At 71.5% G+C, this 114520-nt stretch carries 100 protein-coding genes and 1 riboswitch; of the genes, 63 read left to right on the plus strand and 37 right to left on the minus strand.

Annotation, left to right across the window (positions count from 1 at the left end):
* Together ACIQVL_RS31680 and ACIQVL_RS31685 are read right to left on the minus strand one after the other, a co-directional pair.
* A partial coding sequence (locus ACIQVL_RS31680; protein ID WP_403477063.1) for a maltotransferase domain-containing protein occupies positions 1-965 on the minus strand: 965 nt, incomplete at its 3' end.
* Positions 966-1219: 254 nt separating this feature from the next.
* Positions 1220-2434 carry a S8 family peptidase gene (locus ACIQVL_RS31685; RefSeq protein ID WP_403477064.1) on the minus strand — a complete coding sequence of 405 codons (1215 nt, stop codon included), beginning with the start codon at positions 2432-2434 and terminating at the stop codon, positions 1220-1222.
* 305 nt (positions 2435-2739) lie between these two features.
* On the opposite strand from ACIQVL_RS31685, the gene ACIQVL_RS31690 reads away from it, so the two are divergent.
* Positions 2740-5364 (plus strand): glycosyltransferase family 1 protein, encoded by a 2625-nt coding sequence (locus tag ACIQVL_RS31690; RefSeq protein WP_403433389.1) that lies wholly within the window; start codon positions 2740-2742, stop codon positions 5362-5364.
* Between the two features lie 78 nt (positions 5365-5442).
* On the opposite strand, the gene ACIQVL_RS31695 is transcribed toward ACIQVL_RS31690, so the two are convergent.
* The 7 genes from ACIQVL_RS31695 to ACIQVL_RS31725 all read right to left on the minus strand — a co-directional run bounded on the left by ACIQVL_RS31695 (position 5443) and on the right by ACIQVL_RS31725 (position 17620).
* A complete protein-coding gene (locus ACIQVL_RS31695; RefSeq protein WP_403432494.1) occupies positions 5443-5958 on the minus strand; it encodes a DUF1990 family protein in 516 nt (171 codons plus the stop codon).
* A gap of 71 nt (positions 5959-6029) precedes the next feature.
* Positions 6030-7673, minus strand: coding sequence for a M4 family metallopeptidase (locus ACIQVL_RS31700; protein WP_403432496.1), 1644 nt, complete (start codon positions 7671-7673; stop codon positions 6030-6032).
* Between the two features lie 251 nt (positions 7674-7924).
* On the minus strand, positions 7925-9970 hold the full coding sequence (locus ACIQVL_RS31705; RefSeq protein ID WP_403432497.1) for a M4 family metallopeptidase: 2046 nt from the start codon (positions 9968-9970) through the stop codon (positions 7925-7927).
* Between the two features lie 303 nt (positions 9971-10273).
* Positions 10274-12031 (minus strand): ABC transporter ATP-binding protein, encoded by a 1758-nt coding sequence (locus tag ACIQVL_RS31710; protein ID WP_403432500.1) that lies wholly within the window; start codon positions 12029-12031, stop codon positions 10274-10276.
* Positions 12028-13842, minus strand: a complete 1815-nt coding sequence (locus ACIQVL_RS31715) for an ABC transporter transmembrane domain-containing protein (RefSeq protein WP_403432503.1) — start codon at positions 13840-13842, stop codon at positions 12028-12030. Before ACIQVL_RS31715 ends, ACIQVL_RS31710 begins: the two co-directional genes overlap by 4 nt.
* Positions 13843-13865: 23 nt before the next feature.
* Positions 13866-15737, minus strand: coding sequence for an ABC transporter ATP-binding protein (locus tag ACIQVL_RS31720; protein ID WP_403477065.1), 1872 nt, complete (start codon positions 15735-15737; stop codon positions 13866-13868).
* On the minus strand, positions 15734-17620 hold the full coding sequence (locus tag ACIQVL_RS31725) for an ABC transporter ATP-binding protein (protein WP_403432508.1): 1887 nt from the start codon (positions 17618-17620) through the stop codon (positions 15734-15736). The genes ACIQVL_RS31720 and ACIQVL_RS31725 overlap by 4 nt, the downstream gene beginning before the upstream one ends.
* A gap of 192 nt (positions 17621-17812) precedes the next feature.
* On the opposite strand from ACIQVL_RS31725, the gene ACIQVL_RS31730 reads away from it, so the two are divergent.
* From ACIQVL_RS31730 to ACIQVL_RS31745, 4 genes are read left to right on the plus strand one after another with little or no spacing between them, the layout of a single operon-like run.
* Entirely contained in the window at positions 17813-18724 is a 912-nt protein-coding gene (locus ACIQVL_RS31730; RefSeq protein WP_403477066.1) for an ATP-binding cassette domain-containing protein, read from the plus strand.
* Complete coding sequence (locus ACIQVL_RS31735) at positions 18721-19455, plus strand: ABC transporter permease (RefSeq protein WP_403477067.1); 735 nt, start codon at positions 18721-18723, stop codon at positions 19453-19455. Before ACIQVL_RS31730 ends, ACIQVL_RS31735 begins: the two co-directional genes overlap by 4 nt.
* Positions 19456-19483: 28 nt before the next feature.
* A complete protein-coding gene (locus tag ACIQVL_RS31740) occupies positions 19484-20740 on the plus strand; it encodes a sensor histidine kinase (protein ID WP_403477068.1) in 1257 nt (418 codons plus the stop codon).
* A complete protein-coding gene (locus ACIQVL_RS31745; RefSeq protein ID WP_403477069.1) occupies positions 20730-21374 on the plus strand; it encodes a response regulator in 645 nt (214 codons plus the stop codon). Before ACIQVL_RS31740 ends, ACIQVL_RS31745 begins: the two co-directional genes overlap by 11 nt.
* A 115-nt stretch (positions 21375-21489) precedes the next feature.
* Here ACIQVL_RS31745 and ACIQVL_RS31750 read toward each other — a convergent pair whose 3' ends face one another.
* Together ACIQVL_RS31750 and ACIQVL_RS31755 are read right to left on the minus strand one after the other, a co-directional pair.
* Complete coding sequence (locus ACIQVL_RS31750; RefSeq protein WP_403477070.1) at positions 21490-21879, minus strand: hypothetical protein; 390 nt, start codon at positions 21877-21879, stop codon at positions 21490-21492.
* A 98-nt stretch (positions 21880-21977) separates the two neighbouring features.
* On the minus strand, positions 21978-22709 hold the full coding sequence (locus tag ACIQVL_RS31755) for an XRE family transcriptional regulator (RefSeq protein ID WP_403477071.1): 732 nt from the start codon (positions 22707-22709) through the stop codon (positions 21978-21980).
* Between the two features lie 772 nt (positions 22710-23481).
* On the opposite strand from ACIQVL_RS31755, the gene ACIQVL_RS31760 reads away from it, so the two are divergent.
* The gene (locus ACIQVL_RS31760) at positions 23482-23766 is read left to right on the plus strand and encodes a hypothetical protein (RefSeq protein ID WP_403477072.1); all 285 of its coding nucleotides are present in this window, start codon (positions 23482-23484) and stop codon (positions 23764-23766) included.
* Between the two features lie 45 nt (positions 23767-23811).
* On the opposite strand, the gene fxsT is transcribed toward ACIQVL_RS31760, so the two are convergent.
* Positions 23812-25842, minus strand: a complete 2031-nt coding sequence (fxsT, locus tag ACIQVL_RS31765) for an FxSxx-COOH system tetratricopeptide repeat protein (RefSeq protein ID WP_403477073.1) — start codon at positions 25840-25842, stop codon at positions 23812-23814.
* A 496-nt stretch (positions 25843-26338) separates the two neighbouring features.
* Between fxsT and ACIQVL_RS31770 the strand changes: the two genes are divergently transcribed.
* The 3 genes from ACIQVL_RS31770 to ACIQVL_RS31780 are packed head-to-tail and all read left to right on the plus strand — an operon-like array spanning position 26339 to position 27397.
* Complete coding sequence (locus ACIQVL_RS31770) at positions 26339-26731, plus strand: hypothetical protein (RefSeq protein WP_403477074.1); 393 nt, start codon at positions 26339-26341, stop codon at positions 26729-26731.
* Positions 26732-26759: 28 nt separating this feature from the next.
* The gene (locus ACIQVL_RS31775) at positions 26760-27110 is read left to right on the plus strand and encodes a DUF6247 family protein (protein WP_403477075.1); all 351 of its coding nucleotides are present in this window, start codon (positions 26760-26762) and stop codon (positions 27108-27110) included.
* The gene (locus ACIQVL_RS31780; RefSeq protein WP_403477076.1) at positions 27107-27397 is read left to right on the plus strand and encodes a hypothetical protein; all 291 of its coding nucleotides are present in this window, start codon (positions 27107-27109) and stop codon (positions 27395-27397) included. Before ACIQVL_RS31775 ends, ACIQVL_RS31780 begins: the two co-directional genes overlap by 4 nt.
* Positions 27398-27426: 29 nt before the next feature.
* Here the strand turns inward: ACIQVL_RS31780 and glgX are convergent, their stop codons facing one another.
* Positions 27427-29721: a glycogen debranching protein GlgX gene (glgX, locus tag ACIQVL_RS31785; RefSeq protein WP_403477077.1), complete on the minus strand. Its 2295-nt coding sequence runs from the start codon at positions 29719-29721 to the stop codon at positions 27427-27429.
* Positions 29722-29964: 243 nt separating this feature from the next.
* Here glgX and ACIQVL_RS31790 point away from each other — a divergent pair, with 243 nt between their 5' ends.
* The 6 genes from ACIQVL_RS31790 (at position 29965) to ACIQVL_RS31815 (ending at position 36345) form a co-directional block, all read left to right on the plus strand.
* Entirely contained in the window at positions 29965-31200 is a 1236-nt protein-coding gene (locus tag ACIQVL_RS31790) for an Ig-like domain-containing protein (RefSeq protein WP_403477078.1), read from the plus strand.
* Positions 31201-31355: 155 nt separating this feature from the next.
* Positions 31356-32591 (plus strand): Ig-like domain-containing protein, encoded by a 1236-nt coding sequence (locus ACIQVL_RS31795; protein WP_403432525.1) that lies wholly within the window; start codon positions 31356-31358, stop codon positions 32589-32591.
* Between the two features lie 120 nt (positions 32592-32711).
* Positions 32712-33479: an enoyl-CoA hydratase/isomerase family protein gene (locus ACIQVL_RS31800; protein WP_403477079.1), complete on the plus strand. Its 768-nt coding sequence runs from the start codon at positions 32712-32714 to the stop codon at positions 33477-33479.
* A 289-nt stretch (positions 33480-33768) separates the two neighbouring features.
* Positions 33769-34278 (plus strand): ATP-binding protein, encoded by a 510-nt coding sequence (locus ACIQVL_RS31805; RefSeq protein WP_403432530.1) that lies wholly within the window; start codon positions 33769-33771, stop codon positions 34276-34278.
* A gap of 103 nt (positions 34279-34381) precedes the next feature.
* Positions 34382-35152: a polysaccharide deacetylase family protein gene (locus tag ACIQVL_RS31810; protein WP_403432533.1), complete on the plus strand. Its 771-nt coding sequence runs from the start codon at positions 34382-34384 to the stop codon at positions 35150-35152.
* Positions 35152-36345 carry a beta-propeller fold lactonase family protein gene (locus tag ACIQVL_RS31815; protein WP_403432536.1) on the plus strand — a complete coding sequence of 398 codons (1194 nt, stop codon included), beginning with the start codon at positions 35152-35154 and terminating at the stop codon, positions 36343-36345. Before ACIQVL_RS31810 ends, ACIQVL_RS31815 begins: the two co-directional genes overlap by 1 nt.
* A gap of 17 nt (positions 36346-36362) precedes the next feature.
* Here ACIQVL_RS31815 and ACIQVL_RS31820 read toward each other — a convergent pair whose 3' ends face one another.
* Entirely contained in the window at positions 36363-36998 is a 636-nt protein-coding gene (locus ACIQVL_RS31820; protein ID WP_403477080.1) for a GNAT family N-acetyltransferase, read from the minus strand.
* A gap of 54 nt (positions 36999-37052) precedes the next feature.
* On the opposite strand from ACIQVL_RS31820, the gene ACIQVL_RS31825 reads away from it, so the two are divergent.
* Positions 37053-38000 (plus strand): MerR family transcriptional regulator, encoded by a 948-nt coding sequence (locus tag ACIQVL_RS31825; protein ID WP_403477081.1) that lies wholly within the window; start codon positions 37053-37055, stop codon positions 37998-38000.
* A 47-nt stretch (positions 38001-38047) separates the two neighbouring features.
* Complete coding sequence (locus ACIQVL_RS31830; RefSeq protein ID WP_362654655.1) at positions 38048-38260, plus strand: EF-hand domain-containing protein; 213 nt, start codon at positions 38048-38050, stop codon at positions 38258-38260.
* Positions 38261-38309: 49 nt separating this feature from the next.
* Here the strand turns inward: ACIQVL_RS31830 and ACIQVL_RS31835 are convergent, their stop codons facing one another.
* Together ACIQVL_RS31835 and ACIQVL_RS31840 are read right to left on the minus strand one after the other, a co-directional pair.
* Positions 38310-39107, minus strand: coding sequence for an ABC transporter ATP-binding protein (locus tag ACIQVL_RS31835; RefSeq protein WP_403477082.1), 798 nt, complete (start codon positions 39105-39107; stop codon positions 38310-38312).
* Positions 39104-40798, minus strand: coding sequence for a 2-isopropylmalate synthase (locus tag ACIQVL_RS31840; RefSeq protein ID WP_403477083.1), 1695 nt, complete (start codon positions 40796-40798; stop codon positions 39104-39106). The genes ACIQVL_RS31835 and ACIQVL_RS31840 overlap by 4 nt, the downstream gene beginning before the upstream one ends.
* Before the next feature lie 204 nt (positions 40799-41002).
* Here ACIQVL_RS31840 and ACIQVL_RS31845 point away from each other — a divergent pair, with 204 nt between their 5' ends.
* Complete coding sequence (locus ACIQVL_RS31845) at positions 41003-41707, plus strand: FadR/GntR family transcriptional regulator (protein WP_403477084.1); 705 nt, start codon at positions 41003-41005, stop codon at positions 41705-41707.
* A gap of 73 nt (positions 41708-41780) precedes the next feature.
* On the plus strand, positions 41781-42443 hold the full coding sequence (locus tag ACIQVL_RS31850; protein ID WP_403477085.1) for an NADPH-dependent F420 reductase: 663 nt from the start codon (positions 41781-41783) through the stop codon (positions 42441-42443).
* Between the two features lie 84 nt (positions 42444-42527).
* Here ACIQVL_RS31850 and ACIQVL_RS31855 read toward each other — a convergent pair whose 3' ends face one another.
* Positions 42528-43088 carry a glycoside hydrolase family 25 protein gene (locus ACIQVL_RS31855; RefSeq protein WP_403477086.1) on the minus strand — a complete coding sequence of 187 codons (561 nt, stop codon included), beginning with the start codon at positions 43086-43088 and terminating at the stop codon, positions 42528-42530.
* A gap of 99 nt (positions 43089-43187) precedes the next feature.
* Positions 43188-44243 (minus strand): phosphatidylinositol-specific phospholipase C domain-containing protein, encoded by a 1056-nt coding sequence (locus tag ACIQVL_RS31860; protein ID WP_403477087.1) that lies wholly within the window; start codon positions 44241-44243, stop codon positions 43188-43190.
* Positions 44244-44400: 157 nt separating this feature from the next.
* Here ACIQVL_RS31860 and ACIQVL_RS31865 point away from each other — a divergent pair, with 157 nt between their 5' ends.
* Positions 44401-45303, plus strand: coding sequence for a PfkB family carbohydrate kinase (locus ACIQVL_RS31865; protein WP_403477088.1), 903 nt, complete (start codon positions 44401-44403; stop codon positions 45301-45303).
* 433 nt (positions 45304-45736) lie between these two features.
* Here the strand turns inward: ACIQVL_RS31865 and ACIQVL_RS31870 are convergent, their stop codons facing one another.
* Together ACIQVL_RS31870 and ACIQVL_RS31875 are read right to left on the minus strand one after the other, a co-directional pair.
* Positions 45737-45928: a hypothetical protein gene (locus ACIQVL_RS31870; RefSeq protein WP_403477089.1), complete on the minus strand. Its 192-nt coding sequence runs from the start codon at positions 45926-45928 to the stop codon at positions 45737-45739.
* Positions 45928-46104, minus strand: a complete 177-nt coding sequence (locus ACIQVL_RS31875) for a hypothetical protein (RefSeq protein ID WP_403477090.1) — start codon at positions 46102-46104, stop codon at positions 45928-45930. Before ACIQVL_RS31875 ends, ACIQVL_RS31870 begins: the two co-directional genes overlap by 1 nt.
* A gap of 88 nt (positions 46105-46192) precedes the next feature.
* Between ACIQVL_RS31875 and ACIQVL_RS31880 the strand changes: the two genes are divergently transcribed.
* The 3 genes from ACIQVL_RS31880 to ACIQVL_RS31890 all read left to right on the plus strand — a co-directional run bounded on the left by ACIQVL_RS31880 (position 46193) and on the right by ACIQVL_RS31890 (position 49289).
* Positions 46193-46507: an ArsR/SmtB family transcription factor gene (locus ACIQVL_RS31880; protein WP_403477205.1), complete on the plus strand. Its 315-nt coding sequence runs from the start codon at positions 46193-46195 to the stop codon at positions 46505-46507.
* Complete coding sequence (locus ACIQVL_RS31885; RefSeq protein WP_403432557.1) at positions 46507-46773, plus strand: hypothetical protein; 267 nt, start codon at positions 46507-46509, stop codon at positions 46771-46773. Before ACIQVL_RS31880 ends, ACIQVL_RS31885 begins: the two co-directional genes overlap by 1 nt.
* Positions 46774-46889: 116 nt before the next feature.
* Positions 46890-49289, plus strand: coding sequence for an MMPL family transporter (locus ACIQVL_RS31890; RefSeq protein ID WP_403477091.1), 2400 nt, complete (start codon positions 46890-46892; stop codon positions 49287-49289).
* Between the two features lie 366 nt (positions 49290-49655).
* Here ACIQVL_RS31890 and ACIQVL_RS31895 read toward each other — a convergent pair whose 3' ends face one another.
* The 4 genes from ACIQVL_RS31895 to gcvT form a co-directional block, all read right to left on the minus strand.
* On the minus strand, positions 49656-51023 hold the full coding sequence (locus tag ACIQVL_RS31895) for an L-serine ammonia-lyase (protein ID WP_403432561.1): 1368 nt from the start codon (positions 51021-51023) through the stop codon (positions 49656-49658).
* 56 nt (positions 51024-51079) lie between these two features.
* Positions 51080-52342 carry a serine hydroxymethyltransferase gene (gene glyA / locus ACIQVL_RS31900; RefSeq protein ID WP_403477206.1) on the minus strand — a complete coding sequence of 421 codons (1263 nt, stop codon included), beginning with the start codon at positions 52340-52342 and terminating at the stop codon, positions 51080-51082.
* Positions 52343-52366: 24 nt separating this feature from the next.
* On the minus strand, positions 52367-52744 hold the full coding sequence (gene gcvH / locus ACIQVL_RS31905; protein ID WP_351961347.1) for a glycine cleavage system protein GcvH: 378 nt from the start codon (positions 52742-52744) through the stop codon (positions 52367-52369).
* 123 nt (positions 52745-52867) lie between these two features.
* Positions 52868-53995 (minus strand): glycine cleavage system aminomethyltransferase GcvT, encoded by a 1128-nt coding sequence (gcvT, locus tag ACIQVL_RS31910; protein WP_403432564.1) that lies wholly within the window; start codon positions 53993-53995, stop codon positions 52868-52870.
* A gap of 158 nt (positions 53996-54153) precedes the next feature.
* Positions 54154-54251: riboswitch (glycine riboswitch) on the minus strand.
* A gap of 183 nt (positions 54252-54434) precedes the next feature.
* On the opposite strand from gcvT, the gene ACIQVL_RS31915 reads away from it, so the two are divergent.
* The 3 genes from ACIQVL_RS31915 (at position 54435) to ACIQVL_RS31925 (ending at position 57028) form a co-directional block, all read left to right on the plus strand.
* Entirely contained in the window at positions 54435-55109 is a 675-nt protein-coding gene (locus ACIQVL_RS31915; RefSeq protein ID WP_403477207.1) for an AAA family ATPase, read from the plus strand.
* A gap of 119 nt (positions 55110-55228) precedes the next feature.
* Positions 55229-56020: an enhanced serine sensitivity protein SseB gene (locus ACIQVL_RS31920; RefSeq protein WP_403432566.1), complete on the plus strand. Its 792-nt coding sequence runs from the start codon at positions 55229-55231 to the stop codon at positions 56018-56020.
* A gap of 216 nt (positions 56021-56236) precedes the next feature.
* Entirely contained in the window at positions 56237-57028 is a 792-nt protein-coding gene (locus tag ACIQVL_RS31925; RefSeq protein WP_403477092.1) for an enhanced serine sensitivity protein SseB C-terminal domain-containing protein, read from the plus strand.
* 86 nt (positions 57029-57114) lie between these two features.
* Here the strand turns inward: ACIQVL_RS31925 and ACIQVL_RS31930 are convergent, their stop codons facing one another.
* On the minus strand, positions 57115-57711 hold the full coding sequence (locus ACIQVL_RS31930) for a hypothetical protein (protein ID WP_403477093.1): 597 nt from the start codon (positions 57709-57711) through the stop codon (positions 57115-57117).
* Positions 57712-58368: 657 nt separating this feature from the next.
* Here ACIQVL_RS31930 and ACIQVL_RS31935 point away from each other — a divergent pair.
* The 7 genes from ACIQVL_RS31935 to ACIQVL_RS31965 all read left to right on the plus strand — a co-directional run bounded on the left by ACIQVL_RS31935 (position 58369) and on the right by ACIQVL_RS31965 (position 66962).
* Positions 58369-59367, plus strand: coding sequence for an ABC transporter permease (locus tag ACIQVL_RS31935; protein WP_403477094.1), 999 nt, complete (start codon positions 58369-58371; stop codon positions 59365-59367).
* Between the two features lie 37 nt (positions 59368-59404).
* Positions 59405-61180 carry an ABC transporter substrate-binding protein gene (locus tag ACIQVL_RS31940; protein ID WP_403477095.1) on the plus strand — a complete coding sequence of 592 codons (1776 nt, stop codon included), beginning with the start codon at positions 59405-59407 and terminating at the stop codon, positions 61178-61180.
* 72 nt (positions 61181-61252) lie between these two features.
* Positions 61253-62260: an ABC transporter permease gene (locus tag ACIQVL_RS31945; protein WP_403432581.1), complete on the plus strand. Its 1008-nt coding sequence runs from the start codon at positions 61253-61255 to the stop codon at positions 62258-62260.
* Positions 62257-63348 (plus strand): ABC transporter ATP-binding protein, encoded by a 1092-nt coding sequence (locus ACIQVL_RS31950; protein WP_403432584.1) that lies wholly within the window; start codon positions 62257-62259, stop codon positions 63346-63348. Before ACIQVL_RS31945 ends, ACIQVL_RS31950 begins: the two co-directional genes overlap by 4 nt.
* The gene (locus ACIQVL_RS31955) at positions 63345-64709 is read left to right on the plus strand and encodes an ABC transporter ATP-binding protein (protein ID WP_403477096.1); all 1365 of its coding nucleotides are present in this window, start codon (positions 63345-63347) and stop codon (positions 64707-64709) included. Before ACIQVL_RS31950 ends, ACIQVL_RS31955 begins: the two co-directional genes overlap by 4 nt.
* 100 nt (positions 64710-64809) lie before the next feature.
* Complete coding sequence (locus ACIQVL_RS31960; RefSeq protein ID WP_403432590.1) at positions 64810-66255, plus strand: M1 family metallopeptidase; 1446 nt, start codon at positions 64810-64812, stop codon at positions 66253-66255.
* A 47-nt stretch (positions 66256-66302) separates the two neighbouring features.
* Positions 66303-66962 carry a trimeric intracellular cation channel family protein gene (locus tag ACIQVL_RS31965; RefSeq protein ID WP_403432593.1) on the plus strand — a complete coding sequence of 220 codons (660 nt, stop codon included), beginning with the start codon at positions 66303-66305 and terminating at the stop codon, positions 66960-66962.
* On the opposite strand, the gene ACIQVL_RS31970 is transcribed toward ACIQVL_RS31965, so the two are convergent.
* Positions 66871-68100 carry an alpha/beta hydrolase gene (locus tag ACIQVL_RS31970; RefSeq protein ID WP_403432595.1) on the minus strand — a complete coding sequence of 410 codons (1230 nt, stop codon included), beginning with the start codon at positions 68098-68100 and terminating at the stop codon, positions 66871-66873. The two genes, ACIQVL_RS31965 and ACIQVL_RS31970, sit on opposite strands and share 92 nt — an antisense overlap.
* Positions 68101-68309: 209 nt before the next feature.
* On the opposite strand from ACIQVL_RS31970, the gene ACIQVL_RS31975 reads away from it, so the two are divergent.
* On the plus strand, positions 68310-69161 hold the full coding sequence (locus ACIQVL_RS31975; RefSeq protein ID WP_403477097.1) for a thioesterase family protein: 852 nt from the start codon (positions 68310-68312) through the stop codon (positions 69159-69161).
* Positions 69162-69389: 228 nt separating this feature from the next.
* The gene (locus ACIQVL_RS31980) at positions 69390-69764 is read left to right on the plus strand and encodes a hypothetical protein (protein ID WP_403432601.1); all 375 of its coding nucleotides are present in this window, start codon (positions 69390-69392) and stop codon (positions 69762-69764) included.
* Between the two features lie 189 nt (positions 69765-69953).
* Here the strand turns inward: ACIQVL_RS31980 and ACIQVL_RS31985 are convergent, their stop codons facing one another.
* Positions 69954-70601 carry a TetR family transcriptional regulator gene (locus ACIQVL_RS31985; RefSeq protein WP_403477098.1) on the minus strand — a complete coding sequence of 216 codons (648 nt, stop codon included), beginning with the start codon at positions 70599-70601 and terminating at the stop codon, positions 69954-69956.
* Between the two features lie 120 nt (positions 70602-70721).
* Here ACIQVL_RS31985 and ACIQVL_RS31990 point away from each other — a divergent pair, with 120 nt between their 5' ends.
* The 4 genes from ACIQVL_RS31990 to ACIQVL_RS32005 all read left to right on the plus strand — a co-directional run bounded on the left by ACIQVL_RS31990 (position 70722) and on the right by ACIQVL_RS32005 (position 73523).
* A complete protein-coding gene (locus ACIQVL_RS31990; RefSeq protein ID WP_403432604.1) occupies positions 70722-70889 on the plus strand; it encodes a hypothetical protein in 168 nt (55 codons plus the stop codon).
* 35 nt (positions 70890-70924) lie between these two features.
* Positions 70925-71203 (plus strand): DUF4190 domain-containing protein, encoded by a 279-nt coding sequence (locus tag ACIQVL_RS31995; RefSeq protein ID WP_403433401.1) that lies wholly within the window; start codon positions 70925-70927, stop codon positions 71201-71203.
* 151 nt (positions 71204-71354) lie between these two features.
* Complete coding sequence (locus ACIQVL_RS32000) at positions 71355-72518, plus strand: cysteine desulfurase family protein (protein WP_403477099.1); 1164 nt, start codon at positions 71355-71357, stop codon at positions 72516-72518.
* Between the two features lie 147 nt (positions 72519-72665).
* Entirely contained in the window at positions 72666-73523 is an 858-nt protein-coding gene (locus tag ACIQVL_RS32005) for an intradiol ring-cleavage dioxygenase (protein WP_403477100.1), read from the plus strand.
* 154 nt (positions 73524-73677) lie between these two features.
* On the opposite strand, the gene ACIQVL_RS32010 is transcribed toward ACIQVL_RS32005, so the two are convergent.
* A complete protein-coding gene (locus ACIQVL_RS32010) occupies positions 73678-75297 on the minus strand; it encodes a multicopper oxidase family protein (RefSeq protein ID WP_403432612.1) in 1620 nt (539 codons plus the stop codon).
* Positions 75298-75520: 223 nt separating this feature from the next.
* On the minus strand, positions 75521-76165 hold the full coding sequence (locus tag ACIQVL_RS32015; RefSeq protein WP_403432614.1) for an N-acetylmuramoyl-L-alanine amidase: 645 nt from the start codon (positions 76163-76165) through the stop codon (positions 75521-75523).
* A 79-nt stretch (positions 76166-76244) separates the two neighbouring features.
* On the opposite strand from ACIQVL_RS32015, the gene mnmA reads away from it, so the two are divergent.
* Entirely contained in the window at positions 76245-77381 is a 1137-nt protein-coding gene (mnmA, locus tag ACIQVL_RS32020; protein ID WP_403477101.1) for a tRNA 2-thiouridine(34) synthase MnmA, read from the plus strand.
* On the opposite strand, the gene ACIQVL_RS32025 is transcribed toward mnmA, so the two are convergent.
* The gene (locus tag ACIQVL_RS32025; RefSeq protein WP_391388095.1) at positions 77357-77683 is read right to left on the minus strand and encodes a DUF427 domain-containing protein; all 327 of its coding nucleotides are present in this window, start codon (positions 77681-77683) and stop codon (positions 77357-77359) included. The genes mnmA and ACIQVL_RS32025 overlap by 25 nt on opposite strands.
* A gap of 158 nt (positions 77684-77841) precedes the next feature.
* Between ACIQVL_RS32025 and ACIQVL_RS32030 the strand changes: the two genes are divergently transcribed.
* Together ACIQVL_RS32030 and ACIQVL_RS32035 are read left to right on the plus strand one after the other, a co-directional pair.
* Positions 77842-78381: a TIGR00730 family Rossman fold protein gene (locus ACIQVL_RS32030; RefSeq protein WP_403432640.1), complete on the plus strand. Its 540-nt coding sequence runs from the start codon at positions 77842-77844 to the stop codon at positions 78379-78381.
* A 16-nt stretch (positions 78382-78397) separates the two neighbouring features.
* A complete protein-coding gene (locus ACIQVL_RS32035) occupies positions 78398-79096 on the plus strand; it encodes an SDR family oxidoreductase (protein WP_403432643.1) in 699 nt (232 codons plus the stop codon).
* A gap of 119 nt (positions 79097-79215) precedes the next feature.
* Here ACIQVL_RS32035 and ACIQVL_RS32040 read toward each other — a convergent pair whose 3' ends face one another.
* From ACIQVL_RS32040 to ACIQVL_RS32050, 3 genes are all read right to left on the minus strand, one after another.
* Positions 79216-80445 (minus strand): cytochrome P450, encoded by a 1230-nt coding sequence (locus ACIQVL_RS32040; RefSeq protein WP_403477102.1) that lies wholly within the window; start codon positions 80443-80445, stop codon positions 79216-79218.
* Positions 80446-80603: 158 nt separating this feature from the next.
* On the minus strand, positions 80604-81782 hold the full coding sequence (locus ACIQVL_RS32045; RefSeq protein WP_403477103.1) for a cytochrome P450: 1179 nt from the start codon (positions 81780-81782) through the stop codon (positions 80604-80606).
* 202 nt (positions 81783-81984) lie between these two features.
* Positions 81985-82773: an IclR family transcriptional regulator gene (locus tag ACIQVL_RS32050; RefSeq protein WP_403432651.1), complete on the minus strand. Its 789-nt coding sequence runs from the start codon at positions 82771-82773 to the stop codon at positions 81985-81987.
* Between the two features lie 234 nt (positions 82774-83007).
* Here ACIQVL_RS32050 and ACIQVL_RS32055 point away from each other — a divergent pair, with 234 nt between their 5' ends.
* From ACIQVL_RS32055 to ACIQVL_RS32070, 4 genes are all read left to right on the plus strand, one after another.
* The gene (locus ACIQVL_RS32055) at positions 83008-85911 is read left to right on the plus strand and encodes an AfsR/SARP family transcriptional regulator (protein WP_403477104.1); all 2904 of its coding nucleotides are present in this window, start codon (positions 83008-83010) and stop codon (positions 85909-85911) included.
* A 9-nt stretch (positions 85912-85920) separates the two neighbouring features.
* Entirely contained in the window at positions 85921-86922 is a 1002-nt protein-coding gene (locus ACIQVL_RS32060; protein ID WP_403432656.1) for a methionine synthase, read from the plus strand.
* A 13-nt stretch (positions 86923-86935) separates the two neighbouring features.
* Entirely contained in the window at positions 86936-89131 is a 2196-nt protein-coding gene (gene ligA, locus ACIQVL_RS32065; protein WP_403432658.1) for an NAD-dependent DNA ligase LigA, read from the plus strand.
* A 212-nt stretch (positions 89132-89343) separates the two neighbouring features.
* Positions 89344-91593 (plus strand): putative bifunctional diguanylate cyclase/phosphodiesterase, encoded by a 2250-nt coding sequence (locus ACIQVL_RS32070; RefSeq protein WP_403432661.1) that lies wholly within the window; start codon positions 89344-89346, stop codon positions 91591-91593.
* Positions 91594-91754: 161 nt separating this feature from the next.
* Here ACIQVL_RS32070 and ACIQVL_RS32075 read toward each other — a convergent pair whose 3' ends face one another.
* The gene (locus ACIQVL_RS32075; protein ID WP_403432664.1) at positions 91755-92333 is read right to left on the minus strand and encodes a TetR/AcrR family transcriptional regulator; all 579 of its coding nucleotides are present in this window, start codon (positions 92331-92333) and stop codon (positions 91755-91757) included.
* A 96-nt stretch (positions 92334-92429) separates the two neighbouring features.
* Between ACIQVL_RS32075 and ACIQVL_RS32080 the strand changes: the two genes are divergently transcribed.
* The 6 genes from ACIQVL_RS32080 (at position 92430) to gatB (ending at position 97161) form a co-directional block, all read left to right on the plus strand.
* The gene (locus ACIQVL_RS32080) at positions 92430-92801 is read left to right on the plus strand and encodes a DUF4267 domain-containing protein (protein ID WP_403432666.1); all 372 of its coding nucleotides are present in this window, start codon (positions 92430-92432) and stop codon (positions 92799-92801) included.
* A 49-nt stretch (positions 92802-92850) separates the two neighbouring features.
* Positions 92851-93342, plus strand: a complete 492-nt coding sequence (locus ACIQVL_RS32085) for a cupin domain-containing protein (RefSeq protein ID WP_403432669.1) — start codon at positions 92851-92853, stop codon at positions 93340-93342.
* 253 nt (positions 93343-93595) lie between these two features.
* Positions 93596-93892, plus strand: a complete 297-nt coding sequence (gatC, locus tag ACIQVL_RS32090) for an Asp-tRNA(Asn)/Glu-tRNA(Gln) amidotransferase subunit GatC (RefSeq protein WP_293990396.1) — start codon at positions 93596-93598, stop codon at positions 93890-93892.
* Between the two features lie 6 nt (positions 93893-93898).
* Positions 93899-95392, plus strand: coding sequence for an Asp-tRNA(Asn)/Glu-tRNA(Gln) amidotransferase subunit GatA (gatA, locus tag ACIQVL_RS32095; RefSeq protein ID WP_403432672.1), 1494 nt, complete (start codon positions 93899-93901; stop codon positions 95390-95392).
* Positions 95389-95631 carry a hypothetical protein gene (locus tag ACIQVL_RS32100; RefSeq protein WP_089098594.1) on the plus strand — a complete coding sequence of 81 codons (243 nt, stop codon included), beginning with the start codon at positions 95389-95391 and terminating at the stop codon, positions 95629-95631. Before gatA ends, ACIQVL_RS32100 begins: the two co-directional genes overlap by 4 nt.
* A 15-nt stretch (positions 95632-95646) precedes the next feature.
* A complete protein-coding gene (gene gatB / locus ACIQVL_RS32105) occupies positions 95647-97161 on the plus strand; it encodes an Asp-tRNA(Asn)/Glu-tRNA(Gln) amidotransferase subunit GatB (RefSeq protein WP_403432675.1) in 1515 nt (504 codons plus the stop codon).
* Between the two features lie 61 nt (positions 97162-97222).
* Here gatB and ACIQVL_RS32110 read toward each other — a convergent pair whose 3' ends face one another.
* On the minus strand, positions 97223-98032 hold the full coding sequence (locus ACIQVL_RS32110) for an SAM-dependent methyltransferase (protein ID WP_403432677.1): 810 nt from the start codon (positions 98030-98032) through the stop codon (positions 97223-97225).
* 186 nt (positions 98033-98218) lie between these two features.
* On the opposite strand from ACIQVL_RS32110, the gene ACIQVL_RS32115 reads away from it, so the two are divergent.
* From ACIQVL_RS32115 to ACIQVL_RS32140, 6 genes are all read left to right on the plus strand, one after another.
* Complete coding sequence (locus ACIQVL_RS32115; RefSeq protein WP_403432679.1) at positions 98219-98545, plus strand: hypothetical protein; 327 nt, start codon at positions 98219-98221, stop codon at positions 98543-98545.
* Between the two features lie 98 nt (positions 98546-98643).
* Positions 98644-99219 carry a GNAT family N-acetyltransferase gene (locus ACIQVL_RS32120; RefSeq protein WP_403477105.1) on the plus strand — a complete coding sequence of 192 codons (576 nt, stop codon included), beginning with the start codon at positions 98644-98646 and terminating at the stop codon, positions 99217-99219.
* Between the two features lie 35 nt (positions 99220-99254).
* Positions 99255-99908: a hypothetical protein gene (locus ACIQVL_RS32125; RefSeq protein ID WP_403432685.1), complete on the plus strand. Its 654-nt coding sequence runs from the start codon at positions 99255-99257 to the stop codon at positions 99906-99908.
* 207 nt (positions 99909-100115) lie between these two features.
* The gene (locus tag ACIQVL_RS32130; protein WP_403477106.1) at positions 100116-100355 is read left to right on the plus strand and encodes a hypothetical protein; all 240 of its coding nucleotides are present in this window, start codon (positions 100116-100118) and stop codon (positions 100353-100355) included.
* 161 nt (positions 100356-100516) lie between these two features.
* Complete coding sequence (locus tag ACIQVL_RS32135) at positions 100517-103552, plus strand: AAA family ATPase (RefSeq protein WP_403477107.1); 3036 nt, start codon at positions 100517-100519, stop codon at positions 103550-103552.
* Between the two features lie 21 nt (positions 103553-103573).
* The gene (locus tag ACIQVL_RS32140; RefSeq protein WP_403477108.1) at positions 103574-103807 is read left to right on the plus strand and encodes a DUF6191 domain-containing protein; all 234 of its coding nucleotides are present in this window, start codon (positions 103574-103576) and stop codon (positions 103805-103807) included.
* Between the two features lie 19 nt (positions 103808-103826).
* Here ACIQVL_RS32140 and ACIQVL_RS32145 read toward each other — a convergent pair whose 3' ends face one another.
* Positions 103827-104987, minus strand: coding sequence for a PQQ-dependent sugar dehydrogenase (locus ACIQVL_RS32145; RefSeq protein ID WP_403477208.1), 1161 nt, complete (start codon positions 104985-104987; stop codon positions 103827-103829).
* Between the two features lie 184 nt (positions 104988-105171).
* Positions 105172-106173: an aldo/keto reductase gene (locus tag ACIQVL_RS32150; protein ID WP_403432699.1), complete on the minus strand. Its 1002-nt coding sequence runs from the start codon at positions 106171-106173 to the stop codon at positions 105172-105174.
* A 74-nt stretch (positions 106174-106247) separates the two neighbouring features.
* Between ACIQVL_RS32150 and ACIQVL_RS32155 the strand changes: the two genes are divergently transcribed.
* From ACIQVL_RS32155 to ilvC, 5 genes are all read left to right on the plus strand, one after another.
* A complete protein-coding gene (locus tag ACIQVL_RS32155) occupies positions 106248-107198 on the plus strand; it encodes a 2-hydroxyacid dehydrogenase (RefSeq protein ID WP_403477109.1) in 951 nt (316 codons plus the stop codon).
* A gap of 222 nt (positions 107199-107420) precedes the next feature.
* Positions 107421-110615 carry a putative bifunctional diguanylate cyclase/phosphodiesterase gene (locus tag ACIQVL_RS32160; protein ID WP_403432703.1) on the plus strand — a complete coding sequence of 1065 codons (3195 nt, stop codon included), beginning with the start codon at positions 107421-107423 and terminating at the stop codon, positions 110613-110615.
* 243 nt (positions 110616-110858) lie between these two features.
* On the plus strand, positions 110859-112709 hold the full coding sequence (locus ACIQVL_RS32165) for an acetolactate synthase large subunit (protein WP_403432706.1): 1851 nt from the start codon (positions 110859-110861) through the stop codon (positions 112707-112709).
* A gap of 45 nt (positions 112710-112754) precedes the next feature.
* A complete protein-coding gene (ilvN, locus tag ACIQVL_RS32170; RefSeq protein ID WP_403477110.1) occupies positions 112755-113279 on the plus strand; it encodes an acetolactate synthase small subunit in 525 nt (174 codons plus the stop codon).
* 130 nt (positions 113280-113409) lie between these two features.
* Entirely contained in the window at positions 113410-114408 is a 999-nt protein-coding gene (gene ilvC / locus ACIQVL_RS32175; protein WP_189264131.1) for a ketol-acid reductoisomerase, read from the plus strand.
* The last annotated feature ends 112 nt before the right edge of the window (positions 114409-114520 follow it).

Raw genomic sequence — 114520 nt, forward strand, 5'->3', positions numbered from 1 at the left:
GCCTCCGCCACGAACCACCGGAAGTCCTCGATCGTGCCCAGGTCCGGGTGGACGGCGTCGTGACCGCCCTCCGGCGACCCGATCGCCCACGGCACCCCCACATCCTCCGGGGTCGGGGTGAGGGTGTTGTTGCGGCCCTTGCGGAAGGTCGTCCCGATGGGGTGGACCGGCGGCAGGTAGACGACGTCGAAGCCCATCTCCGCGATCTTCGGCAGCCGCCGCGCCGCCGTCCGGAACGTGCCGTGCGGCCGCTCCGCCGTCCCCTCCGAACGCGGGAAGAACTCGTACCAGGAGCCGTACAGCGCCCGTTCACGCTCCACCAGCAACGGCAGCGGCTCCGAGACGGTCACCAGCTCCCGCAACGGATACCGCGCCAGGACCTTCTCCACCTCGGGGGTGAGAGCGGCGGCCAGCCGCCAGGGGGCGGGCCGTTCCTCGTCGCGGAGGGCGGCGGCCGCGGCGAGCAGGATTTCCCGTTTTTTTGCCTTCGGGACCCCGGCGGCGGCCCGTTCGTGGAGCCGGGCGCCCTCCTCCAGGACCAGCTCGGTGTCGATGCCCGCGGGTATCTTGATCTTCGCGTGGTGGCGCCAGGTGGTGACCGGATCTCCCCATGCCTCGACCTGGTACGTCCAGCGGCCCGGTTTCCCGTCGACGGTGACGGTGGCGCCCCAGCGGTCGGTGCCGGGGGCCAGCTCCCGCATCGGGGTCCAGGGCCCCGGGCGGCCCTTCGGGTCCTTCAGTACGACGTTGGCGGCGACGGCGTCATGGCCCTCGCGGAAGACGGTGGCGGTGACCTCGAACGACTCCCCGGTGACCGCCTTGGCGGGCCGGCGCCCCTGCTGGATCAGCGGGCGGACGTCGAGGACGGGTATGCGGCCGACGGCGGTGGCCTCGTCCGCGGGGGGCGGCGCGCCGGGTGACGGGCGCCGGGTCGGAGGTGCTGACGGTTGGTGCGTGGCGGGCATGACCGCTCCTGTCCGCGGCAACGTGGGTGTGGGCGGATGGGTGGTGGGGAGGTGGGTCCTGCGGGGTGTACCTGGTGTTGTACCGCTGCCTGGTGTCAGTGCTGTGTCTGTGGGGTGTACCGGAGGAGCCTTCCCACCCTATTCGGGTAGGCAATCCGGCACTTTGTTAACTACTCAGCCGTACGTCTACGCACAAGACCGGCCCCGTTCACGGCGAACGGGGCCGGTGGCGTGATCGCATACCAGAAACCGCTTTACGGCTCCGGCACCCGCAGCAGCCTGTTGGGCGACCCGCGCCCCGCATCCGACACCTTCCCGCTCGCCGCCCCGGCAATCAGGGCGTCGGCGACCTGGGCCGGGGTCGCCCCGCGGTGCCCGGCGAGGTAGAGGGCGGCGGCGCCCGCGACGTGCGGTGCCGCCATCGACGTCCCCGAGTAGGTGGCCCTGGCCGTGTCGCTCGCGTTCGCGTCCGAGGTGATCGCCACGCCCGGGGCGAACAGGTCGACGGCGGAACCGTAGTCGGAGAAGCCCGCGCGGGCGTCGGTGCGGTCGGTGGCGCCGACGGTGAGGGCCTGCGGCACGCCGGCCGGCGAGTAACGGGCGGCCGGGACGCCGCCGTTGCCGGCGGCGACCGTGTAGGTCACGCCCGCCCTGATCGAGTTCCGTACGGCGGTGTCCAGTGGGGAGCTGTGGTAGCCGCCCAGGCTGAGGTTGGCGACCGCCGGTCTGCGGGCGTGCGCGGTGACCCAGTCGACACCGGCGATGACCTGGGCGGTGGTGCCCGCCCCGGTGTCGTCCAGGACCCGCACGGAGACCACCCGGGCCTTCTTGGCGACGCCGTACCTGGTACCGGCGATGATGCCGGCGACATGGGTGCCGTGCCCGTTGCCGTCACCGGCGGACCCGTCGTTCCCCACGAAGTCCCAGCCGTAGCTCGCGCGTCCGCCGAAGTCGGTGTTCGTGATGCGGACCCCGGTGTCGATCACGTACACGGTGACACCCGCACCCGCCGACCCCGGCGAGGTGTACGACCTGTTCAGCGGCAGCCCCGCCTGGTCGACGCGGTCCAGGCCCCAGGACGGCGGGTTCCTCTGGATGTTCTCCCGGGTGCGCGCCGGCTGGACCCGGCTGTCCTGGACGACGGAGGCGACCCGCGAGTCCGCGGCGAGCCGCCTGGCCTGTGCAGCGCTTGCTTCGACGGCGTAGCCGTTCAGCACGGTGCCGTAAGTATGGCTTGTTTTCGCCCCATACCGGGCGGCGACGGCCCTCCCGGCCGCCGACGCCCCCTTGATCCCCTCCTTGAGCGTCACCAGATAACTCCCGCCGACCGAACCGGCCCGGCCGGCGCCGACGACGGTTCCCTCCGGTACGGCGTGCGCGGGCAGGGTGGCCGTCGACAGCACCGCGGCCGTCACGGCCGCGGTCAAGCCCCCCACCAGACGCAGCCGTCGGCTGTACGTCCGTGCCATGGCTGTGAGTCCCCCTCCTCGGCTCAGGGAGGCAGCGTCTCGTACGGGGCGAAAGCCGACAAGAAGGCACCCGGGGCCGGAGACCGTCCGGCGCCTGGCGCCTGGCGCCTGGCGCCTGGCGCCTGGCGACGCAGACCGGTCCGCACCGCCTCCGGCCCGTCCGGCGTCCGAGGACGAGGCCGTTCGGGCCGAAGCGGAGGTCTGGGGGCGGCAGCCCCCAGCGGTACCCCGACACCGGTACTGTCTGACAGACGCCGAGCCGCACACCGCCGTACGGCTCCCACCGCGAACGCGTGGAGTGGAATGTGAAGGCGATCCGCCGGTTCACCGTCCGTCCCGTTCTCCCCGAGCCCCTCCGCCCCCTCAGCGACCTGGCCCGTAACCTGCGCTGGTCCTGGCACGCCGAGACCCGTGACCTCTTCCAGGCCGTCGACCCCGAGCGCTGGGCCGCCTCCGAGGGCGACCCGGTGCGGCTGCTCGGCAGTGTGCCGCCGGCGCGCCTCGCCGAGCTGGCCGGGGACCGCCGCTTCCTGCGCCGGCTGACCGCGGCCGCCGACGACCTGGGTGACTACGTGACCGGCGACCGCTGGTACCAGACCCGCCCGCAGACGGCCGAACTCCCGGCCGCCGTCGCCTACTTCTCACCCGAGTTCGGCATCACGGCCGCCCTGCCGCAGTACTCCGGCGGCCTCGGCATCCTGGCCGGCGACCACCTCAAGTCGGCCAGCGACCTCGGCGTGCCGCTGATCGGCGTCGGCCTGCTCTACCGGCACGGCTACTTCCGGCAGACCCTGTCCCGGGACGGCTGGCAGCAGGAGCACTATCCCGTCCTCGACCCCAACGAACTCCCCGTGGCCCTCCTCAAGGAGGCCGACGGCACCCCGGCGCACGTCTCCCTCGCGCTGCCCGGCGGCAGACTGCTGCGCGCCCGCATCTGGCTGGCCCAGGTCGGCAGGGTGCCGCTGCTCATGCTGGACTCGGACGTCGAGGAGAACGACACCGGCGAACGCGGGGTCACCGACCGGCTCTACGGCGGCGGCAGCGAGCACCGGCTGCTCCAGGAGATGCTCCTCGGGATAGGGGGTGTCCGGGCCGTACGGACGTACTGCCGGCTGACCGGCCACCCCGAGCCCGAGGTGTTCCACACCAACGAGGGGCACGCCGGGTTCCTCGGCCTGGAGCGGATCGCCGAACTGGTCGCCGCCGGGCTGGACTTCGACGCGGCGCTGGAAGCGGTCCGGGCCGGTACCGTCTTCACCACCCACACGCCCGTCCCGGCCGGCATCGACCGCTTCGACCGCGAGCTGGTCGCCCACCACTTCGGTGCCGACGCCGAACTCCCCGGGATCGGGGTCGAGCACATCCTGCGGCTCGGCATGGAGACCTACCCCGGCGGCGAGCCCAACCTGTTCAACATGGCCGTGATGGGGCTGCGGCTCGCCCAGCGCGCCAACGGGGTCTCGCTGCTGCACGGCAACGTCAGCCGGGAGATGTTCTCCGGGCTGTGGCCGGGCTTCGACCCCGACGAGGTGCCGATCACCTCGGTGACGAACGGGGTGCACGCCCCGACCTGGGTGGCGCCCGAGGTGGTCCGGCTGGGCGCCCGGCAGCTCGGTGACCGCCGTACCGAGGAGGCGCTGACGGTCGGCGGACCGGAACGCTGGGACGCCGTCGCCGAGATCGCCGACCAGGAGATCTGGGAGCTGCGCCGCAGCCTGCGCGAGCAGCTGGTGCTGGAGGTGCGGGAGCGGCTGCGGGCGTCCTGGCGGCAGCGCGGCGCCGGTACCGCCGAGCTGGGGTGGATCGACGGCGCCCTCGACCCGGACGTCCTGACCATCGGGTTCGCCCGGCGCGTCCCGTCGTACAAACGTCTCACGCTCATGCTGCGCGACCGCGACCGGCTGATGGACCTCCTGACCCACCCCGAGCGGCCGATCCAGATCGTGGTGGCGGGAAAGGCGCACCCGGCCGACGACGGCGGCAAGCGGCTGGTGCAGGAACTGGTCCGCTTCACCGACGACCCGCGCGTCCGCCACCGCGTCGTCTTCCTGCCCGACTACGGCATGGCGATGGCGCAGAAGCTCCTGCCCGGCTGTGACATCTGGCTGAACAACCCGCTGCGCCCCCTGGAGGCGTGCGGGACGAGCGGGATGAAGGCGGCGCTCAACGGCGGCCTCAACCTCTCGGTCCTGGACGGCTGGTGGGACGAGTGGTTCCAGCCGGACTTCGGCTGGGCGATCCCGACGGCGGACGGCGCCGGCACCGATCCCGACCGCCGGGACGACATCGAGGCCGCCGCGCTGTACGACCTGCTGGAGCAGCGGGTGACCCCGCGCTTCTACGAGCGCGGCCGCAGCGGTCTGCCGGACCGGTGGATCGAGATGGTCCGCCAGACCCTCACCCTCCTCGGTCCCAAGGTGCTGGCGGGCCGCATGGTCCGCGAGTACGTGGAGCGCCTCTACACCCCGGCGGCCCACGCCCACCGGTCCATGACCCCAGACGCGGCCCGTGAGCTCGCCGGCTGGAAGGGCAGGGTGCGGGCGGCCTGGCACGGCGTCTCGGTGGACCACGTCGAGACGGCCACCGCCACGGCCACCGCCGAACTCGGCACCACCCTCGCCGTCCGGGTCCGCGTCCGCCTCGGCGACCTCGCCCCCGACGACGTGGAGGTCCAGGCCGTCTCCGGCCGCGTCGACCCGGAGGACCGCATCACGGACGCGACCACGGTGCCCCTCAAGCCGGTCTCCGGCCCCGACCTGGAGGGCCACTGGACCTACGAGGGCCCGCTCTCCCTGGACCGCACGGGCCCCTACGGCTACACGGTCCGCATCCTCCCCACCCACCGCCTGCTGGCGTCCGGCGCGGAGCTGGGCCTGGTGGTGGCCCCCGCGGAGGGCGCGGTGACGGGGGCCGGGGTGCTGCTGCGCTGAGTCCTCAGGGGCCCGAGGGCGGGTGGTCTCCGCTCGCCCTCGGGCCCGTCCGGCAGCGGCCTGCCCGTCGGAGTTCCGTCAGAACTCCGGCTCCGCATCCGCGCACAGCCTCCGCAGTACGGCCCCGCATCTCCGTGCGTACGCCTGTTGCAAGCCCCGGGTCGCGGCGCCGCCTGCGCGGGTGTACCACTTGGCGGGTCTGCTGAAGGCGGCGACCGTGAGCCAGACCGTGCCGTCGCCGGTGCGGTCGACGACGAAGGCCTCCTCGCCGCTCTCGGGGTGGCCGGCGAGGGTGCCGTAGGCCCAGCCGGCGCGGCGGGACTCCTCGGCGGTCCAGACTATGCGGCAGGGAGCCTTGATGAGGCCGGCCAGGGTGACGGTGACGTCGACGCCGGGGGCCGCGCGGTCGGCGACGGTGTCGATGCCCACGCCGAGGGCGCGGTGGAGTTCCCAGGTGAGGACCGCCTCGGCGGCCCGGTGGAAGACTTCCCGGCCCTCCCCTATGCGCGTGCGCACGTGCAGGGGGTGGAAGCCCGGTGGGCAGGCGGCGAGGTTCTCGCGGGTGGCGCCGACCGCCTCGTACGTGAAGGACATGGGAGAGAGGGTAGGGCGGACCCCCGGGGCGCCTTCGTCCCGGGGGTCCGCCTGTACCGCTGGGGGTGGGGTCAGCTGACGTTGACCGCCGTCCAGGCCGACGCCACCGCGTTGTACTCGGTGGAGCCGGAGCCGTACAGCGCGGCCGCCGCGGACAGCGTGCCGGTGCGGGCCGACTTGTAGTTGGTGGTCGACGTGAAGTACGTCGTCAGCGCCTTGTACCAGATCTGGAGCGCCTTGGCCCGGCCGATGCCGGTGACCGTCGAGCCGTTGTAGGTGGGGGAGTTGTAGGAGACTCCGTTGATCGTCTTCGCGCCGCTGCCCTCGGACAGCAGGTAGAAGAAGTGGTTGGCGACGCCGGACGAGTAGTGCACGTCGAGGTTGCCGACCGAGGAGGACCAGTAGTTGGCGGAGCCGCCGTCCTTGCTGGGCTGGTCCATGTAGCGCAGCGGGGTGCCATCGCCGTTGATGTCGATCTTCTCGCCGATGAGGTAGTCGCCGACGTCGGAGGAGTTCGCCGCGTAGAACTCCACGCCGGTGCCCATGATGTCGGAGGTCGCCTCGTTGAGGCCGCCGGACTCGCCGCTGTAGTTGAGGCCGGCGGTGTTGGCGGTGACGCCGTGGCTCATCTCGTGGCCGGCCACGTCCAGCGAGGTCAGCGGGTGGGTGTTGCCGGAGCCGTCGCCGTAGGTCATGCAGAAGCAGCTGTCGTCCCAGAACGCGTTCACGTAGGAGCTGCCGTAGTGGACGCGGGAGTAGGCGCCGACGCCGTTGTTCTTGATGCCGCTGCGGCCGAACGTGTTCTTGTAGAAGTCCCAGGTCTCCTGGGCGCCGTAGGCGGCGTCCGCGGCGGCGGTCTGGTCGGTGGTGGAGCTGGAGGCCGCGCCGGTGCCCCAGACGTTGTCCGCGTCGGTGAACAGCGTGCCGGTGCCGGACGTGCCGTGCTTGAGGTTGTACGTCTTGTGGCTGCCGCGCGTGGCGTCGGTCAGGCTGTACGTCGAGCCCGACAGAGTGGTGTCGAGGCTGACGGTGCCCGAGTACAGGGTCTTGCCGGTGCCCGTGGCGTTCTCGATGCCCTGGTACTCGAAGAGCTTCTTGCCGGTGGCCGCGTCGGTGATGACGTGCAGCTGGTTGGGGGTGCCGTCGTCCTGGAAGCCGCCGACGATCGTCTCGTAGGCGAGGACGGGGGTGCCGGAGCCGGCCCAGATCACCTTGCGGGCGCCGTCGGCGGCCGACTTGGTGGAGCCGAGGGTCCTGGCGACGCTCAGCGCCGACTTCTCCGCCTTGGCGGTGCTGATCTGCGGCTTCAGGGAGGCCACCTTGATGGCGGTCTTCGTCGCCTTGGTGACGCCCTCGGTCTTGCCGGCCTTGGAGGTGTGCACGACGAGGTCGCCGCCGAGGACGGGCAGGCCCGCGTAGGTGCGCTCGTAGCGCGTGTGGACCGTGCCGTCGACGTCCTTCACGACGTCCTTGACGACCAGCTTCTCCTTGGCGCCGAGGCCTATCTGCCTGGCCGTCTCGGCGACGTTCGCGTCCGCCTTCTGGATCAGGGCGGTGCGGGCGGAGTTGGAGAGCAGGGTGGGGGCGGCGGCCAGCGGCTTCTTGTCGACGGCCGAGGCGTTCGCGGTCATACCTGTGGTGAGGAGGGCGCCGGCGGCGACAGCGGTGGCGATGGCGAGCGTGGTGCGCTTGTGACGCGCGTAGAGGGGGCTCACTCAAGCTCCTTCAGGATGTGGGGAGTCCGGGGCGGAGTGGGGTTACCGGCCCGGCTGTGGGGTTGTGAAGTTGCTGTGCTGTGCGACGGGTGATGGAAGAGTGACATCAAGGTCGCGTACATGTCAGTCCCCTGAAGTGATGTTGGCCGAAAGGCAGGTGTTCGGTGAACGTTGCGGGCATGTAAAACGGGCGCCGCCCGCGGGGAGGCTCCCCGTGGACGGCGCCCGGTGCGCGCGGCTGTTACCTGCGGTTAGGGGAAGGTCAGCTTCCACCCGTTGATCGTGCCGACGTCCTGTGCGGCCTGGTCCTGGACCTTGAGCTTCCAGGTGCCATTGGCCGATTCCGACGAGGCGTTGACCGTGTAGGTGTCCGTCACGTTGTCCGCCGAGTCGGAGGAGCTGAAGTTCTTCAGCCGGTACGACGTCCCGGACGGACCGACGAGGTCCACCACCAGGTCGCCGCGCCACGTGTGGCTGATATTCGGCGTTACCTGCAAGTTGCTCGGCGCGTTGCCGGTCCGGCCGGAGACCGTGATCGACGAGGTGACCGCCGGGCCGTTGTCCGGAATCGACACCGGTGTGGTGCTCTCGTACGACGTGCCCGTACCGCCGCCACCGCCGGACCGCGAGCCGACCGCGACGGCCGCCCAGGCGTCCTGCACCGCCTTGTACTCGGTGCTGGTGGTGCCGTACAGCTCACCCGCCGCCGCCAGGGTGCCGGTGCGGGCGGCCGCGTAGTTGGTGGTCGAGGTGAACTTGGTGGTGAGCGCCCGGTACCAGATCTGCAGCGCCTTGTCCCGGCCGATGCCGGTGACCGGGAGGCCGTCCTTCGTGGGCGAGTTGTAGCTGACGCCGTTGATGACCTTGGCGCCGCTGCCCTCGCTCAGCAGGTAGAAGAAGTGGTTGGCGACGCCGGACGAGTAGTGCACGTCGAGGCCGCCGACCGAGGAGGACCAGTAGTCGGCGCTGCCGCCGTCCTTGCTGGGCTTGTCCATGTAGCGCAGCGGGGTGCCGTCGCCGTTGATGTCGATCTTCTCGCCGATGAGGTAGTCGCCGACGTCGGAGGAGTTCGCCGCGTAGAACTCCACGCCGGTGCCCATGATGTCGGAGGTCGCCTCGTTCAGGCCGCCGGACTCACCGGTGTAGTTGAGGCCCGCCGTGTTCGACGTGACGCCGTGGCTCATCTCGTGGCCGGCCACGTCGAGGGCGGTCAGCGGGTCCGCGTTGCCGGAGCCGTCGCCGTAGGTCATGCAGAAGCAGCCGTCGTCCCAGAACGCGTTCACGTACGAGTTGCCGTAGTGGACGCGGGAGTAGGCGCCGACGCCGTTGTTCTTGATGCCGCTGCGGCCGAACGTGTTCTTGTAGAAGTCCCAGGTCTCGGCGGCCCCGTAGTGCGCGTCGGCGCCCGCGGTGGCGGCGTTCGACGTGGTGCCGTTGCCCCAGGTGTTGCTCGACTGCGAGAACAGCGTGCCGGTGCCCGAGGTGCCGTGGTTCAGGTTGTACGTCTTGTGGCCGCCGCGGTCGCCGTCGGTCAGGTTGTACGTCGAGCCCGACTGGGTCGTCGACAGCGACACCGTCCCGCTGTACTGGGTGTTGCCGGTGCCGGTGACGTTCTCGATGCCCTGGTACTCGAAGAGCTTCTTGCCGGTGGCCGCGTCGGTGATGACGTGCAGCTGGTTGGGGGTGCCGTCGTCCTGGAAGCCGCCGACGATGGTCTCGTAGGCGAGGACGGGGGTGCCGGAGCCGGCCCAGATCACCTTGCGGGCGCCGTCGGCGGCGGACCTGGTGGAGCCCAGCGTCTTCGCGGCGGCGAGGGCGGTCTTCTCGGCGCTCGCCGCGGTCTTGGCCGGGGTGAGGTCGGCGACCTTGAGGGTGGCGTTGTTCGCCTTGACGACGCGCTCGGTGGCGCCCGACTTCGCGGTGTCGACGATCAGGTCGCCGCCGAGCACCGGCAGGCCCGCGTAGGTGCGCTCGTAGCGGGTGTGCAGGGTGCCGTCGGCGTCCTTGACGACGTCCTTGACGACCAGCTTCTCCTGGGTGCCGAGGCCTATCGCCTTGGCGGTGGCGGCCCGTTCGCCGCTCGCGTCGCGGAGCAGTTCGGCGCGCTGCGAGGGGGAGAGCTTGACGGCCGCGTGGGCCGGGTTGGCGCGGCCGAGCTGCGGGGCGGCCGGCGCGGCGCTGGCGGCGCCGGACTGGACGGCGGCGGCGATCAGGGCGCCGACCCCGGCGAGGGCGACGGCCGCGGTGCGGCGGTACGTGCTGTGGGGGGTGCGTCTGCGAGAGGAACTGCTGCTCAACACTGACTCCTTCTGCGTGGCCGCGGGTCGCACGGCCAGGGGAGATCCGGGCGGCGGGTGGGCCGGCCGGGCAGAACTGGGCGGAACGCGGAACCATGTTGCGTGTGCAGTGCCGGACCGACAGCGACGGTGGGGTGAAGCTGTGGGGTTGCTGTGAGTCGGCCGTGGGAAGAGTGGCAGCAGAAAACGCCACCTGTCAGGACCGCGTCAGAAACTTGGCCGGAAATCGTCCGTTGTCCGGATGTTCATGTTCGGTATGCGGAATATTGAGAGGGTGGCAAGGGTGACGGTGGCCGCGGCGGCTCAGGGTGCCTTGTCGCCGTGCCAGGTCGCCCACAGCGCCGCGTACGCCCCGCCCGCCGCCACCAGCTCCTCGTGCGTGCCGAGTTCGGTGAGGAGGCCGTCCTCCATCACGGCCACCCGGTCGGCGTCGTGGGCGGTGTGCAGCCGGTGGGCGATGGCGATGACCGTACGCCCTTCGAGTACGGCCGCCAGCGCGCGCTCGGTGTGCCGGGCGGTCGCCGGGTCCAGCAGCGCGGTCGCCTCGTCCAGGATCAGCGTGTGCGGGTCGGCCAGCACCACCCGGGCCAGCGCGAGTTGCTGGGCCCGGGAGCCGTCGGTGGCCGTACCGCCCGCACCGCCCGCGCCGAGCGGGGTGTCGAGACCGTCGGGCAGGCCGCGCACCCAGTCGTCGGCGCCGACGGCGGCGAGCGCCGCCCACAGGTCCGCGTCGGCCGCGGCCGGTTCGGCGATCAGCAGGTTGTCCCGGACCGTGCCGAGGAAGACGTGGTGCTCCTGGGTGACCAGGACGACCTGGCGCCGCAGCCGCTCCGGTTCCAGCCCCGCGACCGGCACCCCGCCCACGGTCACCGTGCCCGACCCGGGCGCGTCGACGCCCGCCAGCAGCCGGCTCAGCGTCGTCTTCCCGGCACCGGAAGGACCCACCACCGCGAGCCGCTCCCCGGGCCGCACCGTGAGGTCCACCCCGCGCAGCACCTCGCCGCCGCGCTCGTAGGCGTACCGCACCCCGCGCACGTCGATCCGGTCGTCCGCCGGCGCCGGCGCCGGGACGGCGCCGTCCGCCGCCGCCCGCGGGGCCTGCGCCAGCCCCTCCACCCGGGCGAACGAGGCACTGCTGGACTGGAGTTGCTCCACCCGGATCAGGATCTGGTCCAGCGGCTCGGTGAACTGCCGCAGATACAGCGCCGCCGACACCACCACCCCGACGCCCGTGTGCAGCAGCCCGCCCACCAGCAGCACTCCGGCCACCGGCACCGAGTACGACACCTCGACGGCCGGGAAGAACACGGTCCGCAGCCGCAGGGTGTAGAACCGGGCCTTCCGGTTGGTCTCCAGCGCGTCCCGGCTCGCCGTGATCCGCTGCTCCCGGAGCCGGAACGCCTCCACCGTGCGGGCGCCCGCCACCGTCGCCGTGACGATCTCCGCGACCCCGGAGGTGGCCGCGCCCTCGGCGAGATAGCCGTCCCGGGCCCGGCGCAGGTACCAGCGCAGCGCGAACCAGATGGGGGTCAGCCCGAGCACCCCGAACGCGGCGAGCAGCGGGTCGAGGACGAACACCGCGCCCATCACGAACAGTGCCTGCACCGTGCAGACCAGCAGTTCGGGACCGGCGTCCCGCAGCGTGGTGCCGACGGTGCTCACGTCGCCCGTGCCGCGCGCGGTCAGGTCGCCGGTGCCGGCCCGCTCCACCACCGACGCGGGCAGCGCCAGTGCCCGGTCCACGAACTCCTCGCGGACCCGGGCCAGCGTGCGCTCGCCGAAGCGGTGGCCGAGGTAGCGGGCGGAGCGGGCGAACAGCAGCTGGGCGAGGGAGCAGAGCAGGATCCACCGGGCGAGGTGGTCCACGGCGCCGACCCCGCGGCCGGCCCGCACCTCGTCCACGATCCGGCCCACCAGCCAGGGCCCCACGAGCCCGGTGCCGGCCGCCGCCGCGTTCAGCAGCAGCGCGGCGGCGAACGGTCCGCGGTCCGCCCGCACCAGGCGGAGGGTGGCCCGGCGCACGTCCGCGCTGCCGGCGACCGGAAGTTGACTCGTCGTCACCTTGCGAACTCCTCGTCCTCCGTGTCCCGGGCCACCAGGGCCCGGTAGCCGGGTGCGTAGTCCAGGAGGCCCTCGTGCGTGCCGGTCGCGACGACCTTGCCGTCGACCAGGAAGACCACCTCGTCGGCGTGGGCCAGCAGCAGCGGGGAGGTGGTGGTGAGGAGGGTGGTGCGGCCGGTGCGGGCGGCGCGGAGGCGCTCCGCCACCAGGGCCTCGGTGTGGGCGTCAAGGGCGGAGGTGGGCTCCACGGCGAGGAGGACCTCGGGGTCGGTGAGCAACGCCCTTGCCAGGCGGATGCGTTGGCGTTGGCCGCCGGAGAGATTGCGGGCCTGGGCGGTGAGTTCGGAGTCGAGGCCGGCGGGGAGGCCTTGGACGATGTCGTTCGCCGCGGCGGCGTGGAGGGCGTGGGTGATGTGCGCGTCAGGGGGTGCGGCTTGAGGTGCGTCGGCGGGTGCGGCGCCGTTGTGGCTGGTCGCGCAGTTCCCCGCGCCCCTTTGGGGCGCGTTGTGGCAACCGCACATTGGACACGGCCCCACGCCCCTTTGGGGCGCGATGACACCGATCAGGGGGCCCGCGAACACGTCGGCATCGTTGTCGGCGACCAGGATGCGGGACCGGACCTCGGTCAGAGGTACGGCGTCGAGACGTACGCCTCCCCAGGTCACGTTCGAGGGGGTGTAGCGGCCCAGGCGGTCGATCACCGCGGTTGATTCCGTCGCGCTCACCAGGGCCGTCAGGCGGCCGGGGCGGACCCGTACGCCCGACTCCGGGTCGTGCAGGACGGCGGGGTCGGCCGGGGGCCGCCGGGTGCCCTCGTCCGGCTGCGGCTCGTGGCGCAGGAGGCGTACGACCCGGCGGGCGGCCACCACGCCCCGGCTCAGCTGGTAGCCCATGTCGAGGAAGAACGCGACCGGGCCCACCAGGACCGCGACATAGCCGTACACCGACACCAGCTGGCCCACCGTGATGTCACCGCGGGCGGCCATCCGGGCGGCGATCCAGGTCACCACCGCCAGGAACACCGTCGGCAGGCCCATGCCCAGCGCCTGGACCCAGCTGGCGACCGCGCCCACCCGGTAGCCCTGGGCGCGCAGGTGCTGGGAGTCGCGGCGGAAGGCGTCCGCGAACAGGCCCTTGCCGCCGAGGCCGTTGAGGACGCGCAGGCCGCCCGCCAGGTCGCCGATGCGGGCCGTCAGGATGCTCTGGCGTTCCCGGTACTCGGTCTCCCTGCCCTGCAGCCGCCGGGCCAGCGGGCCCGCGACGAGCGCCACCACCGGCACCCCGAGCAGCACCACGCCGGCCAGCAGGGGCGAGATCGCCAGCAGCAGACCGGCCACCACCGCGTACACGACGACCGCGCCCACCCCGGGGCCGACGACGGTCAGCGCCTGGGCGATGGTGTGCACGTCGCCGACGCCGATCGTCACGACCTCCCCGGCGTCGGACCGGCGCGACAGCTCGGCGCCGAGCCGTACCGTCTGTCCGACCAGCACCTTGACCGTGCGGAAGTAGGCGTCCATCCGCACCCGGGTCATCGTGCGGTGGCGCATGATGCTGATCCAGGCGTTGACCGCCCCGAGCACGAAGATCGCCGCCGTCCACCCGGCCAGCACCCCCATGCGGCCCGGCACCAGGCCGTCGTCCACGGCGCGGGCCATCAGGTACGGCGTCCCCGCCATCAGCGTCAGCCAGGCACTGCCCAGCAGCGCCCCGGCGAGCGAGCGGCCCGGCTGGCAGGCCACCAGCCACCACAGGTAGGACCACCCGCCGCGCGTGTCGGGTGTGCCCGGATCCTCGTACGCGTCGATCACTCTGCGCTCCCCCGATCCGTCCGTTACGCCAGACTGTCCCGCCACGCCCGGTGCAGATCCGCGAACCTGCCCGTGCCCGCGATGAGTTCGGCCGGGCGGCCGTCCTCGACGATGCGGCCGTGCTCCATCACCAGCACCCGGTCGGCGATCTCCACGGTGGACAGCCGGTGCGCGATCACCACCGCGGTACGGCCCCTGAGGACGGTCGACATCGCGCGCTGCACGGCCCGTTCGCCGGGGATGTCCAGGGAGCTGGTCGCCTCGTCGAGGATCAGCACCGCCGGATCGGCGAGCAGCGCGCGGGCGAACGCGACCAGCTGGCGCTGCCCGGCCGAGATGCGCCCGCCGCGCTTGCGGACGTCCGTGTCGTACCCGTCGGGCAGCGCGGCGATGAACTCGTGGGCGCCGATCGCCTTGGCCGCCTGCTCGATCTCCGCACGGGTGGCGTCCGGGCGGCCGATGGCGATGTTCTCGGCGACCGTGCCGGAGAACAGGAACGCCTCCTGGGTGACCATCACCACCCCGCGGCGCAGCTCCGGCACGGTCAGCTCGCGCAGGTCCACGCCGTCCAGCAGGACCCGGCCGTCGGAGGGGTCGTAGAAGCGGGCGAGCAGTTTGGCGAGGGTCGACTTGCCGGCGCCGGTGGAGCCGACGACCGCGACCGTCTGCCCGGCCGGGAGGGTGAGGTCGAAGACGGGCAGCACCTCGCCGCCGGTGCGGTAGGCGAAGCGGACCCCGTCGAAGACGACCTCGCGGCCCGGGAGTTCGCTCGCCGGCGGGGGCAGTTCCTTCGGGACCGAGGGCTCCGGGACGGACGGGGTCTGGGCCAGCAGACCCGCGATCTTCTCCAGGGAGGCCGCGGCCGACTGGTAGGAGTTGAGGAACATGCCGAGGCGGTCGATCGGGTCGTACAGCCGCCGCAGGTAGAGGACGGCCGCGGCCAGGACGCCCAGCTCCAGCGAGCCGGACGCCACCCGGTAGGCGCCCCACAGCACGATCACCGCGACCGAGGTGTTGGCGACCAGCCGGGAGCCGACCACGTACCGCGCCATTTCGAGGAGCGCGTCGCCGTTGGTCCGCTCGTGGCGGCGGTTCAGCACGGCGAACTCGGCATCGTTGGCGGCCTCCCGGCGGAACGCGCGCACCGGGCGGATGCCGTTCATCGTCTCCACGAACTTCACGATCACCGCCGCGATCGCCGTGGACCGCTCCTTGTACACCCGCACCGCGCGCCGCTGGTACAGCCGCACGAGCAGGTACAGCGGTACGAAGCTGGCCACCGCGACCGCGCCGAGGCCCAGGTCCAGCCAGAGCAGCATCGCCGAGATGTAGAGGAAGGAGAGGATGACCGTGACCAGTTCCTGGAGGCCCTCGGCCAGCAGCTCGCGCAGCGACTCGACGTCCGTGGTGGAGCGGGAGATGAGCCGTCCCGACGTGTACCGCTCGTGGAAGTCGATGCTCAGCGCCTGCGCATGCCGGAAGATGCGGCCGCGCAGGTCGAGGAGGACGTCCTGGTTGACGCGGGCGGAGGCCTTGACGAACGCGTACTGGAGGCCGCCGGAGACCACGGCGCTCAGGCCGTACCCCGCCGCGACCGCGAACAGCGGGCCGTGGTCGTGGCGGCGGAACGCCGGTACGGCCGTGTCGATGGCGTACGCCACCAGCAGCGGGCCCGCCTGGACCGCCGCCTGCTGCAGCAGCAGCAGGAGCGTGGTGACGGCGACCCGCGCCTTCATGGGGGCGAGGAGCGAGCGCAGCAGGGTCGCCGTGGCGCCGGGCGTGGTGGGCAGGACGTCGCGGTCGAAGGGGTCGCCGCCGCCCGGGGTGTCGGCCGCGTCCGGGCGCGGGCGTTCCTCGTCCTCGTCGGGGGCGGGCAGGGAGGTGGCTGCGGTCATCGGCGGTGATCCTCCCCGGACATCAGGCGGGCGTACTCGGCGTTGGTGCGCAGCAGTTCGTGATGGGTGCCGACGGCGGTGACCCGGCCGCCGGAGAGCAGGGCGACGCGGTCGGCGAGCAGGACCGTGGAGGGGCGGTGGGCGACGATCAGCGCGGTGGTGTCGGCGAGCACGTCGCGCAGGGCGGCCTCCACGGCGGCCTCCGTGTGCACGTCCAGCGCGGAGAGCGGGTCGTCCAGCACCAGGAAGCGGGGCCGGCCGACGACCGCCCGCGCGAGCGCGAGGCGCTGCCGCTGACCGCCGGAGAGACTGAGGCCCTGCTCGCCGACCTGGGTCGCGGTGCCCTGCGGGAGGGCGTGCGCGAAGTCCGCCTGGGCGACGGCGAGGGCGCGGGACAGCTCCGGTTCCCCGGCGCCCGCCTCGGCTCCCATGAGCACGTTCTCCCCCACGGAGGCGGAGAAGAGGGTGGGTTCCTCGAAGGCGACGGCGACGAGGGAGCGGAGTTCCTCGCGGGGCATGGCGGTGATGTCCCGGCCGTCGAGGGTGATCCGCCCCGAAGTGGCCTCGTGCAGGCGGGGGATGAGCGCGGTGAGGGTGGTCTTGCCGCTGCCGGTGGCGCCGACGAGGGCCATGGACTCGCCGGAGCGTATGTGGAGGTCGACGAGTTCGAGGGTCGGGGCGGAATCGGGGGCGGCGTCGGGGTAGTGGAAGGAGACGGAGTGGAAGCGGATGCCATCGCTGTCGGGCGCGGGCCGGTGGGGGCTGGTCGCGCCGTTCCCCGCGCCCCTTACGGGGCGTTGTTCGGAGGCCGGTTCGAGAGCGCCCCGTAGGGGCGCGGGGAACTGCGCGACCAGCCCCCGTGCACCCGCACCCGGCAACGAACCGGCGTCCTCCGGCACCGCGTCCCGCACCTCGAAGTACCGCTCCGTCGCCGTCGCCGCCTCCTGGCTCATCGCGAGCAGGAAGCCGATCGACTCCACCGGCCACCTCAGCGCCAGCGCCGTCGACAGGAACGCCACCAGCGTGCCCGCGCTCAGCTCGCCCTCCGCGACCTGGATCGAGCCCCACAGCAGCGCCGCCCCGATCGCCACCTCCGGCAGCGTCACGATGACGCCCCAGATCATCGCCAGCATCCGCGCCTTGCGCAGCTCCGTGCCCCGCAGGGTCCGCACCAGTTCGCGGAAGGCGTGCGCCTGGCTGCGGTGGCGGCCGAAGCCCTTGATGATGCGGATGCCGAGCACGCTCTCCTCGACCACCGTCGTCAGGTCGCCGACCTGGTCCTGGGCGAGCCGCGCCACCTCCGCGTACCGTTTCTCGAAGATCACGCAGGTCCAGATCACCGGGATGGTGGGGCCGAGGATGACCAGGCCCAGCGTCCAGTCCTGGGCCAGCATGATCAGCACGCCGACGAGGATCGTCACCCCGTTCACCAGGAGGAAGGTCAGCGGGAAGGCGAGGAACATGCGCAGCAGCATCAGGTCGGTGGTGGCCCGGGAGAGCAGCTGTCCGGAGGCCCAGCGGTCGTGGAAGGCGACCGGCAGGCGCTGGAGATGGCCGTACAGGTCCGCCCGCATCCCCGCCTCGACACGGGACAGCGGCCGGGCCACCAGCCAGCGGCGCAGACCGAAGAGCAGTGCTTCCGCGATGCCGAGCAGCAGCAGGTACAGCGCGCCGAGCCATACCCCGGCCGGGTCGTGGTCGGCCACCGGGCCGTCCACCATCCACTTGAGGACGAGGGGGATCACGAGCCCTGTACAGGAGGCGACGACCGCGACGAACGCGGCGACGGACAGCCGCACCCGCACCGGCCGTACGTACGGCCACAGGCGCAGCAGGGTGCGGACGGCGGACCGGTCCTTGGTGGTTGCACGTGTCGGAGGCATCAGGGGCGAGCCTACGGATCGGCACTGACAACGCCCACCGAGTTTTGGCCGGACCGGAATCGGCCGCTGGTCCTACGACCTGGACGTTCGGAGGGTCGTACAGGTGGATCCGGCGCATCAGCCGATCGGTTGATGGCGGTTCCAGCGGGGCGGCCGATGTGGCGGACCGGGCCCCGACGGGACCCTCGGAGCATGCCAACCGTCATCGAAGTCACAGACCTGCGGAAGTCGTACGGCGGCCGGGCCGTCGTGGACGGGGTGAGTCTCGCCGTCGAGGAGGGCGAGATCTTCGGGATCCTCGGGCCGAACGGGGCCGGCAAGACCACCACTGTGGAGTGCGTGGAGGGGCTGCGGGTGCCCGACGCGGGGCGGGTCCGGGTCACCGGGCTCGATCCCGTCGCCGACCACGACAAGGTCGCCCGTGTCCTCGGCGCCCAGCTGCAGCAGAGCGAACTGCAGCCCAAGCTCACCGTCCGCGAGGCCCTTGAGCTGTACGCCTCCTTCTATCCGGACCCGCTCGACTGGACTCCGCTCGCCGAGCGCCTCGGACTCACCGGCAAGCTCACCACCCGGTTCGGCAAGCTGTCGGGCGGGCAGAAGCAACGCCTGTTCATCGCCCTGGCGTTGATCGGCAACCCCCGGGTCGTCGTCCTCGACGAGCTGACCACCGGGCTGGACCCGCGGGCCCGGCGGGACACCTGGGAGCTGATCGAGGACGTCCGGGACCGCGGGGTCACCGTCCTCCTCGTCACCCACTTCATGGAGGAGGCGCAGCGGCTCTGCGACCGGATCGCGGTGATCGACAGGGGGCGGGTGGCCGCCCTCGACACCCCGGCCGGGCTGATCCGCCGCAGCGCCGGCGCCACCGTCATCAGCTTCACCCCGTCCGCCCCCCTGGACGACCACGACCTCGCCGCCCTCCCGGCCCTCGCCTCCGTCGAGCGCAAGGACGGCCGGATCACGCTCTCCGGCACCGACGAGACCGTCAACGCCGTCATCACCCTGCTCGCCCGGCACCGCATCACCGCCCACCAGCTCCGGGTCGTGGACGCCACCCTCGACGACGCGTTCCTGGACCTCACGAAGGAGGCAGACGCAGCATGAACACCGCCGTCCTGCGCACCGAGTTCCGCCTCTTCCGCCGCGAACCAGGCGCCGTCTTCTGGGTCTTCCTCTTCCCGACCCTGCTGCTCGTGATCCTCGGCTCGATCCCCTCGTTCCGGGAGGCCGACAAGTCCCTCGGCGGGCTGCGCCCGGTCGACGCGTACGTGCCCGTCGCCGTACTGATCGCCCTGATCATGTCCGGCGTGCAGACCCTGCCCCAGGCCCTCACCGGCCACCGGGAGCGGGGCATCCTGCGCCGGATGCGGCTCACCCCCGTACGGCCCTCCGCGCTGCTGTCCGCACAGATGGTGGTGCAGGGCACGGTCGCGCTCGGCTCGGCGCTGCTGGCGCTCCTCGTCGGGCGGCTCGCCTTCGACGTACGGCTGCCGAAGCAGCCCGGCGGATACCTGCTGGCCCTGCTGCTCGCGGGCGCGGCCGCCCTCGCCCTCGGCTCCGTCGTCTCGGCGCTGTCCCGCACCACGAAGATCGCGGGCGCGGTCGGCTCGGCGGTGTTCTTCCCGATGATGTTCTGCGCGGGCGTGTGGATCCCGGTGGCCGCGATGCCGCACGCGATGGCCCGCGTCGTCCAGCTGACCCCGTTCGGCGCGGCGGCCCGCGCCCTGGACCGGGCCGCCGCCGGACACTGGCCCGGCTGGGAGCACCTGGGCGTGCTCGCCCTCTGGACGGTCCTGCTCACGGCGGGTGCCGCCCGCTGGTTCCGCTGGGAGTAGGAGGCTGCCCGCCGTGCAGACTGGGGACATGACCGCGGAGGACAACCGGATCGACCGGCGCTGGGAGCAACTGCACACCTGGGGGCCGTACGGGTTGCTCGGCGTCAGCATCGCCCTGGGGGTCGCCTCCGCCGACCCCCACACCCCCGACGCCGTGTGGCTGACCGCATGGTCGCTGGTCGGCGCCGCGCTCGTGCTCCAACTGTGGTGGCACGGCACCCGGTCCCGCCGCCCCGGCCACGGTCGTACGCCCTCCGCGGCCGGGACCGCGTACTACCTGGTCCGCTGGGCCCTCGCCTTCGTCCTCACCTGGCTCAACCCGTTCTTCGCGTTCTACGCCGCCAGCGGTTACATGGACGCCGACGAACTGCTGCCGCGCCGGGTGCGGCGGCTGGGGCTGCTGGCGAGCGCCGTCACCGTGGCGGGTGCGCAGGCGGGCGGGATGCCGTTCGGGAGCGTGGTCCAGTGGACCCTCTTCGCCGTGCTGCTGGTCGCCAACTCCGCTCTCCAGATGGGCATCGCGCACCTCACCGAGCAGGAGAAACAGCGGACCGAGGAGCGCACCGAGACCATCGCCGCGCTGCGCCAGGCCCTGGACGAGAACGCGGCCCTGCACGCCCAGCTCCTCCTCCAGGCACGGGAGGCCGGGGTCGCCGACGAACGCCGCCGGCTCGCCGCCGAGATCCACGACACCATCGCCCAGGGCCTGGCCGGGATCATCGCCCAGCTCCAGGTCGTCACCAACGCCCCCGACCCGGCGGTGGCCGAGGAGCACGTGGGCCGCGCCCTCGCGCTGGCCCGGCACAGCCTGGGGGAGGCCCGCCGCTCCGTGCACAACCTGGCCCCGGTCGCGCTGGAGCACGACGGGCTGCCCGAGGCGCTGCAGAAGACGGTCGCCGAGTGGAGCGAACGGACGGGTGTACGTGCCGAGTTCACCGTCACCGGTACCGCCGAGCACCTCCACGGGGAGGTCGCGGCCACCCTCCTGCGCATCGTCCAGGAGGCCCTCTCCAACGCCGCCCGGCACGCGCACGCCTCCCGCGTCGGCGTCACCCTCTCCTACCTGGGCGACTTCCCGGGCGGCGAGGTCATCCTCGACATCCGGGACGACGGCACCGGCTTCGACCTGCTCGCGGTGCCCGCCCGTACCCGCGCCGGGGGCTTCGGCCTGGACGGCATGCGCGCCCGCGCCGAGCGCATCGCGGGCTCCCTGACCGTGGAGTCCGAACCGGGGCTCGGCACCGCGCTGTCGGCGCGCGTACCGTTGGTCCGCCATGACAACTGAGCCCCCGATCTCGCTGCTCATCGTCGACGACCACCCCGTGGTCCGCGACGGCCTGCGCGGCATGTTCGAGTCCGCCCCCGGCTTCACGGTCCTCGGCGAGGCGTCCGACGGCGCCGAAGCCGTCACGCTCGCCGGCACCCTCGACCCCGACGTGATCCTCATGGACCTCCGCATGCCGGGCGGCGGCGGGGTCGACGCCATCCGCGAACTCACCCGGCGGGGCGCCCGCGCCAAGGTCCTCGTCCTCACCACCTACGACACCGACTCCGACACCCTCCCCGCGATCGAGGCGGGCGCCACCGGCTACCTCCTCAAGGACGCCCCGCGCGAGGAACTCTTCACCGCCGTCCGCGCCGCCGCCCAGGGCCGCACCGTCCTCTCCCCGGCCGTCGCCTCCCGCCTCGTCTCCGCCGTCCGCACCCCCGCCGCCCCCGGCAACGAACCGCTCTCCGCCCGCGAACGCGAGGTGCTGACTCTCGTCGCCCGCGGCGCCTCGAACCGCGAGATCGCCCGCGAACTCTTCATCAGCGAGGCCACGGTCAAGACCCACCTCACCCACCTCTACACCAAGCTCGGCGTCAACGACCGCGCGGCAGCGGTTGCTACGGGGTACCAGCGGGGGATTCTGGGCTAGATGATCAATTCCACGGGATGCTTGCGGAGGGTGTGGGGTGGGCGGCGGCCGAAGCCACCGCCAGACGGTCAGGCGGTGGGCTGTCGGCCCTGGTTGTCGAGGTGGCAGCGGGCGGTCAGGCGTCAGGGTCGACTTCGGGGTGCGTGAACCGCACGGGCTTGCCCAGCGACCGGGCGTAGGCGATTTCGGCTCGGGTGCTGTCTCCGATGTAGTCGCCGACTACGAGCACCTCGTCAGCGAGCCGGATCTTCGCCCGGTGCAGATCGTCGAGTCGAACTTTCAGCGCTTCGGCCTCGACAGGATCGGACCAGAGTTCGTGCGGCGACTTCATGTCACAGCCCGGCTTGACGACAATCTTTCCGGCTTTGGTCTCTCGCAGATCGGCCTCGTTCATTTCGGTCATGAAGCGGGTGGAGCCGCAGATAACGACGATACGCGGGAGGCCCAACAGCTTCTTCGCGTCGGCGAGCTTCTCCTCGGGAGTGAGCAGTTGCGGGTATGGCACTGGTTCCTCCGGGTGGTTCTGATCACAGAAAGAGCCCCGGTGCCTCTTCGTGTTTTGTACGGAAGACACCGGGGGGATTTCTGCGTTGTGGGGAGCCGTCAAATGCTAACGGGCGTTGCGCGCGACCATAGCTCTTCGGCGTGCTCAGTGAACCGCTCGAACAGTCCGTCCTGGTCGCGTCGGCGTAGGTGCAACAGAGGGGAGTCGTGGCCCACAAGCCTGGCAAGGTGAGGTGTTACGAGAGCCTGGGAATCGAACCGGAAAACAGAAAGGCTCACGTGATTCGCTGCATCTTCTGAGACGCTAAAACGCGTTTCCAGGTTTTCTGTGCTCCCCAACTTGCCTAGATTCTCCAGCGTGATACGGATGCGTGTCGAGACGGACAAGGCAACATCTTCGATAGCTTCACGCTGGCTTGTGATTTCACTTTCTGGATCGCCCAGAAGAAATCGGACTCGACAACCGCTTTCGAGTTTTTTACGCAGGGTGGCCACGAAGTTCGGTTGGTCGATGAATAGGAAATAGTTCGTGTATCCGGCGAAGAAGAGGTCTTCTTTCGTGCTGGCCACAAGCTCGCCCCAGACCGTCGACGGGCAGGCCGAGCGGTAGGGGTAAGTCCGCACGATTTCCAGGTCTCCACCTGTTTTTAGGCGGTCCTTCACTGCCTGCGGCCAGAGCATTTCCTCATCTACTTTCAGTGCTTCGGCGGCGTCTGCCCTGTTTCGAGCATGCGGAATTAAGTTCTCATCCGCGACCCAACGTTCAATGGTTTTGCTCGCGACTCCTATGCGGACCGCAAGCTGTCGCGGGGACAGTCGGGCGTCGTTCATAGCTGACCGTAGGGCGTGGTTCAAGTCCGCTCCTCTGGACGTTTGGGCGTTTTCAACGCTACCGCCCAACTGGCCCAACTGTCCTTCCATGTCGGGCGATACGGCCACCAGGTGTCAGGACGATTGAGCACGCAAGAGACCCCGGCGACCGCGCGAACGGTCCCGGGGCGTGGCCAACGCTTCAGAGGAGCGGTGACAGTGTCCTACCTATCACAGGCACTCGAATGGATGAGAGGTGTCTTGTTCGGGCGCCGTACGCCCGGCAAGCACGCGGCCACCGACACGCGCCCAGCAGCGCCCCCGACGTTCCGCGGGCGCTCCGCGCCGGACGTCTGGGGGGCACGGCTGGTCATCGCTCGCAGGCGGCGCGCGCAATGGCAAGCCTGGACCGCGTATCTGCCTCAGCCGTACGGACGTTCCGAGTGGTTCGCGTCGCGCGACTGGGAGGCGGAGGAAGCGTGGGAGCGTACGGGACCTATTGTCCGGCCCTACGTCGACGCGTGGTGCGAGGTGCCCAGGAACAGCTGCGCAGGCGTTCAGGTAGACCCCTGGGAGCACATCCAGTGATGACGATCGAGGTCTACAGGGTCAACCCGGCGACAGGCGCCCGTACACAGGTGCGCAGCAAGCGCACTGTGGAACCGTCGGATGTGCCGGACCTCTCCAGCGGATACCCGCCCTGCGCGTGCCCCTGCTGCACCGCACCAGGCAGTCGCAGCAGGATGCATGCCCTTGTGACCGAAGCCAACCGGCGTAGCAGGGAGGAACTGTGATGCGCGCGCTGATCACTGCCGCTGAATGGACCCTCGGGGCCGAAACCGCCGAGGGTGCCCCGTCGGGCATCTACTCGGCCGAGTGCCTCACCTGCGGGGCGCAGACACAGCCAACCGGTGATGAGCGCCTGCCGGTTGAGATCTGGGCACTGAAGCACACGGGTCTGAATCCGATGCATCGTCAGTTCAAAGCAGTGGCGGAGACCTTCTGGCGAGTCACCCCCGCCTACGGCAACCCGTACGCCGGGCGGGGCCCGGCCCAGGGCGCACCCAGCGCACGCTAGCGCCACCCCCGGTTGTGCGACTTGCCGCACAACCGGGGATTCTGGCTAGCGTGTGCCGTCCTGCAGACTGTCGACCAGAGCGAACGCGTCCTCGGTCTTGGGGTGGGTCCTGCCCAGCCGGGTGTGCAGGATGTGTGCACCCCGGCGCGCCAGCTCCGCGGCGGTCGAGTCGTTCAACGTGTGCAGGACCCGGGCCTGGAACAGCAGGACGTACCCGATGTAGAGGTGGTCCGGCGCGTACTTGGCCTCGCGGATCCGCAACGCGCGCGCGATGAGCGGCGCGGCACCCGCGTGGTCGCCGAGGTCGACGTGGACGTTCGCCAGCGCGATCAGGTCGAAGCTCACGTACGGGTCGTCCGGCCCGTACGCCGCCTCGTCGATCCGCAGCGCCCGCTCGGCCAGTGGCCGCGCTGCCTCGTGTTCACCGAGGATGCACAGCGTCCGCGCGAGCGTGGCCAGATCCGTCGCGATGGCGGGACTGTCCGCCGGCAGACAGGACTCGTGCACGTTCAGCGCGCGTTCCGCCAGTTGGCGTGACCGTTCCGGCGCACCGAGGTCCCGGTGGATCTGCGACAGGGCGATCAGATCGAAGCCGACCTCGGCGCTCCGGCCTTCGAGTGACTCGTCGATCGCGAGGGCACTTTCGCACAGGTGCAGCGCCACCGAGTAGTCCCCGATCTGGACGAGGAACTCCGACGCCAGCCGCAGCAGCACCGCCGCATCCGCGGCACACTCAGCCGGTGGATCGTCCTTGGCCACCGCGAGGACGTGCGGAAGCAACTGCTGCCACCGCGGCCGGGCGTCCGGGGCACTGTGGAGGTCGTCCGGTACGGCCGCCAGCAGTGCACGACACAGCCGGACCCGGGCGTCGACGTGCGCCTCGGCCGGCATCCCGGCTCGGATGGCGGCCTGAACCAGTCGGTGCACCACCAGGGACGCGTCACCGCGCCTCGCCAGACCCAGACCGGCCAGGGCGCCGACTGTCGCGTCCCACGCCAACGGATCGGCAGGGACTCCGTCCAGTGTTTCCGGGCTACCGGTGAACAGGTCCAGCGGGACCGGCTCCGGCGCCAGCAAGGCACAGAGCTCCAACAGGCGTACCGCCTGAGGCTGGTCAGTCTCCAGTCTTTCCACGCTGAGCTGCCACAGGGTTGCGACGACGACCGAGGGCCGGTGGCTCGGCTCACCCCGACCGATCATGTCCTCCAGGTGCGACGCCAAGAGGTCCCGGTACCTTTCGGGTGTCGTCTGGTGGTAGCCCATGTATCCGGCCGCCTGCTCCAACGCCAGCGGCAGGTCGCCCAGTTGCTCGGCAATCCGGTCCGCCACGGCCTCGGTCATGCCCGGCACCCGTTGTGCCAGCAGCTTCATCGACTCCTGCCGGGTGAAAACCTCCAGGTCGACCACACCGGCGCTGCTCGACCAGCCGCTCACTCTGGTCGTGACGATGACATGGCCGTTGCCCGCCAGGCCCCCCGACGGCAGCGCGGGTGCGAGCGTGCCCGGTTTCTCCGCGTTGTCGAAGATGATCAACCAGGGTCTGCGGTCCACCAGGTTGCCGTACACCCGTGGGATCGCCTGGTCGGAGCTCACCTCCGCCAGCCCCAGCTCCCCGGCCAGTGACACGAACTGCGGCGTGACCAGGTCGGGTGTCTCGGCGTTCAGGAAGGCGACGAACCGGTACTTCGACAGGTACCGGTAGGCGTACTCCACCGCGAGCTGGGTCTTGCCGACGCCGCCCAGCCCGTGCACGACCAGCATCGCCACGTCGTTCACCGAGGTGAGGCGCTGCCGCACCTGCCGTAGTGTGGCGTCACGGCCGGTGAAGTCGGAGTTGCGCGGCGGCAGCCGGTATGCCGTGGGCGGGAGTGGATCCTGCCTGCGCTCGGGGCGAGGCGGCTGCCCCAGCCCGATCAGCGCCAGGGGGATCAGGAGGAGCAGCACCACCCACGGGTGGACCCGCACGAAGTCCAGCGGTCCTGGCCAATGGCTCTGCCCGGACGCCGCGTTGAAGGCAAGGCTGCCGACGAACAGCACGAGCAGAGCGGCCACCGCACTCGCCAGCCTTCGCCACATGGCTCCCTCTTCGGTACGACGGCGACCGCGACGGTCAACAGCCGGCTCGACCTCGTCCCGAAGCCTAGCTCGGGTAGCGGAGAAGCCCTGCGGCGATTTTCTGGTCTTGGCGCATCTAGGGGAACGGGCGTCTACCGCACTCACGAGGTCCCTCGGGTTAGGGCGATACTGGCTGCCCTCAGGGCACTCGGCCCTCGATCCTTCGCTCCCCGACCCTGACTGCCTCGTGATCCTGATGGTGTTGCTTCGAGTTTCTCGACCGGGCACCCGGGACTCCTGGCGGTATCGCAGTCAGGTTGTGTCCTGGTCCGGGGACGCCGCTCCACACCCCAAAGCGGTCAGCAGCGTACGAGCACCCCTGTACCGGACAGGACAACTGATCGGGAAGGCCGGGTGTACCCCACTTCGCCATGGTCGGCGCGTCCGTACGGCGGCGGGAGTCCGTAGTACCGTTTCGATTGGTAGATTCGCGATGTCACGAGAACCGGAGTCCGGTATGCCGGCGGCAGGAGAGACCGAGCGCGCCCCCAACGTCGGGAAGACCGTGTGGGAGAGTGCGGGCGAACGCGCCAAGAGCGAGGGACTACCGCTCATCTGGGTCATGAGCCGAGCCCTCGCCGACTACGCCGCCGGAAACCTCACCCTGTCCCGCACCACCGTCGGATCGGAGGCCGGGCTCCGGCGCGGCCGGACCGTCTTCGCAACCGTCGCCGTATGGACCGGCGCCGACAAGCGTCGCGCAAAGGACCAGGTCCGCTCGATGTCCGCGCTCTGCGAGATCCTTCTGGACGCCTACGCCCGAGGTGAGATCCACCCGTACGCCCGCATGGTCACCACTGCCCAGCGTGACGAACTCGGACAGACCGTGCCCACCCCCGTAGCCGCCTGATGAACGCCGCCGCAAAGGAACGCTGCTCATGACCACGCTCTCCGACACCCCAGCGGGGCCGCTCATCCCCATGCCGGACAGGAACCCCGCAGCCCTCCGCGTCGCAGTCGCCCGCCTCAGCCCGGAAGCGCTGCCGAAGTTCGATACGCACTGGGCCGAAGCGATGAACCAGGCCCGCGACGAGTTCAGCCTTCTGCCCGGCCGTCACTTCGTCGATCACTGGTGGGTATGGGTCGCCGTCCAACGGTGGCCCGAACGAGCCGCCCGCTTCCGCGAATGCGAACGTGTCGTCGCCACCAGCGACGACAAAGACGCCCGCCGCACTGCCTCCGCCGAACTCGGTCGTATCCTCGCCGACGCGGAGGCCGACGCCGCGTGAGTGACTGGACCTGGGAGTACAACCCTGACGCCGAACACGTCGTCGGCGACCTCCCCGAGCTCTACAGGCAAGATGTCGAAGACCTGGCCCGCCGCATTGCCGAAGCCGTCGGTGTCCGCCGTATCGGCCACCCCTTCGACATCCAGGAATCCGCCTCCGGCGTCAAGACGCACGCCGAAGGGCCCGTCATGATCTGGTACCAGGAGGACTACCGCGACGACGTCGTACTGGTCCTCCGCGTACAGCACTACCTCGCATTCGCTGCCGAGCCGAACGGCGAGGACTGACGGGCACGTCGCGCAGCCGAAACGCTGCCTCAGCCGACCACCCTCAGCAACAGCACAGTCCGCCCAGGAACCGTGATCGCCGTCCCCCCTTCGTGCACCACCCCCGGCTCCGCGCCCTGTTCCTCCAGCGAGGTGTCCACCAGTACCTCGTAGCGCTGGGCCCACGGCGGGCCCGGCAGGACGAAGCGGGTCGGGCGGGCGCCGGCGTGCAGGACGGTCAGGAAGCTGTCGTCGAGGACCGGGGCGCCGCGTTCGTCGCGGCCGGGTATGTCCCGGCCGGAGAGGAACATGCCGAGGGTGGCGGCGGGCGCGTACCAGTCGCCCGCGGTCATCTCCTCGCCATGGGCCGTGAACCAGGCCAGGTCGCGCAGGCCGTCCGCCGAGTGCGCGCGGCCGGAGAAGAAGGCGCGGCGGCGCAGCACCGGGTGGCGGTGGCGGAGCCGGACGAGGCGGGCGGTGAGGTCGAACAGGGGCCGCCAGGCGGGGTCGTCGAGCAGGCTCCAGTCCAGCCAGCTGATGTCGTTGTCCTGGCAGTAGGCGTTGTTGTTGCCGCCCTGGGTGCGGCCCAGTTCGTCGCCGGCGACCAGCATCGGGACGCCCGTCGAGAGGAGCAGGGTGGTGAGGAGGTTCCGCAGCTGCCGTCGGCGCAGGGCCTGAACGCCCTCGTCGTCCGTCTCGCCCTCCGCGCCGCCGTTCCAGGACCGGTTGTCGCCGGAGCCGTCCCGGTTGTCCTCGCCGTTGGCCTCGTTGTGCTTGCGCTCGTAGGACACCAGGTCGCGCAGGGTGTAACCGTCGTGCGCGGTCACGAAGTTGACCGAGGCGTAGGGGCGGCGGCCGCCCCAGGCGTAGAGGTCGCTGGAGCCGGAGAGGCGGTAGCCGAGGTCGCGGACGTCCGGGAGGGCGCCGCGCCAGAAGTCGCGGACGGCGTCGCGGTAGCGGTCGTTCCATTCGGTCCACAGGGGTGGGAAGGCGCCGACCTGGTAGCCGCCCGAGCCGACGTCCCACGGCTCGGCGATCAGCTTCACCCGGCGCAGCACCGGGTCCTGGGCGATGACGGCGAGGAAGGGCGAGAGCATGTCGACGTCGTGCATCGAGCGGGCCAGCGCGGCGGCGAGGTCGAAGCGGAAGCCGTCCACGCCCATCTCGGTGACCCAGTAGCGGAGCGAGTCGGTGATGAGGCGCAGCACATGCGGGCGGACCACGTGCAGGGTGTTGCCGCAGCCGGTGTAGTCCGCGAAGCGCCGGGCGTCGTGGTCCTGCAGGCGGTAGTAGCCCCGGTTGTCGATGCCCTTCAGGGAGAGCGTCGGGCCCAGCTCGCCGGCCTCCGCGGTGTGGTTGTAGACGACGTCGAGGATGACCTCGATCCCGGCCGCGTGCAGCGCCCGCACCATCCGCTTGAACTCGCCGACCTGCTGTCCGGTCGTACCGGAGGCGGCGTAGGCCGCGTGCGGGGCGAAGTAGCCGATGGAGTTGTAGCCCCAGTAGTTCTTCAGGCCGCGCCTGAGCAGGTGGTCCTCGTGGGCGAACTGGTGGACGGGGAGGAGTTCCACGGCCGTCACGCCGAGGTTGACGAGGTGGTCGATCGCCGCCGGGTGGGCCAGGCCGGCGTAGGTGCCGCGGAGTTCCTCGGGTATCCCGGGGTGCAGTCTGGTGAAGCCGCGCACGTGCAGCTCGTAGATGACGGAGTCCGCCCACGGTGTCTTCGGGCGGTGGTCGTCGGACCAGTCGTCGTCATCGTGGACGACGACGCCCTTGGGGACGTACGGCGCCGAGTCGCGGTCGTCGCGGACGGTGTCGGCGACCTGCTGGTCCGGCCAGTCCCGGACGTGCCCGTACACCTCGGGCGGCAGCGCGAACTCGCCGTCCACCGCCCGCGCGTACGGGTCCAGGAGCAGCTTCGCCGGGTTCCAGCGGGCGCCGGTCCACGGGTCCCAGCGGCCGTCGACCCGGTAGCCGTAGCGCTGTCCCGGGAGCACGCCGGGGACGAACCCGTGCCAGATCTCGTGCGTGAGTTCGGTCAGCGGGATGCGGGTCTCCCGCCCCTGCTCGTCGAAGAGGCAGAGCCGGACCGCTTCCGCCCCGGCCGCCCACAGCGCGAAGTTGGTGCCCGCCACCCCGTCGGGACCGACCCGGAACCGGGCGCCGAGCGGTGTCGACGCCCCCGGCCACGCCGCCGGGACGGGGAGGGGGGTCCCGTTCACCGCGGGGGTGTGCGCCGTGGAGCCGGCCGCCGCGCGGCCTTCCACCGCCGCGCCGTTCACCCCGGCGCCGTCCGCCCTCGGGGCCCGCGCCGGTGCCCCCTGCTGCTCGGCTGCGCTCGTCACCTGTCGGCCCCTTTTTGTGTCCCGCGGCTCGCCGACCACCGGGGCGCGCCCACCCGCGTCCGAGCAGCCGACAGCGCCCGGACTCCCGGTCCCGGGCACGGTCGGCGGCTCGCTACGGACGTGCCCGCGACGGCTCGCGCACGGGCACGGCGGCTCCCCAGCTCGTCGTCCTTCCCTCTGTTCTGCCCAGTGCCGGCGTCGCACTCACGTTTCCCAGGGGCATGCCCGCTCGTTGAGCCGCACGTGAGGCATCCACAAGGGCGCGCACGGCGCGCGGGGGCCGCGTTGGCCGCGGTACTGACATGGGCGGCGCTGCTGGCGGGAGCGGCCGGCTGCTCCCCGGACGGCACGCACGGGCTCGGCATCGACCACGTCCTGGGCGGCAGACCCGCGGCCCCCGAGGACGTCATCCGCATCTCCCCGGACGACGGCACCAGGGCGGTACGGCCCGACGGACCGCTGATGGTAAGGGTGCCCAGCGGCCGCCTGGAGTCCGTCAGCGTCGTCAGGTCCCAGGACGCCCAGGACTCCCCGGTCCCCGGGCACATCGCCGGGGGCGGCACGATCTGGCGGCCGGACGACCCGAAACTCGCGCTCGCCGCCAAGTACACCGTCGACGCGGTGGCCGTCGACGGCGGCGGCCACCGCTCCGCCCGCCACACCACCTTCACCACCCTGGTCCCCGACGAACGCTTCATCGGGTACGTCACCCCGGAGAACCGGGCCACCGTCGGCACCGGCATGATCGTCTCCCTCGCCTTCAGCCGCGACATCGAGGACCGCGCCGCCGTCGAACGCGCCGTCCAGGTCACCGCCAAGCCCGCGGTCGAGATCCGCCCGCACTGGTTCGGCAAGAACCGCCTCGACTTCCGCCCCGAGCGCTACTGGCAGCCCGGCACGGTCGTCACGGTCGGCCTGAACCTCCGTGACGTCGAGGGCGCCCCCGGTGTCTACGGCCTGCAGTCCAAGACGTTCACCTTCACCGTCGGCCGCAGCCAGGTCTCCCTCGTCGACGCGGCCGCCCACACCATGGAGGTCCGCCGCGACGGCGAACTGCTCGCCACCGTGCCGATCACCGCGGGGGCGCCCGAGCACACCACCTACAACGGGAAGATGGTGGTGATGGAGATGCACGACGTGACCCGCATGAACAGCCGCACGGTCGGCTTCGGCGGCGAGTACGACATCCCCGACGTCCCGCACGCCCTCAAGCTGACCGACTCCGGCACCTTCCTGCACGGCAACTACTGGGCGCCGGACGCTCCCGGCCGCGTCAACGTCAGCCACGGCTGCGTGGGCCTGCGCGACGTGAAGGGCGGCAGCTCGGACACGCCCGCGGGCTGGTTCTACGACCGCAGTCTCATCGGTGACGTGGTCGAAGTCGTCAACAGCAAGGACAAAATGGTCGCTCCCGACAATGGCCTCGGGGGATGGAACATGGGGTGGAAGGAGTGGAAGGCGGGCAGCGCGGCCAAGTAGCCAGGTGAGGGGCGGGTCGGTGGGGGCGAGAAGTTGCGACGCAACGGTGACATTCGCCCAACACCAACCTCAAAACCCTGCGGTTAATATGCGCCAGAGCGCGCGCCTGACGCGCCGGGGTGGGCCTGACCAGGCCCTGGGAGGGGAGAACGACTGTGAACGAGCGGCCGATATCGGGGGCGTCGGTTCGGGGGACGCGGCGCAGGCAGGGGATGGCGGTCGTCGCCGGTGTCCTGCTGATGGCCGTCACCGCCTGCGGCGGGGGCGGCTCCTCCGACAAGGGGGCGGACCAGGGCAAGGCCAAGGACTCCACCACCCAGGCGAGCAAGCAGTCCGTGGCCACCGTCAGCATCAGCCCCAGGTCCGGCGCGACCGGCGTGGACACCAGTGGGGCGCTCAAGGTCAGCGCCGCCAAGGGCAAGTTGACCGACGTCGAGGTCAAGGACGCCAAGGGCAAGGAGATAGCCGGGGCGATCGCGGCCGACGGTGCCAGCTGGACGCCCTCGACGCACCTCGCCAACTCCACGAAGTACACGGTGCACGCCATCGCGAAGGACGCCGACGGCCGTGAGTCGGCGGAGGACTCCAGCTTCACGACGCTCACCCCGAAGAACACGTTCATCGGCTACTTCACGCCGGAGGACGGTTCCACGGTCGGAGTCGGCATGCCGTTCTCCGTCCGCTTCACCCGCGGCATCACCGACCCGGCCGCGGTGGAGAAGGCGATCACCGTCAAGACCGAGCCGGCGGTCGACGTCGAGGGCCACTGGTTCGGCAACGACCGGCTCGACTTCCGCCCCGAGAACTACTGGAAGTCCGGCACGAAGGTCACCGTCTCCCTCAACCTCAACGGCGTCGAGGGCCGTGCCGGGGTGTACGGCGAGCAGGCCAAGACCGTGAAGTTCACGATCGGCCGCAACCAGGTGTCCGTCGTCGACGCCAAGAAGCACACGATGAAGGTCATGCAGGACGGCAAGGTCGTGAAGACCCTCGCGGTCACGACCGGCAAGCCGGGCTACGACACGTGGAACGGCCAGATGGTCATCAGCGAGAAGCTGCGCGTGACGCGCATGAACGGCGAGACGGTCGGCTACGGCGGCGAGTACGACATCAAGGACGTGCCGGACGCGATGAGGCTGACCACGTCCGGGACGTTCATCCACGGCAACTACTGGGGTGGCGACGCGTTCGGCAACTACAACGCGAGCCACGGGTGCGTCGGCCTCCGGGACATCCGGGGCGGGGGTGACCGGTCGGTGCCGGCCGCCTGGTTCTTCGACCACTCGATCATCGGGGACGTGGTGACGGTGAAGCACTCGAACGACCAGACCGTTTCGCCCGACAACGGGCTCAACGGGTGGAACATGTCCTGGAAGGAATGGACCAAGTAGTTCGTCGGGTGCGGGTGCGGGTGCGTGGGGGCTGGTCGCGCTCACGCGGCGGTGGCCGCACATCGATACGGCCCCGCGCCCCTGAGGTGGGGGTCGTGAACGCCCGCTAACCTGCGAGGCATGACTGTAACCCTCGAAGTCTCGGCAGGCGTAGGTACGATCCGCCTCGACCGCCCGCCCATGAACGCGCTCGACGTCGCCACCCAGGACCGGATCAAGGAGCTGGCGGGCGAGGCCGCCCGGCGTGAAGACGTGCGTGCTGTTGTCATCTACGGCGGCGAGAAGGTCTTCGCGGCGGGAGCCGACATCAAGGAAATGCAGAACATGGACCATGCCGCCATGGTTCTGCGCTCGCGTGACCTCCAGGACTCCTTCAGTGCCGTCGCCCGGATTCCCAAGCCGGTCGTCGCCGCCGTCACCGGCTACGCGCTCGGCGGCGGCTGCGAGCTCGCGCTCTGCGCGGACTACCGCATCGCCGCCGACAACGCCAAGCTCGGGCAGCCCGAGATCCTCCTCGGGCTCATCCCGGGAGCCGGCGGCACCCAGCGGCTGCCGCGGCTGATCGGCCCGTCCAAGGCCAAGGACCTGATCTTCACGGGCCGGATGGTCAAGGCCGACGAGGCGCTCGCCATCGGACTCGTCGACCGGGTCGTGCCGGCCGCCGACGTGTACACCGAGGCGCACGCCTGGGCGGCGAAGCTGGCGCAGGGTCCGGCGATCGCGCTGCGGGCCGCAAAGGAGGCGGTCGACACCGGTCTGGAGACCGACCTGGAGACCGGGCTCGCCGTCGAACGGAACTGGTTCGCCGGGCTGTTCGCGACCGAGGACCGGGAGCGCGGGATGCGCAGCTTCGTCGAGGAGGGGCCGGGCAAGGCCAAGTTCCTGTGATCTTCGCCCTGATGTGAAAGCCCCGAACCCCTTGCAATTGACGCGATGTCTGATTCCGGGTCCCCCGATGGGGCGGATTATGGGAGCCTTAAGGCAACCCTAAGCCCGCCTTGTCGAGGGGGTCTGGCGATTGCCCGGAGATGGCACGTCTTCGCAGGTCGGACCGGCTTCCGATGCCTTCGGAATGCCGATGGCATATGCCGATCACCCGGTGAAGGGCGGAGGCTTTGCGGGGGCGTATTCCCCGGGAACGGCCACGGAGGGCGCTCTCGACGGCCATGATGGGGGCATGGCGGGGCTGGAGGGCATCGAACAGCCGCGGGGACACAGCCGTGCGGCCGCGGCGCGGTGGTCGCCTGCGGTCGAGGACGAGCGGGCGCTCAAGGCGATCGAACTGTTCGGCAATCCGACGGACGCGGAGGTTCCGCTGCCGTCCCGCCCCGAGTCCGCGGCGACCGCCCGCCGCCTCGCCCAGGTCGTCGTCCTCCGCCAGTGGCACCTCAGCCCCAAGATGACCGAGGACGCGGTCTTACTCGTCTCGGAACTGGTGGGCAACGCCGTACGGCACACCGGCGCCCGGGTGTTCGGCCTGCGGATGCGCCGCCGCCCCGGCTGGATCCGGGTGGAGGTGCGCGATCCGTCGCGCGGCCTGCCCTGCCTGATGCCGGTTCAGGAGACCGACATCAGCGGCCGCGGCCTGTTCCTGGTGGACAAACTGGCGGACCGCTGGGGCGTGGACCTGCTGCCCCGGGGCAAGACGACGTGGTTCGAGATGCGGGTCGCCGACCGCGCCCCGTAGGAGCGCCGGGGGAGGACCTGCGCGGCAGGCCCCCGCCGTCCGCGACTTGCAAGAACAACCCTTTTCGGGTCAATAGCCCATTTTCTTACCTATCCCGCCTTAAATGGTGCAGGTGACCCCCACCCACCGACGCGACCTCCTCCGCGCAGGCGCCGCCCTCACCGCCGGAGGCGCCTTCGCCACCGGTTGCGGCACCACCGGTACGGCCACCGCGGCACCCCCCGCCACCACCGGCGCCACCGGCCCCACCGCACCGTCGGCTGCTTCCACCCCGCTCCCCTTCCAGGTCACCCACGGCCCCCGTACCACCGCCGCCGTCGCCCTCACCTTCCACGGCCAGGGCGACCCCACCCTCGCCGACCAGCTCCTCGGCACCGCCGAGCAGCACGGCGCCCACCTCACGGTCCTGGCCGTGGGCAGCTGGCTCGACGCGTACCCCGCCATGGCCCGCCGCATCCTGGACGGCGGTCACGACCTGGGCAACCACACCCAGCGGCACGTCTCCGTCAACGCCATGGCGGAGGCGGACGCCCGCAAGGAGATCACCGACTGCGCGGAGCGGCTCCGGCGGCTCACCGGATCGATCGGTACCTGGTTCCGCCCCTCCAGGGCGCCGACCGCCTCCCCGCTCGTCGCCCGGCTCGCGGCCGAGGCCGGCTACCGGCACGTGCTGTCGTACGACGTGGACTCGCTCGACTACACCCGGCCCGGTGCGTCGGCCATCACCCGCAAGGTGCTCGCGGAGGTCACGGGCGGCTCGGTGGTGAGCATGCACTTCGGGTATCCGGACACGGTCGCCGCCCTCCCCGCCGTCCTCCAAGAACTCCACCGCCGTGGACTGCGCGCGGTCACCACCACGGAGCTGCTCAGCTGATGCGAACCACGAACGCCGCCCGTCTGCTGTCCGCCGGTGCCGTCCTCGCCGTCCTGGCCCTGCTGCCCGCGTGCAGCGGCGGCTCCGAAAGCCCCGCCGCACCGGCCGCCGGCACCACCGCGGCCGTGCAGCCGCCGGCGAAGAAGGCGGAGCCGGCCGTCGACGCACTGCCGGGGATGCCCCCGGTCCTCGACCCGAAGGACGTGTACGCGGCCGACCGCCCCGGCAACCTCTCGCCCGTCGTCAAGGGCTTCCCGTCCCTGGTCTACGTCCCGAACACCAACTCCGACACGGTCTCGGTCATCGACCCGAAGACGTACCGGGTGATCGGGACCATCCCGGTCGGCCGGCAGCCGCAGCACGTCGTGCCGTCCTGGGACCTGAAGACCCTGTGGGTCAACAACGACCTGGGCAACAGCCTCACCCCCATCGACCCGAGGACCGGCCGGGCCGGCAAGCCGGTCGCCGTGCACGACCCGTACAACCTGTACTTCACGCCCAACGGCAGGTACGCGATCGTGATGGCCTCCAACGACCGCCAACTGGTCTTCCGGGACGCCCACACCATGCAGACCGTCAAGGCCGTCCCGGTCAGCTGCTACGGCGTCAACCACGCCGACTTCTCCCTCGACGGCCGGTACTTCATCGTCTCCTGCGAGTTCAGCGGCGAAGTGCTCAAGGTGGACACGGAGCAGATGAAGGTGCTCCGGCAGGAGAAACTGCCGTACCACGGCGCCATGCCGCAGGACGTCAAGGTCTCCCCGGACGGCAAGCGGTTCTACATCGCCGACATGATGGCCGACGGGGTGTGGGTCCTGGACGGCGACGCCTTCACCAGGCCGACCTTCCTGGCCACCGGCAAGGGCGCGCACGGGCTGTACGTCAGCCGGGACTCCCGCGTGATGTACATCTCCAACCGGGGCGAGGGCACCATCTCCCTCTTCGACTTCGCGCAGAACCGGCTGACCGGGAAGTGGCGGCTGCCGGGCGGCGGCAGCCCCGACATGGGCGGGGTCTCGGCGGACGGCAAGGTGCTGTGGCTGTCCGGCCGCTACAACTCCGAGGTGTACGCCATCGACACCCGCACCGGCACCGAACTGGCCCGCATCCACGTCGGCAGCGGCCCGCACGGACTCGCCGTCTACCCGCAGCCGGGCCGCTACTCGCTGGGCCACACCGGCATCTTCCGCTGAGACCGGGCCCGCGGGCCTCAGACCCTGAGCAGCAGCGCCTCGGCGCCCACCGGCACATAGCCGGCCGCCTGGAACGCCCGGACGCTGCGGGCGTTCCCCGGCGCGACCTGCGCCCACAGGGGTTCGTCCGCGAGCTGCCGGGCGGCGGCCACCAGGGCCCGGCCCAGCCCGCGCTGCCGTACCCCCTCGGCCACCTCCACCGAGACCTCCAGCCGCCCGGCGACCCCGCGCCCCAGCGTCAGCACCCCGCCGGCCACCGTCCAGGCGCGCACCTCGTCCCGGCGGGCGCGAGCGTAGGCGACGCGGGAGTGGTCGGGGCCGGTGGGCTCGGTCAGGGGAAGGTCCGGGCGGCCGGGCAGCGGGCCGGCCACCAGGAGCGCGTCGATCGTCTCCTGCTCGCGGCCGGTGCGGTCCATCAGGGCGGTGAGGAAGCGCGCGTTCATCGTCGCGCACAGGGGATCGCAGGGGACCGCGCGCAGGGTGTCGTACACCCACTCCGGGTCCTCGTCGACGAAGGCGACCGAGTGCGCGGTGAAGGAGAGCACCCCGGCGTCCCGTGGGGAGGGCTGCGGCACGACCGTCGTACGGCCGTCGGGCGGCGGGAAGACGCCACGGGCAGCCGCGTCGAGAACGTCCCGCAGGGTCTCTGCCACCCCGTACCCCTCCTCCTTGAGTCTCCACCCACTGGAAGGCCCACACTCGCAGACATGCTGCACTATCCGGGGGGCGGCCCCCCAGACCCCCCGAACGACGGCACCGGACTTTTCACCATCGGCGAGCTGGCCCGCGCCACCGGACTGACCGTGCGCACCATCCGCTACTGGTCCGACGAGGGCGTGCTCACCCCGGTGACCCGCTCCGCGGGCGGCTACCGGCTCTACGACGCCGAGTCGTTCGCGCGCCTGGAGCTGATCCGCACCCTGCGCGAGCTGGGGCTCGGGCTCGGGCATGTGCGTGCGGTGCTCTCCGGCGAGCAGACCGTGGCCGAGGTCGCGGACGCGCACGTGGCGGCGCTGGACGCGCAGATCCGCTCGCTGAAGGTGACCCGTGCGGTGCTGTCGACCGTGGCGCGACGGGGTTCGACCGCAGAGGAGACGACGCTCATGAACAAGCTGGCGCGGCTGTCGGCCGCCGAACGGAAGCGGATCATGGAGGAGTTCGTGGCCGAGCTGTTCCACGGGCTCGACACCGTCGACCCGGCCATCGAGGAGCGGATGCGCTCCATCGCCGCGGACCTGCCGGAGGACCCCACCCCGGAGCAGGTGGACGCCTGGGTGGAGCTGGCCGAGCTGGTCCGGGACCCGGAGTTCCGGGCGCAGATGCGGCAGGTGGTCGAGTTCAACGCCGCGGACGCGGACCGCTCCCTCGCCTCCGGGCGGGCCACCTGGTTTCCCATGCGGCTGGTGCAGCTCGGCGCGGAGGCCCGCGAGCGGGGGATCGCCCCCGAGTCGCCCGAGGCGGAGGCGATCGTACGGGAGGTGCTCGGGGGCGGGGACCTGACCGAGGTACTCGAACGGATGGAGTCGGCGTCCAACGACCGGCTCGCCCGGTACCGGGAGTTGCTCACCAGGATGAAGGGTATGGAGCCCGCGGCCGCGCACCGTGAGGAGTTCGCCTGGGTGGTCGCCGCACTGCGAGCCCGCGCGGCCGGTTAATCTGACCTCCGTCAACAGGCAGTAAAGAGTACGAAGGGGCGGATCCGGTGGCGGACATCGAGGAAGCACGCAAGCAGTTCGAGCGGATCGATACGGACGGTGACGGCGCCATCACCGCGGCCGAGTTCAAGACCGCCCTGGCCCAGGGGGGCGACTGGAACGTCACGGACACGGTCGCCGAGGCCATCATCAAGACCCGCGACCTCAACGGCGACAAGGTCCTGTCGTTCGACGAGTTCTGGGCCTACCTGAGCAAGTGACCCGAAGAGGGGGGCGGCCGGCTCATGGAGCCTGGGGCCGCCCCCCTTCTCATGCCCCGGCTTCTCCGGCCTCGACGCGGACCGTCCAGCGGCCGCCGTGCCGCTCCAGGGTCAACGGCAGGTCGAAGCACTTGCCCACCTGGTCGCCGGTGAGGACCTCGGCCGCCGGGCCCTGCGCCAGGGCCCGGCCCTCGCGCAGCAGCAGGGCATGGGTGGTGCCCGCCGGAAGCTCCTCCAGGTGGTGGGTGACCAGGACGGTCGCCAGCCGCGGACCGGCCCGGCGCAGTGCGTCCAGCGCGCCGATCAGCTGCTCCCGGCCCGGCAGGTCCAGGCCGGTGGCCGGTTCGTCGAGCAGCAGGAGCCGGGGTTCGGGCATCAGGGCCCGGGCGATCAGGGTCCGGCCGCGCTGCCCCTGCGACAGCGTGGGCCAGCGGGCCTCCCGGTGCCCGGCCAGCCCCAGCATCCCGATCAGCAGGTCGGCACGCGCCGTCTGCTCCGGCGTCGGACGCCACCGCGGCAGCGGTGCCACGGAGTTGGTCAGCCCGGTCAGCACCACGTCCCGGACCCGCAGCGGTTCGGTCAGCGGGTGGCGGGGGTCGACATGGCCCACCTGCGTGCGCAGTTCACGCAGGTCGACGCGGCCCAGCCGGCTGCCGAGGACCTCCACGGTGCCCCGCGTCGGATGCACCAGGGCCCCGAGCAGACCGAGCAGGGTGGACTTCCCGGCGCCGTTGGCCCCGAGCAGCGCCCAGTGCTCGCCGGACCGGACGGTCAGGGACACCTCCTGGAGGATCGGCCGTCCGTCGCGCACCACGTGCACGTCGTCCGCGCGCAGGACGACGCTCATCGCACCGCCGCCCGGTTCACGGCCGACAGGACCGCCCCGACGGACGCGGCCAGCGGGGCGGGGCCCTCCGCCGCGCCCCAGGCCGTCGTCGTGCCGACCCGGCACTCGGCGAAGGCGTACGGCCCGGTCATGGTGACCTCCAGGATCTCCGTGGCGTGTCCCGCGCCGGTCAGCGCGTCCGCGAGGGCGGTCAGCGCGCCGGGGCCGGTGCCCTCGTGGTCGCCGGTGCGGTCGCCGGTGCGCAGGGTGCAGACGAAGCGGTGCCGGCCCGGTGCCTCCTCGTGGACCGACCAGGACTCCAGCCGGACCTCGCCGTCGGTGCCCTGGGACAGGTAGGCGGCGCGGAAGAGGTCGTACAGCTCCTTCGGCGTGGCCTCCCGGCCGCTCGCGTCCGTCGCCTCCTGGACGAGACGCGCGAACCCGGGGCGCATCCGCTCGGGCAGGTCGATGCCGTGGTGGGTGCGCAGGAGGTACGCCGAACCGCCCTTCCCGGACTGTGAGTTGACGCGGATCACGGCCTCGTACGAGCGGCCCAGGTCGGCCGGGTCGACGGGCAGGTAGGGGACGGACCAGGGGGCCCGGGACTGGGGGACCCCCAGCTCCTCGGCTCTGCGGGCGTGTTCCTCGAAGCCCTTGCCGATCGCGTCCTGGTGGGTGCCGGAGAACGCGGTGTGGACGAGGTCGCCGGCGTAGGGGTGGCGGTGGTGCACGGGAAGCCGGTTGCACTCCTCGACCGTCGCCCGGACGGCGTCGATGTCACCGAAGTCGACCATCGGGTCGACTCCTTGGGCGAACAGGTTGAGGGCGAGGGTGACCAGGTCGACGTTGCCGGTGCGCTCGCCGTTGCCGAACAGGCAGCCCTCCACCCTCTGGGCCCCGGCCAGCACGGCGAGTTCGGCGCAGGCGACGCCGGTGCCGCGGTCGTTGTGCGGGTGCACGGAGAGGATCACCGAGTCGCGGCGGGCGAGGTGGCGGTGGGCGTACTCGATCTGGTCGGCGTAGACGTTCGGGGTGGCGATCTCCACGGTCGCGGGCAGGTTGTGGGTGACCGGCCGGTCCGGACTCGCGTCCCACAACTCGGTGAGTCCGTCGCAGAGTTCGAGGACGAAGTCGGGTTCGGTGAGGTTGAAGGTCTCCGGCGAGAACTGGAACCGCACCCCCGGCGACGCCCGGCGTGCCATGTGTTCGGCGGCCTCGCGGACCGTCCGCCGCACCGCGGCCCGGTCCCGGCGCAGCACCACCTCGCGCCACACGGGCGAGGTGGCGATGTAGAGGTGGACGGCGGCCCGCTCCATCCCCTCGATCGCCTCGAAGGTCCGGTCGATCAGGTCCCGCCGGGCCGGGGTGAAGACGACGGGCGTCACGTCCCCGGGCACCGCCCCGTCCGTCACCAGGTGCCGTACGAAGTCGAAGTCGGTCCGGCTCGCGGACGGGTAGCCGACCTCGATCTCCTTGAAGCCCAGCCGGACCAGCAGTTCGAAGAAGCGGCGCTTGCGCGGGGTGTCCATCGGCTCGGCGAGCGCCTGGTTGCCGTCGCGCAGGTCGACGGGCACCCACAGCGGGGCGCGCTCGATCCGGGCGGCGGGCCAGCCACGGCCGTCCGGTACCGGCACCGGCACCCGTTCCTGGAAGGGGCGGTAACGGTCGTACGGCATGGGGCTGGGCTGCTGGGGATTCCACAGAAGAGTCATCGTGCTGCTGCCTCTCGGCGCGTCGGTCGGTGACCGGCAGCACGGCGACCCGCGGCGGGGTGCCGGTCGCGTCAGGCCCCGCCGCGGCAGCCGAGAAGAAGACCGCGGAATGTCATGACCGGTAGGCTAACCACTCCTCAGGTCCTCAGACAAGTGAGAATTCCTGTGCATCCCGTCCGTCCGCAGAGGAGTTGGTGACACCGCATGGCCCTCGGTCCCGTCCGCCCGAGCCCCCTGGTCGAACAGGCCGCCGCCCGGCTGCGCGCCCAGATCACCGGCGGCGCCTGGCCCGTCGGCACCCGGCTGCCCGGCGAGACGACCCTGGCGAAGGAGCTGGGCGTGGGCCGCTCCACGGTCCGCGAGGCGCTGCGCGCGCTCGCCGGGGCCGGGCTGGTCCGGCCCCGGCAGGGTTCGGGCGTCTTCGTCATCGCGACCGAGGCCGCCGAGGACTGGCCGACGCGGCTGCGCCGGGCCGCGGTGACCGACGTGTACGAGGTCCGGACGGCGGTCGAGGTGCACGCGGCGCGGCTCGCCGCCGAGCGCCGTACGGCGGCGGACGTGACGGCGATCGAGGCGGCGCTGGCGGGCCGCCGGGCGGCCGGGAGCGCCGACGACGCGGCCTTCGTCGACGCCGACATCGCCTTCCACGCGGCCGTGGTGGCCGCCGCGCACAACCCGGTGCTCACCGATCTGTTCGCCGAGTTCAGGCCGGTGCTCAGGGAAGGGCTGATCGAACTGCTGGCCCTGACCGGCCTGCGCACCACCGACCCGGACACCGGCGACGCGGCCCATGAGGCGCTGGCGCGCGCGGTCTTTGAGGGCGACGCGGAGACGGCGGCGGAGGTGCTGCGGGCGGAGCTGGCGGATCCGTTCGCGGGGCCTCACCCGCCCGGCCCAGCCGCGGAATAGGTCACGCACGCCCGGGGTTGTCGCCCCACAGCAGCATATGTATGCAGGTGCATGTACTCTCGAAAGGCGTGTCATGAAGATCGGCGTCATCGGCGCGGGCAACATCGGCGGCAACCTCACTCGGCGGCTGGCCGCCCTCGGCCACGACGTGTCCGTGGCGAACTCACGGGGCCCCGAGACGCTCGCCGGGCTGGCCGAGGAGACGGGAGCGACGGCGGTACGGGCCGAGGAGGCGGCGCGCGGCGCGCAGGTCGTGGTGGTCACGGTCCCGGTGAAGGCGGTCCCGAACCTGCCGTCCGGCCTCCTGGACGGCGCCGCGGCGAACGTCGCCGTGATCGACACGAACAACTACTACCCGCGGGAGCGGGACGGCCGGATCGCCGGCATCGAGGACGAGGGCATCACGGAGAGCCGGTGGACGGAGCGGCAGATCGGCCACCCCGTGATCAAGGCCTTCAACGGCACCTTCGCCCAGGACATCCTGGACCGCGGCCGCCCCGCCGGGGAACCCGGGCGCCAGGCCCTTCCGGTCTCCGGCGACGACGAGGACGCCAAGCGGGTCGTCCGCGCCCTCATCGACGAGCTCGGCTTCGACACCGTCGACAACGGCGGCATCGACGACTCCTGGCGCCAGCAGCCGGGCACCCCGGTGTACGGCCTGCGTGCGGATGTGGAGGGCGTCCGCAAGGCCCTGGCGGAGGCGTCCCCGGAGCGCCCGGAGGGCTTCCGCGGCTGACGGCCCGGCAGGCGCCCGCGGGACGACCGGCGGCGGGACCGCACCGGGGAGCCCGGTCCCGCCGCCCCGCACCGGCGCCGCTGCTCAGTCCTCCTTCGACGCCCAGGCCTTGAGGGCGGCCTTGCTGGCGAAGTCCGCCACGTCCTTGTCGTGCGGGTCGCTGGTGTACTGGTGGAAGCGCCACTCGGCCTCGATGCGGGGGTGGCCGGCGCTGACGTAGTCGGCGATCCAGAGGCCGTCGCCGGCGTACGAGGTGGTGTCGATGTTCAGCCAGAAGTTCCGGTTGGTGTAGAGCACGACCCGGTGGTCGGGCCGCAGCGCCTTCACCTTGCGGATGAAGGAGTCCTTCTCGGCGTTGCCGGCGTGGGTGCCGTCGCCGGTGGTCTCCCAGTCGACGGCGAGGATCTCGCCGGCTTTCTCGGGGGCGTGCTGGACGAAGTACTCGGCCTGGGCGGTGAGGTTGCCGGGCCAGAGGAAGTGGTAGAAGCCGACGACCAGTCCGGCGTCGCGGCCGGTCTTGGTCTGGGCGGCGAGTTTGGGGTTGACGTACGAACGCCCCTCCGTCGCCTTGATGAAGACGAAGGAGAGGCCGTCCGTGTCGTAGCTCGACGACTGGTACGCGCTCACGTCGATTCCGTGCAGCATGGGGGAACTCCCTGGGTGCCAGTGGGGTGACACGAGTTGCAACTGCGTATGTCGTATTCCCCGCCGCGCCGGGAGGGATCCGCGTGCGCGCGTGAATTGTCAGCTCCGGGCCGCCACCTCGCTGAGCACGGCCGCCGACTTCGTCGACCAGTCGGAGGTGATGATGGCGGCGTGGTCGGCGGCGAGCAGCGCCAGCCGGGCCGCGACCTCGGCGTCCGTCGGTGCGGTCGAGGAGATCGCAGGTGAGACGTTGTAGGCGTCCGTCATGATCAGGATGTAGTGGTTCGCGGCGTAGAACGACGTGTCGTAGCCGTTGTTCACGTAGGTCGCCGCGTCGCCGTCGAAGAACACGAACCAGGGCTGGATCGAGGCGTCGTACCTGCTGGTCCGGGGATCCCCGTTCGCGGCGCCCAGCACGGCGGGGAAGGCCTGGGCCTGGGAGATGTTCCCGGCCGCGTACAGGTCCCGCAGGTGGTCGCCGTACTCCTGGTCCGTCCAGTAGTGGTCGAACGGGTTGGCCTGCTCCACCGTGCCGGGGATCAGTTCGAAGATGAACTTGCCCTTGAGCTGGTCACGGGTGGGCCAGGCGTTGGCCTTCGCGGCGGCGTCGAGGGTGGAGTACGAGGAGCCGAGCAGGTCGGCCGGCCTGTAGACGCTGCTGCCGAGCTTCTGCGAGACGAGCGTGTCGAACGCGGTGGGGCCGAGGCCGATGGTCTGGTTGAACCCGACCTTCATCTCGACCTTGACGACGACGGGTGCGTGGTCCGGGTGCAGTTGCTCCCAGGCCGCCATGTTGTCGAGGCAGCTGCCGAGGTCCTGGCTGGTGGCCTGGCTGTACAACTGGCTGGGGGTGCTGGCGTGTTCGCAGTTGTTGTCGTCGCCCCACGGGTTGCTGTGGCTGACCCGCCACCGCTTGCTGATGCTGTCGACGTACACGTCCAGCTCCAGCAGTGAGGCTCCGGAGTCCAGCGCCTGCGCCCAGTAGGTGTACTTGCCCCTGTCGTAGGCGTTGTGCGTGCCGATGGAGGTGGTCTCGGAGAACTTCGCCGCGTTCAGGTCCGTGGCCGTGGCAGTGTCCGCGTGTGCGGCGGAGCCCGCCATCACGAACAGGGCCCCGGCACCCACGACCGCCGCCAGCCGTCTCAGTACACGCATGACCCAACTCCCTTGGGTTGGTGGTGAGTTGGCGGCAGCGTAGAAGCTTGCGGTTACTGAGCGATAGCCCCTGGGGGAACATCGGCCTCCGGAACTCCCCCGGGACTCGTGAGGCCGCACGTACGCTGACCGCAGGCCGAGGCCCGAGGAGGCGCTGGTGCGGACGGAGCCGATGGCGGGGCGGCGGCCTGCGGGCCTCTTCGTGGGGCTGTGCACGCTGGACGTCATCCAGCTGGTGGACCATGTGCCGGACCCGGACGAGAAACTGACGGTCCGTGGCCAGGTGGTGGCGGCGGGCGGTCCGGCCACCGGCGCGGCCGTTGCCTTCGCCCACCTGGGCGGCCGGCCCCGGCTGCTCACGGGCCTCGGCTCCCATCCGCTGGCCCTCGGCGTCCGGGCGGACCTCGACGCGCTCGGCGTGCGCCTCACGGACCTCGCCGCCGACCGCGTGCAGCCGCCCGCGGTGTCCTCGATCCTGGTCACCGAGTCGACCGGAGAGCGTGCGGTCGCCTCGGCCAACGCGACCGGGCACCGGCTGCGGGCCCCGGCCGGACTGGCGGAACTGCTGGAGTCGTGCGACATCGCCGAGTTCGACGGGCATCACATGGACCTGGCCGTCGAGGTCGCGCACGCCGCCCGCGCGGCCGGCCGGCCCACCTTGCTCGACGGAGGGAGCTGGAAGGACGGCACGGAGCGGCTGCTGGCGTCGACCGACGTCGCCGTGTGCTCGGCGGACTTCCACCCGCCCGGTGCCGCCACGCCCGCCGAGACCCTGGAGTTCCTCCGGGACCACGGGGTGACCTGGGCGGCGGTCACCGCCGGCGGGGCGCCGATCGTGTGGGCGGGCCCCGGTGGCGGCGGCCTGGTCGGTGTTCCGGAGACCCGCGTGGTGGACACGCTGGGCGCGGGGGACGTCCTGCACGGTGTCCTCGCCCACCACCTGAGCGGCCCCGGCCCCGTCGACGGGCCGGCCTTCGCCGAAGCCCTGGCGCGGGCCGCGGCGGTGGCCTCCCGCGCGTGCGCCTCGTTCGGCACGCGCGCGTGGCTGACGGCGGGCTGACCGGCGGGCCGTCTCACCGTCCTCCAGCAGATCACGGCCCGCGCCGGTGACTGCATCCCGGTCCTGGCGACCCACCAGTTGGTCGACACGAAGATCGCTCCCGTACGTAGGGAGGGTCCTCCTGGCCCAGCCGCCCTGATGCGCCGCTGATCAGTGTGTATAGGTCCGACGCCTTCCTCGCGAACGGTCGCGACACCGTGTTCGCGCGCAGTGGCTCCTGTCCGGGCGTCGACGTCGGCGGCGGCGGAGCCGCCCGGTACCGGCAGCGCAACGGTACGACCCGTACGGGACACCGCTGAGGTACTGGGAACTGGTGCCTTTCGGCCTTTATCTGAACGCCGACATCGTTCGTGCGGCAGTGCAGGACGACAACCCGCCGGGGGGCGAGGCGCACGGCTGGGGCTCATGCCCGGTCGCTTCAGGCGGCTGCGTCCTACCGGAGCGCTGGTTCGGGCAGCAGGCCGGACACGTCGTCGCGCCGACGCAGCCGATTCAGGGCCGGTGTGGTGAGGGCCGTGGTGACCGGAGCCATCCGGACCAGCATGGTGAACAAGTCCCGGCCGATCACGCCCAGTTCGAGACCGACGTTCGGAATGACGAGTTCGGTCGGGCCGCGGCAGTTCATCAGCGCGCCCAGTGACAGGGCCTCCCGCCGGCTCTGTCCGCAGACGCGGGCCGCCAGGGTGCTGCCGCCCCACTTCCCAGGATGGCGACGGCGAGGACGGCCACGGCCCAGAGCCGCAGGGCCGGGTCGTCGCCGAGCATGCCGATGTCCGTGCTCAGGCAGTCTCTGCCTGGCATGTGCCAACTCTGACTGGTACCTGCTAACGTTTCTTGGCATGTGCTGGGTGTTGCTATGAAAGCGCCTCTGCCAAGCGGAGACGAGTTGGTGCTGACGCTGGCGACGCTGGCCAACCCACACCGTCTGCGGGTGGTGGCGATGCTGGCCGGCGGGCGAAAGTACGTGAGCCAGTTGGCTCGGGACATGGGGATCAGCCGCGCGCTTCTCCAGGTCCACCTGAAGAAGCTGGAGGCCGCGGGACTGGTGTCGGCGCAGCTGGAGATCTCACCTGATGGGAAAGCGATGAAGTTCTACGAGGTGACACGGTTCTCGGTGCACCTGACGCCGGAGGCGATCGCGGCCGTGGTACCGGAGCTGACCGGTGCCGACACGACCCGTGGGGACGGGGAGGGGACTGTCTGATGAAGGCCACCGACTACCACACCGGTACCGACTGGCAGGAAGTGTTCGGTGTCATCGGCGTCTTCCTGCTGATCACCGTGGTGCTCACGGTGATCATCTGGCAGTTCGGTGCCAACTGGCGCGCGAAGGCCGTGCTGGCCCGTGAAGAGGAGTACCGCAAGCTGGCCGAGCAGGCGCTCGCGGCCCAGCAGGAGACGGAACGCCGCCTGGGCGACATAGACGGCCGCATGGCGTCGCTGGAGCGGATCCTCAAAGAAGTCGAGTAGACGCATAACTGGGCCGCCGAGCTGCAACTCGGCGACCCAGTGCTCGGAAGGCATGTCCCTCGCCGCTGGGCGAGTTTTCCCTGGATACGCTCCTCCACGTTTAAGGAGAGCAGCTCATGCTGCGCAAAGGCAAGTCAGACCGCGGGCTGCCCGCAGAAGAAGAGAGGCCGGACGCATCGCGGGCCCTGGACCCGGTGGGACCCGCCCGCGGGGTCGTGGAGTCCGTCGCCGGATGGTCGGTCCGGCACAAGGGCCTCGCCATTGCGGGCTGGCTCGCGCTGGTGATCGTCGCCATCCTCTCCAGCGCGCTGATCAGCGGCTCCGACGCCCGGTCCACCGATCCCGGTGAGGCGGGCCGGGCCCAGCAGATCGTGCGCACCGAGGACAGCGGTGACTCGATCCGCGAGAACGTGCTGTTCCAGTCGCGCGCGGCCGACGGTCCCAAGTTCACCGAGAGCAGCCGGCTGCAGAGCGCCGCCAAGGACCTGGTGTCCAAGCTGCGCGGTGCGGACGCCGGGGTGCGCGACATCGGCTCGCCGTTCAGCGGGAACGGCGGGCGATGGCTGTCCGACGACGGCCGGTCGGGCCTGGTGACCTTCGAACTCGGCGGACCGCTGGAGAAGCAGAAGGAGTACTACGTCAAGGTCGTCGGCCTGCTGAAGGAAGTGCAGGACAGCAACCCGGACCTGCGGATCGTGCCGGCCGGCGACCGCAGTCTGAACGCCGTGGTCGACGACGCGATCAAGGACGACTTCAAGAAGTCCGAGGTCACCTCGCTGCCCCTCACCCTGGTGATCCTGCTCGTCGTCTTCGGCTCGCTGATCGCCGCCGGTATACCGCTGCTGCTCTCCGCCACCGCGGTGATCGGCACCTTCGGACTGCTGCAGACCGTCGGGCACTTCGTGCCGGTCAACAGCGCCGCCTCCTCCATCGTGCTGCTCATCGGCATGGCGGTCGGCATCGACTACTCGCTGTTCTACCTGCGCAGGGAGCGGGAGGAACGGCTGGCGGGACGTGACACCCGGGACGCGCTCGCGATCACGGCCCGCACCTCGGGCCGCGCCGTGGTGGTCTCCGGCCTCACCGTGATGGTGTGCGTGCTCGGCCTGCTGTTCTCCGGACTCGATGTCTTCAAGGGCCTGACCGCCGGCACCGTGATCGTCGTGGGCATGACGGTGCTCGGCTCCGTCACCGTGCTGCCCGCGACGCTCGCCGCCCTGGGGCACCGGATCGACAGGGCACGCATCCCCTGGCTCGGCCGGCGCAGGACCGTGGCGCGCGAGTCGCGCATCTGGTCCTCGGTGGCCCGCACCGTGGTACGGCGCCCCGCGCTGACGGGCGGCGTCGCCGCCCTGGTCCTGCTGCTCGTGGCGCTGCCCGCCTTCGGGATGCGGCTCCAGGACCCGGCCACCACCGACAGCCTGCCGCGCAGCGTCGCCCAGGTCGACGCCGCGGTACGCATGAACGACGCGTTCCCGGGTGCCGCCAGCCCGGCCCGGGTGGCGATCGCCGCCGACGACGGCTCCAGCGCCGACACCCCCGCCCTGCGTACGGCCATCGACGCCCTGCACCAGGAGGCCGCCACGCCCGGTAGCGGAATCGCCGAGCCGATCACCCGGGTTTCCGTCGGCGACGTGGTGGTGGTGCGCGTACCGCTCGTCGGCAAGGGCACCGACGACACGTCCAACGCGTCCCTGGAGAGGCTGAGGGACAAGGTGCTGCCCGCCACCCTCGGCAAGGTGCAGGGCATCGACTACGCGGTCGGCGGCAAGACGGCGACGCCGTACGACTTCGCCCACCAGCTCAACAGCCGCTCCCCGGTGATCTTCGTCTTCATCCTCGCCCTGGCCTTCGTCCTGATGGTGGTGGCCTTCCGCTCCTGGGCGATCCCGCTGGTGTCGATCCTGCTCAACCTGCTCTCGATCGGCGCGGCCTACGGCGTCCTCACCTGGGTGTTCCAGAGCGGGCATCTGGGGTCGTTGCTCGGCTTCACCTCCTATGGAGGCGTGGTCGCCTGGCTGCCGTTGTTCATGTTCGTCATCCTCTTCGGGCTGAGCATGGACTACCACATCTTCATCCTCAGCCGGATCAAGGAGCGCTGGCTGGGCGGTGCCGACGCGCGCGCCGCGGTCATCGGCGGAATCAGCAGCAGCGCGGGTGTGGTGAGCAGCGCGGCCGTGATCATGATCGGTGTGTTCACGGTCTTCGTCAGTCTCTCCGCCATCGAGTACAAGATGATGGGCGTCGGCATGGCGGTCGCCATCCTCGTCGACGCCACCGTCGTCCGCGGCGTGCTCCTGCCCGCCGCCATGACCCTGCTCGGCGACCGCGCCTGGTCGCCCCGGCCCGGCAAGAACGGCAGCCGCGAAGGCTCCGCGGCGGTGTCCGCCGAGACGCAGACCCCCGAACCGACGACGTTCAGCGGCTCGCGTCGGGAACTCCCGTGGCCGGCGTGTCGGCCGACAGGGGCCGGCGGGCGTACCGACGCAGTCCGTACAGCAGCGGTGCGGGCGTGAGATCGCGCGGGGGTGAACCATGGCGGATACGGGGTCGTTCGGGATGCGTGGTCCGGGACGGTCACCCGTCCCGGCGACGGCTCAGTTTCCGTACGGCTGCCGCAGGTGGGCGCTCTCGGGCGCGCACAGCAGGAGGGGGAGCGTGTCTGTCTCGGCCATGGGTTGTCTGCCTTCCCGCCGGAGCCGTGGAGACGGAGCGCCGGCCGCGCCGCGGTGTTGCGGGGCGTATACGCGCCGGCATTCGATCGGTTTCAGCCTGGGCGAGTCCCCTATAGACCAGCTGTACGGACCGGGTTTACGTGGGTGATGCAAGGAAGGCCCCGGCAGCGCCGAAAGACACGAACGCGCTGCTCGGGGCCTGCTCCCCTAGCACTCGATGATGTTCACCGCCAGCCCGCCCCGGGCCGTCTCCTTGTACTTCACGCTCATGTCCGCCCCCGTGTCCTTCATGGTCTTGATGACCTTGTCCAGGGACACCTTGTGGGAGCCGTCGCCGCGCATGGCCATGCGGGCCGCGGTGACCGCCTTGACCGCGGCCATGCCGTTGCGTTCGATGCAGGGGATCTGGACGAGGCCGCCGACCGGGTCGCAGGTGAGGCCGAGGTTGTGCTCCATACCGATCTCGGCCGCGTTCTCGACCTGCTCGGGGGAGCCGCCGAGGACCTCGGCGAGCGCGCCCGCCGCCATCGAGCAGGCCGAGCCGACCTCGCCCTGGCAGCCGACCTCGGCGCCGGAGATGGACGCGTTCTCCTTGAACAGCATGCCGATCGCGCCGGCGGCGAGGAGGAAGCGGACCACGCCGTCCTCGTCGGCGCCCGGGACGAAGTTGATGTAGTAGTGCAGGACCGCCGGGATGATGCCCGCCGCGCCGTTCGTGGGGGCGGTGACCACCCGGCCGCCGGCCGCGTTCTCCTCGTTGACGGCCATCGCGTAGAGGGTGATCCACTCCATCGCGTGCGCCAGCGGGTCGCCCTCGGCACGCAGCTGGCGGGCGGTCACGGCGGCCCGGCGTTTCACCCGGAGCCCGCCCGGCAGGATGCCCTCCCGGGACATGCCGCGGGAGACGCACGCCTGCATCACCCGCCAGATGTCCAGCAGGCCCTCGCGGATCTCCTCCTCGGTGCGCCAGGCCCGCTCGTTCTCCAGCATCAGCGCGGAGATCGACAGACCCGTGTCCTTCGTCAGGCGCAGCAGCTCGTCGCCCGTGCGGAAGGGGTACTTCAGGACCGTGTCGTCCAGCACGATGCGGTCCGCGCCGACCGCGTCCTCGTCGACGACGAACCCGCCGCCGACCGAGTAGTAGGTCTTGGAGAGGAGTTCGGCCCCGGCCGCGTCGTACGCCCAGAGGGTCATGCCGTTCGCGTGGTAGGGGAGCGCCTTGCGGCGGTGGAGCTTGAGGTCGTCGTCGAAGGAGAACGGGATCTCGTGCTCGCCGAGGAGGGACAGGCGGCGCGTGGCCTTGATCGTCTCGACGCGGTCGTCGGCGGTCTCCACGTCCACCGTGCGCGGCGAGGCGCCCTCCAGGCCGAGCAGCACCGCCTTGGGGGTGCCGTGGCCGTGGCCGGTCGCGCCGAGGGAGCCGTACAGCTCGGCGCGTATCGAGGCGACGGACTCCAGCAGGTCCTCGTTGCGCAGGCGGCGGGCGAACATCCGGGCCGCGCGCATCGGGCCGACGGTGTGGGAGCTCGACGGGCCGATGCCGATCGAGAACAGGTCGAAGACCGAGATGGCCACGGGAACTCCTCCAAAGAGGGTGGGGGCACACGTCGTCGGGTGCCCCCACCAGGGAACTACTTGTTCAGACCGGGGTAAAGCGGGTGCTTCGCCGTCAGGGTCCCGACCCGGGCCCTGAGGGCCGCCGCGTCGTAGGACGGCTTCAGCGTCTCGGCGATCACGTCCGCGACCTCGGCGAAGTCCTCGGCCGTGAAGCCGCGGGTGGCCAGCGCCGGGGTGCCGATCCGCAGCCCCGAGGTGACCATCGGCGGCCGCGGGTCGTTCGGGACGGCGTTGCGGTTGACCGTGATGCCGACCTCGTGGAGGCGGTCCTCGGCCTGCTGCCCGTCCAGCTCGGACGCCCGCAGGTCGACGAGGATCAGGTGCACGTCCGTGCCGCCGGACAGGACGCTCACGCCGGCCTCGCGGGCGTCGGCGGCGGTGAGCCGCTCCGCCAGGATGCGCGCGCCGTCCACCGTACGACGCTGGCGCTCCTTGAAGTCCTCGCTCGCCGCGACCTTGAAGGAGACCGCCTTCGCCGCGATCACGTGCTCCAGGGGACCGCCCTGGAAGCCCGGGAAGACGGACGAGTTCAGCTTCTTCGCGAAGTCCTTGCGGGCCAGGATGATGCCGCCGCGCGGGCCGCCGAGCGTCTTGTGGGTGGTGGAGGTGACCACGTCCGCGTAGGGGACCGGGTTCGGGTGCAGGCCCGCCGCGACCAGGCCGGCGAAGTGGGCCATGTCGACCCACAGGTACGCCTCGACCTCGTCGGCGATCCGGCGGAACTCCGCGAAGTCCAGCTGCCGCGGGTACGCCGACCAGCCGGCGATGATCACCTTCGGGCGGTGCTCCTTGGCGAGCCGCTCGACCTCGGCCATGTCGACCAGGCCGGCGTCGTCGACGTGGTAGGCGACCACGTCGAACTGCTTGCCGGAGAAGTTCAGGCGCATGCCGTGGGTCAGGTGGCCGCCGTGGGCGAGGTCCAGGCCCAGGATGGTGTCGCCGGGCTGGGCCAGCGCGAACAGGGCCGCCTGGTTGGCGGAGGCACCGGAGTGCGGCTGCACGTTGGCGTACTCGGCGCCGAACAGCTCCTTCACCCGGTCGATGGCGATCTGCTCGGTGACGTCGACGTGCTCGCAGCCGCCGTAGTAGCGGCGGCCCGGGTAACCCTCGGCGTACTTGTTGGTGAGGACCGAGCCCTGTGCCTCCATGACCGCGAGCGGAGCGAAGTTCTCCGAGGCGATCATCTCCAGGGTGGACTGCTGGCGCGCCAGTTCGGCGTCGACCGCGGCGGCCACCTCGGGGTCGAGCTCGTGCAGGGGCGTGTTCAGAAGCGACAACTCAGACATCCGTTCTACGACTCCTCAGCCGGCGGTGAAGGCGGTGTACTCGTCGGCGGAGAGCAGGTCGGCCGGCTCGTCCGTGACACGCACCTTGAACAGCCAGCCGCCCTCGAAGGGGGCCGAGTTCACCAGGGACGGGTCGTCGACGACGTCCTCGTTGACCGCGGTGATCTCACCGGTGACCGGCGCGTACAGGTCGGACACCGACTTGGTCGACTCCAGCTCGCCGCAGGACTCGCCCGCGGTCACCGTGTCGCCGACCGCCGGGAGCTGGACGAAGACGACGTCACCGAGCGCGTTGGCCGCGTGCTCCGTGATGCCGACCGTCGCCACGCCGTCCTCGGCGGCCGTCAGCCACTCGTGCTCCTTGCTGTACCGCAGCTGCTGGGGGTTGCTCATGGCCTGAATTCTCCTGTACGCGGGGGAGTGCTGGTGAAAGGGGGACTGCTGGGAACGTGCGTGACCAGCGGCTCTGTGCGCCAGGTCACGCCCGGTGGCGGCTGCCGGTGCCGCCGGCGGCGGTTACTTCCGGCGCTTGTAGAACGGCAGCGGCACGACCTCGTACGGCTCGTGACTGCCCCGGATGTCCACGCCGACGCCCGCCGTGCCCGGCGCCGAGTGCGCCGCGTCGACGTACGCCATGGCGATCGGCCGGCCCAGGGTGGGCGAGGGGGCGCCCGAGGTGACCTCGCCGATCACCTCGCCGCCGGCGACCACCTGGTACCCGGCGCGCGGCACCCGGCGGCCCTCGGCGACCAGGCCGACGAGCACCCGCGGCGGGTTCTGCTCGGCGCGGGCGGCGGCCTCGGCGAGCGCCTCGCGCCCCACGAAGTCGCCCTCCTTCTCGAACTTCACCACCCGGCCGAGACCGGCGTCGAAGGGGGTGAGCGAGGTGGTCAGCTCGTGCCCGTACAGCGGCATGCCCGCCTCCAGCCGCAGGGTGTCCCGGCAGGACAGCCCGCAGGGCACCAGGCCGACGCCCTCGCCGGCCTTGGTCAGCGCCTGCCACAGCTCCACCGCGTGCTCCGGCTTCACGAACAGCTCGAAGCCGTCCTCGCCGGTGTAGCCGGTGCGTGCGATCAGCGCCGGGACGCCGGCGACGGTGCCGGGCAGCCCGGCGTAGTACTTCAGCCCGTCCAGGTCGGCGTCGGTGAGGGAGGCGAGGATGCCGGGGGACTCCGGGCCCTGGACGGCGAGCAGCGCGTACGCGTCCCGGTCGTCGCGGACCTCGGCGTCGAACCCGGCGGACCGCTCCACGAGCGCGTCGAGGACGACCTGGGCGTTGGAGGCGTTGGCGACGACCAGGTACTCGGTCTCGGCCAGCCGGTAGACGATCAGGTCGTCCAGGATGCCGCCGTCGGCGCGGCAGATCATGGTGTAGCGGGCCCGGCCGGTGCCGACGGAGGCGATGTTGCCGACCAGGGCGTGGTTGAGCAGGGCGGCGGCCTGCGGGCCGGTCACGGTGATCTCGCCCATGTGGGACAGGTCGAAGAGCCCGGCCCTGGTCCGTACGGCGACGTGCTCGTCGCGCTCGGAGCCGTAGCGCAGGGGCATGTCCCAGCCGGCGAAGTCGGTCATGGTCGCGCCGAGCGAGCGGTGCAGGGCATCGAGCGCGGTACGGCGGGGTGCGGCGGAATCGGTACTGCTCATCGGTCGGTCGTCTCCCGAAGGTTCCAAGGGCATGACAGGCGAGGGCTGTCCTCCCCATCTGTCATCGGAACCTGAGAGGTTCGCCCTGACCACGGACGTGGTCACGGCTTGCACCTTGGGTGGAGCCACTGACACAGCGGCCCGCTTTTCAGATGTGCCTCGCCCGCGCGGTAACGGGGCCTGAGAGATTCAAGGGAGGGACTTGCTCCTTCGGCGCCCCAGCGAAGACGGCTGGGGACTCTCCCGCGCGGATTCAAGCGGCCGGTATGCAGTTGGCGCGGACATCATTGCACGCCGCCCGGCGCCGCGGCAGACCCGGCCCGTGCCGCACCTTTGTGACGGGCCTGTGGCAGGACGCGAACGGAACCGCGAGACACCGTGCATTACCTTCTCTTTACATTAAGTGGGGAAAACCTTTCCTGAACCCCCAGGGAGGACGATCACGGTGACAAGGACCACGGCATACGCGACGACGACGGGCATCGCCCTGCCCCGGCAGCCGACGGCCCCGGCCCGCGAGCGGTGCGGCGAGAGCCCCGCACCGGTCGTCCGCGACCTGCGCGACCGGGCCGGCCACAGCCCGCACGGCCTGCTCTTCGGCCCCCGGGACCTGGTCGTGGTCACCGGGCTGCCCGGCAGCGGCAAGTCCACCCTGATGCACCGCGCCGTGCAGGGCATCTGCGTCGACTCCCAGGACACCCGCGACCGCTGGGACGCCCGGCTGGCCGGTCTCCTGCCGTACGCCGTCTACCGCCCGCTGGTCCGCCTCGCCCACTACGCCGGGCTGCGCCGGGCCCTCGGCACCGGCGAGGGCGTGGTCGTGCACGACTGCGGGACCCAGGCCTGGGTGCGCGACTGGCTGGCCCGGGAGGCCCGCCGCCGCGGCGGCACCCTGCACCTGCTGCTCCTCGACGTCACCCCGGGCACGGCACTGGACGGCCAGCGCGAGCGCGGCCGGGGCGTCTCCCGGTACGCCTTCCTGCGCCACCGCAGGGCGGCCGGCCGGCTGCTGCGCGCGGCGGAGCAGGGGAGACTGCCCGAGGGGGTCGGCTCGGCGGTCCTCGTCGACCGGGCCGCGGCGGACGCACTGCGCCGGATCGCCTTCGAGCGCTGAGAAGGCGGCGGTGCGCCGGGGCCGCTTTCGCGGCCCGAACCGGCTGGTGGGGTGGCTTTGTCGGTGCCACCCGCTAGCCTTTCCAGCCTCAGCAGCGGTTTCCAGCAGGCGGTAGGCAGATGGACTTCCCGGCGGACATTCCCGCGGACTTCCCGGCACAGGCGCACCCCCACCCGCACAGCGGGTGGCCAGGCAACGAACTGGAGGAGGTCCTGTCGGCCTCCCTCGGCGTGCCCGCGGCGGCTGGCCGGCTCATCGAGGTACTGGGCCGGAGTTTCCTGTGGATCCCGCTGCCCGAGGGCGGCGGCCCGCACAGCGGCCCGCTGGACCTGCCCACCACGCAGATCGAGGGCCGGGTGTACGTGCCGGTCTTCAGCTCCGAGGAGCAGTTCCGGCTGGTGGCCGGCTCCCACCTGTCGTACACGATCGCCCCGGCGGTCGAGTTCGCCCGCGGCCTGCCCCCGCAGGTCGGCATCGCCGTGAACCCCGGGGGAGTGGTCGGTGTCCCGCTGCCGCCGGAGGCGGTCGCCGAGCTCTGCCGGACCGGCCGTACCGAACTGGACGGCCCCGCCTCCGGCGGCCGGGTCCGCCTCTTCGAACCGGACTGGCAGGACGATCCGATGGACTTCCTGGCCGCGGCGTCGGCGGAGTTCGCGGCGATCGGCGTGGTCGCCACGGCCCGCCGCTGCCTGGCCGTGATCGAGACGGCCGACCCGGTGATGTTCGTGGGCGTCGAACTCTCCCAGTGGGAGGGCGACTTGCGCGCCCTGCCCCTGGAGGCCCTGGGCAAGGCGCTGGGCCGGGTCCCGCTGCAGTGGCCGGTGAACCTGGTCCTGCTCGACGTGGCGGACGACCCGGTGGGCCACTGGATGCGGGAGAACGTCCGGCCCTTCTACCAGCACGGCCACTGAAGCCCCCCTTTCCTGTGCAGCCGGCCCAAAGGGCAGCGGACCCAGGGGCGCTGGGGGTACCCCCGGCCGAAGGCTGGGGGAGGAACTGCGCGAAGTACCACGACGAAACCGGCACCCGCGCACGGACAATCGGCCCCCGCCCCCCGGACGCATAAGCTGTCTCCAAACGCGGGGCGCCCTCCAGACGCGGGGCACCAGATGAAGGGGCGGTAACACGTGAGCGCCAGCGGCACCGCGGCGGCCGGGCAGGTCGAGCACATGCTGCGCCAGGTAACCCCCGGGCGCTACGACGCCTACGAGGCACTCCTCCGCGCCCTCGCCACGCCCGCCTCCGGCCAGATCTGGATGCTGCTCTGGCACGGCCAGGCCGGCTCCCCCGACGCCCAGTACGGGAACATGGAGGTCGAGGGCCACGGCTACGCCCCCTGCGTGACCTCGGCCCAGGAGCTCTCCGCGAGCGGCTGGAACCGCTCGTACGAGGTGGTCGACGGCATCGACGTGGCCCGCACGCTCTACCCCGACCACTTCGGCCTCTGGCTCAACCCGCACGCCCCGGGCGGCGGCGTCGGCATCCCGTGGCTGGACCTGCGCCGCATCGCCACCGGCCTGGACCGCCAGCCGGCCGGGCCGCTGCGGCTCGCCGAACCGGCCATCGAGATCCCGCAGTTCTACGCCCTGCTCACGCAGAACGCCCACCGCACCCCCGCGATCCGCTCGCTGCGCCGGGCCTGGGTGCAGCCGGCCCTCGGGGCGCCGTACCTCGCGATCGGCCTGGACGTGTACGACACCTCGCCGTCCGCCGTGGACTCGGTGCGGGGGATGATGCAGCAGTCGATCGGCGCGGTGCCGGACGGACTGCCGGTGTCGACGGTCGCGATGACCGACGAGTACGACCCGGTCGTGATGTGGATGCGGGCGACGGCACGGCCGTTCTACGACCGCGAGGCCCACGCGGCTCCGGCGTCGGCGGCGGGATACGGGTATCCGCCTGCGCCCGGCGTCTACTGACCCGTCAGGACGATGGGGCCCGCCCTGTGCAACAGGCGGGCCCCATCATTTTTTTTCCGACGCGCGCCGGACTTTCCGCGGGTTTTCTACTTCGGCTTCGGGGTGCAGGCCTCGTTCTTGCTCTGGCACGAGGCGAAAAGCGGGTACGCGGTGATGGCGTGCACGGTGTTCGACTTCACCTTCACCACGTTGCAGTTCGGCTTCTCCACCCACTTGGTGGTGGTGAACGGCGTGTACTGCACCTTCGGCTGGACGTAGCCGTAGTAATGGCCGGCCACCGGCAGGGAGAAGGAGACGCTGCTGTCCTTCTTCGTCTGCTTGGTCACGTTGTACGCGTAGCTGCCGTCGACCTTGATCTTCTCGATCTTGGCAATCTCCCATTCGAGGCTCACGCCCACCGAGAAGGTGTGGGAGGTCTGGCGCACCGTGCTGAAGGCCAGATCGTACTTCAGAGTGGCCTTGGAGGCGCTGCTGTTGTAGGCGCCGACGCGGGAGCCGATGGCCGAGTAGTACGGCTTGCCCGCCTTCTTGATCGTGTAGCTGACCTCGCCCCCGCGGCAGGACGTCGGACCCTTGGTGCCGGCTGCCGCGGCATCGGCGGCAGGGGCCAGGGCGACCGCACCCACGACGAGGGAGGCCGCCGCAAGTGCCGAACAAGTGGTTCTGCGTACGCGAGTTGACATTCGTGTTCCCCGTTTCTCGTATTCCCGGACGTTATCCAAAAGGTCCGCCGCCCCGGAATTCGTGGCCGGTGAGCTTTTCGCTCGCCGCTGTTGGCGAAGAAGTTATCGAGGGGAAAAGAAAGCTGGCAAGCGGATTTGAATCACTGCTCATCGGGACCCTCAAATGACGCTCAAATTCCACTTCGGCTAGACTCGGTGCCGCCGGGGATTGCGCTGAATGTCCGGCCTGTGGCCGGGGATAAAGAGGGTCTCTTGTTGTGAACTGGGCGTCACGCCCCGTGGTGTGATGCGCATCACCATGGGGGCGGGGGTCGTCAAGTCGACCCCCTGTCGGGCGACTTGACTCCGCGTCGCCCGACGGGCATCGCTCGCCTCATCTTCGCGCGTAGATGAAGGTGAAAAGGGTCGGTTGCGCACTTCTTGGGGCGATTGGTTCCGTCCGGCTCCCGTTACCCGCCGTTCGGATAACGGAACCCCTCGGACTGCATCACGGTTGCGCATACTTTCTTCGTCAGGCCTGGCGGGTGATCGCGACGACGCTGAAGACTCGCCATTCAGACGTGAGGTCGGTTTAAACCTCATGATCGAGCAAGTCGACAAAGCCGCAATCCGCGGCTGGCGTAGGCCGGTCACCGCCGGCGAGAGGGGTCGCTCACCGTGACCGCACCGATCGAGACCACCGGGGCGGCAGCCGAGGCACAGCCGGAAGCTGTGCTGGAGGGTGCCGGTAAGGCGCAGATCGAGGGTCGTTCCCTCGGGCAGATCGCCTGGACCCGGTTCAAGAAGGACAGGGTCGCCGTGGCCGGCGGCATCGTTGTCGTTCTGCTGATTCTCGTCGCGATCCTCGCCCGCCCCATCCAGGCCCTGTTCGGTCTCGACCCCAACGCCTTCCACCAGGAGCTGATCGACGCCAACACCTCGCTGCCCACCGGCGGCTGGGGTGGCATGAGCCTCGACCACCCGCTGGGCGTGGACCCGAAGTTCGGCCGCGACATCGCCACCCGCATCCTGGAGGGCTCCTGGGTGTCGCTGGTGGTCGCCTTCGGCTCGACGATCCTGTCCAACGTGATCGGCGCGATCATGGGCGTCGTCGCGGGCTACTACGGCGGCCGGGTCGACGCGGTCATCAGCCGGCTGATGGACACCTTCCTGGCCTTCCCCCTCCTGCTGTTCGCCATCGCCATCTCCGCCACCCTGCAGGGCGGCGCGTTCGGCCTGAACGGACTGCCGCTGCACCTGAGCGTGCTCATTTTCGTCATCGGCTTCTTCAACTGGCCCTACCTGGGCCGGATCGTGCGCGGCCAGACCCTCGCCCTTCGGGAGCGCGAGTTCGTCGACGCCTCGCGCGGCATGGGCGCCAAGGGCCCGTACATCCTGTTCCGCGAGCTGATGCCCAACCTGGTCGGCCCGATCATCGTCTACTCGACGCTGCTGATCCCGACCAACATCCTCTTCGAGGCGTCCCTCAGCTTCCTCGGCGTCGGCATCCAGCCCCCGCAGGCTTCCTGGGGCGGCATGCTCCGCGAAGCGGTGACGTACTACCAGGTCGATCCCGAGTACATGATCGTGCCCGGCCTTGCCATCTTCGTGACCGTGCTGGCGTTCAACCTGCTCGGTGACGGTCTCCGCGACGCTCTCGACCCGCGCAGCCGCTGACGCCTGCTGTCATCGAGAGCCCGAAAAGTTTCCGACAATGGAGGGGATCCCGCCCATCATGCGAAGGTCAGCGCTGGCCGCGATCGCGGCCATCGGCTCCGCCACTCTGCTCGTTGCAGGGTGCAGCAAGGCCGATGACAACAAGGACGGCAACGACGGCGGCAGCTCCGCCGCGGCCAACGCCGCCACCAAGGGTGTCGTCAACGCGTCCGACAAGAAGGGCGGGACGGTCACCTACGAGCTGTCCGACGTCCCGGACTCGTTCGACCCCGGTAACACGTACTACGCGTACATGTACAACTTCAGCCGGCTGTACGCCCGCCCGCTGATGACGTTCGAGCCCGCCGCCGGTTCCAAGGGCAACACCCTGGTCCCGGACCTCGCCGCGGGCAAGGGCGTCTCCAGCGACGGCGGCAAGACCTGGACGTACAAGCTGCGTTCGGGCCTGAAGTACCAGGACGGCACGGCGATCACCTCCAAGGACGTCAAGTACGCCGTGGAGCGCTCCAACTTCGCGCGTGACGTGCTCTCCCTCGGTCCCAACTACTTCCAGCAGCTGCTCGTCGGCGGCGACAAGTACAAGGGCCCCTACAAGGACAAGAGCGCCAAGGGCCTCTCGTCCATCGAGACCCCGGACGACACCACGATCGTCTTCCACCTGAAGCAGGCCTTCCAGGAGTTCGACTACCTGGTCGCCGCCCCGCAGACGGCCCCGGTCCCGCAGGCCAAGGACAACGGCGTCGACTACGTCAAGAACATCGTGTCCTCGGGCTCGTACCAGTTCCAGAGCTACCAGGACGGCAAGCAGGCCGTGCTGGTCCGCAACAAGAACTGGGACGCGAAGACCGACCCGCTGCGCAAGCAGCTGCCGGACAAGATCGTCGTCAACCTGAAGGTCAACGCCGAGACGATCGACAAGGACGTCCTGGCCGGCGACGCGATCGACCTCGGCGGCACGGGTGTCCAGGCCGCCACGCAGGCCCAGGTGCTCACCGACGCCGGCAAGAAGGCCAACACGGACAACACCTACGGTGGCCGTCTGGTCTACATGGCGATCAACACCAAGGTGAAGCCGTTCGACAACGTGGCCTGCCGCAAGGCCGTCGAGTACGCGATCGACAAGGTCTCGGTGCAGACCGCCGAGGGCGGCCCGATCCGCGGTGACGTCGCCTCCACCGTGCTGCCGCCGGACATCCCGGGCTACGCGAAGGCGGACGTCTACGCCACCACCGGCAACAAGGGCGACGCGGCCAAGGCCAAGGAACAGCTGAAGGCCTGCGGCAAGACCGCCATCAGCACCAACATCTCTGCCCGCTCGGACCGTCCGCAGGAGGTGGACGCCGCCACGGCGATCATCAACTCGCTGAAGGCCGTCGGTATCAACGCCACCCTCAAGCAGTACCCGTCGGGCAAGTACTTCACCGACTACGCGGGTGTCCCGAAGTTTACCGAGCAGCAGAACATCGGCCTGATCATGATGCAGTGGGGCGCCGACTGGCCGTCCGGCTACGGCTTCCTGCAGCAGATCCTGAACGGTGCCGCGATCGGTGCCTCCGGCAACACCAACCTGTCGCAGTACAACAACAAGACGGTCAACGACCTGCTGTCGAAGGCGATCGGTACGCAGGACGACACCGAGCGCAACAGCATCTACACGCAGATCGACAAGCAGACCATGGACGACGCCGCCCTCGTGCCGCTGACCTACTTCAAGGTCCTGCTGGCCCGTCCGACCGGCTACACCAACCTGGTCTCCTCTGCGGCCTGGAGCGGCCAGTACGACTACCTCAACATCGGCGTCGCGTCGAAGTAGCAGCCCCGGAAGGCAGGTGAAGGCATTGGTGCCCGCGGGCCGAGAGGCCCGCGGGCACCAGCGCCGATCCCCGTGATCTCGTACATCCTCCGTCGGACGCTCGCAGCGGTGATCCTGCTGCTGGTCGTCTCCGCGGTCACCTTCGCCATCTTCTTCGTGCTGCCACGGCTGGCCGGGCAGACCGCTGATCAGCTGGCCCAGCAGTACATCGGCAAGGCCCCGTCGAAGGCGGACATCGCCGCGGTCAAGCACAACCTCGGTCTGGACCAGCCCGTCTACGTCCAGTACTGGCACTTCATCAAGGGGATCGTCTCCGGCGCCACCTATGACCTGGGCCCGACCACGGTGCACTGCGACGCACCGTGCTTCGGCTACTCCTTCAAGACCCACCAGGCGGTCTGGCCGCAGCTCACCTCCCGGATGCCGGTGACGCTGTCGCTGGCCGCCGGCGCCGCCGTGCTGTGGCTGGTCGCGGGCGTGGCGATCGGCGTGGTCTCTGCGCTGAAGCCGCGCTCCTTCTTCGACCGCACCTTCATGGGCGTGGCCCTCGCAGGCGTCTCGCTGCCCATGTTCTTCACGGGCAACCTGGCGATCCTGCTCTTCACCTACCAGTGGCCGATCTTCGGCCGAACGTACGTCCCGCTCACCGAGAACCCGGCGCAATGGGCCAACACCCTGATCCCCGCCTGGTGCTCGCTCGCTCTCCTGTATTCGGCCATCTACGCGCGGCTCACCCGCTCGGGCATGCTGGAGACGATGAACGAGGACTACATCCGCACGGCCCGCGCCAAGGGCCTGCGCGAGCGCAAGGTCGTGGTCCGGCACGGACTGCGCGCCGCGCTCACCCCGATCATCACCGTCTTCGGCATGGACCTCGGTCTGCTGCTCGGAGGTGCGGTGATCACCGAGACCGTGTTCTCGCTGCACGGCATCGGCCAGTACGCGGTGCAGGCCATCGACGACAACGACCTGCCCCCGATCCTCGGCGTGACCCTGCTCGCCGCCTTCTTCGTCGTGATCGCAAATCTCCTGGTGGACCTGCTCTACGCGGCCGCCGACCCGCGGGTGAGGCTCTCGTGACCGAACTCTCCAAGACCGGCGCCGCCGTGGGCGAGCCCACGCCGGCCGCCCCGTCCGACGCCTTCCTCGAAGTCCGCGACCTGAAGGTGCACTTCCCGACGGACGACGGCATCGTCAAGTCCGTCGACGGCCTCAGCTTCTCGCTGGAGAAGGGCAAGACCCTCTCCATCGTCGGCGAGTCCGGCTCCGGCAAGTCCGTCACCTCGCTGGCCATCATGGGCCTGCACCGGCTCGGCGCCCGCGGCAAGAACGTGCAGATGTCGGGCGAGATCTGGCTCGGCGGCAAGGAGCTGGTGAACGCGTCCCCGGACGAGGTGCGCCGGCTCCGCGGCCGCGAGATGGCGATGATCTTCCAGGACCCGCTGTCCGCGATGCACCCGTACTACAAGATCGGCGACCAGATCGTCGAGGCGTACCGGGTCCACCACAACGTCAGCAAGAAGGTCGCCCGCGCCCGCGCCATCGAGATGCTCGACCGGGTCGGCATCCCCGAGCCCGCCAAGCGCGTCGACGGCTACCCGCACGAGTTCTCCGGCGGTATGCGCCAGCGCGCCATGATCGCCATGGCCCTGGTCAACAACCCCGAGCTGCTCATCGCGGACGAGCCGACCACCGCCCTCGACGTCACCGTCCAGGCGCAGATCCTCGACCTGATCCGCGACCTCCAGAAGGAGTTCGGCTCCGCGGTCGTCCTCATCACCCACGACCTGGGTGTGGTGGCCGAGATCGCCGACGACGTCCTGGTGATGTACGGCGGCCGGTGCGTGGAGCGCGGCCCGGTCGACGAGATCTTCGAGAAGCCGCAGCACCCCTACACCTGGGGCCTGCTGGGTTCGATGCCGCGCATCGACCGGGAGACCTCCGACCGGCTCATCCCGGTCAAGGGTCAGCCGCCGAGCCTCATCAACGTCCCCTCGGGCTGTGCCTTCCACCCGCGCTGCCCGTACGCGGACCTCCCCAAGGGGAACGTCACCCGCACGGTCCGCCCCGAGCTGCAGCAGGTCGACGGCGGCCACTGGTCCGCCTGCCACCTCTCGGCCGAGGACCGGACGCGGATCTGGACCGAAGAGATTGCGCCGAAGCTGTGAGCGACACGAAGAAGACCGATGACGCCGTCATCCCGCAGCAGGCGTCGCCCTCGTCCGATCGTGAAGTGCTGCTGAAGGTCGAGGGCCTGCAGAAGCACTTCCCGATCAAGAAGGGCATCCTGCAGCGGCAGGTCGGCGCGGTGAAGGCCGTCGACGGCATCGACTTCGAGGTGCGCAAGGGCGAAACCCTCGGCGTGGTCGGCGAGTCGGGCTGCGGCAAGTCGACCATGGGCCGGGTCATCACCCGCCTCCAGGACCCGACCGGCGGCAAGGTCACCTTCGAGGGCCAGGACATCACGCACCTGTCCACCTCGAAGATGCGCCCGCTGCGCCGCGACATCCAGATGATCTTCCAGGACCCGTACGGCTCCCTGAACCCCCGGCACACCATCGGCTCCATCGTCTCCGCGCCGTTCCGGCTGCAGGGCGTCGAGCCGGAGGGCGGGGTCAAGAAGGAGGTCCAGCGCCTCCTGGAGCTGGTGGGCCTGAGCCCCGAGCACTACAACCGCTACCCGCACGAATTCTCCGGCGGCCAGCGCCAGCGCATCGGCATCGCCCGCGCGCTCGCCCTGAAGCCGAAGCTGGTGGTGGCCGACGAGCCCGTCTCCGCGCTGGACGTGTCGATCCAGGCGCAGGTCGTCAACCTCATGGACGACCTCCAGGAGGAGCTGGGCCTCACCTACGTGATCATCGCCCACGACCTCTCCGTCGTCCGGCACGTCTCGGACCGGGTCGCGGTGATGTACCTCGGCAAGATCGTCGAACTCGCCGACAGCACCAAGCTGTACGAGTCGCCGATGCACCCGTACACCAAGGCGCTCATGTCGGCGGTCCCGGTCCCGGACCCGAAGCGCCGCGGGCAGAAGAGCGAGCGCATCCTGCTCCGCGGTGACGTGCCGTCGCCGATCGCCCCGCCGTCCGGCTGCCGCTTCCACACCCGGTGCTGGAAGGCGACGGAGATCTGCAGGACGGCCGAGCCGCCGCTGCTCGAACTCCGTCCGGGCCAGCGGGTGGCGTGCCACCACCCGGAGAACTTCGCCGACCAGGCCCCGCAGGACACCGTTCTGCTGACCGCGGCGAAGGAGGCCTCCGAGCTGGTGGGCGAGGCGGTCCTGGAAGAGCAGGCGGAGCCGACGGAGCCGGCCGAGGCCACGGAGGCCGCGACCACGGACACTCCCGAAGCCGAAGCCGAAGCCGAAGCCGAAGCCGAAGCCGAAGCCGAAGCCGAAGCCGAAGCCGAAGCCGAAGCCGCGGAGAAGCCTGCGGCTGATGCCGAAGCCGAGCCCGAGGCCGCGGAGAAGTCGGCGGCCGGTGACGCCACAGCCGAGGCACAGGAGTCACAGGAGCCAACCGGCAAGTAGCGCATGACACGACTTTGCAAAGTCATGTACATGCCTGAACGGGAGAGCGCAGAGTCGACCGTGTCCGTCTACTGATCGACACGCTCGAAAGGGACGACCCATGCGCCTCTCCCGTTCGGCACGTCTGGCGGCCGCCCGCCCGTCGCCCACCACCACCCTCAAACGACGCGCTACGCGCGGAGGGTTACTTTTCACCGCGGCGGCCGCCTCCTTCGTCATAGCCGCCGCCCCCGCCCCCACCCCGGGCGCCGACGGCATCGGCGACCCCTACTTCCCGCAGCTCGGCAACGGCGGCTTCGACGCCCGTCACTACGACCTCGACGTGGCCTACGCCCCGGACACCGGCCGCCTCGACGGCCGGACCACGCTCACCGCCCGCGCCACCCAGAACCTCTCCGCCTTCGACCTCGACCTGCAGAAACTGGAGGTCACGAAGGTCGAAGTGGACGGCAGACGGGCCCGGTTCACGCGCAGCGGCGACGAGATCACCGTCACCCCGCGGGACGCGCTCCGCAAGGGGCGGGACTTCACGGTCTCCGTCACCTACGGCGGGACACCCGTGCCCCTCAACGGCCCCATCGTCTTCGGCTCGGACTACGGCTGGATGAAGACCCCCGACGGCGTCTTCGTCGCCTGCGAGCCCAACGCGGCCTCCACCTGGTTCCCGTCCAGCGACCACCCCTCCGACAAGGCCACCTACGACATCCGGATCAAGGCCCCCAAGGGCCTGACCGGCGTCTCCAACGGCCGGCTGGTCTCGACGTACGACAAGGGCGCCTCGACGTACACGCACTGGCGCGAATCGAAGCCGATGGCGACCTACCTCGCCACCGCCACCATCGGGAAGTTCGACGTGCGGACCGGGAAGACCCCCTCCGGCATCCCGATCTACGTCGCCATCGACCCGGTCCTCGCGAACAGCAACAGCGTCGACGTGTACGCCGTCACCGCGGCCGCCACCGACTACTGGTCGCAGCTCTTCGGGCCCTACCCCTTCGAGGAGACCGGGGCCATCGTCGACGACATGCCCGAGGCCGGGTTCTCGCTGGAGGTGCAGAGCAAGCCGGCCTACTCGGCGGTGCGCAACGAGACGACGATCGTGCACGAACTCGCCCACCAGTGGTTCGGCGACTCGGTGAGCGTGGCGCAGTGGAAGGACATCTGGCTCAACGAGGGCTTCGCCACCTACGCCCAGTGGCTGTGGGCGGAGCACCAGGGCACCAGGTCCGCCCACGACTCGTTCCTCGCCGCCTACAACTCCCGGGCCGCCGACAACGCCTTCTGGCAGACCGTCGTCGGCGACCCACAGCGCGACACCATGTTCGCCTCGGCCGTCTACCAGCGCGGTGCGATGACCCTGCAGATGCTGCGCGAGCGCATCGGCGACACGGCGTTCTTCAAGCTGCTCCCGGCCTGGACGAAGCTGCACCGCTACGGCAACGCCGACACCGCCGACTTCATCCGCCTCGCGGAGAAGGTCAGCGGGCAGCAGCTGGACGACCTCTTCCAGACCTGGCTCTTCACCACAGGGAAACCCGCCCTGTAGGCCTGGGTTTGTAAGGCGCATGCGCCCTGGCAGGTCACAATGTCAGGGTGCAGCTCCAGCAACTCTTCTCTCCCTCCGTCCAGCACACGCTCGACGTCATCGGCATCTTCGTGTTCGCCATCTCCGGCGCGCTGCTGGCCGTCCGCAAGAACTTCGACGTCTTCGGCATCGCGGTGATGGCCGAGGTGACCGCGCTGGGCGGAGGGATCTTCCGGGACGTGATCATCGGGGCGGTGCCGCCGGCCGCCTTCACGGACCTCGGGTACTTCATGACCCCTCTGATCGCCGCCCTGGTGGTGTTCTTCCTGCACCCGCACGTCGAGCGGATCCAGTCGGCGGTCCTGGTCTTCGACGCGGCCGGCCTCGGCCTGTTCGCGGTCAGCGGTACCACGAAGGCCTACTCCTACGGCCTCAACCTCACCGCCTCCGCCGCCCTGGGGCTCGCCACCGCGGTCGGCGGTGGCGTGCTCCGGGACGTGCTCGCCAACGAGGTTCCCTCGCTGCTGCGCTGGGACCGCGACCTGTACGCGGTCCCGGCGATCGTCGGGGCGACGACGGTGGTGCTGTGCATCCACTACGACGCACTGAATCCGCTCACCAGCGGGCTCGCCGTCGTCACCGCTTTCGTACTGCGCCTGCTCGCGATGCGCTACCACTGGCGAGCGCCGCGTGCGTGGAACCGGCGTTCGACGGTTCGGGAGGAGTAGCCCCGGCCCTGGTGTGGCTCTGGCCCATGTTGAGGGTGAGCCATTCGAAGACCGTCGGCACCTGGGGCCGCCACAGCGCCATGTTGTGGCCGCCCGCGCTGCGCGGCAGGTACACCACGTGCACGGTGGTCGGAGCCTTGGCGATCTGTTCGAGCGCGACCCCGGCCTGGTACCCGTCGCCGGACTCGCCGGAGATGTAGAGCGCGATCCGGGGCGGGGCGGCCGCCTTCCGCAGCAGCAGGTACGGGTTGTTCTGCTCGCGCAGGGTCACACTCTGCGCGGCGAGCGAGTTGCGCTCGCCGATCGGGTCGTTGTAGCCGGACAGGCTGATCGCGGCCCGGTAGCGGTCCGGATGGGCTACCGCCAGCTTGACCGCGCAGTGCGCGCCCGCCGAGTAGCCGGCCACGGCCCAGTTCGCGGGGGCGGCCGCGGCACGGAAGTTGTCGGTCACCATCTTCGGTACGTCGATGCTGAGCCAGCTGTCCGCGTTGACCGTGCCCGGGATGTTGGCGCAGCCGGTGTCCACACCGGCCAGCAGGTTGGTGCGCGGCGCCACCAGGATGAAGGGCGCGACCTTGCCGCTCCTCATCAGCGGCTCCAGCTGTTCGGTCACCTTCAGTGAACCGAACCAGGCCTTCGCCGAGCCGGGGTAGCCGGGCAGCAGCTCCACGACCGGGAAGCGGTGGTTGCGGTAGGCGGCCTCGTGGTACTGGGGCGGCAGCCAGACGTAGACCTCGGCGTTGACGCCCGAGACCCGGCCCTTGAGCTGGGTGACCTCGACCCCGCCGGCCGCCCGCATGCCGGGTCCGTCGGCCGCCGCGAAGGCCTGCTTCACCTTCGGCAGCCGCTTCAGCGCTATGCCGCCGGTACCGTCCTGGCCGAGGTTCGCGGCCTGCTGGACGTGGTCGCCGGTGCCGAGGAGGTCGGCCCAGTTGTCGTACAGGCTGTTCTCGTTGTTGACCAGCACGAAGATCAGCGTGACCGCGGTGGCCTGGGCGAACAGGAGCATCAGGATCCGGGCCGCGGCGCGGACGGCCTTCGGCCCGCGCATCCTCGACCACAGGACGAGCGGCAGTATGAGGGCGACCACGGACAGGACGATGGTCGTGTAGAGGAATGGAGTCCCGGTGAGGCTCATGTCCCCATAGAGGGGAATCGAGGGCTCCGGGTTACGGACGTGTCCGGACACTTACCTAGAAATTGCCGGAACCTCACTCGGCGGACGGAGCCCTTACCGACTGGACGCCGACTGGACGCCGACCGGACGCAGGCGGGGCGCCGACCGGACCGATGGTACGTGGATCACAAAAGCTACCGCTTAGTAATAGCTTCTTGTACCGTTCAAGCATGCCAGAAGCAGCATCCACGCGGGCCGTGATCGGCGACAGCGAGTTCGACCGCGACACCGCGGTCACCCGGCGCGCTCCCGGCGTCTACGACATCGACCTCTCGGCCGGCTGGACCATCATCAGCGCCGTGAACGGCGGCTACCTCCTTGCCGTGCTGGGCCGGGCACTCGCGGACGCGCTGCCGCACCCGGACCCGTTCACGGTCTCCGCGCACTACCTGACCGCGTCCCAGCCGGGCCCGGCCGTGATCCGCACGGACACCGTCCGCACCGGCCGCACCCTCTCCACCGGCCAGGCTTCGCTCTTCCAGTACGACGACGAGGGCAACGAGGTCGAACGCATCCGCGTCCTCGCCTCCTACGGCGACCTCGCCGCCCTGCCCGACGACGTCCGTACGACCGCCACCCCGCCCGCGATCCCGCCCATGGAGCACTGCTTCGGTCCGCAGGACGGTCCTGCCCCGGTCGACGGCAGCTCCGCCATCACCGAGCGCCTGATGCTCAAGCTGGACCCCGCCACCCTCGGCTGGGCTCTCGGCGCGCCCTCCGGCAAGGGTGAGATGCGCTCCTGGTTCGGCCTCGCGGACGGCCGTGACGCCGACCCGCTCTCCCTCCTCCTGGCGGTGGACGCGCTGCCGCCGACCGCGTTCGAGATCGGCCTCAAGGGCTGGGTGCCCACGGTCGAACTCACCGTCCACGTCCGCCACCGCCCCGCCCCGGGCCCGCTGCGCGTCTCCATCACCACCCGCAACCTGGCCGGCGGGTTCCTGGAGGAGGACGCCGAGGTCTGGGACACCGAGGACCGACTGGTCGCCCAGTCCCGCCAGCTGGCCCGGGTCCGCCTCGGCTGAACCCGGACCGGCGCGTCACCGTTGCGACGGCGGGAACCCCGTTCTGTCACGGGCGTGTACCAGCGAGTAGGCGCCGCCGTCGAGTGAACTGCCTGGTCTGCGCCGCCTCTTGGGGAGCGCTTTACCTCCCTGACAGGCGGCGAACAGTGCGGGCCCAAGAAGGCCTTAAGCGCCGTTGGTTGAGTGCCACTCCTCAGGACTCCCTCATCCTCAATGGAGTTGTCTCTCATGAAGCGTGTACGTCTCGTCCCCGCCGTGGCTCTGCTCGCGCTGTCCCCGCTGCTGCTGACCGCGTGCGGCGGATCGGGTGACTCGTCGTCGTCCTCCGGCAGCGGCAACTCCGGCCAGCAGAGCTGTCAGCAGCCGACCGGCATGCCCACCGGCAACGCGTCGGGCAGGCCCAGCGGCGCGCCGACCGGCAGCTCGACCGTCAAGCCGACGGGCACCCCCACCGGCATGCCGAGCGGCGGCCCGGGGGCCGGCGGCCAGGGCGGGCAGGGCGGCCCCGGCGGTGGCATGGGCGGCGGCTGCGGCGGCGGCCAGGGCGGCCCCGGCGGCGCGGCGCCCAGCGGCGCACCGACCGCGCAGGCGACGAAGAGCTGACGGCAGAGGCCCTAAGACAGGGGCGGGGGGGGGGGGGGGGGGGGGGGGGGCGCCCCCCCGGCGGGGGGGGGGGGGGGGGGGGGGGCCCCCCCCCCCCCGCCCCTGTGTGCTGCTGCCGTTCGTGCGCTCCTCACCCCCGGCCTTCGGCCGGGGGCACCCCCAGCGCTCCTTCGGGGCGCTGGCGTGCCGTCAGTCCAGCCAGTGCTGCCGGCCGAGGCTGATCAGCCGCAGCTGCCGGGTCGCGACCTGGACGACGCGCTGCCGCGCCGCCTCCGAGGGCTCCGGGGACTCCGGGGAGTCCGGGGACTCCAGGGTCTCCAGGAACAGGGAGGCGGTGATGAGCATCTGGTCCACGTAGAGGTGGGCGAGCATCAACAGGTCCTCGTCGCTCCACCCTTCGGCCTCGGGGTCCTTGGCCAGCTCGGTCTTGACCTCCACAGCGAACCGGGCGAGCTGGGCCCGGATCGCCTCCCGCACAGGCTGCACCCCGCCGTGCCGCTCCCGGGCGATGAACCTGACGTGCGCCGGGTGCGCGGCCACATGGCCGGCGATCAGCTGCACGGCCCGGGTGATGCGCTCCGCGCCGGCCGTGGCGACCGTCGTGCGGACCATCGGATGCAGGCTGCCCAGCGCCTCGTCGACGAGGGCGACGCCGAGGTCGGCGGTGGAGCGGAAGTGCCGGTAGAAGGCGGTCGGGGCGACGCCCACGGCCCGGGTGACCTCGCGCAGTCCCAGGCTGCTCAGGCTCTGCTCCTCCAGCAGGGCGAGCGCCGCGTCCAGGAAGGCCTGGCGGGTCTTCTGCTTCTGGGCCTGTCGGATGCCGAGGGTGTGACTCATGTCATCCAGTTAACAACTGTTCTCCGGAATTGGAAAGCCGTGCGAGTTGCTAGACTCAAAGTCAGTGAACAAGTGTTACTACAACCGTTCACCCAAATGTAACGGAGGGGGATCGAACCCATGCTGTTCCTCGTCGCCGCACTCATGCTGCTCGGCGTGGTGCTGGGCACCGTGGCCCACGCGCCGCTCGACGTCACCGCAGGCCTCGCCGCCGTGATCGTCGTCTGGCTGGCCGGCTTCGCACTCCGCGAGCGCCTCGCCCGCCGCCGTCACACCTCGGCCAACTGACCTCCCGTCCCCGCTCACTTGAGGAGCTGAGCATGATGCAACTCACCGCCCCCGCCACCCCCCGCCCCGAGACCCGCACCGGCACCCGCGACGCCGACGGCATGGCCGTGGCGTCCTTCATCCTGGGCCTGCTCGGCCTCCTGGTCCTGAACCTGTTCCTGGGCCCGATCGCGATCATCCTGGCCCTGGTCTCCCTGTGGCGCGGCACGGCCCGCAAGGGCCGCGCGTACCTGGGCCTCGCCCTCGGCGTGGCCGACCTCGCGGTCCTCGCCATCGCCATGGCGGCCTCGAACACGATCTCCTGGAGCCTGTAGACGTGATCTCCGGCGCCGTTCACAGGTGCGCCCCTCCAGGGGCGCGGGGAACCGCGCGACCAGCCACCCCCCACCGGCACCCGCACACCGGCACGGGCCACCTACGGCGGCTGGGCGACCCGCACCCCGCCCCCCGTAGAATCGACTCATCATGGCCTACCTCGACCACGCCGCCACCACCCCCATGCTCCCCGAGGCGGTAGACACCCTCACCGCCACCCTCGGCGTCACCGGCAACGCGTCCTCCCTGCACGCCTCCGGCCGCAAGGCCCGCCGCACGGTCGAGGAATCCAGGGAGACCCTCGCGGAAGCGCTCGGCGCCCGCCCCAGCGAGGTCGTCCTCACCTCCGGCGGCACCGAGGCCGACAACCTCGCGGTCAAGGGCCTCTACTGGTCCCGCCGCGACGCCGACCCGGCCCGCACCCGGGTCCTGGCCAGCCCCGTCGAACACCACGCGGTCCTGGACGCCGTCGACTGGCTCGGCGAACACGAGGGCGCGACGGTGGAGTACCTCCCCGTCGACACCTACGGCCGGGTCCACCCCGAGGCGCTGCGCGAGGCGATCGAACGCAACCCCGACGACGTGGCGCTCGCCACCGTCATGTGGGCCAACAACGAGATCGGCACGGTCCTGCCGGTCCGTGAACTCGCCGCCGTGACCAACGAGTTCGGCATCCCGCTGCACGCCGACGCGGTCCAGGCCTTCGGTCAGGTCCCGGTGGACTTCGGCTCCTCCGGCCTCGCCGCGATGACCGTCTCCGGCCACAAGGTCGGCGGCCCGTACGGCATCGGCGCCCTGCTCCTCGGCCGTGAGTACACCCCCGTACCCGTCCTGCACGGCGGCGGCCAGGAGCGGCACGTGCGCTCTGGCACCCTCGACGTCCCGGCGATCGCGTCCTTCGCGGTGGCGGGGCGGCTCGCCGCCGAGCGCCGCCCGTATTTCGCCCGGGAGATCGGTGCTCTGCGCGACGCGCTGATCGACGCCGTCCGTACGGCCGTACCCGACGCCATCCTCGGCGGCGACCCGGTGGACCGCCTCCCCGCCAACGCGCACTTCACCTTCCCCGGCTGCGAGGGCGACTCGCTGCTCCTGCTGCTCGACGCCCAGGGCATCGAGTGCTCGACGGGCTCCGCGTGCACCGCCGGGGTCGCCCAGCCCAGCCATGTCCTGCTGGCCACCGGCACCGACCCGGACCTGGCCCGCGGCACCCTGCGCTTCTCGCTCGGCCACACCTCCACCCAGGCCGACGTCGACGCGGTCGGGAAGGCGATCGGCCCGGCGGTCGAGCGGGCCAGGGCCGCCGGGCTCAGCTGACCGGCGGCGGTGGTCCCGGCCGCCCCCGCGACACGCGGAATTGGCGCCGACTGGGCTGCAAACAAGCGGAGTTGAGGGGTTTGCCTCCAGAGACCTCACAGTGCGTGGCCATGGCTCACCTGAGGTCGGTCCCTAGCGTCTGCTGACATGACAGACCACACTTCTGCCTCCGCGCAGACCCCCGAACCCGTTTCCCACGACGCCGGCTCCGCCGACGGCACCGTGCAACGGCGGCGCGTGCTCATCGGCGGCGCCACCGTCGCGGCGGCCGGCGGACTGCTGGCCGCCGGCCTCGCCTCCGCCTCGACCGCTTCCGCGTCGGCCGTCACCGCCGGGACGAGGACCGTCGGGACGAGGACCGGCGGCTCCGCCGCGGCGGCCGCGGCCGACGTCTGCACCCTCACCGAGGAGGTCACCGAGGGGCCGTACTGGCTGGCCGGAGCACTCGTCCGGGAGGACATCCGGGAGGACAAGGACGGCTTCGAGGTCCGGTACACCTTCACCGTCGTCGACCAGGCGAACGACTGCGCGCCGCTGGAGAACGCCCTGGTCGAGATCTGGCACGCCGACGCCCTCGGCGAGTACTCCGGCTACGTCGGCGGCAACGGCCACACCGAGGACGACGACAGCACCTTCCTGCGGGGCGGCCGGCTGACCGGCTCCGACGGCCAGGTGAGCATCACCTCGGTCTGGCCCGGCCACTACGTCTCCCGCGCGGTCCACGTCCACCTGCGGGTGCACACCGACGTCACGCTGACCGACGACTCGTACACGGGCGGCTCGATCATCCACACCGGTCAGCTGTTCTTCGACCCGGACATCAACTCCGAGGTCCAGGCGCTGTCGCCGTACTCCGCCAACACCACCACGGAGACCCGGCTCGACGACGACGGTGTCTACGACGGCGGCGGTGCCTCCTCCGGCCTGCTGACCCTGACCGCGCTCGGCGACAGCGTCTTTGACGGGTACGCGGCGACGCTCACCGTGGGCGTCAGCTCCTCCTGAGCAACTGCCCATTGCCGGTCGGGCAGTCGGTCCGGGCCGGCCGGCGGCAGCTCGGTCCCGGGGGCTGCCGTCCGGTCGGCACCGGCAGACGCGAACGGCTGCCGCCGGCACTTCCACTGCCGGCGGCAGCCTGCTCGGGAGGCCCGGACGGCGGCTAGCTGTCCGTGACCATGAGGGACGCCATCATGCCCTCGTCCTCGTGCTGCAGCAGATGGCAGTGGAGCATGTACATGTAGGTGTCGTCGGAGAAGTCCGTGAACTCCATGGCGATCTCGATGGAGCCGCCGCCGACCACCTCGTAGGTGTCGTACCAGCCGAGTTCGACGCCGGTCGGATCCTCGCCGTTGATGGAGATCAGCTGGTACGGCACGTCGTGCAGGTGGAACGAGTGCTCCAGCTGCGTGCTGTTCTTGATCGTCCAGATCTCCTTGGACCCCAGCGTGGTGCTGATCATCGCCATGGAGGACATGCTCGTGCCGGCCGAGCCGTTGATCAGCATCGTGGTACCGGACTGGCCGAGGGTGATGGTGCGGGCGGTGAAGTCGCTGGTGTCGTACCGGTCGATGGTCCGCAGCGAGCTGGGCAGGTCGCTCGCGGTGTCGGTGCCGCTCGCGGTGACGGCGAGGAAGTCGTACGTGCCGCTGCCGCCGCGCACCCAGCCGGTGGTGACGACCGCCTGGAGGGTGACGTCGTCCGAGAGGTCCATGACCATCTCGGCGCGGGCGCCGGCCACCAGCCGGATCGTGGTCACGTCCGCAGCCTCGGCCAGGTAGCCCTGGTCGGTGGCGATCTGGGTCATCGTGCCGCCGTCGCTGCGCTGGATGGTGATGATGTCCGACGGCGAGGCGTTGAGCAGCCGGAACCGGGTCCGGGTCTTGGTCGCGGTGAAGGTGAGGGTGGTGTCGTCGACGTTGGTGCCGTTGACCAGCAGCGGGTAACTCAGGCCGCTGCTGAGGTAGCCGGTGAGGTCGTACTTGATGTCGCCGTCGGCGTCCACCGCCAGGCACTGGAAGATCAGCGGGATGTCGTCGGTGCCGTAGGTGGTGGGCAGATCGGCGCTGGTGGTGTTGTCGCTGTCGTCGACGATGATCATGCCGGCCAGACCGTGCACCGCCTGCTTCGCCGTGGTGCCCAGCGCGTGCGGGTGGTACCAGAGCGTCATCGGCTCGTCCTTGACCGTGAAGGTCGGCGACCAGGTCTCCCCGTCGGCGAAGGCGACCTGCGGACCGCCGTCCATCTTGGCCGGGACATGCGCGCCGTGGAAGTGGACCGTGGTGTCCTCGCCCAGGCTGTTGGTGATGTTGAGGACGTTCGTGTTGCCCTTGGTCCACTTCATGGTCGGGCCGAGGAAGGACTGGTTGTAGCCCGCGGTGGTGCTGGTGACGCCGCTGAGCACCTCGGCGCTGCCGGTCTTCGCCTCCAGGGTGAAGGTGGTGGTGCTGTCGGAGGTGGTGCCCTCCAGGAGGTCCGGGACGGTCAGGGTCGCGGTGTTGGTCGCCGCGCCGGCCTTGTTGCCGTTCGCGTCGGTCAGCAGGGCGAAGGTGGAACCGGCCGCGGCGACGGCGCCCAGGCCGACGCCGGCCATGCCGCCGAGGAACTTCCGCCGGTGAACGCCTTTGCCGCGCTTGGCCGTTCCCTCCTTGGAGTGCTCGGCATCGGTGACACGAGCCGCCTTGGAGTGCTCCGCGCCCTTGGCGCGCCGCCGCCGGCCGCCGGTGCCCTGCTGCTCTTCGGCTCCGTCCGCCTCGAAGGCGGGATCTGTGGTGTGGGTCATGGCCCCGGATGTTTGACCTGAGGACTGTGTGAAATCTGAGGCGAAGTTAGGAGCGGACCGGGGCGACTGTGAGGCGGCCGTGGATGATGGTAATTCTTAACTCCCTTGGAAAAAGGGCCAGTTGAGCAATCGCAGCTCGTGCCCCGGGTGCGGGACGCAACGGACACAGACGGCGTGCAGCACGGGCACAGGATAACGATTGAGTCACAGGTGGAACCGGGGGTCAGGCCTGTCCGACGCGCCGAACAAGTCCCATGTAGCGACCCCAGTCCCAGTGCTCTCCCGGGTCGGTGTGATCCGTCCCCGGCACCTCCACATGACCGATCACGTGCTCGCGGTCCACGGCCATCCCGTACCGCCGGCATATCGCGGCCGTCAGCCGCGCCGAGGCCGCGTACATCGCGTCCGTGAAGTCCTCCGGGCGGTCCACGAACCCCTCGTGCTCGATCCCGACACTGCGCTCGTTGTACGACCTGTTCCCCGCGTGGAACGCCACGTCCAGCTCGCGGACCAGCTGGGTGATCCGCCCGTCCTTGCGCACGATGTAGTGCGCCGCCGCCTGGTGCGCCGGGTCCTGGAAGGCCTTCACCGCGCTCGTGTAGCCGCCCTGGGTGACATGGACGACCACCCGGTCGACCGGGTAGTCGGACGGCCGGTCCGCCGTCCGGTAGTTCGCCGGGGACGCCGCCACCCAGCGCGCGCCCCTGAAGTCCACCGCGCCCGCCACCCGCGCCTTGCGCACTCCCGGCAGCCGCCAGTACAGCCGCGACAGCTCGTCCCTGGTCAGCGCCACCGTGCCCGCGGCCGCCGCCGCCCCGCCCACCAGCAGAGCCCGCCGCCCGAGCCTGCGGTCACCGTCACTCGCCACTGTCCGCACTCACCCCCATGTGATCCCCAACGGATACTCGCGGGCCCCGGTTCCCGCGCCCCCTTACCCTGGAGGGGCTATGACTGACACCCCGCAGCGCACCCGCCCCCTCCGCGTCCTCGCCGCCATGTCGGGCGGCGTGGACTCCGCCGTCGCCGCCGCCCGCGCGGCCGAGGCCGGCCACGACGTCACAGGCGTCCACCTCGCGCTCTCCGCGAACCCGCAATCCTTCCGGACGGGCGCCCGGGGCTGTTGCACCATCGAGGACTCCCGCGACGCCCGCCGCGCCGCCGACGTCATCGGCATCCCGTTCTACGTCTGGGACCTCGCCGACCGGTTCCGCGAGGACGTCGTCGAGGACTTCGTCGCCGAGTACGAGGCGGGCCGCACCCCCAACCCGTGCCTGCGCTGCAACGAGAAGATCAAGTTCGCGGCCCTGCTCGACAAGGCCCTCGCGCTCGGCTTCGACGCCGTCTGCACCGGCCACTACGCGAAGATCGTGACGCTCCCCGACGGCTCCCGCGAGCTGCACCGCGCCTCCGACATGGCGAAGGACCAGTCGTACGTCCTCGGCGTCCTGGACGAGCGGCAGCTCGCCCACGCCCTCTTCCCGCTCGGCGACACCCTCACCACCAAGGACGAGATCCGCGCCGAGGCCGAGCGCCGGGGCCTCGCGGTCGCCAAGAAGCCCGACTCCCACGACATCTGCTTCATCGCCGACGGCGACACCCAGGGCTTCCTCGCGAAGCGGCTCGGCAAGGCCGAGGGCGACATCGTCGACGAGTCCGGCACCAAGGTCGGCACCCACGAGGGCGCGTACGGCTTCACCATCGGCCAGCGCAAGGGCCTGCGGATCGGCCACCCCGCCGCCGACGGCAAGCCCCGCTACGTCCTCGACATCTCGCCGGTGGACAACACGGTGACGGTCGGCCCGGCCGCCGCCCTCGACGTCACCGGCCTCACCGCGATCAAGCCCCGCTGGTGCGGCACCGCCCCCGCCGCCCCCGGCGTCTACACCGCCCAGCTCCGGGCCCACGGCGGCGAGACCGAGGTGCGCGCCGAGCTGACCGACGGCGAACTGCACGTCACGTTCACCGAGCCGGTCCGCGGCGTCGCCCCCGGCCAGGCGATCGTCCTGTACGACGACACCCGCGTCGTCGGCTCGGCGACGATCGCCTCGACCGTCCGGCGTCAGCCGGTGACGTCCACCTCGTAGAAGCAGAGGTGGTCCTTGATCCGCGCGACGTCCGCCTTCGGCTCGGGATACGCCCAGACCAGGTCCGGCGCGTCCGGCAGGGACCAGTAGGAGGCGGTCCCCTTGAAGGGACAGACGGTGTGCGTCTCGGAGGGCGTGAGGAGGTCGAGGCGGACGTCCTCGGCGGGGATGTAGTAGCGCACGGGTGATCCGGTCTCCCGCAGGACGAGAGGCCGGTCGCTCTCGGCGAGGACCAGGTCCCCGTGCGTGACGCGGACGTGCTGCTGAGACTGCTCGATGGTGATCGTGTGTCCAGAGGCCATGTAAGGGTGACGCCGCTGGACGCCTACTTGTTCCCGCCGCTCGGTGGAGCGCCCCTTTAGGGGCGCGGGGCTGTATTCGATTTGCGGCTACCGCCGCGTGGGCGCGACCAGCCGCAACGTACCCGCAGCCGCCAACGGTCAACGCATACCCTTTCCCCATGCGAATCTGTGTCTTCCTCTCCGCGGCAGATCTCGACGACCGCTACACCCGCCCCGCCCGCGACTTCGGAAACCTGATCGGCAAGGGCGGCCACTCCCTGGTCTGGGGAGGCTCCGACACCGGCCTCATGAAAGTGGTCGCCGACGGCGTGCACGAAGCCGGCGGCAAGCTGATCGGCGTCTCCGTGGAGTTCCTCGCCAACAAGGCCCGCCCCGGCGCCGACGAGATGGTCATCGCCGCCGACCTCGCCGAGCGCAAGCGGCTCCTCCTGGAGAAGGCCGACGCCGTCGTCGTCATGGTCGGCGGCACCGGCACCCTCGACGAGGCCACCGAGATCCTGGAACTGAAGAAGCACGGCCGCACCGACATGCCCGTCGTCCTGCTGAACACCGCCGGTTTCTACGACGGCCTGGCGGAGCAGTTCCGCCGCATGGACGCCGAGGGCTTCCTGCCCCGCCCCCTGGCGGAGCTGATGCACGTCGCCGCCGAACCCGCCGACGCGCTCGCGTACCTGGAGGCGAACCAGCGCGCCCGCTGATGCGAGCATGGCACCCATGGCAACTCATGTGATCACCGGCGCCGGTTCCGGCATCGGCGCCGCCGTGGCCCGGCGCCTGCACGCGCGCGGGGACGACGTCGTACTGCACGCGCGCGACGCGGGCCGCGCGAAGGAGCTGGCCGCCGAGTTTTCCGGCGCCCGCACCCTGGTCGGCGACCTGGCGGACCCGGACAAGCTCTCCTGGGCCTTCTCCCACCAGACCCTCCCGGACCGGGTGGACTCGCTGCTGCACATCGCCGGCGTCGTCGACCTGGGCGAGGTCGGCGAGCTGACCCCGAAGTCCTGGCGCCACCAGCTCAACGTCAACCTGATCGCACCGGCCGAGCTGACCCGGCACTTCCTGCCGCAGCTCCGCGCCGCCCGCGGGCACGTGCTGTTCGTGAACTCCGGCGCCGGACTCAACGCGCACGCGGCCTGGTCGGCGTACGCGGCCTCCAAGCACGGCCTGAAGGCGCTCGCCGACTCCCTCCGCGCCGAGGAGCACGGCAACGGCGTCCGCGTCACCTCGGTCTACCCGGGCCGCACGGCGAGCCCGATGCAGGCCAAGGTCCACCAGCAGGAGGGCAAGGAGTACGACCCGGCGCGCTGGATCGACCCGGAGTCGGTGGCGACCACGATCCTGACCGCCCTGGACCTGCCGGCGGACGCGGAGATCAACGACCTCACCGTGCGCCCGGGGCCGCTTCCCGGCTAGGCGCTCCGCCGGACATGCCGTGATCAGCCGTGTGCCGACTGCGGCGCCGTCGTGGCTGGTCGCGCCCGCGCGGCGGAGCCGCACACGGGTACAGTCCCGCGCCCCTTCGGGGGCGTTGCTCACCGCAGCGTCAGCCGCCCCCGGAAGTTCTCCGGCACCGGCGCGAACCGCAAGGCCATGGTGACCGCCCCCGGATCCGCCACAGTCAGCCGGTAGCGGGTGCACAGCAGGTGGCACAGGGCCATCAGCTGGACGACGGCGATGTTCGCGCCGATGCACTTCTTCGGCGCCCAGCCGAACGGCACGTAACAGCTCCGGCCGGCCGGGCCGTGCGGCGCGCCCGGCAGGAAGCGGTCCGGGTCGAAGACGTCGGGCTGCTGCCACACCCGCTCGTCGCGGTGGATCAGGTGCGGGCTCAGCAGATACCACTGCCCCGGCTCCAGCCGGGTCCTGCCCAGGTCGAACCCGAACGCGGAGCGGCGCACCAGCAGCAGCGGCGGGCTCCACATCCGCAGCACCTCCTTCACGAACCGGTAGGTGACCGGCGCCGCCCGGGTGGGCGCCGTACGGAACGCCACCGGGTCCACCGCGCCCAGCTCCGCTTCGAGCCGGCGCCGCCACCGCGGCTGCCGGACGAACTCGAACAGCACGCTCGCGGCGGCGGTGCCGGGCGGCCCGCCGATGGCCGTGAGGACGGTGGTCACGACGTCCAGCGCCCGGTCCATGCCGAGCTCCGGCAGCAGGTCCACGAAGGGGTCGGCGAGGTCCGGCTCGCGCCCGCGCCGGCCCCGGGCCCGCTGCCGCAGGACCCGGCGCACCACCAGCCCGGCCCGCACCTGGACGGCGACGTGCCGCAGGTGGTGCAGGACGCCGCCCGGCGCGGGCGACACCAGCCGCGCCAGCTTCATCTCCAGGTCGCGGCGGACCAGGTCCGCCTCGCCGCCGGTGAGCCCGCCGAGCGCGACGGGCAGCAGCGACCGCAGCGCCACGTCCTGCATCAGCAGGGTCAGGTCGGTGTCGGCCTCCTGTCCGGTCCGCGCGTCCAGCACCCGCTCCATGCGCGCGATCAGCAGGCCGTGCTGCTCCGCCGTCGCGAGCGCGTGCAGCTGGGTCATCCAGGCGGAGCGGATCCGGCTCCACCGCATCTCGGGGCTGCGCCGCCGGCGCACCATGTCGACCAGCCGGTCGTGCATCACGTACCGCTGCCAGTTGGCGGCACTGACCCGGCGGGCCGCCTCCGGCTCGAAGACGCCGAGCCGCTGGTCGTCGACCCAGAAGATCCCGTCCTCCCGCGCGCTGCGCAGCCGCATCGCACTCAGGAAGTCCTCGGGGTGCTGCGGAGTGGTCATCGTGGGCGTTCCCCCTCGTGGGAGCGCGGGGAGCCGACCGGCTGTCGCCTCCCCGCGCGGGCCGGTCAGATGTGGTGGTACAGGTACCAGAACTGCCCGTACGTGCGTCGGACGTTGAGGACCGACTTCGTCTTGAGGTACAGCGCGCGCATGCTGGTTCACCTCCTCTCGGGCCAGCCGTCGGGACGGCTCAGCACCGCGGTGAACCGCGGCGGAGCCAGCGCCGGACCCACCTGGGGCCCGCCGCCGTCAGAGGTGACCGACACCCGCCAGTCACGGGTGAGGAGGCCGACCAGGTCCTCCAGCAGCCGTACGGTGACGGTCGCGCCGGCGCAGGTGTGCGGACCGAGACCGAACGGCAGGTACGCCCCGTCCGGCACGCCCTCGGCCCAGCGCTCCGGGACGAACTCGTCGGGCCGCTCCCAGTGCCCGGGATGCCGGTGCACCAGGTAGCTGCAGACCATCAGCCGGTCCCGGGGCGTGACCGGTGTCCCGCCCAGCTCCAGCGCGCGGCTCGGGGTGCGGGCGAACAGCCACGCCACCGGCCACAGCCGCAGCGCCTCGCGGACGGTCCGGCCCGGGTCCGCCGCGGCCCGCTCCGGGTGCGTGCCCGCCAGCAGGACCGACCAGCCGAGCGCGAACCCGATCGAGCCGGCCGTGGCGAACAGGAAGGAGAGGTAGACCTCGACGAGTTCGCCGGCGTCCGCCACCGGGCCGCCCCCGCCGACGACGACGTCGAGGAGGTCGCGCGGCCCCGCCGGGTGGCCGGGCGGCCGTGCCGCGCGCTGCCTCGCCCGTACCTCGGTGCGCAGGGCGTGCAGCGTGCGGCGCCGGAACAGCAGCCGGGCGGGGGCGGAGTGGCGCCGCCTCGCGCCTGCCGACACCGCGCGGGCGACGATCGCGTCCACCGTCCGGTGCAGGTGGCGCGGGGCGTCCGGGTGCAGCAGCACATCGCGCAGGTGCTCCAGGACGAGCAGGTTCCCGGCGTCCGGCCACTCGCTGCGCGGTGCGAGGCGACCGGCGACCAGCGCGGGCAAGTCGGCCCGGCGGTCCTGGAGATGCCGCTGTATCAGGGTGCGGGCCGCGCGGCCGATCGTGAGCTGTGCTTCGCGCGGCCCGAAGACGCCGTGCCGGTGGTGGTAGAAGTCGGAGGTCTCCGCGACGACGCCGTCCCGGTTGCCCATCACCGCCCGCGCCGCCGCCGGATCCGCCACGCACACCGCCCCGCCCAGCGCCGAGTGCCACACGTCCGTCCCGGCCTCGGCCCCGGCCTGGAACTCCGCCTTCAGCAGGGCGAGTTCGTCACCCGGTGCGGGACGCTGCGGCGACGACGTCATGGGTGTCCTCCCTGAGCGGCGGCGGGGCCGCGGAGCCGGTCCGCGCTGCCGGAACCAGACTGCGCGGCGGGCCAGGCCCTGTCGTCCGCTGTGCCGTTGAGCGGAACGAGCCGGGTGGACGGGGGAGCCGGGCGGACGGGAGGAGTTGGGCGGACGGGAGGAGTTGGGCGGGCCGGCCGGGCGGACGGGACGGTGGCCCGGGTCAGCGGCGGCCGAGCCCCGCCGTGACGGCCGACGCCGCGCGGCGGGCCGTGTCGGCGAGGCGCTCCAGGTGGTGGCCGGGGCCGGTCAGCACGCACAGCGCCGCCACCGGGACCCCGCCCGCCACGGCCACCGGGACGGCGGCGCAGCACACCCCCGCCAGCACCTCCTCGCGGTCGTAGGCGGCCCCGGACTCGCGGATCCGCGCGGCCTCGCGCGGCCAGTCCCGGGGCGGCGGGCCGGGTGCCGGACCGGGGCGGCCCCAGGCGGCCAGGACCTTCCCGGCCGCCGTGTACCAGGGCCAGACCGTCCGGTCGTCGGGCAGCGGGCAGGCCGCGTCCGCGGGCGCCGTCCAGTCCAGCACCAGCGTCTGACCCCGGTGCAGCACGGCGAGGGCCGCCGTCGCCCCGGTGACGGCGGCCAGCCGCCGCAGCGGCCGCGCGGCGGCCGGCCGCAGTCCCGGGTACGGCTGCCAGCCGTTGCCCAGCCGGAACATGCCCGGCCCGATGCGGTAGCGGCCCGCGCTGCGTTCCACGGCGCCCAGCTCCGCCAACTGGTCCAGCAGCCGGTACGCGGTCGTCTTGGGCAGACCGCACACCTCGGCCAGCGCGGTCACCCCGGCGCCCTGCTCCTCCTGGAGGGCGTGCAGCAACGCGAAGGCGCCTTCCAGCACCCCGCGCCCGGCCGCCCCGGCCAGGGGCCCGCCGGGGCCGGCCGGGGACACCGTCTGCGGCGGCCTGTTCCGTGGCGGTTCCGGGGCGGCCGTGGCCGCCCTCGCCGATCCGTGCACGTGTCTACCCCCGTGGTCACGTGTGGACCCCGTCCGGTACCGGACGGGGCGCGGTGGCGGGCGCGACACGCCGACGAACCGGCGCGGCACCGCCCCGACCAGGGTGGGTTGCGCGCATGGGCCGATTCTTTGCCGAAAGGTTGTCGTCCAGCCCACCCATGTGAGGAGACTGTGAAATCCGGGCGGACGGGGGTGGACGCAATGCTGCGGTTGTGCTTGTCGGGACCGGTGGAAGTGCTCGCGCACGAGGCGCCGGTCGATCTCGGGCCGCCCCAACGCCGGGCGGTGCTCGCCGCGTTGGCCGTGGACGCCGGCCGGCCGGTCCCGGTCGAGGTGCTCGTCGACCGGGTCTGGGGCGCCGATCCGCCGGAGGGCGCCCGCCGCGCCCTGTACGCGCACATCGCCCGCATCCGGCGGCTGGCGGAGCGCCTCGACGACAGCGGCGCGGGACGATTACCGGTGCTGCGCCGCGCCGGCGGCTACCAGCTCGACCTCGACCCCGACCGCGTCGACCTGCACCGCTTCCAGCGGCTGGCCGCGACCGCCCGCGACGACGCGCTGCCCGGCCGCACCCGGGCCGCGCACCTGCGCGAGGCGCTCGCCCTGTGGCGCGGCGAGCCGTTCGCGGGACTGCCCGGGACCTGGCCCGCCCGGATGCGCGAGACCTGGCGGCGGCAGCGCGTGGACGCCGCCGTACGGCTCGCGGACATCGAGATCCGCAGCGGCGACCCGGCCGCCGTCGTCGGCCGGTTGACGGACCTGCTCGGCGAGTACCCGTTGACGGAACCCCTGGCGGAGGCCCTCATGCGGGCCCTGCACGCGGCCGGCGACAGCGGCGAGGCACTGCGCTGCTACGCCCAGACCCGCAGCCGCCTGGTGGCGGAGCTCGGCACGGAACCCGGCCGCCGGCTGTGGGAACTGCACCAGCGGATTCTCCGGGACCACCCCGTCGCCCCCGCCGGCGAACACCCGGCGGACACCGCGGCCGTACGGCCGGCCCCCGCCGCGCCCGCCGGACGGGACGCGGCCGGACACCACGGGCCGCAACCGCCGTCCGCCCCCGCCGGACCCCGGACCACCCCCGTGACCGGCGACCGCACCCCGTACCCCGCCCAACTCCCGCCGGGCACGGCCGGTTTCACCGGCCGTGTCGACGAACTCGCCCGGCTGGACGCGCTGCTGGCGGAACTCGGACGGCATCCGGCGGCGGCCGGGGTGTCCGTCCTGTCGGGCATGGGCGGCGTCGGCAAGACCGCACTCGCCGTGCACTGGGCCCGGCGGGCGCGCCCGGCCTTCCCCGACGGGCAGTTGTACGTGAACCTGCGCGGCTACGACCCGAGCGGCGCGCCGCTCGCCCCGGACCGTGCCCTGCGCGGGTTCCTGGAGGCGCTCGGGGTGCCCGCCGCCCGGGTGCCGGAGTCGCCCGACGCCCAGGTCGGCCTGTACCGCAGCCTGCTGTCCGGCCGCCGGGTCCTGGTGCTCCTCGACAACGCCCGGGACGCCGGCCAGGCACGGCCGCTGCTGCCCGGTGCGGCCGGCTGCCTGGCCCTGGTGACCAGCCGCGCCCCGCTGACCGGGCTCGCCGCCGCGGAGGGCGCCCGGCTGCTCGCCCTCGGCCCGCTCGGCGCCGAGGAGAGCCGCGAACTGCTCGCCGCCCGGCTGGGCGCCGCCCGGGTGGCCGCCGAGGCCGCCGCGGTCGACGAGACCGTCGTGCGGTGCGCCGGGCTGCCGCTCGCCCTCGCCGTCGTCGCCGCCCGCGCCGCCGCCCGCCCCGACCAGCCCCTTGCCGGTGCCGCCGAGGAACTGCGCACCGCCGAGCGGATCCTGGACCCCCTGGACACCGGCGACCCGGCCACCGCGGTCCGGACGGTCTTCGACTGGTCGTACCGCATCCTCAGCCCGGCGGCGGCCCGGCTCTTCCGGTTCCTCGGCCTGCATCCCGGCCCCGACGCCGACCTGACCTCCCTGGCCGCGCTGGCCGGCACCGGCGTGGACCGGGTCCGGGCCCAGGTGGCCGAACTGACCGCGGCCCACCTGCTGACCGAGACCGCCCCCGGCCGCTACACCTGCCACGACCTGCTGCGCGCCCACGCCGTCGAACTGGCCGCCGAGCACGACGACGCACGCGCGGTACGGGCCGCGAGCCGCCGGGTCCGCGACCACTACCTGCACACGGCGTACGCGGCCGACGCCCTGCTGACCTGCCGCCGGCAGCCGATGACCCTCGCCCCGGCCGAACCCGGCGCGCTGCCACGCCCGTTGGCGGACTACGACGAGGCGCTGGCCTGGCTGATCGCCGAGCAGTGCGTTCTGTTGTCGGCCGTGGAGCGCCCGGCCCCGGGCCTGGACGCCCACAGCTGGCAGCTGGCCGCGACCCTGACCACGTTCCTCGAACGCCAGGGCAACTGGCAGGCCCTCACCGACGTCCACACCGCCGCCCTGCGCGCGGCCGGGCACCACGACGACCTGGCCGGTCAGGCCGCCGCCCACCGCGGCCTGGGCCTGGCCCGCTTCCAACTGCGGGACGTGCTCGGTGCCCGGCACCACCTCACCCGCGCCCTCGGCCTCTTCCGGTGCCTGGACAACCACCCCGGTCAGGCGCGCACCTGCCAGAACCTGGCCAAGATGGCCTGGGCGCACGGCGCGACCCGGGAGGCACTGCAGTACGCGCGCCGCGCCCTGGACCACTTCCGGCTCGCGCACGACCACGGCGGCCAGGCGGTCGCCCTCAACGACATCGGCTGGTACCTGGCCGAACTCGGCGAGCTGCACGAGGCGCTCGAGCACTGCCGGCAGGCACTGCCGCTCGTCCAGGCGACCGGCGACCTGAGCGGCCAGGCACACACCTGGGACAGCCTCGGCTACATCCACCGGCACCTGGGCCGGCACTCCACGGCCGTGGAGTGCTACGACCGGGCCCTCGCCCTCTTCCGCAAGACGGGCGACCGCCGCAGCGAGGCCGTCGGCCTCACCTACCTCGGCGACACCCACGAGGCGGCCGGCACGCCCGGCCCCGCGCTCGACGCCTGGAGCCGGGCCCTGGACCTGTTCGACGCACTGGGCCTGCCGGAGGCCGAGGCGCTGCGCGCCAAGATCCGCGCCCACACCCCGGCACACCGCACCGCCCGCCCCGCTTAGGCTCCTCACGTGAACGCACTCTCCGACTTCGGTCCCGCCACAGGCGTCGGCTCGCTCCCCGGCACCGACGCCCGCGAGGCCGCCAAGACCGCGACCGGCAGCTTCGAGGACTTCCCCTTCCTGCCCGAGCTGCCCGCCCGCGGCCCCGGCGCCGACATGATCGGCCGCACCGCGGGCCTGCTCGTCGAGCTGTACGCGCGCGTGGAGCCCAGCGGCTGGCGGCTCGGCGACCGTCCCGGCCGGGACACCCGGCGGGCCAGGTCCTGGCTGGGCGAGGACCTGGACGCGCTGGAGGAGTTCACCCAGGAGTACGCCGGCCCGCTGAAGGTCCAGGCGGTCGGCCCCTGGACCCTTGCCGCCGCCCTGGAGCTGCGCAACGGCGAGTCCGCCCTCTCCGACCCCGGCGCCTGCCGTGACCTGGCCGCCTCGCTCGCCGAGGGCCTGCGGCTGCACCTGGCGGAACTGCGGCGGCGCATCCCCGGCGCCCGCCCGGTGCTCCAGCTCGACGAGCCGTCCCTCACCGCCGTACTGCGCGGCGAGGTGAGGACCGCCTCCGGCTACCGCACCCACCGCGCGGTCGACCGCCAGCTCGTCGAGTCCACCCTGCGTGACGTGTTCGCCGTGCACGCCGACGGCCCGGTCGTCGTCCACTCGTGCGCCCCGGACGTCCCCTTCGCCCTGCTGCGCCGCGCCGGAGCGGCCGCCGTCTCCTTCGACTTCGCACTCCTCACCGAACGTGACGACGACGTGATCGGCGAGGCGGTGGAGGCGGGCACCCGGCTCTTCGCCGGTGTCGTGCCCGGCACGGACACGGCATTGTCAGACCCTGCCGGTAGCGTCATGGGTGTCAGGACGCTGTGGCGCAGGCTGGGGCTGCGACCGGGGCTTCTCGCGGAGTCCGTCACGGTCACCCCGGCGTGCGGGCTGGCGGGCGCTTCCCCCGCGTACGCCCGGGAGGCGCTCGCCCACTGCGTCCGGGCGGCGAGATCACTCGCGGACAACCCAGAGTAACGGGAGGAACACGGTGGCCGGCGACAAGCAGCAGGCGGAGACGGCAGTGCCCGCCGAGGCACGGGAGAAGCACGCGCGGCTCGCTGAGCAGATCGAGGAGCACCGCTTCCGGTACTACGTGAAGGACGCTCCCGTCATCAGCGACGCGGAGTTCGACAGGCTCCTCAAGTCGCTGGAGGCGCTGGAGGACGAGTACCCCGGGCTGCGCACGCCCGACTCGCCGACCCAGAAGGTCGCCGGGGCGTACGAGACGGAGTTCACGGCGGTCGAGCACCGCGAGCGGATGCTGTCGCTGGACAACACGTTCAACGACGACGACCTCGCGGCCTGGGCCGAGCGGATCCACAAGGAGCTGGGCGAGCAGGAGTACCACTTCCTGTGCGAGCTGAAGGTCGACGGCCTCGCCGTCAACCTCACCTACGAGCACGGCCGCCTCACCCGCGCGGCGACCCGCGGCGACGGCCGCACCGGCGAGGACATCACGCCCAACGTCCGCACGATCGCCGAGATCCCGGACCGGCTGCACGGCGAGCGCGTCCCCGACCTGGTCGAGATCCGCGGCGAGGTCTACTTCCCGATGGAGAAGTTCGCCGAGCTCAACGAACGCCTGGTCGCGGCCGGCGACAAGCCGTTCGCCAACCCGCGCAACGCGGCGGCCGGTTCGCTTCGCCAGAAGGACCCGCGGGTCACCGCCTCCCGCCCGCTGCACATGGTCGTCCACGGCATCGGCGCCCTGGCCGGCTTCGAGGGCCTGAACCGGCTCTCCGAGGGCTACGACCTGCTCAAGACCTGGGGCCTGCCCACCTCCCCGCACAACAGGGTGGTCGACGACCTCGACGGGGTACGGGAGTTCATCGCCTACTACGGCGAGAACCGGCACTCCGTGGAGCACGAGATCGACGGTGTCGTCGTGAAGCTGGACGAGATCCGGCTGCAGGGGCGCCTCGGCTCGACGGCCCGCGCGCCCCGGTGGGCGATCGCGTACAAGTACGCGCCGGAAGAGGTCAACACCAAGCTGATCGACATCAAGGTGGGCGTCGGCCGCACCGGGCGGGTCACGCCGTACGCCCAGGTCGAGCCGGTCACCGTGGCCGGCAGTGAGGTGGAGTTCGCCACCCTGCACAACCAGGAGGTCGTCAAGGCCAAGGGCGTGCTGATCGGCGACACCGTGGTGCTGCGCAAGGCCGGTGACGTCATCCCGGAGATCCTCGGCCCGGTCGTCGACCTGCGGGACGGCAGCGAGCGGGAGTTCGTGATGCCGGCCGAGTGCCCGGAGTGCGGGACGCCGCTGCGGCCGATGAAGGAGGGCGACATCGACCTCCGCTGCCCCAACGCCCGCGCGTGTCCCGCCCAGTTGAGAGAGCGGGTGTCCTACCTCGCGGGCCGCGAGTGCCTGGACATCGAGCACTTCGGCGGGGTCGCGGCGGCCGCGCTCACCCGGCCGCTGGAGCCCGCGGACCCGCCGCTGGTCGACGAGGGCGACCTGTTCGACCTCACCGTCGAGAAGCTGCTGCCCATCAAGGCGTACGTCCTCGACCCGGACAGCGGGCTGCCCAAGCGCGACCCCAAGACCGGCGAGGAGAAGGTCGTCACGGTCTTCGCCAACCAGAAGGGCGAGCCGAAGAAGAACACCCTCGCGCTGCTCCAGAAGATCGAGGAGGCGAAGACCCGCCCGCTCGCCCGCTTCCTCAACGGCCTGTCCATCCGGCACGTCGGACCGGTCGCCGCCCAGGCGCTGGCCCGCGAGTTCCGCTCCATCGACCGCATCGAGCAGGCCACCGAGGAGGAGCTGTCGAACATCGACGGCGTCGGCGGCATCATCGCGACCGCGCTCACGGAGTGGTTCGCCGAGGAGTGGCACCGCGAGATCATCCGAAAGTGGAAGGCCGCTGGAGTCCCGCTGGAGGACGAGTCCACGGGAGAGGACGAGGGACCGCGTCCGCTGGAAGGCCTCACCGTCGTCGTGACCGGAACCCTGGAGCACTACACCCGGGACGGCGCCAAGGACGCACTGCAGAGCCGCGGGGCCAAGGTGACCGGCTCGGTGTCGAAGAAGACCGCGTTCGTGGTCGTCGGTGACAACCCCGGATCGAAGTACGACAAGGCGATGCAGCTGAAGGTTCCCGTTCTGAACGAGGACGGATTTGTCGTCCTTTTGGAGCAGGGACCGGACGCCGCGGCCGAAGTCGCCCTTCCGGTCGAGGAGTAGCGGTTGAAGGCCACCCGTTCGGCGCATATCAGATGCATACGGGTGGCCGGTGCGCAATCGGGCAACCGTCTACGACCGCTGCCCGTGGAAGCCTTCTGCGGCCTACTGTTGAGACGTGCACCTGCCGTGCCCAGCTCGGTCGGAGCATTCCCGTGCTCCGGCAGGGCACGGACCGCATGGCGTGGGCACCGCCGGCTGTGAGAGGGACGGGAATGGAACCGACCGAGAGCGCCGCCACGGGCGCGCGGCCGCCGCTGCGCCGCCGGGCGTGCGCGTGGCGGGGCAGCCGCTGGACGGTGCGGGGCGACCGGCGTCCCGGCATGCCGGGTACCCCGGGCAGGCCGGCGGTGAGCGCCGCGGCGGACGCGCGCGACCCGCTGCCGCTGGCCGCCGTCGAACCGCCGCCCGGCCTGGTCGGCACCGAGCACGAACGCCACCTGTCCTGGCCCGCACTGCCCGCCGGAGTCGTCGCGGTCGCCGCGTTCGTCCTCGGCGCCGGGTTCTACCGCGCGTTCTCCGACGACCACGCGCTCTTCCCGTCCGGCACGGTCGGCTGGTCGCTGGCCGTGCTGACCGGCATCATCGTCGGCCACCTCGTGCTGCTCGGCCGCGCCCGCTGGTGGGGCGGCACCGGCTCCGGCGCCGCCCTCACCCTCGCCGTCCTCCTGCTGTACGGCTGGGTGCCGGCCGGCATGGTCAGCCTCACCGTCGTCGTCCTGGTCGGCATAGCCAGGCGCCACCGCTGGCGGCAGGGTGTCCTGCACGGCGCGGTGGACATCCTCGGCATCGGCGCCGGCGCGCTGGTGCTCCTCGTGTGCGGACGGGTCCCGACCGTCGAGTCGCCCTGGAACCCCGGCAGCTGGACCGTCGCCACCGCTCCCGAGGTCGTGCTCGTCGCGGCCGCCTACCTCGCCGTCACCCGCGCCCTGCTCTGGTACCTGCACGCGCCGCGCGGCGGCGGGCTGCCCACCGTCGCCCGCACCGCCCTGATGCGGCAGGGCCTGGTCGCCGTCGCCCTGCTCGGTATCGCCCCGCTGATCTGCGTGGTCGCCGTCGCCCAGCCGCTGCTGCTGCCGCTGTTCTCCATCCCGCTGGTCGCCCTCGACTCCACCCTGTGGATAGCCCGCGCCCGCGCCGAGGAGCAGCTGCGCGACCCGCTGACCGGACTGCCCAACCGGCAGTGGCTCCTTGAGCGGATCTGGACCGCCCTCGACGACGCCGAACGCATCGGCGCCCGCTCCGCCCTCATGCTGATCGACCTCGACCGGTTCCGTTCGGTCAATGACACGCTCGGTCATCTCGCCGGTGACCGGCTGCTCCTCCAGATAGCCGACCGGCTGCGGGCCGCGCTGCCGCGCGGTGCGGAGGCGGCCCGGCTCGGCGGCGACGAGTTCGCGGTCTTACTCCCGGTCGCCGACTCCACGACCTCGGCCACCCGGGTGGCCCGGAGCCTGGTCACGGCCCTCTCCTCGCCGCTCGACCTCGACGGCCTCACCCTCGTCCTGGAGGCCAGCGCGGGGGTCGCGGTCTTCCCCGACCACGCGCTCGACGCGGAGGGGCTGCTGCGCCGGGCGGACGTGGCGATGTACCAGGCGAAGCGGGACCGGACCGGCGTCGAGGTGTACGAGTCCAAGCGGGACTCCAACACCCCCGACCGGCTGGGCCTGCTGGGCGACCTGCGGCGCGCCCTGGACGCCCACGAGGTGCAGCTGCACTACCAGCCGAAGGTCCGTTTCGACGGACAGGTGGCCGGCCTCGAGGCGCTGGTGCGGTGGGTGCACCCGGAGCGGGGCAAGGTGCCGCCGGACGAGTTCATAGCGATCGCCGAGTCCTCAGGGCTGATGCCCCATCTGACGGAGTACGTGCTGGAGACCGCGCTCGGGCAGGTCGCCCGATGGCGGGCGCAGGGGCTGCGGGTGCCGGTGGCGGTCAACGTCTCGCCGCGCGACGTCCACACGCCGGGGTTCGCCGGCCTGGTGGCGGCGCGGCTGGCGCGGCACGGCGTGCCGGCCGGGGCGCTGCAGCTGGAGATAACCGAGCACGTGCTGCTCGAGGACCCGCAGCGGGCCGCCGACACCCTCGCGGGGCTGCACGGGCACGGCGTGAAGATGTCGCTCGACGACTTCGGCACCGGGTACTCGTCGCTCGTGCACCTGCGGCGGCTGCCGGTGAGCGAGCTGAAGATCGACCGGTCCTTCGTGGCCCGGCTGGCGGTCGACAACGAGGACGCGGAGATCGTGCGCTGCACGGTCGACCTCGCGCATTCGCTGGGCCTGCTGGTGGTCGCGGAGGGCGTGGAGGACGACGAGACGTGGGAGCGGCTGCGGGACCTCGGGTGTGACGCCGTGCAGGGGTGGCTGGTCGCTGCCGCGATGCCGCCGGAGGAGACCACGGCGTGGTTGCTGGCGCGGGGGTCGCGGGGGTGGCAGCGGCCGCGGGCGGCTCTGCCGGCCGCCGAGTAGTTTTCCCGCCCGCCCGTTCACCGTTTCTGGAGAGGTGAGCGTCTGCCGTGGGGATGCGGTGGTGTCGGCGGGTGCGGGTGCGTCGTGGTTGCTCGCGCAGTTCCTCCCCCAACCTTCGGCCGGGGGTACCCCCAGCGCCCCTGAAGGGGCGCCGCCCTCACTCACGCAGTGACGAAGCGGCCGATCAGTAGCCTCAGCCTCTCCTCGTGGGCCTCCTCCGGCAGGCGGCCGCTGCGTGTCAGGGTCACCATGCCGTGCAGGCCCGCCCAGAACGTCTCCGTCAGGATGCCGGGGTCGTCGCCGCCCGTGGCGATCGGCTCGACCGCCTGCAGCAGCTCACCGAACGCCGCCCACAGGGCCTGTGGGGCCTCCTGGGTCGCGAACGGCAGGTCCACCCGGTGGGTGAACATCGCGTCGTACAGCGCGGGGCGCCTGCGGGCGAACGACGTGTACGTCTCCGCCACCGCCGCCAGCGACTCCCGCACGCCCGTCGCCGCCGCGCGGGCCGTCCGCAGCTCCGTCGCCATCTCCGCGAAACCCTGGACGGCCACCGCCGCCATGATCGCGTCCTTGCCCTTGAAGTGGCTGTAGAGGACCGGCTGGCTGTACTCGATCTCGGCGGCCAGGCGGCGCGTCGTCACCGCGTCCCAGCCTTCGCTCTCGGCGAGTTCGCGCGCGGCCGTGACGATCAGCTGCTCGCGCTCTGCCCGTTCGCGTTCCCGGCGGTTCTGAATCGACATGCTCCGGATTCTAGCAGCGCTAGCCAATCTGTCGATGCTCTGTTAGCGTCGCTATCAGTCCTAGCGCTGCTAGAAACCAGTCAACAGGGGGCCACCATGACCGTCACCGCCTACACGCTCGCCGTCGCGCTCGACCTGTTCTGCCTGTTCCTCGGCTACCGGTTCCTGTTCCAGCCGGGGCCTGCCGCCGCCGGATACGGCGTCCCCGCCGACCCGACGGGCGACGCCCGCGCCTACCTCACGGTCAAGGGCCTCAGGGACGGCACGCTGGGTGTCGTCGGGCTCGCGCTGCTGGCCTTCGCCGGCGCACACGCCGAGGCCTGGTTCATGCTCTGCGTGGCCCTCGTCCCGTTCGGGGACACGCTGACGGTGCTGCGGAACGGCGGGGCGAAGGCGGTCGCCTACGGGATCCACTTCGCCACCGCGATCGTTGTACTGATCAGCGCCGTCCTGCTGTTCCTCGTCTGACCGCTCGTCGTCTCGTCTCGTCGTCTCGTCATCAACCGGGGGTTCGGAAATGTCGTTGTTCGTGCCGAAGTTCGATGAGTCCGTGATCGTGCGGGAGGCCGACGCCGAGCTCGTCGGCGGTGACCCGGTCGGCGTCAGGCTGCTCGCCGACAGCAGTGCCACCGGCGGCGCGCTCTCCACCGTGCGCGTCACCCTCGGCGAGGGCGCCGACGGCGCCGTGCCGCATCTGCACCGCAACTCCGCCGAGCTGTTCTACCTGCTCGACGGTGCCGCCGACGTGCTCTGCGGCGACGACGTCGTCACCGCCGGACGCGGCGACCTGGTCGTTGTCCCGCCCGGCAAGCCGCACGCCTTCGCCGCGGTCCCCGGCAGCACCGCCGACATCCTGATCGTCATCACACCCGGCGTGGAGCGCTTCGAGTACTTCCGCCACCTCCAGCGGCTGCGCCTCGGCGAGGCCACCCTGGAGAGCCTCCTTGAGGTGCAGGAGCTGTACGACAACCACTACCTGCGGAGCGAGGCCTGGGACACCCGGCACTGAAACCGTTTAACGGGTACGGGGTGCTGCCCCATAGGATTGGGCACTGGCGTCACATTTCCGCCTGCCTCGCGACGCCTGGCACGCACGCTCGCCGCGTTGCCGAATCGCCCACGTGGCTCCGCCACGAGGGCGCTCCGGCGCCTTGCGATCGCACGCACCGGACGCCGCGAGGCCCGCCCTCCGGACGGACGGCGGAAATGTGACGCCAGCGCCCCGCTCCAAACCACACACACTCACCCCAGAGGAACGCTGCATGCCTGGCATCACGCGCGAGGAGGTCGCCCACCTCGCCCGGCTGGCGCGTCTGGAGCTGAAGCCCGAAGAACTCGAACACTTCGCCGGCCAGCTGGACGACATCATCGGCGCGGTCGCCCGCGTCAGCGAGGTCGCCGACCAAGACGTACCGCCGACCTCGCACCCGCTGCCGCTGACGAACGTCATGCGCGCGGACGAGGTCCGTCCCTCGCTCACCCCCGTGCAGGCGCTCTCCGGCGCCCCGGCCCAGGAGCAGCAGCGTTTCAAGGTGCCGCAGATCCTGGGGGAGGACTAGACAGCCATGACGGACATCATCAAGCTCACGGCCGCCGAGACCGCCGCGAAGATCGCCTCCGGTGAGCTCACCGCGGTGCAGGTCGCCGAGGCCCACCTCGCCCGCATCGAGGCCGTCGACGAGAAGGTGCACGCCTTCCTGCACGTCGACCGCGAGGGCGCGCTGGCGCAGGCCCGTGCCGTCGACGAGAAGAAGGCCCGGGGCGAGAAGCTCGGCCCGCTCGCCGGCGTCCCGCTCGCGCTCAAGGACATCTTCACCACCGAGGGCGTGCCGACCACCGTCGGCTCGAAGATCCTCGAAGGCTGGATCCCGCCGTACGACGCCACGCTCACCAAGCGGCTGAAGGCCGCCGACGTGGTCATCCTCGGCAAGACCAACATGGACGAGTTCGCCATGGGGTCCTCCACCGAGAACAGCGCGTACGGGCCGACCGGCAACCCGTGGGACCTCACCAAGATCCCCGGCGGCTCCGGTGGCGGCTCGTCCGCCGCCCTCGCCTCCTTCCAGGCGCCGCTCGCCATCGGCACCGACACCGGCGGCTCCATCCGCCAGCCGGCCGCCGTCACCGGCACGGTCGGCGTGAAGCCGACCTACGGCGCGGTGTCGCGGTACGGCATGGTCGCCTTCTCGTCCTCCCTGGACCAGGGCGGGCCCTGCGCCCGTACGGTCCTGGACGCGGCGCTGCTCCATGAGGTCATCGCCGGGCACGACCCGCTGGACTCCACGTCGATCGACGCCCCCGTGCCGCCGGTCGTCGAGGCCGCGCGCAACGGCAGCGTGGCCGGTATGCGTGTCGGTGTCGTCAAGCAGTTCCGCGGCGAGGGCTACCAGGCCGGCGTCATCCAGCGGTTCGACGAGTCCGTCGCGCTGCTGAAGGAGCTGGGCGCCGAGATCGTCGAGCTGGACTGTCCGTCCTTCGACCTCGCGCTGTCGGCGTACTACCTGATCGCGCCCAGCGAGTGTTCGAGCAACCTGGCCCGCTTCGACGGCCTGCGCTACGGCCTGCGGACCGGCGACGACGGCAGCCACTCCGCCGAAGAGGTCACCTCCCTCACCCGCGAGGCGGGCTTCGGCCCCGAGGTCAAGCGCCGCATCATGCTCGGCACCTACGCGCTGTCCAGCGGTTACTACGACGCCTACTACGGCTCCGCCCAGAAGGTCCGCACGCTCATCACGCGGGACTTCGAGAAGGCCTTCGAGCAGGTGGACGTCATCGTGTCGCCCACCACGCCGACCACCGCCTTCGCGATCGGCGAGCGTGCCGACGACCCGATGGCGATGTACCTGGCCGACCTGTGCACCATCCCGACGAACCTCGCGGGCAACGCGGCGATGTCGCTGCCCTGCGGTCTCGCCCCGGAGGACAACCTCCCGGTGGGCCTGCAGATCATCGCCCCGGCGCTCAAGGACGACCGCCTTTACAAGGTCGGCGCCGCCGTCGAGGCCGCCTTCGTGGAAAGGTGGGGGCACCCGCTCCTGGAGGAGGCACCGTCGCTGTGAGCAACGCACTGTCGAAGGCCAAGGGCTTCAAGAAGTCGAAGTCCGGTACGTACCTGTCCATGGCCACCACCGCGTTCGGCGCGGTCGGTGTCGCCAAGCAGATCAAGAAGGCCCGCGCCGAGCACGACACGCTCCGGCTCATCGACGCCACCGTGTCCGCCGTCGCGATCGTCACCGGTTTCGCCCTGCTGTACCGCGAGCTGAAGCGGCTGGGCGACGACGACGTCCTGCTGGGCTGAGAGGGAAGTTTCACCGTGACCACCACGACCGACCTGGTGTCGTACGAGGACGCGCTGGCGTCCTACGACCCCGTCATGGGCCTCGAGGTCCATGTCGAACTCGGCACCAGGACCAAGATGTTCTGCGGCTGTTCGACCGAGCTGGGCGCCGAGCCCAACTCGCAGACCTGCCCGACCTGCCTCGGCCTGCCCGGCGCGCTCCCGGTCGTCAACGCGACCGGCGTCGAGTCCGCGATCAAGATCGGCCTCGCGCTGAACTGCGAGATCGCCGAGTGGTGCCGCTTCGCCCGGAAGAACTACTTCTATCCGGACATGCCGAAGAACTTCCAGACCTCCCAGTACGACGAGCCGATCGCCTTCAACGGCTACCTCGACGTGCAGCTGGAGGACGGGGAATCCTTCCGCGTGGAGATCGAGCGCGCCCACATGGAGGAGGACACCGGCAAGTCGACCCACGTCGGCGGCGCCACCGGCCGTATCCACGGCGCGTCCCACTCCCTGCTCGACTACAACCGCGCGGGCATCCCGCTCATCGAGATCGTCACCAAGCCGATCGAGGGCGCCGGCGAGCGGGCTCCCGAGGTCGCGCGGGCGTACGTCCGTGAGCTGCGCGAGGTCATCCGGGCGCTCGGTGTCTCCGAGGCCCGCATGGAGATGGGCCAGATGCGCTGCGACGTGAACCTGTCGCTGCGCCCCGACGGCACCGCGAAGTTCGGCACGCGTTCCGAGACGAAGAACGTGAACTCGCTGCGGTCCGTGGAACGCGCGGCCCGCTTCGAGATCATGCGGCACGCGGCCGTGCTGAACGGCGGCGGGACGATCATCCAGGAGACCCGGCACTTCCACGAGGACACCGGGTCCACGACCTCGGGCCGCGTGAAGGAGGAGGCCGAGGACTACCGGTACTTCCCGGAGCCCGACCTGGTCCCCGTGGCGCCCTCGCGCGCGTGGGTCGAGGAGATCCGCGCCGCGCTGCCGGAGATGCCGCTGGCCCGCCGCAACCGGCTGCTCGCCGAGTGGGGCATCTCGGCCTTCGACATGCAGGCGATCATCAACGCCGGTGCGCTGGACCTGATCGTCGCCACCATCGACGCCGGGTCCGACGCGGCCTCCGCCCGCAAGTGGTGGATGGGCGAACTGGCGCGCAGCGCCAACGAGTCGGGCGCCTCGCTCGACGAACTGGCGATCACCCCGGCGCAGGTCGCCCGGGTCACCGAGCTCGTCACGAACGGTGACCTGAACGACAAGCTGGCCCGGCAGGTCATCGAGGGCGTCCTCGCGGGCGAGGGCACCCCGGACGAGGTCGTCGACAAGCGCGGCCTGAAGGTCGTCTCCGACGAGGGCGCGCTGACCGCCGCCGTCGAGGAGGCCATCGCCGGCAACCCGGGCGTCGCCGACAAGATCCGCGGCGGCAAGGTGGCCGCGGCCGGTGCCCTGGTCGGCGCGGTCATGAAGGCGACCCGCGGCCAGGCCGACGCGGCCCGCGTCAAGGAGCTGATCCTGGAGAAGCTGGGCGTCAGCGAGGGCTGAGCGAGCAGGCGCCACGCACCTGGTACGGCCCCGGAGGCAGCGCCTCCGGGGCCGTACCGCGTCACAGGCGGCGGCCCACGATCCGGGCGAAGCCGAGGAGCCGCCCCTGATCGGCCGTCACCAGCTCCACCGACTCCCGGGCCATCCGGGCCATCTCCGGGTACGGGCTCTCCGCGGCGCACACCTCGCTCCACAGCAGCCAGTCGCGCCAGCCGTCCGCCAGCCAGTCGGCGGCCTCGACCTGCACGGCCCCGCTGCGGGTCCAGTGCCGGTGCCACCAGCCGGGGGAGTGGAACGCCCAGAAACCGGGGTCCCAGTGCGCCTTCAGGTGCTCGGGCGGCTCGGCGCCGTCGAGTTCCTCGCGCACCGCGGGCACGACGATCCCGATCCGGCCGCCGGGCTTCAGCAGCCGGGTGAGCGTGGGCAGATAGAGGTCGGCGGTGCCGAAGTACTGGTACGCGTCGACCGAGACGATCGCGTCGAAGCTGCCCTCGGCGAAGGGCAGGTCGTGTGCCTCCACGTGCACCGGCTGCACACGGTCGGCGAACCCGGCCTCGGCGATCCGCCGGGCGTTGTCGTCGGGCCCGATCCACAGGTCCGCGGCGGTGACCTGCGCGTGGAACTCCCTGGCCAGGAAGATCGAGGTCATCGCCCGGCCGCAGCCCAGGTCGAGCACGCGCGCACAGGGGTGCAGGGCGTCCAGGCCGAGGGCGGGGGCCAGCCACTCCAGCAGCCACAGGGCGTGCGGGCCCATCTGGTTCTCGACGGCCCAGCGCGGGTCGTAGGCGCTGCTGAGCGGGTAGCGGGGGAGGGTCAGGCGGTCAGTGAGAGAGGCGTCCTTCGACGGTGCGGGAGAGACGGCGTCGGACATGGCTGAACGGGCTCCTTGTGATCTTCGTAGTGGAAGGCGATGCGTAGGAGTTCGTTCGAACCGTCAAACAATGCACCCGCTTCAGTCGTCGGCGAGGGGCCGATGGAGGCTGACCAGCGGAAGCTAGCAGTTGTCCAGCTGGTTCGCAGCCGGTTTCCTCAGGTGCGGGTACTACGCTCGCCCGCCATGACCGCACACGCCGAATCCGACGCCGAGTCCGGGACACCCGGGGCGGAGGCCGCGGACGACGAGGACGAGGACCTCTACGAGGACGCCCGCCGGGCCCGCTGGACCGCCACCGTGACCGGGGCGCTGCTGGCCCTGATGGGGCTCACCGCCGCGCTCATGAGAGTGGGCGGGGGCGTGCCCGCCCTGGTGCCGGCCGCCTACGGGTCCGGATCCGCCGTGTGTGTGTCCGCGGCGGTGCTGGGGGCCCGCGGCCGTACCCGCTGGGCCCTCTGGCTGATGATCCTGGGGGTCATGATCATGGCTCTCGGCGACCAGTTCGACTGAGGCACCGCTCCGGACCGGCATCGGGCCGTCCGGGCACCGCGCCGCACATGAGAGGCTCGACGTGCCGGCCGAGGACGTGGTGGAACTGGAGAAGAACGATGTACGCGATATCCCTGGGTGACGACGGCGCCGAACTGCGCCCACTGGAGCCCTGGCACGCCGAGGAGTTCCTGGCCCACCTGGAACGCGGGCGGGAGTTCATCGGCCAGTTCATCGCGTTCGGCACCAGGGAGAAGGACGTGCCGGCCGCACGGGCCATGCTCCAGCGGTACGCCGACATGCGGGCCGCCGACACGGGTTCCCTGCACGGCCTGTGGCTGGAGGGCACGCTCGTCGGCGGGGTGCTCTTCCTGAACTTCGACGCCGAACACGGGAACGCCGAGGTCGGCTGCTGGCTGGAGCCGGCCGGCACCGGGCGCGGACTCGTCACGCGCGCGATGCGGGTCCTGCTCGACTTCGCGGTCGACCAGCGTGGCATCCACCGGATCGAGTGGGTCGCCGCCTCGGGCAACGAGCCCAGCCTGAACGTGGCCCGGCGGCTGGGGATGACCCGCGATGGCGTACGCCGTCAGGCGCACCCCTATGGTGGCGTACGGCACGACCTGGAGGTGTGGTCGATCCTCGCCCCGGAATGGCGTGAAGCACGCGCGCGTGCCCTTGCGAACGATCATTAAGACGCCTCTCAGACAGGATCCGTACGGTGCCGGACATGGGAACCAAGACAGCTGACGAGACCGGTGCCGAGACGGGCGCCGAGGCCACGACCGACGAGGAGAAGGTGAGCGTCACCAAGAGCGCCGACGACGCGCCGGAGTCCACCCCCGAGGCCGGGACCGGGCCGGAGGCGGCGGCCGCCGACCCCGACGCGGCGAACGCCGAGGACGCGGACAACGGTGCGGACGCCGAGGACGCCGATGACCTGGAGGACGACGCCGACCTTGCCGGGGACCTGGCCGAGGCCGAGGGTCCGTCCGGGGTCGGCCAGGGTGCCGCCGCCGTCGTCTCCGTCGCGCTCGGCCTGGTCTCCCTCACGGGTGGCTGGATCGGTACGGTGGCCGCCGCCCGCGAGACCCTCGTCGGCCAGCTCCAGACCTCGTCGACCGCGAGCGTCGCCACGCAGGTCAAGGAGGTGTACGGCGACGCGTGGGCGACCACCGCGCTGTGGGCCGGCCTGTTCGCGCTGGCCGCGCTGCTCACCGGTGTCGTGGTGCTGGCCCGGCCTGCCTTCGGTGCCCCCGGCAAGCCGCAGGCGCCGTGGATCAAGTCGGTCGCCTGGGCGGGTGTCGCGCTCGGTGTCATCGGCCTGCTGCTCGCCGTCCTCAAGTATTCCGACGCACTCCTCGGACTGCCGTCGACCAGCTGAGCCGGCCGCGACGGCCCAGGTCGGAAGGGGCCTTAGGGCGTCCGTAAGCACCTTACGGACGGTCTGAGGCCCCTTACGCGTGTCCGGGGCCCGGCGGCCCCGCGAAGATGCGGAACTCTCCCGATGTGGCGCACCCCCCTGGGAGACGAAGGTGGAGGCATCGCGGAAAGCGAAGCCCGATCACCCGATCTCACAAGGGACACCACCATGTTCGAGTACGAACTCCACCGGATCCGATCCGCCGAACTGCGCCGGCAGGCCGAGGACGCCCGTCTCGCCCGCGAGGCCGTCCGTTCCCGCCGTGCCGCCCGCCGCGAGGCCCGGGCGGCCAGGGCGGCCAGGGCGGCCGGGGCGGCGGGGCACACCACGGCGACGGGAGGCGCCGTGGCGGCGCAGGAGGCCCCTGCCGACCGCCGTGACCGGCGCCGGCTCCCGCGCGCCGCGTGAACACGGCAGGGCCGGGCGGGACACACCGCCCGGAGACCGCGAACGGGGAAGCCGGTGGCCGCACGGGGGTCGGCCACCGGCTTCCCCCATTGCCCTCCACCGGTACGACAAGCGCACCGGCGCTGTGGAAAACCGCTGCCGTCGGCTCCGCGGCCCATGCGATGCTCTGGCCTGTGGAAACCAGGTCCGTGAGTCCCGTGTTCGTAGGCCGCAACGACGAGTTGGACACACTGAACGACGCGCTGGAGCGTGCCGGGGCCGCCGAGCCGCAGGCGCTGCTGCTCGGCGGCGAGGCCGGCGTCGGCAAGACCCGGCTGGTCGAGGAGTTCGCCACCGCCGCCTGCCGCAAAGGCGCGGTCGTCGCCCTGGGCGGCTGCGTGGAGATCGGCGCCGACGGGCTGCCGTTCGCCCCCTTCTCCACGGCCCTGCGCGCGCTGCGGGCCGCCCTGCCCGACGAACTGGCCGAGGCCGCCGCGGGCCAGGAGGACGAGCTGGCCCGGCTGCTGCCCGAACTCGGCGAGGCCACCTCCGGCCGCCACGACGAACAGGGCATGGCCCGCCTCTTCGAGCTCACCGCGCGCCTCCTGGAACGGGTCGCCGCCGAGCGCACGGTGGTCGTCGCCCTGGAGGACCTGCACTGGGCCGACGCCTCCACCCGCCACCTCCTCGCCTACCTGCTGCGCACCCTGCGCACCGGCCGGCTCGTCGTCCTCGCCACCTACCGCTCCGACGACATCCACCGCCGCCACCCGCTGCGCCCCCTGCTCGCCGAACTCGACCGGCTGCGCACCGTCCGCCGCCTCGAACTCGCCCGGTTCACCCGCGAGGAGGTCGGCCGCCAGATCGCCGGCATCCTCGCCGCCGAACCCGACCCCGCCCAGGTCGACGACATCTTCGAACGCTCCGACGGCAACGCCTTCTTCGTCGAGGAGCTGGCCGTGGCCGGCGCCGAGGGCTGCTGCACCGGGCTCACCGACTCACTGCGCGACCTGCTCCTGGTCCGGGTCGAGGCGCTGCCCGAGAGCGCCCAGCGGGTCGCCCGGATCGTCGCCGAGGGCGGCTCCACCGTCGAGTACCGGCTGCTGGCCGCAGTCGCCCAACTCGCCGAGGACGACCTGATCGAGGCGCTGCGGGCCGCCGTCGGCGCCAACCTCCTCACCGCCACCCCGGCCGGCGACGGCTACCGCTTCCGGCACTCCCTGGTCCGCGAGGCCGTCGCCGACGACCTGCTCCCCGGCGAACGCTCCCGGCTCAACCGCCGCTACGCCGAAGCCCTGGAGGCCGACCCCCGGCTGGTGCCGGCCGACGCTCGCGTGACCCGCCTGGCCAGCTACTGGTACCAGGCCCACGACCCGGCCAAGGCCCTGCCCGCCGCCCTCGACGCCTCCGTCGTGGCCCGCCGCCGGCACGCCTACAGCGAACAACTGCGGCTCCTGGAGCGGGCGATGGAGCTGTGGGACACCGCCCCCGAGGAGGTCCGCGCGGCCCTGCGCCCCGTCGACTACACCGACGTCTACCCTCCCTGCGGCTGCGATCCCGCCACCACCCCGCTGCGCTACCTCGACCTGATGGCGGAGGCGGCCGTCGCGGGCCGCTTCTGCGGGGAGCGCGAACGCGCCCTGAAGATCACCAAGAAGGCGCTGCGGATCCTCCAGGACGAGCACGACCCGCAGCGCGCCGCCTGGTTCTGGGTGCAGCGCTCCCGGCTGGTCCAGGGCCTGGCCCGCGGCGACGGCTGGCAGGAACTCGGCACCGCCCAGGACCTGGTGCGCGGCCTGCCGCCGTCCGAGGTGCACGCCGACGTGCTGGCCAACGCCGCCGCCTGGTCCATGCTGCACGAGCCCGGCCCCGAAGCCTTCGCCGCCGCCGAACGGGCCGTGGAGTACGCGCGGATGGTGGGCGCCCGCGAGATCGAGCTCAACGCGCGCGTCACCCTGGGCACCCTCATGGTCGACGCGGGCGACGTCGACAACGGCCTCGCGGAGCTGGAGCGCGTCAAGGACGCCGCGCTCCAGGAAGGCGTCGCCCATGTCGCGGGCCGCGCCTACACGAACCTGCCCTCCGAACTGGAGTCGGTGGGCCGCTCCCGCGAGGCGGTGCCGATCCAGCGCGAGGGCATCGCCTTCACCCGCAGATACGGCCTGCTGGACTCCGAGGCATGGGTCTGGGGCAACCTCTCCGAGTCGCTGTACGCGCTCGGCCGGTGGGACGAGGCCGCCGAGGCAGCCGCGGGCGCCCTCGGTTCCGCGGCCAGCGCCAAGCCCCGGGGCGCCGGCGCCCTGCACCTGGCCCATATCGCCCTCGCCCGCGGCGACACGGCCGAGGCCGCCCGCCGGCTCGCCGTCGCGCGCGCCCACTACGGCACCCACGACCCGATGCCCCAGGCACAGCTGCCGGTCGCCCGGATCGCGATCGGCGTCGCCGCCGCGGAGGGCAGGATCCTCGACGCCCGCGCCGAGCTGGACCACGCCCTGGCGTCCGGCTTCCCGCCCAGCACCCACCGCTACGGCTGGCCCCTGCTGCTGGCCGCCGCCACCGCCGAGGCCGACGCCCGCGCCCTGCCCGCCGCGGCCGAGGGCCGCGCCGAGGCGCTCGACCGGCTCGCCGAGACCGCCCGCAAGCTCGCCACCGGCGCGCCCCTCTGGCAGGCGTACGAGCGCTGGACCCACGCCGAGCTGCACCGCGCCCGGGGCACCGGCACCGCCGCGGTCTGGTCGGACGTGGTCACCGACTTCGAGCACCTGGACCGCCCCTACGACCTCGCCCGGGTCCGCCGCCGCCTCGCCCAGGCCCTGCTCGAAGAGGCAACCGGCGACGAGGAACGCGACCGCGCGACGGAACTCCTCCGGCTGTCCGGGGCCGTCGCCGACCACCTCGGCGCCCGCCCGCTGGCCGAGGCCGTCGCCCTCCTCGCCCAGCGCGCCCGCCTCACCCTCGCCGCCCGCGCCGCCCGTCCGGTCCTCGATCCCGCCGAGAGCCTCGGCCTCACCAGCCGGGAGCGCGACGTCCTGCGCCTGGTCTCGGCCGGCCGTACCAACCGCCAGATAGCCGAGGAGCTCTTCATCTCCCCGAAGACCGCGAGCGTCCACGTCTCGAACATTCTGGGCAAGCTGGGCGTTGCAGGGAGGGGCGAGGCGGCGGCGGTGGCACACAGACTGGGGATGTTCCCCGCCGAGGCCCTCGACCCGACCAGGTAAGGGGACGGCGGAGGAGGCACCGTGTTCAACATGTTCGAGGAACTGTTCGCACCCGGCCGCAAGCACACCCACGAGGAGCAGAAGCGGCTGGAGCTGACCCGGGAGGACGTGGGGGACACGGATCCGGGACGCGGGCCGATAGACCTCGCGTCCGGCAAGGTCGTCATACGGCTCCCGCAGGAGGAGCCGACGGCGGAGCACACGGTGGGGGCCGAGGACGAGCCCGCGGCGGACGCCGGGGACGACGGGGTGTGAGCGGCGCGGTCCGCGCCGCCTACTTCACCGCCAGCTCCAGGATCCGGTCGTCGCCCGTCTTCGGCTTGCCCCGGCCGTCGGTGTTGCTGGTCACCAGCCACACCTTGTCGCCGCCGGCCGCCACGACCGTGCGCAGGCGGCCGTACTCGCCGGTGAGGAAGGCCTGCGGAGCCGCGGCGGCGGTCGTGCCGTCCAGCGGGATGCGCCACAGCCGTTGGCCCTTCAGCCCCGCCATCCAGATGACGCCGCCGACGTAGGCGATGCCGCTCGGGGACGCGTCGTCGGTGTGCCACTGTGCGATCGGGTTGACGTACTTCGGGTCGGACGACTTTCCCTCCGCGTCCGGCCAGCCGTAGTCGCCGCCGGGCTTGATCGCGTTCAGCTCGTCCCAGGTGTCCTGCCCGAACTCCGAGGCGAACAGCCGCTGCTTGTCGTCCCAGGCGAGGCCCTGCACGTTGCGGTGGCCGTAGGTGTAGACGGGGGAGCCCGGGAACGGGTTGCCGGGCGCCGGGTCGCCCTCCGGCGTCAGCCGCAGGATCTTGCCGCCGAGCGACTTCCTGTCCTGCGCGAGCCCCCGCTGCCCGCTCTCCCCGGTCCCCGCGTAGAGCATGCCGTCCGGGCCGAAGGCGATCCGCCCGCCGTTGTGGATGTACCCCTTGGGAATCCCCTTGAAGATCGTGTCGGGGGCGCCCAGCTGCTCCTTGGTCGGCTTGCTCTCGTCCCAGAGCATGCGGACGATGCGGTTGTCGGAGGCCGACGTGAAGTACGCGTAGACCATGTGGTCGGAGGCGAAGCCGGGGGAGAGCGCGATGCCGAGCAGACCCCCCTCACCGGCCGCGGACACCCCGGAGACGACCCCCAGCTCCGTGATCTTCCCGGTCTTCTCGTCGACCTTGCTGATCGTCCCGTCGTCCCGGTCGGACACCAGCAGCCCCGCCCCGTCCGGCAGCGCCGCCAGCCCCCACGGCGACTTCAGCCCCTCGGCGACCGTACGCACCACCGTGACCGACCCCTTGGCGGACGCGGCCGAGTCCGGTGCCCCGCCGGGCGCGGAGGCCACCCCGGAACCACTCGCCGACGACCCCCCGGCCCAGGACGGCGTGGGCAGATCCCCACCCCCGCCCCCGGCGGAACATCCCGCCACCAGCAGGAGTCCAGCCGCAGCCAACAAGGCGACCACACCTCGACGTCGCACGATCACGGTCCCTTCGAACAGCCCCCGGCTCCTCCGCCCGACGGTAGTACAACGCGCCCCGTAAGGGGCGCGGGGCTGTGTAGATATGCGGCTCCGCCGCGTGGGCGCGACCAGCCCCCACGGCGCCGCACCCGACCGACGACAGATCGCGGCCCATCCCCCAGCACGCCTAGTCCCAAGAGCCCTGCGCGGCAGGCAACCCGCCCAGCTCCGCCAGATCCTCCACCGTCAGCCGGACCTCCGCGGAACCCGCGTTCTCGGCCACCCACCGCCCCCGCTTGGCCCCCGGCACCGGCACCACATGCGCCCCCTGCGCCAGCACCCACGCCAGCGCCACCTGAGCCGCGGTGACACCGCCGCCCCCCTGCCGGCCCGCAACCCTCCGCAGACCGGCCACGATCGGCTGGTTCGCCGCCATCATCTCCGCCGTGAAGCGGGGGTGTCGCGCCCGCAGGTCGTCCGGCTCGAACCCCTCACCCGGCGTGAGCGTCCCGGTCAGGAAGCCGTTGCCCAGCGGCATCGCCGCGAGGAACCCCACCCCCCGCGCCGCACACCAAGGCAGCAGCGACTCCAGCGCCTCCGGCGACCACACCGACAGCTCCGCCTCGACCGCGCTCACCGGAAACACCTGCTGCACCCGCTGCAGCTGCCGCAGGGTCGCGTCATGCAGCCGCGCGCCGGACCTGCGCCCCCCGCGCGCCCCCACGGCGCACAACCCCAGCGCCCGCACCTTTCCCGCCTGCACCAACTCCGCCATCGCGCCCCAGGTCTCCTCGACGGGAACCTCGGGGTCGGCGCGGTGCAGCTGGTAGAGGTCTATGACATCGGTCTGGAGCCTGCGCAGCGACGCGTCGCAGGCCCGCCTCACATAGCCGGGCCGGCCGTTGGCCACGATGTGCTGGTCGCCCACCAGCAGCCCCACCTTCGTCGACACGAAGGCCTCCGCTCGCCGCTCCCTGAGCACCCGCCCCAGCAGCAGTTCGTTGGTGAACGGACCGTACATGTCGGCCGTGTCGAGGAGTGTCACGCCCAGATCCAGGGCCCCGTGCACCGCTCTCAGCGACTCGTCACCCCGCTGCCGCGACCCGCTGTACGCCCAGCTCATCGGCATGCACCCGAGTCCGACGGCCCCCACCGCGAGCGCCCCCGCGCCGATCGTCCTGCGCTCCACCAGCCCGTGAACCTCCTTCTTGGGTCCCCAACCTAACCCGCCCGCCGCCGCACCCCTGACATAGCCTCCTGACCATGACCCGAGACGCATGGCTGCCCATCCCGCCCGACGAGTTCACGGACCTGCCCGACGGCCTCGACTACCTCTTCTGGAACGGCGACCAGGACTTTCCCGGTGACCCCGCCGACTGCGCCGTGTACGTCGTCCCCTACATGAAGCGGCAGCCCGTCAAGGTGCGCCCGCTGGCGGGAATGCGCAACGTCCGGCTCATCCAGACCCTCACCGCCGGCGTCGACGACATGACCGCGGCCCTCGACCTGATCGCCCCCGGGGTGCAGCTCTGCAACGCCCGTGGCGTGCACGAGGCGAGCACCGCCGAACTCGCGCTCGCGCTCACGCTGGCGTCCCTGCGCGGCATCCCGGGATTCGTCCGCGCCCAGCAGCGCGAACACTGGCAGAGCGGCTTCCACCAGGCCCTCGCCGACAAGTCCGTCCTCATCGTCGGCTACGGTGCCATCGGTTCGGCCATCGAGGACCGGCTCGTGCCCTTCGAGGTTGCGCGGGTGGCGCGCGTCGCGCGCTCCGGGCGCGCCTCGGCGCGCGGTCCCGTGCATCCGCTCACCGAACTGCCGAATCTGCTTCCGGAAGCCGATGTCGTCATCCTCTCCACGCCCCTCACGGACACCACACGTGACCTGGTCAACGCGGAGTTCCTCGCCCGGATGAAGGACGGCGCACTGCTCGTGAACGTCGCGCGCGGGCCCGTCGTGGACACCAAGGCCCTCCTCTCCGAGCTGGAGAGCGGCCGCCTCACCGCCGCCCTGGACGTCACCGACCCCGAGCCGCTGCCGGCCGGACACCCCTTGTGGCAGGCGCCCGGAGTGCTGATCAGCCCTCATGTCGGCGGCCCCACCTCGGCGTTCCTGCCGCGCGCCAAGTACCTGGTCACCGAACAGTTGAACCGTTTCGTGAACCGGGAGCCGTTGCGAAACGTGATTTTGACGACGGGATCCACCGACAACTGACCATCGCCGCAATACGCGTGTAATCCGCTTCCGGTACGGTCCGCAACCTTCCGGGCGCGGTGCGTGCGCACACGCCCGCTGATCGTCACGGAGCGTAGAGAAGCTATGTCCCTGAGTGACGAGACTGGTGTATCGTCCCGGAAGGGGCTGCGCCGCGAGCCATACGGCGCCGGGGATGGACATTTCAGATTTGTGAGGGGGGCGACGGGCGATGCACGGCCTATGGACGAACGATCCGACGCGGCGGAGCCGCCGGCGGCGACCCTGGCGCACAGCTGCGCGCAGACGCGGCCACCACACCAGCCATCACCACCACCGCAGGCACAGCGGACGCAGGAGGCACGCTCACCCAGCGCACCGGGACCCGCGGGACCCGACGGCGGCGCGGACCGGGAGGGTCCGGTGACGACGCCGACGCCTGTGACGACCACCCTCCCCGGAGCGCTGCGGGCACAGCCTCCGGCGGGGAAGCCGCACCCCCGGCCGCCGGCCACCGGCGGCGGGACCGGCGTGGTCCGCCAACTCGTCCTGGCCCTGATCTGCGCGGGATACGCCGTCGGTTCCGCGCTCGACTGGGGCTCGAACCAGATCGCCCTGTTCATGGGGGACTTCGGTCTGACCGCGGCCGCCGGCACCGCCGCCGTGTCGTGCTTCTGCTACGCCCGCTCCCCGCGGGTCCGCTTTCGACCTGCCTGGCTGCTGTTCGCCCTCTCCTCGGCGATGGCGGCCCTGGGCAACGCGGTCTGGGGGTGGTACGAGGTCGTGCTCCAGCGGCCGGTGCCCAGCCCCAGCTACGCCGACCTGTTCTTCCTGTGCTTCGCGCCGCCCGCCATCGTCGGCCTGCTGGTGCTGGCCAAGCGGCCGGTGACCAAGGCCGGCTGGATCTGCCTGGCGCTGGACGCCTGGCTGATCGGCGGCTCGCTGCTCACCCTGTCGTGGAGCCTCGCGCTCGCCCAGGCGGCCCGGTTCGACGGGCCCAGCGTCGCGCACACCGCGCTCTCGCTGGCCTACCCGCTGCTGGACATCGCCCTGGTCAGCATGGTGCTCGCGCTGCACTTCCGGCGCTCGCCGGGCAACCGCACCGCGGTGAACACCGCGATCGGCGCCCTCGCCCTGACCGTGATGTGCGACGCCCTGTTCACCTCGCCGCTGCTGCACAGCAGTTACCGCTCCGGCCAGCTGCTGGACGCAGGCTGGTTCGCCGGCTCGCTGCTGCTCGCGTACGCCCCCTGGGCCGCACCCCGGCCCCAGGGCGCCCAGGACCCCGAGGGGCACACGCGCGTGGTCCACGAGCACGTGCCCGGCGGCCGTGCCCCGGCGGCCAAACAGCCGCCGGCGCCCGCCCCGGGAGGTGATCACAGCCGGTACCCGGCCGGCCGGCCGATCACCGGCTCCCTGGCGGCGCTCACCCCGTACCTGGCCGCCGCCGTGTGCACCCTGGGCATCCTCTACAACGTCCTCAACGGCCGCAGCCCGGACCACGTCGTCCTGGTCACCGCCGGCTGCGTGGTCCTCGCGCTCGTCGTGCGCCAGGGCATCATGCTGCTCGACAACATCACCCTCACCCAGGAACTGGCGCAGCAGGAGAACCACTTCCGCTCCCTGGTGCAGGGTTCCAGCGACGTCATCATGATCGCCGCGCCGAACGGCATGCTCCGGTACGTCTCCCCGGCCGCCGTCGGGGTCTACGGCCGTTCCGCCGAGGACCTGGTGGGTTCGGAACTGGCCAATCTCATCCACCCGGAGGACCTGGGCTGCGTGGTGCACGAGGTGCGCCGCTTCCTCGCCGCCAGCTCCCTGGAGGAACCCACCACCCGCATCGAGTGCCGGTTCCGGTCCGGCGAGGGCGGCTGGCTCAACGTGGAGTCCACCGTCAACCGCCACCACGGCGGCCTCATCTTCAACAGCCGGGACGTGACCGAAAGAGTGCGCCTGCAGGCGCAGCTCCAGCACAACGCCGAGCACGACCCGCTCACCGACCTGCCCAACCGCGCCCTGTTCACCCGGCGCGTCCAGCAGGCCCTGTCCGGGCGCCGCTCCTCCGACCGGGGCCCGGCCCTGAGGAACACGGCGGTGCTCTTCATCGACCTGGACGGGTTCAAGGCCGTCAACGACACGATCGGGCACCAGGCCGGGGACGAACTGCTCGTCCAGGCCGCGCGCAGACTCCAGGACGCGGTCCGCCAGGGCGACACCGCGTCCCGGCTGGGCGGCGACGAGTTCGCGGCGCTGATCGTCGGTGACGGCACCCGTGACCGCAGTGCCCGGGAGCGGCACATCCTGGAGCTCGCCGACCGCCTCAGGGTGACCCTCTCCCAGCCGTACGCCATTGACGGCAACGATGTCCGTGTCAACGCGTCCATCGGTGTCGCCTTCGCCGAACCGGGTCTCGGCGCGGGCGAGTTGCTGCGCAACGCCGACCTGGCGATGTACCGCGCCAAGTCGGCCGGAAAAGGCCGCGTCAAGCTGTACAAGCCGCAGATGCAGCAGGACGTCGTACGCAAGGCGGAGCTGGCCACCCGGCTGCGGGCCGCCCTGCACGACGGCGAGTTCGCGCTGCTGCACCAGCCCGTGGTGTGCCTGGAGACCGGCGGGATCGAGTCGGTCTCCGCGCAGGCCCGCTGGCGCTCCTCGCAGGGGGTGCTGTTCACGCCGGCCGAGTTCCTGCGGGTCGCCGAGGACAGCGACAAGACGGCCGAGCTGGACCGCTGGATCCTCCAGGAGGCGGTCGAGCAGGCCGCCGAGCGGGCCGCGAGCGGGCTCGTGGTGCCGATCGCCGTCCGGACGTCCGCCCGGCGGCTGCTCGACCGGTCCTCGCCGCTCGGCTCCGTGGAGGCCCTGCTCACCCGGCACGGGCTGCCCTCGGGGGCGCTGCTCCTGGAGCTGTCCGACACCGACCCCAGGGTCCCGCTGGACGAGCTGGAACGGCGGCTGACCGTGCTCAGCAGGCACGGTGTCCGGATCGCGCTGGACGGCTTCGGCAGCGGCTACGCGGCGATCACGGCCCTGCGCAAGCTCCCCGTCGACGTGCTCAAGCTCGACCGCAGCCTGGTCGAGGGGGTCGTCGAGTCGGCCCGGCTGCACAAGATCACCAGCGGGCTGCTGCGGATCGCCTGCGATCTCGGCCTGCAGTCCGTGGCCGAGGGCGTGGACCTGCCCGAGCAGGTCACGGCGCTGCGCGCGATGGGGTGCACGCACGGGATGGGCATGGCGTTCTCCGGTCCGGTGGACGAGTACCGGCTGCGCAGGGCGCTCGGTTCCGGCCACTATCCGGTTCCGCACGCACCGGCCGAGCCGGCGTTCGCGGGCGGCGGCCCGGGGGTGTACACCAGTGGTGTGTCTGCCGGTGTACCCGCCGTGCTCGGAGGCGGAAGTGGCCTACGCTCACATAATGAGACGCCCGTCCCACCCACTTGACACGTGGTGCGCGTCGGAGGGAGGGTCAGTCCCATGCGCACCCGAATTCTCGTACTTGGACAGCGCGTCGGCTGAGCTGGGACCCACCGGAGGACGATCCGGAATCCCCAGCGACCACACCGGCGCGCTCCCCTCGCTTGCCTTTTGGCACGAGGGGTTTTTTGTTGCACCAGCACCAGACGTACGGCAGCGAAAACCCGTACGAACCTCGCAAAAACCCTCAGCATCGAGAAGAGAATGCCGATGACCGAGCAGGCCACCGGGGCCCACCATCCGCAGCCGCGGCCCCGTTCCGGAGGACAGCAGACCCCGACCGTCGAGCACGTCTCGGGTGCGAAGTCGCTCATCCGCTCGCTTGAGGAGGTCGGCGCTGACACGGTATTCGGCATCCCCGGTGGCGCGATCCTGCCGGCCTACGACCCGCTGATGGACTCCACCCGGGTGCGCCACGTCCTGTGCCGGCACGAGCAGGGCGCCGGTCACGCGGCCACCGGCTACGCGCAGGCCACCGGCAAGGTCGGCGTCTGCATGGCGACGAGCGGCCCGGGTGCGACGAACCTGGTGACGCCGATCGCGGACGCGCACATGGACTCGGTGCCGCTCGTGGCGATCACCGGGCAGGTCGCGTCCTCCTCGATCGGCACGGACGCCTTCCAGGAGGCGGACATCGTCGGTATCACCATGCCGATCACCAAGCACAACTTCCTCGTCACCAAGGCCGAGGACATCCCCCGGGTGATCGCCCAGGCGTTCCACATCGCCTCCACCGGCCGTCCCGGCCCGGTCCTGGTCGACATCGCCAAGGACGCCCTCCAGGCGAAGACCACCTTCTCCTGGCCGCCGGTCATGGACCTGCCCGGCTACCGTCCGGTGACCAAGCCGCACGCCAAGCAGATCCGCGAGGCCGCCAAGCTGATCACCGCCGCGAAGCGGCCCGTCCTCTACGTCGGTGGCGGCGTCATCAAGTCGCACGCCACCGCCGAGCTCAAGGTCCTCGCCGAGCTCACCGGAGCGCCCGTCACCACCACCCTGATGGCGCTCGGCGCGTTCCCCGACAGCCACCCGCTGCACGTGGGAATGCCGGGCATGCACGGTGCGGTCACCGCCGTCACCGCGCTGCAGAAGGCCGACCTGATCGTCGCCCTCGGAGCCCGCTTCGACGACCGCGTCACCGGCAAGCTGGACAGCTTCGCCCCGTACGCGAAGATCGTCCACGCCGACATCGACCCCGCGGAGATCGGCAAGAACCGCGCCGCCGACGTGCCGATCGTCGGTGACGCCCGCGAGGTCATCGCCGACCTGGTGCAGGCGGTGCAGAAGGAGCACGGCGAGGGCCACCGGGGCGACTACACCGCGTGGTGGAAGGACCTGAACCGCTGGCGCGAGACGTACCCGCTGGGCTACGACCTGCCCGACAACGGGTCGCTCTCGCCGCAGCAGGTCATCGAGCGCATCGGGCAGCTCGCCCCCGAGGACACGATCTTCGCGGCGGGCGTCGGCCAGCACCAGATGTGGGCCGCGCACTACGTGCAGTACGAGAAGCCCGCCACCTGGCTGAACTCCGGCGGCGCCGGAACCATGGGCTACGCGGTCCCGGCCGCCATGGGCGCCAAGGCCGGCCGGCCCGCCCGGACCGTCTGGGCGATCGACGGCGACGGCTGCTTCCAGATGACCAACCAGGAGCTCACCACCTGCGCCCTGAACAACATCCCGATCAAGGTCGCCATCATCAACAACGGCGCCCTCGGGATGGTCCGCCAGTGGCAGACCCTCTTCTACAACCAGCGGTACTCCAACACGGTGCTCCACTCCGGCCCCGACGACGTCAACCCGGACGCCCGCGGCACCCGGGTCCCCGACTTCGTCAAGCTGTCGGAGGCCATGGGCTGCTACTCCATCCGCTGCGAGTCCCCGGACGACCTCGACAAGGTCATCGAAGAGGCGAACTCGATCAACGACCGCCCCGTCGTCGTCGACTTCATCGTCCACGAGGACGCCATGGTGTGGCCGATGGTCGCCGCCGGCACCTCCAACGACGAGATCCTCGCCGCCCGGGACGTCCGCCCCGACTTCGGCGACAACGAAGACGACTGAGCGAGAGACGTCAAGAAAGACGCTGAGAGAGAGACGCAGAAGAAAATGTCCAAGCACACGCTCTCCGTCCTGGTGGAGAACAAGCCGGGCATCCTGGCCCGGATCGCGGCCCTGTTCTCCCGCCGCGGCTTCAACATCGACTCGCTCGCCGTCGGGGTCACCGAGCACGCCGACATCTCCCGCATCACGATCGTGGTGAGTGTCGAGGCGCTGCCGCTGGAGCAGGTCACCAAGCAGCTCAACAAGCTCGTCGAGGTGCTCAAGATCGTCGAACTGGAGCAGGGGTCGGCCGTCCAGCGCGAACTCGTCCTGGTGAAGGTGCGCGCCGACAACGAGACGCGCTCCCAGGTCGTCGAGATCGTCCAGCTCTTCCGGGCCAAGACCGTCGACGTCTCCCCGGAGGCCGTCACCATCGAGGCCACCGGCAGCAGCGAGAAGCTGACCGCCATGCTCAAGATGCTGGAGCCGTTCGGCATCAAGGAACTGGTGCAGTCCGGCACCATCGCGATCGGGCGCGGCGCCCGTTCGATCACCGACCGGTCGCTGCGCGCCCTCGACCGATCTGCGTAAGGCTTGATACGGGCGGCCGACGGACCTTCCCGGCGCGTCGGCCGCCCGTATGCCGAGACCCTGAAACTTTCCGTCCGCCCACCGTCATACGGTGGGACGCAACACCTGCACACCAAGGAGAGAACCCAAAGTGGCCGAGCTGTTCTACGACGCCGACGCCGACCTGTCCATCATCCAGGGCCGCAAGGTCGCGGTCATCGGCTACGGCAGCCAGGGTCACGCCCACGCCCTGTCGCTGCGCGACTCGGGTGTCGACGTGCGTGTCGGTCTGCACGAGGGCTCCAAGTCCAAGGCGAAGGCCGAGGAGCAGGGCCTGCGCGTGGTGACCCCGGCCGAGGCCGCCGCCGAGGCCGACGTCATCATGATCCTCGTCCCGGACCCGATCCAGGCCCAGGTCTACGAGGAGTCCATCGCCCCGAACCTGAACGACGGCGACGCCCTGTTCTTCGGCCACGGCCTGAACATCCGCTTCGGCTTCATCAAGCCCCCGGCCGGCGTCGACGTCTGCATGGTCGCCCCCAAGGGCCCGGGCCACCTGGTCCGCCGTCAGTACGAGGAGGGCCGCGGCGTGCCCTGCATCGTGGCCGTCGAGCAGGACGCCACGGGCAACGGCTTCGCGCTGGCGCTGTCGTACGCGAAGGGCATCGGCGGCACCCGCGCCGGCGTCATCAAGACGACCTTCACCGAGGAGACCGAGACCGACCTGTTCGGCGAGCAGGCCGTCCTCTGCGGTGGCACCGCCGCCCTGGTCAAGGCCGGTTTCGAGACCCTGGTCGAGGCCGGCTACCAGCCGGAGATCGCCTACTTCGAGTGCCTGCACGAGCTGAAGCTCATCGTCGACCTCATGTACGAGGGCGGCCTGGAGAAGATGCGCTGGTCGGTCTCCGAGACCGCCGAGTGGGGCGACTACGTCACCGGCCCGCGGATCATCACCGACGCCACCAAGGCCGAGATGAAGCAGATCCTCGCCGAGATCCAGGACGGCACCTTCGCCAACAACTGGATGGACGAGTACCACGGCGGTCTGAAGAAGTACAACGAGTACAAGAAGCAGGACTCCGAGCACCTGCTGGAGACCACCGGCAAGCAGCTGCGCAAGCTGATGTCCTGGGTGAACGAAGAGGCGTGAGCCCCAGGTGACAGGGCCGGGGCGAGCCGCCCCGGCCCTGTTGTCCACCCCGTCGAAGCTCGGACGGGTGATCCTTCCGCAGAGGCGCAGGACGACTCCCGCCACGCCACTA

This window comes from Streptomyces sp. NPDC090499 (assembly GCF_044769305.1).
Lineage (GTDB): Bacteria > Actinomycetota > Actinomycetes > Streptomycetales > Streptomycetaceae > Streptomyces.

Bases quoted from the DNA above. Each gene is read 5' to 3' on its own strand.
- ACIQVL_RS32160 (WP_403432703.1), top strand. From the start codon at position 107,421: ATGGACGAACGATCCGACGCGGCGGAGCCGCCGGCGGCGACCCTGGCG.
- ACIQVL_RS31810 (WP_403432533.1), top strand. From the start codon at position 34,382: ATGGTGCAGGTGACCCCCACCCACCGACGCGACCTCCTCCGCGCAGGC.
- ACIQVL_RS32035 (WP_403432643.1), top strand. From the start codon at position 78,398: ATGGCAACTCATGTGATCACCGGCGCCGGTTCCGGCATCGGCGCCGCC.
- ACIQVL_RS31815 (WP_403432536.1), top strand. From the start codon at position 35,152: ATGCGAACCACGAACGCCGCCCGTCTGCTGTCCGCCGGTGCCGTCCTC.
- gcvT (WP_403432564.1), bottom strand. From the start codon at position 53,995: ATGAGCAGTACCGATTCCGCCGCACCCCGCCGTACCGCGCTCGATGCC.
- ACIQVL_RS32165 (WP_403432706.1), top strand. From the start codon at position 110,859: ATGACCGAGCAGGCCACCGGGGCCCACCATCCGCAGCCGCGGCCCCGT.
- ACIQVL_RS32080 (WP_403432666.1), top strand. From the start codon at position 92,430: ATGACCGTCACCGCCTACACGCTCGCCGTCGCGCTCGACCTGTTCTGC.
- ACIQVL_RS31835 (WP_403477082.1), bottom strand. From the start codon at position 39,107: ATGAGCGTCGTCCTGCGCGCGGACGACGTGCACGTGGTGCGCGACGGA.
- gatC (WP_293990396.1), top strand. From the start codon at position 93,596: ATGCCTGGCATCACGCGCGAGGAGGTCGCCCACCTCGCCCGGCTGGCG.
- ACIQVL_RS31730 (WP_403477066.1), top strand. From the start codon at position 17,813: ATGCCAACCGTCATCGAAGTCACAGACCTGCGGAAGTCGTACGGCGGC.
- ACIQVL_RS31720 (WP_403477065.1), bottom strand. From the start codon at position 15,737: ATGACCGCAGCCACCTCCCTGCCCGCCCCCGACGAGGACGAGGAACGC.
- ACIQVL_RS31890 (WP_403477091.1), top strand. From the start codon at position 46,890: ATGCTGCGCAAAGGCAAGTCAGACCGCGGGCTGCCCGCAGAAGAAGAG.
- ACIQVL_RS32135 (WP_403477107.1), top strand. From the start codon at position 100,517: ATGCTCTGGCCTGTGGAAACCAGGTCCGTGAGTCCCGTGTTCGTAGGC.
- ACIQVL_RS32025 (WP_391388095.1), bottom strand. From the start codon at position 77,683: ATGGCCTCTGGACACACGATCACCATCGAGCAGTCTCAGCAGCACGTC.
- ACIQVL_RS31855 (WP_403477086.1), bottom strand. From the start codon at position 43,088: ATGCTGCACGGAATCGACGTGAGCGCGTACCAGTCGTCGAGCTACGAC.
- ACIQVL_RS31980 (WP_403432601.1), top strand. From the start codon at position 69,390: ATGAAGCGTGTACGTCTCGTCCCCGCCGTGGCTCTGCTCGCGCTGTCC.
- ACIQVL_RS32085 (WP_403432669.1), top strand. From the start codon at position 92,851: ATGTCGTTGTTCGTGCCGAAGTTCGATGAGTCCGTGATCGTGCGGGAG.
- ACIQVL_RS31740 (WP_403477068.1), top strand. From the start codon at position 19,484: ATGACCGCGGAGGACAACCGGATCGACCGGCGCTGGGAGCAACTGCAC.
- ACIQVL_RS31930 (WP_403477093.1), bottom strand. From the start codon at position 57,711: ATGTCAACTCGCGTACGCAGAACCACTTGTTCGGCACTTGCGGCGGCC.
- mnmA (WP_403477101.1), top strand. From the start codon at position 76,245: ATGACTGACACCCCGCAGCGCACCCGCCCCCTCCGCGTCCTCGCCGCC.
- ACIQVL_RS32005 (WP_403477100.1), top strand. From the start codon at position 72,666: ATGACAGACCACACTTCTGCCTCCGCGCAGACCCCCGAACCCGTTTCC.
- ACIQVL_RS32045 (WP_403477103.1), bottom strand. From the start codon at position 81,782: ATGACGTCGTCGCCGCAGCGTCCCGCACCGGGTGACGAACTCGCCCTG.
- gatA (WP_403432672.1), top strand. From the start codon at position 93,899: ATGACGGACATCATCAAGCTCACGGCCGCCGAGACCGCCGCGAAGATC.
- ACIQVL_RS32155 (WP_403477109.1), top strand. From the start codon at position 106,248: ATGACCCGAGACGCATGGCTGCCCATCCCGCCCGACGAGTTCACGGAC.
- ACIQVL_RS31875 (WP_403477090.1), bottom strand. From the start codon at position 46,104: ATGCCAGGCAGAGACTGCCTGAGCACGGACATCGGCATGCTCGGCGAC.
- ACIQVL_RS31725 (WP_403432508.1), bottom strand. From the start codon at position 17,620: ATGCCTCCGACACGTGCAACCACCAAGGACCGGTCCGCCGTCCGCACC.
- ACIQVL_RS32075 (WP_403432664.1), bottom strand. From the start codon at position 92,333: ATGTCGATTCAGAACCGCCGGGAACGCGAACGGGCAGAGCGCGAGCAG.
- ACIQVL_RS31825 (WP_403477081.1), top strand. From the start codon at position 37,053: ATGCTGCACTATCCGGGGGGCGGCCCCCCAGACCCCCCGAACGACGGC.
- ACIQVL_RS32030 (WP_403432640.1), top strand. From the start codon at position 77,842: ATGCGAATCTGTGTCTTCCTCTCCGCGGCAGATCTCGACGACCGCTAC.
- fxsT (WP_403477073.1), bottom strand. From the start codon at position 25,842: ATGTGGCGAAGGCTGGCGAGTGCGGTGGCCGCTCTGCTCGTGCTGTTC.
- ACIQVL_RS31870 (WP_403477089.1), bottom strand. From the start codon at position 45,928: ATGAACTGCCGCGGCCCGACCGAACTCGTCATTCCGAACGTCGGTCTC.
- ACIQVL_RS31975 (WP_403477097.1), top strand. From the start codon at position 68,310: ATGCCAGAAGCAGCATCCACGCGGGCCGTGATCGGCGACAGCGAGTTC.
- ACIQVL_RS31695 (WP_403432494.1), bottom strand. From the start codon at position 5,958: ATGTCCTTCACGTACGAGGCGGTCGGCGCCACCCGCGAGAACCTCGCC.
- ACIQVL_RS31735 (WP_403477067.1), top strand. From the start codon at position 18,721: ATGAACACCGCCGTCCTGCGCACCGAGTTCCGCCTCTTCCGCCGCGAA.
- ACIQVL_RS32040 (WP_403477102.1), bottom strand. From the start codon at position 80,445: ATGACCACTCCGCAGCACCCCGAGGACTTCCTGAGTGCGATGCGGCTG.
- ACIQVL_RS31960 (WP_403432590.1), top strand. From the start codon at position 64,810: ATGCGCCTCTCCCGTTCGGCACGTCTGGCGGCCGCCCGCCCGTCGCCC.
- ACIQVL_RS31885 (WP_403432557.1), top strand. From the start codon at position 46,507: ATGAAGGCCACCGACTACCACACCGGTACCGACTGGCAGGAAGTGTTC.
- ACIQVL_RS31755 (WP_403477071.1), bottom strand. From the start codon at position 22,709: ATGAACGACGCCCGACTGTCCCCGCGACAGCTTGCGGTCCGCATAGGA.
- ACIQVL_RS32000 (WP_403477099.1), top strand. From the start codon at position 71,355: ATGGCCTACCTCGACCACGCCGCCACCACCCCCATGCTCCCCGAGGCG.
- ACIQVL_RS32010 (WP_403432612.1), bottom strand. From the start codon at position 75,297: ATGACCCACACCACAGATCCCGCCTTCGAGGCGGACGGAGCCGAAGAG.
- ACIQVL_RS32110 (WP_403432677.1), bottom strand. From the start codon at position 98,032: ATGTCCGACGCCGTCTCTCCCGCACCGTCGAAGGACGCCTCTCTCACT.
- ACIQVL_RS31770 (WP_403477074.1), top strand. From the start codon at position 26,339: ATGCCGGCGGCAGGAGAGACCGAGCGCGCCCCCAACGTCGGGAAGACC.
- gcvH (WP_351961347.1), bottom strand. From the start codon at position 52,744: ATGAGCAACCCCCAGCAGCTGCGGTACAGCAAGGAGCACGAGTGGCTG.
- ACIQVL_RS31920 (WP_403432566.1), top strand. From the start codon at position 55,229: ATGGACTTCCCGGCGGACATTCCCGCGGACTTCCCGGCACAGGCGCAC.
- ACIQVL_RS31845 (WP_403477084.1), top strand. From the start codon at position 41,003: ATGGCCCTCGGTCCCGTCCGCCCGAGCCCCCTGGTCGAACAGGCCGCC.
- ACIQVL_RS32115 (WP_403432679.1), top strand. From the start codon at position 98,219: ATGACCGCACACGCCGAATCCGACGCCGAGTCCGGGACACCCGGGGCG.
- ACIQVL_RS32070 (WP_403432661.1), top strand. From the start codon at position 89,344: ATGGAACCGACCGAGAGCGCCGCCACGGGCGCGCGGCCGCCGCTGCGC.
- ACIQVL_RS31990 (WP_403432604.1), top strand. From the start codon at position 70,722: ATGCTGTTCCTCGTCGCCGCACTCATGCTGCTCGGCGTGGTGCTGGGC.
- ACIQVL_RS31800 (WP_403477079.1), top strand. From the start codon at position 32,712: ATGACTGTAACCCTCGAAGTCTCGGCAGGCGTAGGTACGATCCGCCTC.
- ACIQVL_RS31840 (WP_403477083.1), bottom strand. From the start codon at position 40,798: ATGACTCTTCTGTGGAATCCCCAGCAGCCCAGCCCCATGCCGTACGAC.
- ACIQVL_RS32120 (WP_403477105.1), top strand. From the start codon at position 98,644: ATGTACGCGATATCCCTGGGTGACGACGGCGCCGAACTGCGCCCACTG.
- ACIQVL_RS31995 (WP_403433401.1), top strand. From the start codon at position 70,925: ATGCAACTCACCGCCCCCGCCACCCCCCGCCCCGAGACCCGCACCGGC.
- ACIQVL_RS32125 (WP_403432685.1), top strand. From the start codon at position 99,255: ATGGGAACCAAGACAGCTGACGAGACCGGTGCCGAGACGGGCGCCGAG.
- ACIQVL_RS31775 (WP_403477075.1), top strand. From the start codon at position 26,760: ATGACCACGCTCTCCGACACCCCAGCGGGGCCGCTCATCCCCATGCCG.
- ACIQVL_RS31805 (WP_403432530.1), top strand. From the start codon at position 33,769: ATGGCGGGGCTGGAGGGCATCGAACAGCCGCGGGGACACAGCCGTGCG.
- ACIQVL_RS31685 (WP_403477064.1), bottom strand. From the start codon at position 2,434: ATGGCACGGACGTACAGCCGACGGCTGCGTCTGGTGGGGGGCTTGACC.
- ACIQVL_RS31985 (WP_403477098.1), bottom strand. From the start codon at position 70,601: ATGAGTCACACCCTCGGCATCCGACAGGCCCAGAAGCAGAAGACCCGC.
- ilvN (WP_403477110.1), top strand. From the start codon at position 112,755: ATGTCCAAGCACACGCTCTCCGTCCTGGTGGAGAACAAGCCGGGCATC.
- ACIQVL_RS31850 (WP_403477085.1), top strand. From the start codon at position 41,781: ATGAAGATCGGCGTCATCGGCGCGGGCAACATCGGCGGCAACCTCACT.
- ACIQVL_RS32130 (WP_403477106.1), top strand. From the start codon at position 100,116: ATGTTCGAGTACGAACTCCACCGGATCCGATCCGCCGAACTGCGCCGG.
- ACIQVL_RS31940 (WP_403477095.1), top strand. From the start codon at position 59,405: ATGGAGGGGATCCCGCCCATCATGCGAAGGTCAGCGCTGGCCGCGATC.
- ACIQVL_RS31970 (WP_403432595.1), bottom strand. From the start codon at position 68,100: ATGAGCCTCACCGGGACTCCATTCCTCTACACGACCATCGTCCTGTCC.
- ACIQVL_RS31745 (WP_403477069.1), top strand. From the start codon at position 20,730: ATGACAACTGAGCCCCCGATCTCGCTGCTCATCGTCGACGACCACCCC.
- ACIQVL_RS31860 (WP_403477087.1), bottom strand. From the start codon at position 44,243: ATGCGTGTACTGAGACGGCTGGCGGCGGTCGTGGGTGCCGGGGCCCTG.
- ACIQVL_RS31760 (WP_403477072.1), top strand. From the start codon at position 23,482: ATGCGCGCGCTGATCACTGCCGCTGAATGGACCCTCGGGGCCGAAACC.